Here is a 113,199-nt window from a genome sequence, read left to right on the forward strand (position 1 = left end):
GAGTTCTCGAAACGTGAGAAAGACCTCGCGGGGCAGGGCGATGCCTTGAAGAGCGCCTCTGAAAAGTTCGAGCGGGAAGCGCCGACATTGTCTGAAGCCCAGCGTGCGTCGCGACAGCGCACGTTGGTAGACCAGGACCGCGACTTTCAGCGCAAGCGACGCGAGTTTCAGGAAGACCTGAATGCCCGGAAGAACGAAGAGCTGCAACAGGTCTACGAGCGGGCCAACCGCGTCGTGAAGCAAGTTGCCGAGGCGGAGAAGTACGACGCCATCCTGCAGGAAGCGATCTACATCAACCCAAAGCACGACATCACCGACAAGGTGATCAAGGCGTTGAACGCGCCTTCTTCGGCGCCTTCGCCGGCCGCTAGCAAATAAGAGGACGATCGCCGTGGCACTGTCGCTTGGCGCCATCGTCGACGCCCTGGGTGGCGAACTCCATGGCGACCGCGCAGTTTCGATCGAGCGGCTCGCGCCATTGAAAAGCGCGCAGGCAGACGCTCTCACTTTTCTCAGCAGCTCCAAATTCAACGACGACCTCGTCGTATCGAAGGCGGCTTGCGTGATCGTCGCTTCCGCGATGCGCGAAATCGCCGCAGCACGCGGCGCCTTTATCGTTGCAAGTGACCCGCAGTATTACTTCGCACTGCTCACGCAGTTGTGGAAGGCACACCTTGCACGACCGGCCACGCCGCGCATCCATCCCAGCGCCATCATCGATCCCGGCGCAGACATCGACTCGACGGCCCGTATCGGCGCGCTCTGCGTGATCGAGCGTGGCGTGCGGATCGGCGCAGACACTGTCCTTAAATCGAACGTGACGGTGAGCGAAGACTGCATCATTGGCGCGCGTTGCAACCTCTATCCGGGCGTGGTGATCGGTGCCGATGGCTTCGGAAATGCACTGCACGAAGGGAAGTGGGTCAAGATCGAGCAGCTTGGTGCGGTACGCATTGGCGACGACGTCGACATCGGCGCCAATACATGCATCGATCGTGGAGCGCTCGATGACACCGTGATCGAAGACGGCGTCAAGCTCGACAACCTTATCCAGATCGGTCACAACGTCCGAATCGGCAAGCATACGGCGATGGCCGGCTGCACCGGCGTCGCGGGCAGCACCAGCATCGGCGCGCATTGCACCATCGGCGGGCAGGGAATCATCATCGGGCACGTGACCATCGCCGACGGGGTGCATATCTCGGCCGGCACCACGGTCATGGGGTCCATCCTCAAGCCGGGCCACTACACTGGTGTGTTCCCCATCGACGACAATGCTTCCTGGCAGAAAAACGCCGCGACCGTCAGGCAGTTACACACTCTGCGCGATCGACTTAGGGCGCTTGAGAAAGCGGCCACGCAAGACAACAAAGCACCATGACAACGCCCGACTCCACGCTCGATTCAGCGCTCGACACATCGCTGGACATCCATCAAATCCTCAAGCTGCTGCCGCATCGCTACCCGTTTTTGCTGGTTGACCGAGTGCTGTCGATGGAAAAAGGCAAGCGGATCACGGCGATCAAGAACGTGACGATGAACGAGCCCTTTTTCAACGGACACTTTCCGCACCGGCCGGTGATGCCGGGTGTGCTGATGCTCGAAGCCATGGCGCAAGCCGCCGCGTTGCTGTCGTTCCGTTCGCTAGACATGGTGCCGGACGAGAACACCATCTATTACTTTGCTGCGATCGATGGCGCGCGTTTCAAGCGGCCTGTGGAGCCCGGTGATCAGCTCACGCTCGAAGTTGAAATCGAGCGCATGAAGGCCGGTATTTCCAAGTTCAAGGGTCGTGCGCTCGTAGGAACCGAACTCGCATGCGAAGCGACTCTGATGTGCGCCATGCGCCAGATCAACTGATCCTGAACGGCGCATGACGCAGGTTCATTCGACGGCGATCGTCGACCCCAAAGCCGAACTCGACGGTTCCGTCGCGGTCGGCCCTTACACGGTCATCGGCCCTCACGTGAAGATCGGCGCGAACACCACGGTCGGTGCGCACTGCGTGATCGAGGGCCGCACGACGATCGGCCAGGACAACCGCATTTTTCAGTTCTCGTCGCTCGGTGCAGTGCCGCAAGACAAAAAGTACGCGGGCGAGCCGACCGAACTGGTCATCGGTGATCGCAACACGATCCGTGAGTTTTGCACCTTTAACCTCGGCGTGCCAGGCGCGGGCGGCGTTACGCGCGTGGGCCATGACAACTGGATCATGGCCTACACCCACATCGCGCACGACTGCTTGGTCGGCGACCACACCACGTTGGCGAACAACACGACGCTCGCGGGCCATGTCGAGCTCGGCGACTGGGTGACGATCGGCGGGCTCGTCGGCATCCACCAGTTCGTGAAGATCGGCGCACATGCGATGGTCGGCTTTGCCACCGCCGTGTCGCAGGACGTACCGCCTTTCATGCTGGTCGATGGCAATCCGATGGCGGTACGCGGCTTCAACCTGGTGGGCCTGCGGCGGCGCGGTTTCTCGCCGGAGCGACTCGCCGCGGTCAAGCAGATGCATCGTCTGCTGTATCGGCAAGCTAAGACGCTCGACGAGGCCCGTGCCGGCATCAGCGAGTTGACGGCCGAGATGCCCGACGCGGCGGCCGAGGCCGCGCTCATGAGCGACTTTCTGTCCAGCGTCACGCGCGGTATCGCGCGTTGAGCCGGGTGAAGCATTCAGAAACCCGAACCGCTGAAGCGGGCATGAACAGCAAGGTCGGTCCGCGGCAATTCGCGATGGTGGCGGGCGAGCCATCTGGCGACCTGCTGGCCGGACTGCTGCTCGACGGGTTGCGGGCTCGCTGGCCTGCCCTCAAGATGGTCGGCATCGGCGGTCCCCGCATGCTTGCACGCGGCTTCGAGACCTGGTGGCCGCAAGAGAAGCTGGCAGTGCGCGGCTATGTCGAAGTACTGCGCCACTACGCAGAGATTTCCGGCATTCGCCGACAGCTGAAAGCCCGGCTGCTGCGCGAATGGCCCGATCTTTTCATCGGCGTCGATGCGCCTGATTTCAATCTCGACCTCGAGGCAAGCCTCCGAGGTCGCGGCATCAGGACCGTGCACTTCGTTTGTCCGTCGATCTGGGCGTGGCGTGCCGACCGCGTCGAAAAGATCCGCGCAGCAGCCGATCATGTGCTGTGTATCTTTCCGTTCGAACCCGCGCTGTTGGCCGAGCACGGCGTGTCGGCGAGCTACGTGGGTCATCCGCTGGCCGATGTCATTCCGATGAAGCCCGATCGCGCCGCAGCCCGCGTGGCGTTGGGCCTAGATGCGAATGCGCCGGTCGTCGCGCTGCTGCCGGGCAGTCGCCGCTCCGAAGTGCGTTACCTGGCATCACGATTCTTCGCAGCGGCGGCGCTCATGAAGCGCGCAAAACCGAACATGCAATTCGTGGTGCCGGTCATTCCCAGCCTGCGCGCCGATGTCGTTGCCGCGCTTCAGGCCAGCGGCATAGCCGACCAGATAACGCTGCTCGATGGCCAATCTCATGCGGCGCTCGCTGCCTGCGATGCGACCTTGATCGCCAGCGGCACTGCCACGCTGGAGGCCGCGCTTTTCAAGCGTCCGATGGTCATCGCGTACAACATGAACGGCATCTCGTGGCGCATCATGCAAAAGAAGCAGTTGCAGCCTTGGGTCGGATTGCCGAACATCCTTTGCGGTGAGTTCGTCGTACCCGAATTGCTGCAAGACGCTGCCACGCCCGAGGCTCTGGCCGAGGCTACGCTGGCATGGCTGCAAGCCCCCGACAAGGTGCGTGCGCTCGAACAACGTTTTACGACGCTGCATCAGCAACTGCAGCGAGATACGCCGACACTGTGTGCCGATGCGATCCAAAAAGTTCTTGAAGGCTGAACAGTCGCGCCTGGTGTGGGACGCGCCAGGTCTGCTTGCGGGCGTGGACGAGGCAGGCCGTGGTCCGCTCGCTGGCCCCGTCGTCGCGGCCGCGGTCATCCTCGACGATTCACGGCCCATTCGCGGCCTGGCCGATTCCAAGACGCTGACGGCGTTGCAGCGGGAGCGGCTCAACGAGCAGATTCTGGCGAAGGCGTTGTGTTGCTCCATCGCGCACGCAACTGTCGAAGAGATCGACACTCACAACATCCTTCAGGCGACGATGATCGCCATGCGTCGTGCCGTCGAGGGGCTGCGACTGAAGCCTGCCAAGGTGCTGGTCGACGGGAATCGGTTGCCGACGCTCGATGTGCTGGCCGAAGCGGTCATTCGGGGCGATGCATTCATCAAGTCGATCTCGGCCGCATCGATCATTGCCAAGGTGCATCGCGATAAGCTTTGTCAACAGTTGCACGACGAGTTTCCGCAGTACGGCTTTGCCGGTCACAAGGGCTACGGCACGCCCGAACACCTAGAGGCATTGCTGCGTCACGGTGCATGCATTCACCACCGGCGTTCATTCAGTCCTGTCGCGGCGGCATTGGTGCGCATGGGCGCTGTCGCTATCGGCGTTCGGGTCGAAACGACGGTGACACAAATCGAATTGCGCGTCTTACCCACAACGCCTTCGATGCTCGGATTCGGACAGTGACGTCGCCCGACGTCAGCCATGTCAGCTCGCGCGACAACCCGCTCCTGAAAGACCTGCGCAAGCTGTCGCACGACGCAGGCGCCTATCGCAGACTCGGCCGCCTCTGGCTGGAGGGGGATCACCTATGCCGAGCCGCGCTGGAACGTGGCGTGCGGCCGGCCATAGCAGTATTTTCCGAAACGTACTGGCCGCAGGCCAAGGTGGAATGGTCCGGCGCGGCAGTCAAAACAATCGTGATCGAGGATGCGTTGCTGGCCGCAGTGAGCGCGCTCGCGTCGCCGGCGCCGATGGGTTTCGTGATCGATCTGCCCGAGCCGCTCGTGCTCTTGCCAAACGCGCCCACCGTCATCCTCGATCGTTTGCAGGACGCGGGCAATGTGGGCTCGATTTTGCGCAGCGCATCGGCGTTCGGTTTCAGGCAAGTGATAGCGCTCAAGGGCACTGCGGCGCTTTGGGCCCCTAAGGTGCTGCGTGCGGGGATGGGTGCGCACTTCGGCTTGCGTCTGATCGAAGGCGTCGAGGTCGACGTTCTCGACAACCTAAAGGTGCCGCTCGTCGCCACCAGTTCGCACCAAGGCGAATGGCTGCACCAGCTCCGCTTGCCGAATCCCTGTGCCTGGCTGATGGGCCACGAGGGGCAGGGCGTGTCCGCCGCACTCGCTGCGCGCGCAACAACGCACGTGCGCATCGCGCAACCGGGTGGCGAAGAGTCGTTGAACGTGGCCGCGGCCGCCGCAATCTGCCTTCATGCCAGCGCTGCGACGTCCGTTTTGTAAGTTTGGGGCAGCAGCTCGCGGCTATAATCAAAGGCTTTCCCGCTCATACCCCGCCCACAGCGAACGCTAGCCAACTCCTGGACGAAAGTCGCGACCCTTCGAGTCAAATCAGGGTTCGTTTTGGGCGTAATCCATCCGGAGAACCCCAGTGCTTTTGTCTCTCAAGGGAGCTTTCCCACCCGCCATCCTGGCGCTTGCAGACGGCACAGTCTTCCAAGGCAACTCGATTGGCGCCGCCGGCGCCACGACTGGCGAAGTGGTGTTCAACACCGCCATGTCCGGCTATCAGGAAATCCTGACCGACCCCAGCTATTGCCAGCAGATCGTGACGCTCACGTATCCGCACATCGGCAACTACGGTGTCAATGAGGAAGACGTCGAGGCCGACAAAATTCACGCGGCAGGCTTGATCATCAAAGACTTGCCGCTTATCGCGTCCAACTTCCGCAAGACCGCTACGCTGAGCGAATACTTGGTGGTTGGCAAAACTGTTGCCATCGCCAACATCGACACGCGCAAGCTCACCCGCCATCTGCGGACCCACGGCGCGCAAAACGGCTGCATCCTGGGTTTGGCCGAAGGAGAAGCCGTGACGCAGGCGCTCATTGACAAGGCGATCGCCGCCGCGAATGGCGCCCCCAATATGGCCGGGCTCGACCTAGCCAAGGTGGTGTCGGTGCAGCATGCCTACGAGTGGAACCAGACCGAGTGGAAGCTCGGCTCCGGCTACGGCGTGCAGATCACGCCGAAATTCCATGTCGTCGCCTACGACTACGGCGTCAAGAAAAACATCCTGCGCATGATCGCGCAACGTGGCGCGCGCATCACCGTCGTGCCGGCGCAAACACCGGCGGCCGACGTGCTCAAGCTCAAGCCCGACGGCATCTTTTTGGCCAATGGCCCGGGCGACCCGGAGCCCTGCGACTACGCGATCGAATCGACACGTGCATTGATCGACACCGGTATTCCGGTCTTCGGTATTTGCCTCGGCCACCAGATCATGGCGCTGGCCTCCGGTGCCAAGACCTTCAAGATGAAGTTCGGCCATCATGGCGCGAACCATCCGGTGAAAGACCTCGACAACGGCCGCGTGAGCATCACGAGTCAGAACCATGGCTTCGCGGTGGACGAGAAATCGTTGCCGCCCACCTTGCGACCGACGCACATCAGCCTGTTCGACAACACGCTGCAAGGCCTGGCGCGTACCGACAAGCCCGCGTTTTGTTTCCAGGGTCATCCGGAAGCGTCGCCGGGTCCGCACGACATCGGCTATTTGTTCGATCGCTTCACGGCATTGATGGAAAAGCACAAAGCAGGGAACAAGAATGCCTAAGCGCACCGATCTAAAAAGCGTCCTCATCATCGGCGCCGGCCCGATCATCATCGGCCAGGCCTGCGAGTTCGATTACTCGGGCGTTCAGGCCTGCAAGGCGCTGCGCGAGGAGGGCTACAAGACCATCCTCATCAACAGCAATCCAGCGACGATCATGACCGACCCGGCCACGGCCGACGTGATCTACATCGAGCCGATTACCTGGCAGACGGTCGAAAAGATCATCGCCAAGGAGCGCCCCGATGCGATCCTGCCGACCATGGGTGGCCAGACTGCGCTCAACTGCGCTCTCGACCTCTGGCGCAACGGCATTCTCGACAAGTACAAGGTCGAACTCATCGGCGCTACGCCGGAGGCCATCGACAAAGCAGAAGACCGTCTCAAGTTCAAAGACGCGATGACCAAGATCGGTCTTGGGTCGGCGCGCTCGGGCATTGCGCATTCGATGGACGAAGCGTGGGTCGTGCAGAAGACGTTGGGCTTTCCGACCGTGATCCGCCCCAGCTTCACACTCGGTGGTACCGGCGGTGGCATTGCCTACAACCCCGACGAATTCGAGACCATCTGCAAGCGCGGCCTCGAAGCATCGCCCACCAACGAGCTGCTGATCGAAGAGTCGCTGCTCGGCTGGAAAGAGTACGAGATGGAGGTCGTGCGAGACAAGGCGGACAACTGCATCATCGTGTGCTCGATCGAAAATCTGGACCCGATGGGCGTGCACACAGGCGACTCGATCACGGTAGCGCCGGCGCAGACCTTGAGCGACAAGGAATATCAAATCCTACGCAACGCGTCGCTCGCCGTGCTGCGTGAAATCGGCGTCGACACCGGTGGTTCCAACGTCCAGTTTTCGATCAATCCCAAAGACGGGCGCATGGTCGTGATCGAGATGAACCCGCGCGTGTCGCGTTCGTCGGCTCTGGCGTCCAAAGCTACCGGTTTCCCGATTGCCAAGGTTGCTGCCAAGCTGGCAGTCGGCTACACGCTCGATGAATTGCGCAACGAGATCACGGGCGGCGCTACGCCCGCCAGTTTCGAGCCCAGCATCGACTACGTGGTCGTCAAGATTCCGCGTTTCGCTTTCGAGAAGTTTCCTCAGGCCGATTCGCGTTTGACGACGCAAATGAAGTCGGTGGGCGAAGTGATGGCCATGGGCCGCACCTTTCAGGAGTCCTTCCAGAAAGCATTGCGCGGTCTCGAAGTCGGCGTCGATGGGATGAACGAGAAAACGCAGGACCGCGAAGTTCTCGAGAAGGAATTGGGCGAACCCGGCCCCGAGCGCATCTGGTATGTCGGCGATGCTTTCGCGATGGGCCTCAGCGTGGACGAAGTGTTTGCGCTGACCAAGATAGATCCGTGGTTTTTGGTGCAGATCGAAGAGATCGTGAAGATCGAACTCGAACTTGAAACGAAGTCACTCGACGACATCGACAAAGACACTCTGCTTGCGCTGAAGAAGAAGGGTTTTTCTGACCGTCGACTGGCGTTCCAGTTGAAGACAACCGACACCGCGGTCCGTGAGAAGCGCCGAGCCCTCGGTGTGCGCCCGGTCTACAAGCGCGTCGACACTTGCGCAGCCGAGTTTTCGACGAACACCGCGTACATGTACTCGACGTACGAAGACGAGTGCGAGGCTGCGCCGACGAACAAGAAGAAGATCATGGTGCTTGGCGGCGGTCCCAACCGCATCGGCCAGGGCATCGAGTTCGACTACTGCTGCGTGCACGCTGCGTTGGCGCTGCGCGAAGACGGCTACGAGACCATCATGGTCAACTGCAATCCGGAAACCGTTTCGACCGACTACGACACGAGCGACCGCCTGTACTTCGAACCGCTCACGCTCGAAGACGTGCTCGAAATCGTCGATAAAGAGAAGCCGATCGGCGTGATCGTTCAGTACGGCGGCCAGACACCGCTCAAGCTGGCGCTCGACCTCGAAGCCAACGGCGTGCCGATCATCGGCACCTCGCCCGACATGATCGATGCGGCCGAAGACCGCGAGCGCTTCCAGAAGCTGCTGCACGCACTCGGTTTGCGTCAGCCGCCGAACGCGACGGCGCGCACTGAGCCTGAAGCCCTTGAAAAGGCAGCATCCTTGGGTTATCCGCTGGTGGTGCGCCCGAGCTACGTGCTCGGCGGACGCGCAATGGAAATCGTGCACGAGCAGCGCGACCTCGAACGCTACATGCGTGAGGCTGTCAAGGTGAGCCACGATTCACCAGTGCTGCTCGATCGTTTCTTGAACGACGCTGTCGAGTGCGATGTCGATTGCATCCGCGACACCGAAGGCACGACGCTGATCGGCGGCGTGATGGAGCACATCGAGCAGGCGGGCGTGCATTCGGGGGACTCGGCGTGTTCGTTGCCGCCTTACAGCCTGAACGCCGACACGATCACCGAACTCAAGCGGCAAACCGCCGCGATGGCCGAAGCGCTTCACGTCGTGGGCTTGATGAATGTGCAGTTCGCCATTCAGCAAAAGGACGGCAAAGACGTCATCTATGTGCTCGAAGTGAATCCGCGAGCGTCGCGTACGGTGCCTTTCGTCAGCAAGGCGACGGGCATTCAGCTCGCCAAGGTGGCGGCGCGCTGCATGGCCGGCCAATCGCTCAAGTCGCAAGGCATGACAAAAGAAGTGACGCCGCCGTATTTCAGCGTGAAAGAGGCGGTGTTCCCGTTCGTCAAGTTCCCGGGTGTGGACACGATCCTGGGTCCTGAGATGAAGTCGACCGGGGAAGTGATGGGGGTGGGCAAGACCTTCGGCGAGGCTTTCGTTAAGTCGCAGATCGGCGCAGGCACGATTTTGCCAAAGTCCGGCAAGGTGTTCATCTCGGTCAAGAACAACGACAAGCCGCGCGCCGTGGACGTGGCACGTGGCCTTGCCAAGCTGGGATTCGAGTTGATTGCGACCAAGGGCACCGCGGCTGCGATTTCGGCAGCAGGCGTCGCTTGCGCGGTCGTGAACAAGGTAACCGAAGGCCGTCCGCACATCGTCGACATGATCAAGAACAAGGAGATCGCGTTGGTCATCAACACGGTCGAAGAGCGTCGCAATGCGATCACCGATTCGCGCCAGATCCGCACGTCGGCGCTGCTGGCCCGCGTGACCACCTTCACTACGATTTTCGGGGCAGAAGCCGCGGTCGAAGGCATGCAGCACATGGATGAGCTGGGTGTCATTTCGATTCAGGAAATGCACGCGCAGCTCGCTGCGGCTTAATGCCTGCAGCAGAGCGAGGGGAGTGCGCTATGGACACGCAGCTTGTAGAGCTCGATGTCGCCGACTGGACTGCGGCGAAGCCGAACGATGCGTGGATCGCGGCGTTGGAAGCGGGCAAGGTGCTTTATTTTCCGCGCCTCGGATTCGAGTTACTGCCGGAAGAGCGGGGCCTGTTGACGCCGGCCGTTCTTTCGCCCGATGTGCGCAATATCAGCCTGAACGCCGATGGCAAGCTCAAGGGCGCAGCCGGCGACGATGCGGTACAGCGCGCCGCCGCCGCTATGGTGTCGCGATTTCGTGAGCAGGCGCAGCAGCTCATACACGGGCTGTTGCCCCACTACACGCCCGCGTTGCGACTCGCGCCCACGAGCTACCGGCCAGCGCAGGTGGAGACGCGAGTACAGTCCTGGCGCGCCGACGACAAGCGGCTGCACGTCGATTCGTTTCCCTCTCGGCCCAACTACGGCGAGCGCATCCTGCGTGTGTTCGCCAACGCCAACCCAGACGGACTGCCGCGGGTCTGGCGGGTGGGTGAGCCATTCGAGGCAGTGGCTGCCCGCTTCTTGCCGCGGACCAAGCCCTATGTGCGATGGCAGGCCAAGCTGATGCGGGCTTTGCGCGTGACCAAGTCGCTGCGCAGCGAATACGACCACCTCATGCTGCAGTTGCACGACGGCATGAAGTCCGATCTGGAATACCAGAAGACCTCGCCGCAGCAAACCGTGTCGTTCCCTGCGGGGTCGGTGTGGGTCTGCTTTTCGGACCAGACATCTCATGCGGTCATGTCAGGCCAGTACATGCTGGAGCAGACGCTGCACCTTGCTCCTGCCAAGCAATACAATCCGAATTCGAGCCCGCTCGCCATACTGAGCCGGCTGACCGGACGCAATCTCGTCTGACCTGTCCCCAACCGACCGCCGAACGGTATCGTTCGGCGGTTTCGTTTTCTGGAGCAACAAACGTGGCTACTCTTTCGACAACCATCCCCATCACCAAGCGCGGCGCCGAGAAGCTGCGCGAAGAACTGCATCGCCTGAAGACGGTTGAACGGCCTTGGGTCATCAACGCTATCTCCGAGGCGCGTGCGCAAGGCGATCTCAGCGAGAACGCCGAATACGAAGTCGCCAAAGACCGCCAGGGCTTTATCGAAGGCCGCATCCAGGAGGTCGAAGGTAAGCTGTCGGCCGCACAGATCATCGATCCGACCGAGGTCGACGCCGGTGGCAAAGTCGTCTTTGGCTCGACAGTCGAGCTGGAAGAAGAAACATCCGGCGAAGTCGTGAAGTACCAGATCGTTGGCGAAGACGAAGCCGACTTGAAGCTCGGGCTCATCAACATCTCCAGCCCGATTGCGCGTGCGCTTATCGGCAAGGAAGAGGGCGACACTGCGGAGGTGCAAGCGCCTGGCGGGCTGAAGCGCTACGAGATCATGGGCGTCAGCTACGTCTGATTCTGAAGACTCCGAGAGCAGAGACTTTTGCCGCAATGAAAGACCGATTCGCACTGCTGCTCGCCTCCTTTTGGTGGGGAAGCCTCACGACAACCGGCTTTTTGGTGGTGCCTATGGCATTCGCCAAGCTTGGCAGCCCGGCGGTCGCCGGCAATTTTGCAGGGCAGTTGTTTGCTGCGCAGACTTGGGTAGCTTTGGGCTGCGGCATTGCACTGCTGACTTACTTTCGATCGAAGATGGTCGATGGCGTGGCGCCGGCAATTCGAATCGCGATCTCTTTGATCGTCGTTGCACTCTTGCTCGCCCTGATGCAGGAGTACGCCGTTTCGCCCCGCATCCTGGCGCGCGACGACCTCAAGCTCTGGCACGCCGTCGGCAGCGGCATGTATCTGGCGCAATGGGCTCTTACAGCAGTCCTGCTCTGGCGTATGGCGCCCTCAGCGCAAAAACCCGCGGCCTGAAACTTGGGTCATTGCTGAGCCACTGCAGCCCAAGCGACCGCGGGCGGCTGCGAAGCCGCTACTCTTTCCAGTAACGCGCAACCCAGTTCGCGGGCCGGATGTAGCGAAACAACCGGTTGCGTCGTCCCGCAAGCGCATCGGGCGGATTGCATTCACCATGAAAAATCATGATCCGCGAACCGTCGGGCACGAAGGGTTCACGCCACAAGTTGGTCGGGAATGGCGGAATCCCGTGGTACTTGAAGCTGGGGCACCACTGCGTCGGCCAGTAGTTGAGCTTGTGCTGTCGGTACAAAAAATCCGACAGATAGCGCTGTTCGTTTCGAAACTCGTCCTGAACTTTCTCCGTATTGGCACGAAAGTAGTCGAGCACATCGGCGTGGGCACCCAGCTCGAATCGATACACCGACGAATTGCCGGTGATGCGCTCGCGCCGCCAGGGCCGCGCGTAGTCATGAATGATCAGGAATTCACCGGGCTGCTCGAAGAACGCATCGAGACCGCCTACGACGACCACGTCGACATCCAGGAAAAGCGCCGTACCGCTTAGACCGTACAGATCGGCAGAGAAGGTGGTCAGCTTTTTCCAGGCGCCGTCACGCTGGCCGGGCGCGAGGCTCAGGTCCAGCGGAGGGATCGGAAGGCACAAGACTTCTGGCCGTATGCCGGCGCCATCGTCCGTTAAACAGACAAATTTGAAGTCGCCGCTCAGATGGCGCCGCACCATCGCATAGAGCCGGTTGACGTATTCAGGGCCGTACTTCGTTCCCCACTTCATGCAGAGGATGTGGCGCTGGCCACCCGACTTCGCAGGCGACAGCGACGGGCTCGCAGGCACGCTCAGTCTGCCTGGCGGCGCTTCTTGGCCGACAGTGGCCGCTTGGCCTTCGCCCGCTTGATGGTGCCGCCGGGGGTCAGGCGCTGGTTGCCGAGCACGCGAAGCGTCTTGATCTCGGGGCGCTGACCGAAACGCTTGCTGTACTTGACGATCTTGACGTCCCGCGGGCCGGGCATGCGGTCTTCGTCGACTTCACGTTCTTTCTCGACCTTGGGGCGCCAGAGCACCAACAGCTTACCGATGTGCTGGATAGGTGCGGCGCTGAGCTCGTCGGCCAGCGTTTGCATCATGGCTTCGCGAGCGACGCGGTCGTCCGAGAAAACACGCACTTTGATAAGGCCGTGCGCTTTCAGGGCGGCGTCGGCCTCCTTTAAGACGGCAGGGGTGAGCCCGTCGCCACCGACCATGACGATCGGATCGAGGTGATGCGCTTCGGCGCGATGCACCTTGCGTTGTGCGGGGGAAAGTTGAATGGCAGGCATCCCCGTATTATCGAGCGTAGATGAATACCAAAACCACGGGCAAGAAGGTCAACAAGGCTTGGCTGCACGATCACATCAACGATCCGTACGTCAAGCTCGCGACCCGGGAGGGCTATCGTGCTCGGGCAGCCTACAAGCTCAAGGAGATTGACGAGACGCTGGGGCTGATCAAAGCGGGGCAGTTGGTGGTCGACCTCGGCTCCACGCCTGGCGCTTGGAGCCAGTACGTCCGGCGGCGCATGTCTCCGGGTGGCGCAGCGGCCGGGGCGTTGCAGGGCACGATCATCGCGCTCGACTTGCTGCCGATGGAACCGATCGAGGGCGTCACTTTTCTTCTCGGTGATTTTCGGGAAGATGCGGTGGTTGACCAATTGAAAATCGTCATGGGCGGGCGGCTGGCAGATGTGGTCGTGTCCGATATGGCTCCAAACCTGTCCGGCATTGCTTCGGCCGACACCGCTCGAATCGAGCATCTGGTCGAGCTTGCTATCGAGTTTGCACAGAACCACATGAAGCCAGAAGGCGTTTTGGTCGCCAAGGTATTTCACAGCGGGGGTTACGACACGCTGGTCAAGCTGTTTAAAGCGAACTTCAGAACGGTCAAGCCCATCAAACCCAAGGCGTCGAGGGACAAATCTTCCGAGACGTTTTTGGTTGGCATGGGTTTGCTGGGCGCACGTACGGAGTGAAGCGTGCGCACCGTTTTGGGCAATGCCCTTGAATTTGCCTCAAACCCGTGCCGGCCCTATGGCTGCTATAGGTAATTTCCGGGGTTTCGCAGCTTGAAAAGCCTAAAATAAGCTGCAGTTGCGTTGTCTACCGCGCGTTTTCATTTTTCTGTCACGCGCTTCCGACTGGAGTTTTGTTTGAACAATCAGTGGTTTTCAAAAGTTGCCGTCTGGCTCGTCATCGCGATGGTGCTGTTCACTGTTTTCAAACAGTTCGACACACGCGGCGCGGCAGGCGCCAACAATGTCGGTTATTCGGACTTCCTTGAAGAAGTGCGCGGTAACCGCATCAAGAGCGCGACCATTCAAGAGGGACAGGGCGGCAGCGAGATCGTGGCGGTCACCAACGATGACCGAAAGATCCGCACCACCGCGACCTACCTGGACCGTGGTTTGGTCGGCGACTTGATCGCCAACAACGTCAAGTTCGACGTCAAGCCGCGTGAAGAAGGCTCGCTTCTCATGACACTACTGGTCAGTTGGGGGCCCATGCTTCTGCTGATCGGCGTCTGGGTCTATTTCATGCGACAGATGCAGGGCGGCGGCAAGGGCGGTGCATTCAGCTTCGGCAAGAGCAAGGCTCGCATGCTGGACGAGAACACCAACACGGTCACCTTCGCCGACGTCGCGGGTTGCGACGAAGCCAAGGAAGAAGTGAAGGAAGTCGTCGATTTCCTGAAGGACCCCGCACGATTCCAGAAACTCGGCGGCCGCATTCCGCGTGGCTTGTTGCTGGTCGGCCCTCCCGGCACCGGCAAGACACTGCTTGCTAAGTCGATCGCCGGCGAAGCGAAGGTTCCGTTCTTCTCCATTTCCGGTTCCGACTTCGTCGAAATGTTTGTCGGTGTGGGCGCAGCACGGGTGCGCGATATGTTCGAGAACGCCAAGAAGAACGCGCCTTGTATTATCTTCATCGATGAAATCGACGCGGTCGGTCGCCAGCGTGGCGCCGGTCTTGGCGGTGGCAACGACGAGCGCGAACAGACCTTGAACCAGATGCTGGTCGAGATGGACGGTTTCGAAACCAATCTCGGCGTGATTGTTGTGGCGGCGACCAACCGCCCGGACATTCTGGACGCTGCTCTGCTCCGCCCGGGTCGTTTCGACCGTCAGGTGTATGTGACGCTACCGGACATCCGCGGGCGCGAGCAAATTCTTGCCGTGCACATGCGCAAAGTGCCGCTCGGCCAGGACGTGAACCCGAATGTGATCGCACGTGGCACGCCCGGCATGTCCGGCGCCGACTTGGCGAATCTCTGCAACGAAGCCGCTTTGATGGCCGCCCGCCGCAATGCCCGCGTGGTCGAAATGCAGGACTTCGAAAAGGCTAAAGACAAGATCTTCATGGGCCCCGAGCGCAAGAGCATGGTCATGCCCGAAGAAGAACGTCGCAACACGGCGTATCACGAGTCGGGTCACGCGCTTCTCGGCAAGCTCCTGCCCAAGTGCGACCCGGTGCACAAGGTCACCATCATTCCGCGGGGCCGTGCCTTGGGCGTGACGATGAGCCTGCCCGCGCAAGACCGCTATAGCTATGACCGTGAGTACATGCTGAACCAGATCAGCATGCTATTTGGTGGCCGCATTGCTGAAGAGGTGTTCATGCACCAGATGACAACTGGGGCGAGCAACGACTTCGAACGTGCGACGCAAATCGCGCGTGACATGGTCACCCGCTACGGCATGACCGAGTCGCTTGGCCCGATGGTCTATGCCGAGAACGAAGGCGAAGTGTTCCTAGGCCGCTCGGTCACCAAGACGACGACCATGAGCGAGCAAACCATGGAAAAGGTCGACGCCGAAGTGCGCCGCATCATCGACGACCAGTACGCCATGGCGCGTCGGCTGATCGAAGAGAACAGCGACAAGATGCATGCGATGGCCAAGGCCTTGCTCGAATGGGAAACCATCGACACCGAGCAATTGGATGACATCATGGCCGGCAAGGCGCCGCGCCCACCGAAAGACTGGACGCCACGCGTACCACCTTCAGGCAGCGGTGGTGGCAGCGGCGGCGCGCCGACGGTTCAACCCGATCCGGCGCCGACCGCGGCCTGAGGTGAAATTCGCAGCAGCGATGAACGGGGCCTCTGGCCCCGTTTTTTATTGGGCGAAGCAATGGGTGGCGACCAAATGATGGCGCTCGCTGAACAGCCGTTGTCGTCGAGGCTGTACTGGCAGACCACGCGCTTCAAAGTCGACCTCACGCAGCCTCGCGTGATGGGCATCGTCAACGTGACTCCCGATTCGTTTTCCGATGGCGGACAACACGCTTCGACCGAAGCGGCATTGCGGCACTGTGAGCACTTGGTCGAAGAGGGCGTGGACATTCTCGACATTGGCGGCGAGTCGACACGGCCCGGCAGTCCCGCGATAGGGCTGCAAGAAGAGCTTAATCGCGTGCTTCCTGTGCTGCGCGAGGCGCTGAAGTTAGGACTACCGGTGTCGATCGATACGTACAAGCCCGAAGTGATGAGCGCTGCGCTCGATCTGGGTGTCGACATCGTCAACGACGTGTGGGCTCTGCGGCAGCCTGGTGCGCTGGAAGTGATCGCTGCGCATCCGTCGTGCGGTGTTTGCCTGATGCACATGCACCGCGATCCGCAGACGATGCAGGCACTGCCGATGGAGGGCGACGTTGTCGCGCCCGTACTGTCGTTTTGGGCGCAGCGTACAGCGGCGCTTCGGGCGCTGGAGGTTGCAGCGGAGCGTATCGTGCTGGATCCAGGCATCGGTTTCGGCAAGACCGTTGCGCAGAATTTTTCATTGCTTGCGCGTCAGCGCGAGTTGATTGCGGTGGGTCGTCCGCTGCTCGTTGGTTGGTCGCGCAAATCTTCGCTCGGCGCAGTAGCGGGCATCGAATCGGCAGCGGCGCGCATGGTGCCGAGCGTCGCTGCGGCGGTACTGGCGGCCGAGCGTGGCGCTTCGGTCCTGCGCGTGCACGATGTGCGCGAAACCGTCGCGGCACTTGCCGTCTGGCGCGCGATGAAAGCAGAAAAACAACCAGCACAGGAGCAGTCGACATGACCAGAAAATACTTCGGAACCGATGGCATTCGCGGCACGGTCGGCCAGCCGCCGATCACGCCGGATTTCGTCTTGCGTCTTGCGCACGCAGTCGGCCGCGTGCTTAAAAAAACCGAATCGCGTCCGCGAGTGCTTATCGGCAAAGACACGCGAATCTCGGGTTACATGCTCGAGTCGGCACTCGAGTCGGGTTTCAATTCGGCAGGCGTCGATGTGGTGCTTTTAGGGCCGTTGCCGACGCCTGGCGTGGCTTACCTGACACGCGCCCAGCGCGCCAGCCTGGGCGTGGTGATCAGCGCCAGCCACAATGCTTTTCCCGACAACGGCATCAAGTTTTTCAGCGCACAGGGCACAAAGCTGGACGATGAGTGGGAGCTGGCGGTCGAGACTGCGCTCGAAGAAGCGCCCGTGTGGGCCGACTCGGCGCAACTTGGCAAGGCCCGACGTCTCGGCGATGCGGCGGGTCGGTACACCGAATTTTGCAAGAGCACCTTCGCCTATGACCTGACGCTGCGCAACATGAAGCTCGTGGTCGATGGCGCCCACGGCGCTGCTTATCAAGTCGCACCTCAGGTCTTCCATGAGTTGGGCGCCGATGTCACCAGCATCGGCTGCGCGCCCGATGGGCTCAACATCAACAAGGACGTCGGTGCGACGCACCCGCAAGCGCTGATCCAGGCGGTAAAGGACCGTGGCGCCGATTACGGTATTGCGCTCGACGGTGACGCCGACCGATTGCAACTCGTCGACTCGACCGGTCGTCTTTTCAACGGCGACGAACTGCTGTACCTGATGGTGGCGGAACGCATCGGACGGGGCGAGAAGCCAGTGGGGGTAGTCGGCACGCTGATGACCAACAAAGCCGTCGAAGTCGCCCTGCGCAAACTCGGCGTCGAATTCGTACGCACCAAGGTCGGCGATCGCTATGTGCTGGAAGAACTCGAAAAGCGCGGCTGGTTGCTGGGTGGGGAAGGCTCGGGCCATTTGCTCGCCCTCGATCGGCATACGACAGGCGACGGCATCGTCAGCGCGCTGCAGGTGCTGCAAGCCTGCGTGCGTAGCGGAAAGACGGTCGCACAGTTGCTGGAGGGTGTGACGCTCTTTCCGCAGACGCTGATCAACGTGCGGGTCGCTCCCGGGCAGGACTGGCAGACCAATGCGGCGCTCGCGAAAGAAAGCGAACGCGCTGAAGCGAAGTTGGGCGACGCCGGTCGCGTGCTGATTCGCGCCAGTGGTACGGAGCCCGTCGTGCGCGTGATGGTCGAGGCGCGCAACGCGCAAGACGCCGAAAGCTTTGCGCGGCGCATTGCCGCCACACTGGAAACCGCCGATTGAGCACGCAGATCGTGCCGTTGGTGAATGCCGTGCACGCAAGTGACGGGCACAGCTTCTCCAAATTTACAGAGCCGTCGATCACGCTCATAGCGGGAATCGGAGTCGCCGGAGATGCGCATGCCGGCCTGACCGTCAAGCATCGCTCTCGCGTTGCCAGAGATCCACATGCGGTCAACTTGCGGCAGGTTCATCTGCTGCACGCCGAGTTGTTCGATGAGTTGATCGAGGCGGGATTCGCGGTGTTTCCGGGCGACCTCGGAGAGAACATCACGACGCGCGGGATCGATCTGCTGGCACTGCCGAGCGGCGCACGCCTGGTGATCGGGCGCAGTGCTGTGGTCCAAGTCACCGGGCTGCGCAATCCATGCAGTCAACTTAATCGATTTCAGCCGGGGCTCATGACTGCGACGTTGGGCAAGGATGCCGACGGTCGTCTGGTCCGCAAGGCGGGAGTGATGTCGATCGTCGTGGCGGGCGGCGAAGTGCGCGCAGGCGATCCGATCGGCATCGAATTGCCCGCAGGCAAACTGAAACGATTGGAGCCGGTGTGATCGAAGTTTTCATTGCGGACTACCGCATTCCGGCACAGATCGCAGCAGTCGTCAGCCTGTTGGACAGCTACGCACGCGATCCTGCGGGAGGTAACGTTGGATTGGCCGAAGACATCAAGCAGGACCTTCCTGCAGCCTTGGCCGCGCGGCCGCAGATGTTCAGTGTGCTGGCTTTTGACGACGGTGAACCGATCGGGCTGGTCAACTGCATAGAAGGTTTCTCAACCTTTGCATGCAAACCATTGGTCAACGTGCACGACGTCGTCGTGTTGGAGAGCCATCGCGGCCGGCACATCGTGCATCGCATGTTCGCTTGCGTAGAGGCCGAGGCGCGCACGCGTGGCGCCTGCAAACTCACGCTCGAGATGCTATCGGGCAACCAGCCAGCCCTGCGCGCGTACGAGCGCGAGGGCTTTGCTGCGTTTCAGCTCGATCCGTCCTTCGGCACGGCACTTTTTCTACAAAAGAGGCTGTAGAAGAAGGCTTGTCGATCAGCGGCGCGACGGTTAGAAGCGCGTGACCGGCGCTTCGATGTCGCGCTTTTCCACCGCGTACTTGCCCAACTCCCACTTCGCGATCGCATTGCGGTGCACTTCGTCCGGACCGTCCGCAAAGCGCAGCGTACGCGCGCCAGCATAGGCGTAGGCGAGCGGAAAGTCGTCGCTCATGCCGCCGCCGCCGTGAACCTGCATGGCCCAGTCGATGACCTGGCACGCCATCGTCGGTGCCACGACCTTGATCATCGCGATCTCGTTGCGGGCGACCTTGTTGCCTGCCGTGTCCATCAGCCAGGCGGCCTTCAGCGTGAGCAGCCGGGCCATGTCGATCTTGCAACGCGCTTCGGCGATGCGTTCTTGCGTGACGGTTTGCGACGCAACGGTCTTGCCAAAAGCCACACGCGAAGAAGCGCGCTTGCACATCAGCTCGAGCGCGCGTTCCGCCAGGCCGATCAGTCGCATGCAGTGGTGAATGCGTCCGGGGCCAAGGCGACCCTGGGCGATCTCGAAGCCGCGGCCTTCACCGAGCAGAATATTGTCGATCGGCACACGCACGTTCTCGAACGTCATCTCGACGTGGCCGTGTGGCGCATCGTCGTAGCCCATCACGTTGAGCGGTCGAACGATCTTGATGCCCTTGGCGTCGGCGGGCACGATCACCATGCTCTGCTGCGAATGCTTCGCGGCTTCGGGATCGGTTTTGCCCATGGTGATGAACACGGCGCAACGCGGATCGGCCGCGCCGGAAATCCACCACTTGCGGCCGTTGATGACATAGTCGTTGCCATCGCGCTCGATGCGGGTTGCGATGTTTGTGGCATCGCTGGACGCGACGTCGGGTTCGGTCATTGCAAAGGCTGAACGGATCTGACCCTCGAGCAGTGGCTTGAGCCAGCGTGCCTTGATATCTGTCGAGCCGTAGCGCGCAATGGTTTCCATGTTGCCGGTGTCGGGTGCCGAGCAATTGAAAGCTTCGCTCGCCCATGGCACCGCGCCCATGATTTCGGCCAGCGGCGCGTATTCCTGATTGGTCAGGCCCGCGCCGTCATAGCCAGAAGCCGACGCGCTGTCGACTGGCAGGAACAGGTTCCAAAGGCCTTGGGCCTTGGCTTTTTCCTTCACCTTTTCAACCGTTTTGAGAGCCGTCCACCGCTTGCCGGCTGCGGTGTTGGCGGCCAGTTCGGCGGTGTACTCGGACTCGGCCGGGTAGATGTGTTCCTGCATGAACGCGCTGACGCGCTTTTGCAGTTCCTTGGTTTTGGAGGAATACTCGAAGTCCATCTTTTGTCTCCTTGGGTAAATAGGGTGGTCAGGCGCGCTGTGCGAAGTCCCAGGCCATCTCGGCCATGGGGCGGGCGCCGCGGGCAGACGCTACGGCTTGCTCGCTCGATGCGGTGCCGGCCTCGACCCGCTTCGCGATGCCTTGCAGGATGGCCGCCATGCGGAACAGGTTGTAGGCCTGGTAGAAGTTCCAGTCCTCTGCGAGCGCCTCGGGTGTAGTGAACTGCGTGCGCTTGCAATAACTCGCGATGTACTCTTCCTCGGTCGGAATGCCCATGCTCTTGTGGTCCAGCCCGCCGATACCGCGGAACGAGCCCGGCGAAATGTGCCAGGACATGCAGTGGTAGCTGAAGTCGGCAAGAGGATGGCCCAGCGTCGAAAGCTCCCAATCGAGCACGGCAATGGCACGTGGCTCTTTGGCGTCGAACATGAGGTTGTCGAGACGGTAGTCGCCATGCACGATGGAGATCATCTTTTCGTCACGCGCGCTTGCGGGGATATGTGTCGGGAGCCAATCCATCAGGCGCGCCATGGCATCGATAGGTTGCGACATCTCGCCCTTGCCATCGGCGGAAGCCACGTACTGCTTGCTCCAGCGGCCTATCTGACGCTCGAAGTAATTGCCTGGCTTGCCGTAGCCAGCCAGCCCACGCTCGGCGAACTTGACGGTGTGCAAAGCGGAGATCACGCGGTTCATCTCGTCGTAGATTGCACTGCGATCAGCGTTGCTCATACCGGGCAAAGATTGATCCCACAGCACGCGTCCGGCCATGAACTCCATGACATAGAAAGCGCGACCGATCACGCCTTCGTCTTCGCACAGGCAGTACATGCGTGGCACCGGCACATCTGTGCCTTGCAAACCGCTCATGACTTTGTATTCGCGTTCGACCGCGTGCGCCGAAGGCAGCAACTTGGCGACCGGGCCCGGCTTGGCGCGCATCACGTAGCTCTGGGATGGCGTCAGTAGTTTGTACGTCGGGTTGGACTGCCCGCCCTTGAACATCTCGATGGTCAGTGGGCCCTTGAAGCCGTCGAGGTTCTTCTCGAGCCACGCGGAAAGTGCGTCGATGTCGGGGGCATGCTGTGGGGACACCGCGCGGGTGCCGATGAAGTTACTGAAGTCCTGGGTCATGGCGCGCTCAAACGTCGGCTTCGGAAATGCGCATCAGCGCGGGACGGTCGAGCACCACGAGGCCACCTGGCTCGATCCGGATGACGTCCTCGCGCTCCATCGCCTTCAACTCCTGGTTGACGCGCTGACGCGATGCACCGAGCAATTGCGCGAGCTCTTCCTGTGCGAGGTGAAGACCGATGCGCATCTGGTTGCCGTCCGACAAGCTTGCGACCCCATAGCTGCGCACGAGGTGAATGAGCTGCTTGGCCAGCCGCGCACGCAAGGGCAGGGTGTTGAGGTCTTCCACCAGGCCGAACAACTGGCGGATGCGCCGCGCCTGCAGCCGCATTAAGGCTTCGTACAACTCGACGTGCGCCGCGAGGATCTTCTGGAAGTCGGCGCGCGCAACATTGAGCGTCGTGGTGTCGCCATGCGCGTACGCATCGTGCGTGCGCCGGTCCCCGTCGAACATCGCCACGTCGCCGAACCAGATGCCCGGCTCGACGTAAGTCAGCGTGACTTGCTTGCCAGACACCGCTGTCGAGCTGACGCGCACAGCGCCCTTGGCGCAGGCGATCCACTGCTCTGGCGGATCCCCGCGTGCAGCAAGTAGTTCGCCGTCTTTGTAGCGTTTGACGAAAGCGCATCGGAGGATGTCGTGGCGTAAAGAGGGGGAAAGGGAGGAGAACCAGCGACCGTTGTTGATCGCTTCACGTTCTTCGATGGTAAGAATGGGGTCGTCCATTGGTCTGTCCTGTCGGCGACTGAAAGGCTGAGGGTTGTCACGGGAGTGACCGGACCCAATCAAGGGTACTGCGGCGTCTCTTTGGCAAGGAAGGCGGCGATGCCGATGCCGGCGTTCGGATGATGCAGGTTGCGCACGAACTGATCGCGCTCGGCAGAAAGCTGTGACGACAAAGTCGCTCCGCGTCCATCGCTGAGCAGCTCCTTGATGCTGGCCAACGCATTCGGTGCCCGCGAGTTCAAACGTTCTGCGAGCGCCAGGGCTGCAGCCAACGCCTGGCCGCTTCCAGCGAGTTCGTTCACCAGGCCGAGCGCATGGAGGCGTTCGGCTGCTATGCGTTGGCCACCCATCAACCATTCGCTCGCCAATTGCCGAGGCAACAGTTGGGCAAGATGCCAGCTCAAGCCGCCGTCGGGAGACAAGCCGATGTTGCTGTACGACGCTGCGAACACCGCGTCGCGTGCAGCGACGACGAAGTCGCATGCCAGCGCCAGCGAGAACCCGGCTCCCGCGGCCGCGCCTTCCACCGCGGCGATCACCGGCTTGGGAAACGTGCGGATCGAGTCGATCCAGTTGTGCAAGCCTTCTATGCTTTCCGCCTGCACGGATGGTTCTCGATCGCGGTTGGCAGACAGGCGCTGCAGCGAGCCGCCGGCGCAGAACCATGCGCCCTCGCCGACGATCACGACGCTGCGGATTTCATCGCTGCTTTCGGCGCCGTTGAGTGCTTCGATGCCTGCGGCATAGATCTCCGGACCGAGCGCATTGCGTTGCGACGGATTCGAGAGCGTCAGCACCATGGTGCGGCCTTCGCTCGTACTCTTGAGTTCAGCGGTCATCGGGTCAGTTCTCACTCTTCTTCATGGAGCAGGCTCAGGCCGAGTGCGCCGCGGCGACGCAGCCACGGGCTCGGTCGATAACGCGGATCGCCGTAGACCGTCTGCAGGTTGAACAGCACTTCGAGCATGTTCGTCGGGCCGTACAGATTGCCCATGGCCAGGGGACCTTGCGGATAGCCCAGGCCGAGCTTCACCGCTGTCTCGAGATCGGGTGGCGAGCAGACGCGCTGCTGGCACATGTCGGCAGCGATGTTGACGATGGTGCCGATCACGCGCTGGGTGACGAAGCCGCCACTGTCGCGGATCACGCTCACCGGCTTGCTATCGCGTGAGAAGAGCGCATGCGCCGTGTCGCGCATGTCGCGCCGCGTGGCGGGGTTGGTCGCAATCACGCGGCGCTTCGTGGCAGCGTCTTCGATCATCAGGTCAATGCCGATGGTGCGCGTGGCGTCGAGGCGTTCCACCGCTGCGACGGTGGTCACGTCGAAGCCCAGCGGCGCGACCACGATGAGCGCCGCGGAGGAAGGTGTCGCACCGCTTTCGAGTTGGGCGCCGAGCGCATGAATGAGCTTGAGCAGGTCGGCGCGGCGTGCGGCGCGGGGCGACACCCAGACGGCCGGCGTCGCATCGATCACCGGTACGGGCGGTTCCGCTGCTTGCTGCATGACGCCATCGACATAGCGATAGAAACCCTCGCCGGTCTTGCGGCCGAGCGCGCCGGCAGCAAGACGCTGCGCAGTGATCACGCTCGGGCGAAAGCGCGGCTCCTCGTAGTACTGGCGGTAGATCGATTCCATGACCGGATGCGAGACGTCGAGCGCGGTCAAATCCATCAGTTCGAACGGCCCGAGGCGAAAGCCAGCCTGGTCTTTCAGGATGCAGTCGATGGTCGCGAAATCGGTGACGCCTTCACCCACGATGCGCAGGGCCTCAGTACCGAAACCGCGGCCGGCATGGTTGACGATAAAGCCTGGCGTGTCGTTCGCCCGCACCGCGCTGTGGCCCATTTGCACGGCATAACCGGCCAGGCGGTCGCAAATTGCGGAGTCGGTCTTGAAGCCTGCAATGACTTCGACCACCTTCATCAGTGGCACCGGATTGAAAAAGTGGAAGCCCGCCATGCGCTGCGGGTGTGCCATCACCGCAGCGATAGCCGTCACCGACAACGACGAGGTGTTGGTCGCCAGCGTTGCGCCAGGTGCCACCACCGCTTCGAGATCCTTGAAGAGCGCTCGCTTGACGCCCAGGTCTTCGACGATGGCTTCGATCACCAAGTCGCAATCGGCAAGTTGTTGCATCGACGACACAGGATGAACCCTTGCGATGAGGGCATCGCGTGTGGCTTCGTCGAGTTTTCCTTTTTCGTGCAATTTTTGCCATTGGGCGACAAGCGCCTCCTTCGCGCGCTCCGCTGCGCCATCGAAACTGTCCAGCACGAGCACTTGGCTTCCGGCTTGTGCCGCGATTTGTGCAATGCCCCGGCCCATGGCGCCGGCGCCGACCACGCCGATCTTGGAAAAATTCACACTCATTTGATAATTGTCTCCATAGGGAATTTTCGACTCTGACGCACGTGTCAGAATGTGTCTACTTTCGATTGCTTTTGGGCTCATTTTGCAACTCCGACGCATCGCAGCCGCTCTGATTTCTATCGGGGTTGCGCTCCCATCATTCGCTTTGACGATCGGTCGTCCTCAAGGGTCGACGTGGATCGGCAAGCCTGTAGATCTCGTCATTCCGCTCACCCTCGAAGAGGGCGATGGCGGGGATTCGCTATGCCTGGGAGCAGAGGTTCTGCAAGGCGACACGCGGATAGACGACAAACGCGTAACTGTATCCCTCGAACCGGGCAGCAGCGCCGCTACGCCTCGTATGCATGTCAGATCGACGGTGATCGTCGACGAGCCGGTCGTGACGGTTGCAGTGAGCGCAGGGTGCGCCACCCGCTCCACGCGCCGCTACGTACTGCTTGCCGATGTGCCTGCGGATATCGCGGTGCCTGGCGTAACGACTTCGCCCGGCGGGCGCTCGTCGAGCAATGGCTCGACCGGAAGTTCAGCGTTCTCCTCCTCGGACAGCAGATTCGGCGGCGACTCGAATGGATCGTTCAACGGTGCGACATCCGGTGCAGCAACAGCGCGCCGCAGTGCCGCGCCACGCGTCGTCCGTCCTCGCGATCCTGACGCCGTGGCTGCAGCACCGCGTCGGCCCGCACCGGCCAAACCGCCGGCGCCTTCACGTCGCGTCGTGGTCGCTGCCGCACCTGTTGCACCCCCCGCGGCATCACCCGTCGCGCCTCGCACGCCTGCAGCAGCCGCAACCGCTGCTGCTGCTGATGCAAAACCTGCCGCGAGCGTTGGCCCGCGCCTGCAACTCGACGCGATGGAGCCAACAGCGGCACGCGACCCGGGCCTGAAGGCTTCTCCCGAACTGATAGCACCGCCCGTTGAAGATCCTGCCAAGCGTGCCGAAGCTGCCGCGCTTTGGAAGGCCGTTGGTACGCCTTCCGAAGATGCCCAACGCGATGCTCAGCGCATGCAAACGCTCGAAGCGACGTTGACTGCCTTGCGCGAGCAGACCGCTCAAAACCAGCGCACGCTGCTCGAAATGCGGCAGGAGCTTGCGGCTGCCCGCGACAGCCGCTACCGCAACCCGCTTGTCTACGCGTTGATCGCTTTGTTGCTGCTGGCACTGATCGGCATGCTGTTGCTGTGGCGCCTAGCCAAACGAGCCGCAGCGCCTGCATGGTGGGGCGAAGCGCCGGCCGCTGGCGGACGGGCACCCGACGAACCGGGTGCAGGCGGCATGCCTCGCAGCGCTGGCCGGTTGCCAGAGCCACGCGCATTTCCGACGCGTCAGGTTGCCGCGGCGTCACGCCCCGCGCCGCTCGACGACATCGAGCCCGCCTATCTCAGCGGCTACGGCTCGCTGGAAAACACAGTGGTTCGCACGCCTGATGGTGCGCCAGTGCGCCCAGTTAACACCGAGGAGTTGTTCGACGTGCAGCAGCAGTCGGACTTCTTTTTGTCATTAGGGCAGCACGACCAGGCCATCGCCGTATTGAGCGAACACATCGCCGACAACCCGGGCACCAGCGCATTGGCGTACCTCGATTTGCTGCGCATCTTCCACTCGCTCGGACGGCGCGATGACTACGCGCGCCTGCGCCATGAGTTTGAGCGCGCCTTCAATGCCGACGTGCCGGAATTCGACAAATTCTCGGAAGCCGGACGCGGCCTCGAACACTATCGCAGCACGCTGGCACGCATCGAGTCGCAGTGGCCGGCACCTGGTACGCTGGCATTGATCGAAGAGCTGGTGTTCCGCAAACCCGGAACGCATGGCGACGAAGCGTTCGACCTGGCCGCATATCAAGAGCTTCTGTTGCTGTATTCGGTGGCAAAGGAAGTCATCGACCCAGACAGCGCGCCGCCAGCGCCCGTCACTCCGCTGTCGTTCGTCGATACCTTCGGCCACGAGCTCGAGCCGACGATGCCGGCACCGATCGATCGCGAAATTCCAACCCGCGAGATGCCACTCGACACTCTCGAAGCGGGGTCGCCACCCGATGCTATCGAGGGTGCGCCGACGTTGCCGGATTCGATCTATGGCGGCATCGACGACGGGTTGCAGCACAACACGGCGTATGTTCAGGCGCCCACCACTTTGCCCCCTGCTGCCGTTCCGCCAGCGGCGCGCCCACGCGCTCCGCATCGTCCGGGTGTCGATCTGGACCTGGCCGAGTTCGACAAGACGGCCTACGAAACGATGCCGGCACCCATCGAGGTATCCGCTCCGACGGCAGAGCGTGAGAAAAATCCGCACATCATCGACTTTGATCTTTTTGATCCGGCAACCGAGGCCGAAATCGCGCCGAAGAAGTCGCCAGACACAAAACGCTGAGGTCAGGCTCGGGGCCTCGGCGTTTTACGCCGTGACGACAGGCCTCTGAGCGCGATCGACCAAAAAGCTCAGTAGCATCGCGGCCAGCACCGTCGCGAGGCCGACCCAGTGCATGGAATCGATCGCGTCATGTGCAAGCATCCAGCCGCCAGCGCCAGCACCCACTGCCTGACCGATGTAGATGCCGGAGCTGTTAAGCGCGACAGAGCCGGGCGCAAGTGTCGGTGCCAAGCCCACCAAGCGCGCTTGCTGCGCTGAGTTGGCAGCAAAGCAGCCCAGACCCCAAGGCACCAGAACCAGGGCCATCGATGCCATGGTCATCCCCAGCGGCCAGAGCAGCAGGCTCACCGCGATCATCGCTGTGGTGAGCATGACCATGCGCCCCGTGCCCAGCCGATCGATGTTCCGGCTGACCAGTACGTTGCCGATGAGACCGCATGCGCCAAACCATGCCCACATGAGGCTGAGCGATGTCGCGTCCGCGTTCAGTGTCAGCTTCAAGATCGGGGCGAAGTAGCTCGACAACACGAATTGCCCGACGCCCTGCAATGCGGTGACCGACACCACGCCCATGAGGATCGGACTCTTCAAGACGCGCCCCCAGGCTGCGCGTGACAAGGCGGCCGGATGAATGTGGGCCGGCAGAGTGAACCAGATGCCGATCGCGCTTGCAACCGAGAGCGCCGAGATGACCATGAAGGCGCTGCGCCAGCCGAAGTGACCTCCAATGAGCGCGCCGATGGGAAGGCCCAGCACGGACGCCATCGACCAGCCGAGAAAAACGAAGGTGACGGCCCTGCCGCGCTGCTCGGGCCGTACGAGCAGGCCAGCGCAGGCAGCCGACTGCGCAGTGAAAATCGCAGGCGCGATCACCGTCAGTGTGCGCACCAGCAGCAAACCACCAAAGTCGCTCGTCAGCGCGCCGACGGCATGGCCAGCCGCATACCAGAGCATGGTGCAGGCGAGGAGCACGCGGCGGTCCCACCCGGCGAACACGGCTGCCAGCAGCGGTGCGCCGAGGCACATCACGATGGCCGCCACCGTGATGAGCTGCCCGGCCGTCGCTGCGCTAACCGCCAGCGACGCGCTGATCTCGTTGAGCGTGCCGGGCACCACCATGACCCCGGTGCCGATGACGAAGTTACCGGCAAGCAGAGCCCATAGCGCGCCTGGGAGCGGCGGGCGCACCGCCGATGTCAACGTCGAACCTGCAGCGCGCCCGGGTTGACGATGTTGGTCGGGTTGCCCTTGATAAAGCTCACAACGTTGTCGAAAGCCTGACCGAAATAGAGCTCGTAGCTGTCTTGCTCGACATATCCGATGTGCGGCGTGCAGATGCAATTCTCGAGTCGCAGCAGAGCATGTCCTTGCAGCGGTGGCTCGCTTTCGAAAACGTCGATAGCGGCAAGCCCGGGACGGCCGCGATTGAGCGCAGCCAGCAAGGCGTCGGGCTCGACCAGTTCAGCGCGCGAGGTGTTGACGAAGAGGGCGGTCGGCTTCATGCGAGACAAGTCCTCCAGCTTGACGGCACCGCGCGTCTCTTCGTTGAGCCGTAGGTGGACCGACAGCACGTCTGCGGCCATGAAGAAGGCCTCCCGGCTCGGCGCGACCTGAAAGCCATCGGAGCGCGCCTTGGCGCAGCTGGCCTCACGGCCCCAGATCACCACCTGCATACCGAATGCCTGGCCGTAGCGCGCGATCAGTTGACCGATACGGCCGTAGCCCCAGATGCCGAGCGTCTTGCCCTTCAGCACCGAGCCGAGGCCGAAATTGGCCGGCATCGATGCCGATTTAAGGCCTGACTGCTGCCACGCGCCGTGCTTCAGGTTGCTGATGTACTGCGGCAGACGGCGCATCGCCGACATGATGAGCGCCCAAGTCAGCTCGGCCGGGGCCAGTGGCGAGCCGGAACCTTCTGCCACCGCAATACCTTGCTCGCTGCACGCGGTGACGTCGATGTGACTGCCGACGCGGCCGGTCTGCGAAATCAGTTTGAGCTTGGGCAGCTTCTCGACCAGCTGCCGCGATATCTGCGTCCGCTCGCGAATGAGCACGATCACATCGGCGTCTTTCAAGCGCACCGAAAGCTGTCCGATGCCTTTGACGGTGTTCGTATAAACCTTGGCTGCGTAGGCGTCGAGTTTGGCGGCGCAGCGCAGCTTGCGCACCGCGTCCTGGTAGTCGTCGAGGATCACAATGTTCATGGCGTGCCATTGTGCCTCGCGTCATCGGCCTTAACAGGCAGTCGACGTCGTTGTCGCCACGGAAGGCGGCAACGAAATGTTCGTCAGTGAAGTCGATGGCGACCGTCGACTGTCTCGGCAGCCTCGAGTGCGGCCAGTCGATCGAGTTCGGCGCACACGTCCGCTATGCGACCCGAAATCACCACGCGGCCCGTGCGACGACCGGGCTCCTGCGGGTCAACGACACGCACCACGCGCAGCGGACGCGACGGCGAAACGGCGCTTGCGCAACCCGGCTCCGCCGCCCGCGAACCACATGACGGCCTGACCGCGACATAGCGCAAGCCGGTCGCGTTTCTGCGCGGCGATGCGGCGAGCCCTCTATTGGGCAACCAGCGATCGGCCAGCAACTGCATCGGCATCCATAGGTCGGCGAAGAGGTCTGAAAAAGTAAGCGAAGCGAGTCCCATGCGATCTCCAAATAGGTCAGAGGTTGAACACAGGCAGGATTGCTTGAACGGCTGTGCCAGGGTGATGGCTCTTCGCCATACGCCCGCCACCTGTCGCAGCCGGTTTTTGCGCGCTGAATGCGCGTAAGAAAGGTGCTACCTCACATCAGCATCGTGTTGCGGATGAGGCCAACGGCGAGACCTTCGATCTCGAAAGGTTCGCCAGGCTGCACGATGATGGTTGGATAATCTGGATTCTCGGCGTGTAGCTCGATGACTTGCTTGTTGCGGCGCAAACGTTTGACGGTCACTTCATCGCCCAGTCGCGCCACCACTATCTGCCCGTTACGCGCCTCCTTGGTGGACTGCACAGCCAGCAGGTCGCCATCCATGATCCCGGCGTCGCGCATCGACATGCCGCGGACCTTGAGCAAATAGTCGGGCTGCCGCTGGAACAGCGTGTTCTCGACGTAGTAGGTTCGATCGACATGCTCTTGCGCGAGGATGGGCGAACCGGCGGCTACGCGACCAATCAGCGGCAGCGCCAGTTGAGCCATGCCCGGCAGTGAAAGCGAAAACTGGTTGTTGCGCGACTCGTTGAGCGAACGGAGCGCATCGCCCCGAAGCCGGATGCCGCGCGACGTGCCACTGATGAGGTCGATGACGCCCTTGCGTGCCAAGGCCTGTAAGTGCTCTTCTGCCGCATTGGCCGATTTGAAGCCGAGTTCGGTTGCGATTTCTGCACGGGTGGGCGGCGCACCAGTGCTCGCGATGGCGCTCTGGATAAGGTCCAGAATTTGTTGCTGGCGGGCGGTAAGCTTCACTGCGAATTGCATGGGAACTCCTTGCGGCACTGGTTGAATGTCCAGTAGCTGTATTTTTAAACAGTTTTTCAAAGTTTGCAAGCAATGATGAAGTCAGAGCAATCGGAAGTGCGTCGCCTTGTGGTGCTGGGCACCGGGGGCACGATCGCCGGCCGTGCGGCATCCGCTGGGGACAACCTCGGCTACACCGCGGGCGAGGTGGGCGTCGCAGATCTGCTCGCTGGGATTGGAGCGCCATCTGGCGTGACGCTAGTTGCCGAACAGGTCGCGCAGCTCGACAGCAAGGACATGAGCTTCGATGTGTGGCACCAGCTGGCGCAACGATGCATGCATTGGTCGAACGTGCCCGACGTGATCGGCATCGTCATCACGCACGGCACCGACACGCTCGAAGAGACAGCGTTTTTTTTGCACTCTGTGTTGCCTGCGGAGAAGCCCGTGGCGCTGACTTGCGCTATGCGCCCGGCCTCCGCACTCGCGCCCGATGGTCCGCAAAATGTGCGCGATGCGATTGCCGTAGCAGCGACCGCGGGCGCCCGCGGCGTGACCGTGGTGTGTGCAGGCACCATTCACAGCGCCATCGATGTCCAGAAGGTACACACCTACCGGCTCGATGCCTTCGCGTCCGGGGATGCCGGGCCGCTTGGCTATGTGGAAGAAGGGGCGGTGCGCCGCCTCCGTGACTGGCCGGGCGCCCTTGACGCCAATGCCGGTACTGCCGGCCTCGACGCAGCAATCAAACTCAAAGTGATCAGCACGGACGTCGAATGGCCGCGTGTGGAGATCATCATGAGCCACGCGGGTGCGACCGGTGCAGTCATCGATGCGCTGATGGCGCATGGCGCGGAGGATGCGGCCGGTCCGGTCCGCGGCCTCATCCTCGCTGCGACGGGCAACGGCACGCTGCACCACGCGATCGAAGCGGCCGCGGCTCGAGCGCACGCGGCCGGCATCGAAATTCGCCGTGCAACACGCTGCGTCAACGGCCGCATCCTGCCGCGCGGTGACGACACGTGGCCCGACGCCGGCGGCTTGTCCCCGGTCAAAGCACGCATCGCGTTGATGCTTGAGTTGATGTTGGCTTCGCCACCTGTTTCGGCTTGAGGTGGCCTGGGGCTCAACCCATCAAAGGCGCAAAAAAAGCCGCCGCAGCGACTTGCTCGTTCGCCTCGAAGGCCACCTCAGCTGCTCAAAGCAGTCAGCGCGCGTTGCGTGATTTCGTCAACCGAGCCCACGCCACTGATGGCGCGGTATTTTGGCGCTGCCGTCGGATCAGACTTGGCCCAAGTCGCGTAATAGTCGACCAGCGGTCGCGTTTGCTCGCTGTAGACGTCGAGCCGCTTGCGGACGGTTTCTTCCTTGTCGTCTTCGCGCTGGATGAGTTCGTCGCCCGTAACGTCGTCGTGCCCAACGCGCTTCGGCGGGTTGAACTTGACGTGGTAGGTACGGCCTGAGGCCGGGTGCGATCGGCGACCGCTCATGCGATCGATGATGTCCGAGAAAGGCACGTCGATTTCAAGGACGTAGTCGAGCTTGACGCCCGCTGCACGCATCGAATCTGCTTGCGGAATGGTGCGCGGGAAGCCGTCGAACAAAAAGCCGTTGGCGCAGTCGGGTAATGCCAGCCGCTCCTTTACCAGGTTGATGATGAGGTCGTCGCTCACCAACGCACCCGACGCCATGACCGCCTTGGCCTGCAAACCGAGCGGCGTGCCGGCCTTGACGGCAGCCCGCAGCATGTCGCCGGTCGAGATTTGCGGAATGGCGTACTTCTGGCAGAGGAAGGCGGCTTGCGTGCCTTTGCCTGCCCCGGGGGCGCCCAACAAAATCAGTCTCATGGTGTCCTCGGAAGGTTCTTGGAATTTGTGTCGCGCCAAGCCTGCCGAGGCGTCGATCTACGGGGCAATGCCGGGCGGAGTCGGGTCGAGGATAGCATGCGACTTCGTGCTGAAATGCCGGCAAATCCCGCTTGCAGTTGCGGTCGCGATCAGGCTTTTTCAAAGATCGCGCGTACGCGCTGCAAGTCTTCAAGCGTATCGACGCCGGGACCCGGCGCCTGCTGCGAGACATGAACTGCGATCCGGTGTCCGTGCCACAGAACGCGCAGTTGTTCGAGTGCCTCGATGGCCTCGATCGGCGCTGGAGGCAGGCTTGGAAAGCGTTTCACGAAACCGGCCCGGTAGCCATAGATGCCGATGTGCCGCAAAGGCGGTGGCGTCGGCATCGCGGGGGTGGTGACCTTGCCATTTTGGCCGCCCTGGCCGGCGCCGTCTCTCCACCAAGGAATCGGCGCGCGGCTGAAGTACATCGCAAACCCTTTGGCGTCGAGCACCGCTTTCACGACATTGGGATTCACGAAATCTGCAGGGTCATCAATCGCGTGCACCGCAGTGCTCATCGGCGCATCAGGGTTGGCGGCGAGCGTCTCTGCCACCGCATCGATCAACGATGGATCGATCAGCGGCTCGTCGCCTTGCACGTTGACCACGATCGCGTCGTCTGCGAGCCCGAGTTGAATGCAAGCCTCGGCCAGCCGGTCGCTTCCGCTGGGGTGGTCGGCGCTGGTCAGCAGCGCGAGGATGCCGTGGGCTTCGCAGGCGGCCACGATGCTCGGATGATCGGCTGCGACCACCACGCGATCGGCGCGCGACGATCGCGCTCGCTGCGCGACCCGCACGACCATCGGCAAACCGGCGATGTCCGCCAGAGGTTTGTCTGGCAGGCGGCTGGAGGCAAGGCGTGCCGGGATCAAGACTATGAAAGCGGCGTTGGCCGTTGGCGCGGGCACCGGCTCAGCAAAGTGCTCAATCACCGGCGCAATAACGGGCTCAAGAGACGACTGACCGGCCGGCTGAGTCAAAGCCCAAGCTCTTCATCCGACAAGGTTCTGGCTTCGTCTTCGAGCAGCACGGGAATCCCGTCGCGCACCGGGTAGGCCAGACGCGCGCTGCGCGACGAAAGCTCCTGCTTGTCGGCGTTCCATGTCAGCGGGCCCTTGGTCACGGGGCAAACGAGCAGTTCAAGCAGCTTGGTATCCATCGACCGATGATAGCTTTGCATCGAGCGCTGCGAAGAAGCCGGGTTCAGGCGTGAAGACCAGCGGCACGGCAAACGCTTCCGGCGTCGAGCGCCAAAGTTTCAATGCGTCTTTTTCCGTGCAAAGGAGCCGGGTTGCACGTGGCTGCGCCCAGACCCAGCCCTTAAAGTCGTGATGGTCGGGCAGCGCGATCCGCTGTGCGATCCGCACGCCACGGGCTGCCAGCATGTCGAAGAACGCGTCGGGGCGGGCGATGGCCGCTACGGCATCGACCTCCAGACCGGCGAGGTCGGCGAGCGGCGTGCGCATTTCGTTGCTCTGCACTACGTCGCTGCCCAATTCGCGGGTGGCCTTGAAGCCGGCAAACGCAGGACGCGTTCCCGTATGCAGCACCAGGTCGCATCGCCGCGGCCACGTTTCCCGCAGTGGGCCTGCAGGCAGCAGCCAGCCGTTGCCGACACCGCGATCGTCGAACACGCAGATTTCGATGTCGCGTGCGAGCGCCAAATGCTGCAGGCCATCGTCGCTGACGATCACCTGTATGCCGGGATGGCGCGCCAGCAGCGTCTGTGCCGCTACGACGCGTCGTCTTGCCACGACCACTGGCGCGCCGGTCGAACGCCGTATTAACGCGGGTTCGTCGCCCACTTCGGCAGGATCGGAGTCGTTCGAGACTTCGCGGCAATCGGTCGTGTTCCGACCGTAGCCGCGCGACACCACGCCGACGCACAAGCCCTGGCTTTGCAGATGTCTGACGATTGCCATGACAACAGGCGTTTTGCCCGAGCCGCCCGCAATCACGTTGCCGACGACGATCACCGGAACGCCAACGCGCGTGGTCTTCAAAACCCCGAAGCGAAAGAGCAGGCACCGAAAGCCGGTGAGTACACCGTAAACCGCGGCCAGCGGCAGCAGCAGCCGCGCCAGTGCGCCGCGTCGCAGCCACTCGCGCTGCAGCTGCAGGCCAGTCTGCAAGGCTAGCGCCCCGCCTGCGCGGTCGATTGGGTTGCGAAGGTGATCTGCATAAGGCCAACGCGCCGTGCTGCTTCCATGACAGTGATGACCGCCTGGTGCGGCGACATCGCGTCCGCGCTGATGATGATGACGTTGTCCTTGGCTCCGTTACTCGCAGCAGCCAGCGCAGCCGCTACGCTTTCCACGCTGCGGTCGGGCAGGACATTCTTGTTGATCGAATAGCGACCATCCGCCGACACCGCAACGATCACTTCTTTCGGATAGTCGCGTTGCGCATCCGCATCCGCCACCGGCAACTTAAGTTGCATTTCGGTGAACTTGCTGTACGTCGTCGACAGCATCAGAAAAATCAGCACCACCAGCAACACGTCGATGAACGGAATCAGATTGATCTCCGGCTCATCGCGCGCGCCGTGTCGAAAGTGCATGCGTCCGGGCTTCATCGGTTACTTGCGCAGCGCGTTGAGGTGCCGCGCAAAGCGCTCGCCGGCAAGTTCGAGATTCAGCAAATACTCATCGACCCGGGTGCGAAAGTAGCGCCAGAAAATCAGTGTCGGAATGGCCACGATGAGGCCGAAGGCAGTGTTGTACAGAGCGATCGAGATGCCGTGGGCCAGCTGTGCCGGGTTGCCTGCTCCCACCGCCCCGCCGGCCGGCGATTGCGAGCCGAAGATTTCGATCATGCCGATGACCGTACCGAGCAGCCCGAGCAGCGGCGCTGCCGAAGCGATGGTCGCAAGTGCCGGCAACCAGCGTTCGAGCTTGTGAGCAACCATGCGACCGGACGCCTCCATCGCTGCCCGAAGATCGTCTTCAGTACAACGCGGATTCGCGTTCAGCGCACGAAAGCCGGCAGCCAGCACTTGGCCAAGAAACGAATTGTTTTCCAGCTTTGTCACCACGTCGGGCCCCGGGATCGAGGTCTGCGACACGGTAATGGCTTCGTCGAGCAGCTTTGGGGGCAGCACACGCGCGGTTTTCAGGCTGGTGAATCGTTCGATGACAAGCGCGAGCGCCAGTATTGAACAGGCGAGCAGCGGCCAGATTGGCCAGCCCGCAGCAACTATGATCGAAAACAAAGAACCCTCCGGCCCGTGGATTGCAAATGCGCGGCGATTATCCACCGAGCCCGCTTCACAAAGTGCAATGTGCTGCTGTAGGCGCCGACGCACAGATTCTGTGGATAACTTTGTGACTAACACCATGAGCAACCGATGCGAAACCACGCCCGCCGTGGCTTTCGCTGGATCGATTGAATTTTGAGCAGCTGTTTCTCCAATCGAATCAACGAGTTGCACCGCAACTCGCGCGGCTTGCTGGCCTGTCAGGCCTGTTTTCTGATCGCAATGTGGAATGTGGACGAGTCGATAAGCGGCACGGTGAATAGTGATGAGTGACGACGGACTTTTTTCGGCACCAGGTGGTCGGGTATGGGCCGTCGGCGCGCTGTGCCACGCCGTGGGCGACGCGCTCGAAGCGCGCTTCAACCCAGTGACCGTGCGCGGTGAAATTTCCGGTTTCACCAAGGCGTCGAGCGGTCACTGCTATTTCTCCTTGAAGGACGAATCTGGGCAACTGCGCAGCGCCATGTTCCGCCGCGCTGCGAGCCTGCTCGACTTTGTGCCGCGCGACGGTGATCAGGTCGAAGTGCGCGGCCGGCTTACCGTTTACGAACTGCGCGGCGACCTGCAGCTGGTGGTCGAAAGTCTGCGGCGTGCGGGGCAGGGTGCGCTCTTTGACCAATTTTTGCAGCGCAAAGCCAAGCTCGAACATGAAGGCCTTTTCGATCCGGCGCGCAAACGACCGCTGCCATCGATGCCCCGCGCCATCGGGTTGGTTACGTCGACGGGCGCTGCGGCCTTGCACGATGTCGTGACCGCACTGCGCCGTCGGGTACCGCACATACCGGTCGTGCTGTCGCCAGCCGCAGTGCAGGGAGCGAATGCGCCCGCCGAACTGGTTCGCGCGTTGCAGGCGCTCTACGCAATGCAGCCGCCGGTCGATGTCATCCTGATGGTGCGAGGTGGCGGTTCGATCGAAGATCTGTGGGCCTTCAACGATGAAACGCTGGCGCGCACCATCGTGCAGAGCCCGGTGCCGATCATCTGCGGCGTCGGTCATGAAACCGATTTCACCATTGCGGACTTTTGCGCCGACCTTCGTGCGCCGACACCTACTGCCGCCGCAGAACTTGTCGCCGCACCGCAGGAGCTGTGGCTCGGTGCGCTGGGGTTGATCGAGGAGCGGCTCGTCGGTGCGGTGGGCAGTCGCATCGATGTCTTGGACCAGCGTCTCGATTTGGCGGCCGGTCGTCTCGCACGTCCTTCGACCCTTGTCGCTCGGCAGAGGTTGCGGCTGACTTACCAGGCGCAGCGCTTGCACTATGCGGTGCTGTCTAAAACCCAGCGGGCGGGGGAGGTTCAAACCCGGCTGCGGGCGGATTTCCCGCAACAACTCAAGCGCAGTCAGGCGCAGCGGCGTGAGCGGCTGGAGCGCGTGGCCTCACGGTTGCGCCTGCTGGACCCGGCGCTGGTGCTGCAGCGCGGCTATGCATGGCTCACCGACACGGAAGGCCACGCCGTCACGAGCGTCTCGCAGCTCCACGTGGAGGACGCGGTTGAAGTACGACTTGCCGACGGTGCCGTCGACCTTGGCGTGACGGGCGTGCGGCCAACGGGCACGCGTCCGACACCACCGTCGTAATTCCTTTCTAGAATGCTTTATCCCACAACCAACCCGCGAGAAAAAAACATGGAACACGTTCTGCCACCCCTGCCATACCCAATGGACGCATTGGCTCCGGAGTACTCAAAAGAAACGTTCGAGTATCACTACGGCAAGCATCACAACGCCTACGTCGTGAACCTGAACAACCTGCAAAAGGGCACCGAGTTCGAGAGCATGACGCTGGAAGAGATCATCAAGAAGTCGAGCGGCGGCGTCTACAACAACTCGGCCCAGGTCTGGAACCACACGTTTTTCTGGAGCTGCATGAAGCCACAGGGCGGCGGCACCCCCACCGGCGCTTTGGCAAAGGCCATCGATGCCAAGTGGGGCGGCTACGACGCATTCAAGGAAGCCTTCGTGAAGTCAGCTGTCGGCAACTTCGGCTCTGGCTGGACGTGGCTTGTGAAAAAGCCTGATGGCTCGGTCGACATCGTCAATACCGGCGCTGCCGGCACACCGCTGACCACTGCCGACACGGCTCTTTTGACGGTCGATGTTTGGGAACATGCCTATTACATCGACTACCGCAACCTGCGCCCAAAATTCGTTGAGACGTTCCTGGCAAAGCTGGCGAACTGGGACTTCGCAGCAAAGAACTTCGGTTAAGCCAGTACTCTGCGGAGACAGTAAAAGCCGACTCGCGGGTCGGCTTTTTTGTGGGCGTCGCGTTGGCGGCGCCGCCGATCAACGCTGCATTTCGAACGGTGCTCCAGCGAGCTTGTTTCCTTTCTTCAGGTTCTTTTTGGCGAACCAGCCTTGGTTCATCTCAAGAACGTATCGGACCGGTTCTTCTGAGCAATGCGAGTCTTCGGTCTGCGGCTTCATGTCCGCCAGATTGACGATGCGCCCGTCATCGGCAACGAATGCCGCGGTCAGCGGCAAGATCGTGTTCTTCATCCAGAAGCACTGCGTCGCTGGTTGCTCGAAGATGAACAGCATCCCCTCCGCCTGGGGCATTTCCTTCCGGAACATCAGGCCGACCTCGCGCTGTTGAGGCGTCATCGCCAACTGTGTGTCTATCTGGTACATGCCGGCCGTGAGTTTGACGCGCCGGAGGTCGAGTTGCGGCTCTTGTGCCTGGGCAGGCAGAGCCAAGAACAGCGCCATGAAGGCAGACAGCGCGGGCAAGGCGACGAAACGCTGGAACATGAACAGGGACTTTCAAAACGCGAAGGCGCAATTCTCGGCGCAAACAAAAATGCCCGCAGGCGCGGGCATCGTCGGCAAGCGGTGAGGCTTACATCGCGTGGCGGCGAACGGCCTTGCGGTGGTGGTAATGACGAGCCATGACCTTGTGCTTCTTCATGTGATGCACCGGCGCGTGCGCCACTGTGTGGACATGCGCCATCGGAACGGCGACGTGAGCGGGAGCCTGGGCAAATGCGCCAGCAGAAAAGAGACCGGCGACGAGAACGGCAAGCAGCTTGTTCATGAGAAATCCTGTGAATCGTTGATTTAAGAACCCTCCCCCTGTGGAAGGACCCACGTTCAACGAATGCCATGCGTAGCGGTTGACACGTTTGCTCACAGCCCACGCGAAAAAAAAGCGCCCTAGGAGCGCTTCTTTCAATCCGGCGGGGAGCCGAATTAGTTGGGCGTGCCGCCCTGCGTGCTGCGGCGCTTCAGGCTGCCGTCCTTGTTGCGACGACGAGCATCGCGCGTTTCGGCGCGGGCTTCGCCGGCAGCAGCTGCCTTGCCGGTACCGATGGCACCGCCTTCGGCCGTCTTGGGTTCGTCGCCGCCTGGCGCCTTGACCATGCCAGCAGGACGCGCAGCGACCTTGGCTTCTGCTTTGGCAGCAGACTTGCCCTGGGCCGTGGGGTCGAGTTCGCCTGGCTTCGTGGCTTGGGCGTAGGCACCGGCTGCGAACAGGCCGGCGATCATGACTGCGAGAACTTTGCTCATTACGGATTCCTCAGTGGATTGATTTTAAAACGCCTCCCGGCCAGCAGAAGGTCAGTCAACAACGATGCCGTTGGGCATGCGGTTGACAGCGACCCGCGCCTCCTCCGGTTGCATCTAAAATTCTAAGGCTATTCAGCCGGCCGAAAACGCACTGTCGCTACGTCGCCACTTCTTGCCAAAAGGTCACCGTGTAGTGCGCCTTCATCCAACACTCACCTTCGCGACACCGTCTCGGCGTGTGGCTCCGGGCTTTTTTGTGGTGACCCAGAAGCGTTCACGATACCGAAGCCTTGATTTGTCAGCAAGCTGCCACCAATTCCTCTCACCCCGGCACGCCGCTTGCACGCTCTATAGAATCATTTTTCATGGCAACCAGAATTCCCTCGACTCCCAAGACACCGCCGGCCCAGAAGCCGCGGCGGGACGATGGCGACTCGGTCGTCCTCGAGCGTCGACCGCAGAAAACAGCACCTCCTCAGATGTACCAGGTGGTCATGCTGAACGACGACTACACCCCGATGGAGTTCGTCATCGTCGTGATTCAGGAGTTCTTCAGCAAGGACCGCGAAACGGCAACCCAGATCATGCTGAAGATTCATTTGGACGGCCGCGGCGTTTGCGGGGTTTATTCCCGCGACATGGCTGCCACCAAAGTAAATCAGGTAATGGAGGCGGCCCATCAGGCCGGCCATCCGTTGCAATGCGTGAGTGAGCCTATCGAATGAACGCAATGAACCTGTTGATTTCGGTACGCTCCAACCCATCTGAGTTTTTATTTACAGCAAGGCAAAAGGAAATCACATGATTGCCCAGGAACTGGAAGTCAGCTTGCACATGGCCTTTGTCGAGGCACGGCAGCAGCGCCACGAGTTCATCACCGTAGAGCACTTGTTGCTCGCTTTGCTGGACAACCCGAGCGCCGCAGAAGTTTTGCGAGCCTGCTCGGCAAATGTCGACGATTTGCGCGCGTCGCTCACCAACTTCATCAAGGACAACACCCCGCAGGTGGCTGGTACCGACGATGTCGACACACAGCCCACACTGGGTTTCCAGCGCGTGATTCAGCGCGCGATCATGCATGTGCAATCCACCGGCAACGGCAAGAAGGAAGTCACCGGCGCCAACGTGCTGGTCGCGATCTTCGGCGAGAAGGATTCGCACGCCGTGTACTACTTGCACCAGCAAGGCGTCACGCGCCTCGACGTGGTGAATTTCATCGCTCATGGCATTAAAAAGAGCGATCCGCCGGAAGCCGCCAAGGGCGCGGGCGAATCGTCTACGAGCGAGAGCGAAGAGGGCGGGAGTGAAAAGAACGAGAAGGCTTCGCCACTCGAACAGTTCACTCAAAATCTGAATCAGATGGCCAAGGAAGGCAAGATCGATCCGCTGATCGGCCGCGAGTACGAGGTCGAGCGCGTGATCCAGATCCTGTGCCGCCGGCGCAAGAACAATCCGCTGCTGGTCGGTGAAGCCGGCGTTGGCAAGACCGCGATTGCCGAAGGCCTCGCATGGCGCATTACCCAGAACGAAGTGCCAGAGATCCTGGCTGAAGCTCAGGTTTATTCGCTCGACATGGGCGCATTGCTGGCGGGCACCAAGTACCGCGGTGACTTCGAGCAACGCCTGAAGGGCGTGCTCAAGTCGCTCAAGGACAAGCCAAACGCAATTCTCTTCATCGACGAAATCCACACCCTCATCGGTGCAGGCGCTGCGTCGGGCGGCACGCTGGATGCCTCCAACCTGCTGAAGCCGGCGCTTTCGAGCGGCCAGCTGAAGTGCATTGGTGCGACCACCTTCACCGAATACCGCGGCATCTTCGAGAAGGACGCGGCCCTGTCACGGCGCTTCCAGAAGGTCGACGTGGTCGAGCCGACCGTGCAGGAAACGGTCGACATCCTGAAGGGCTTGAAATCTCGCTTCGAAGAGCATCACGGCGTCAAGTACGCGGTGGCGGCTCTGCAAGCTGCGGCTGAATTGAGCGCCAAGTACATCAACGACCGTCATTTGCCTGACAAGGCGATCGACGTCATCGATGAAGCGGGCGCGGCCCAGCGCATCTTGCCGCCGAGCAAGCGCAAGAAGACCATCACCAAGACCGAAGTCGAAGACATCGTCGCGAAGATCGCGCGCATCCCGCCTGCCAACGTCAGCAATGACGATCGCGGCAAGCTGCAGACCATCGAGCGCGACCTGAAGAGCGTCGTGTTCGGTCAGGACAAGGCACTCGAAGTGCTGGCATCCGCAGTCAAGATGGCGCGCTCCGGCCTCGGCCGTGCAGACAAGCCGATCGGCTCGTTCCTGTTCAGCGGTCCCACCGGCGTCGGCAAGACCGAAGCCGCCAAGCAGCTCGCCTACATCATGGGCATCGAGCTGATTCGCTTCGACATGTCGGAGTACATGGAACGTCATGCGGTGAGCCGCTTGATTGGTGCGCCTCCGGGCTATGTCGGGTTCGACCAAGGTGGTCTGCTGACCGAAGCTGTTACCAAGAAGCCGCACTCTGTGCTGCTGCTCGACGAAATCGAGAAAGCCCATCCGGACATCTACAACGTGCTGCTGCAGGTCATGGACCATGGCACGCTGACCGACAACAACGGGCGCAAGGCCGACTTCCGCAACGTGATCATCGTGATGACCACCAATGCGGGCGCCGAGACCATGAACAAGGCGACCATCGGCTTCACCAACCCGCGTCAAGCGGGCGATGAGATGGCCGACATCAAGCGACTGTTCACGCCGGAATTCCGCAATCGTCTGGATGCGACCGTCAGCTTCAAGGCCCTGGATGAAATCGTCATCCTGCGCGTAGTGGACAAGTTCTTGCTGCAACTCGAGCAGCAACTGACCGAGAAGAAGGTCGACGTCACTTTCAGCGATGCGTTGCGCAAGCACCTCGCGAAGAAGGGCTTCGATCCGTTGATGGGCGCTCGCCCCATGCAGCGCTTGATCCAGGACACGATCCGTCGCGCGCTGGCCGACGAATTGCTCTTCGGACGCCTGATCGACGGCGGCCGTCTGTCGGTCGACGTCGATGACAAGGGCGAAGTGCTGCTCGACATTCAGCCGTTGTCGAAGAAGGAAGGCAAGTCCAAGCCCGAAGCGGAAGAGACTGCAGCGGGTTGACTCTGACACGTTGACTTGACGTTGTACGCGGCCCTCGTGGTCGCGTCGCCTCCAAAGGCCGGTAGCATGCGCTCCCGGCCTTTGTCGTTTCTGCCTTTGCGGTTTCTGCCTTGGTCCCTTCTTCGCTTCTGTTCTTTCGGCTCTATTTTTTGGCCGCTCGTTCTTGACCCGCATCTTTTGATCCTCCCCGAACTCAGCCAGGAATGGAAAACCGGCCTCTCTTTCGCATGGAGCGGCTACATCGCGGTGTTATCGATCTGGATCGTGATGCAAAAGCGCGCGCCGGTGTCGACGATGAGCTGGATACTGTCGCTCGCACTGCTGCCGTTCGCGGGCTTCGTCATCTATTACTTTCTCGGGCCGCAGCGGCTCAAGAAGCAACGCCTCAAGCGTCTGCGAATCCGTGCCAGCGCCAACGCCACGGCCGACCTTGCCTTGCTTCGCGAAGCACGCCAGCACGCACCGCCTGCGTTACGGCAAATGGCCGGACTGGGCACGGCGACATGCGGCCTGCCGGTGTCGAGCGCCACCGATGTCGAGTTGCTGTCTGGCGGTGCGCGCACCTTCGATGCCATCTTCGAAGCCATTCGCAACGCGCGCGATCACGTGCACCTCGAGTACTACATCTTCGAGCCCGACACCATCGGCACCGCCCTGCGCGATCTCCTCGTGCACAAGGCGCAGCAAGGTGTCGTGGTGCGGCTGTTGCTCGACGCTTTGGGCTCCAAGCGCATCGGCCGCAAGTTCATGGCACCGATGCACGCGGCGGGCGTCAAGGTCGCGCTCTTTCATGACACGCGCATCGGCCGACGTTTGCGTCCGGTAATCAACTACCGCACCCACCGCAAAATCGTGGTCTGCGACGGCACTACCGGCTTCACCGGCGGCGTGAATATCACCGACGAGGAAGACAAGCGCACCCGCGCAGACGCATATCACGACGTGCATTTGCGCATCGAGGGCAGTGCGGTGCGCTGGCTGCAAACCACGTTTCTCGAAGACTGGACGTACGCGACCGGCGAAGATCCGCGTGACATGGACGACACCCTGCCGCACTTGCTACCGCGCGCCGAGGCAGGCGATATTCCGGTGCAAATCGTGACCAGTGGACCCGACAGCCCACTGGAGGCGATCCATCGCATGCATGTGTCTGCGATTAATTCGGCAAACGAGCGCGCATGGCTTACGACGCCGTACTTCGTGCCGGGCGAGCCGGCGCTCATGGCGTTGACGAGCGCTGCACTGCGCGGTGTCGACGTGCGCCTGCTGGTGCCTCGGCGCAGCGATAGTTTGGTGGTCAGCGCGGCGGCGCGCTCGTACTTCGACGAGTTGATCGCCGCCGGCGTCAAGGTGTGGGAGTACAAGGCGCGCATGCTGCACTCGAAGACCCTTCTGGTCGACGACAACTGCGCGATCATCGGCACCGCCAACTTCGACAATCGCAGCTTTCGCCTCAACTTCGAAGTGATGGCCGTGGTCTATGGCCCGGCGCTCGCCAAGCCGCTGGCTGCGCAGTTCGAAACCGATCTGCACAGTTCTGCTGCGGTGCGTGCCCGCCGCCATCAGACTTTTCAGGGCCGCCTCTGGGAAGCTGTCGCTCGTCTTTTTTCACCGTTGCTCTGACATGTCCCACACCTTTCTTTGGCACGACTACGAAACTTTCGGTGCTATACCACGGCGCGACCGGCCATCGCAGTTTGCAGCGATTCGCACCGACGCGGAGCTGAATGAAATCGGCGAGCCGCTCATGATCTATTGCAAGCCGGCGCCCGACTATTTGCCGAGTCCCGAGGCCTGCCTGATCACCGGCATCACGCCGCAGTTGTGCCTCGAGCGCGGCATTCCCGAGCACGAATTTGCGGCGCAGATCGAACGTGCCTTTGCGCAACCCGGTACCGTTGGCGTCGGCTACAACACCATTCGCTTCGACGACGAAGTCACCCGTTTCATGTTCTGGCGGAACCTGATCGATCCGTACGCCCGCGAGTGGCAAAACGACTGCGGCCGATGGGATTTGCTCGACGTGGTGCGCCTCACCTGGGCGTTGCGCCCGGACGGCATCGAGTGGCCGAAGAAGGAAGACGGCAAGCCCAGCTTCAAGCTGGGCGACCTGGCACGCGCCAATGGGTTGCTGCACGAGGCTGCGCACGATGCGCTGTCCGACGTGCGCGCGACCATCGCTCTGGCGCGCCTGATTCGCGATAAGCAGCCCAAGCTCTTCGAGTTCGCCTTCAGCCTGCACAAGAAGGACCGCGTCGCGCGTGAGCTAGGCCTGCCGTCCACGCGTGACACGGCAAAGCCCTTCCTGCACGTGTCCGGCATGTTCCCAACCGAGCGCGGCTGCCTGGCCGTCATGTGGCCGCTCGCGAGCCATCCGGCGAACAAGAACGAACTGATCGCCTGGGATCTTGCATACGATCCTGCCGAGTTGCGCGATCTGGATGTCGAAACGTTGCGATTGCGTCTGTTCACGCGCACTGCAGACTTGCCGGAAGGCGTGGTGAGACTGCCGGTCAAGGGCATTCATCTCAACAAGTCGCCGATGGTCGTGGGCAATCTGCGCACGCTTGCGCCGGCGATGGCCGAACGCTGGGGCATCGACCTCGAAGCGGCTTCGCGCAACGCCGAGATCGCACGCGGCTTGCCCGACATGAGCGCGATCTGGCCACAGGTCTATGCGCGGCCCAAAGAGGCGACTCCTGACGTCGATGAAGACCTGTATGGCGGCTTTGTTGGCGATGCGGACCGTCGTCGTTTGCTTCGCGTGCGCGGCCTGTCTCCGGCCGACCTTGCGCGCGAGCGCGTCGGCTTCGACGACGCGCGGCTCGAAGAGATCGTGTTCCGCTACCGCGCGCGCAACTGGCCCGAGACGCTGACAGTCGAAGAAAGCGAGCGCTGGGAAGCGCATCGCGCGGCGCGGTTGCTCGAAGGCGAGGGCGGCGCTCGCAGCGTCGACATGCTCTTTACCGAGATCGATGCCTTGTCGGAAAGTGCAGACGAGCGTGGCGAAGAACTGCTCGGTGCGTTGTACGAGTACGCCGAGGCGATCGTGCCGGAGCGTTAGTCAACAAGGAGCGTAGTGGTGTCCATCCGTCGCCCGCTAAACACAGCATTTGGACGCCTTCACTACCAGACTGCACGTTTGTGTCGAAGATTCACATGCGGCTAGACCTTTGGACACCGCTTCAGGAGTAGCGCAGTTGGCTGTGTGACATTCTGCGCGACGCGTGCCTTAGTGTTACTTGAAACCTATCAGAACCTTTTTTTCGCGCCTCTGATTTTGGCCCGGCGTTCGACGATGGCGGCATGACAACCTTAGTCCACATCGTTCTGCTGCTCGTCGCGATGACTTTCACGTTGTGCGTGATGGTCGCCTGACGTCCATGCCTGTCTCCATCGCCAGAGGTGCTCCATGAAACGCAGCCTGATTCAACTCGACCACGGTCTTTCCAAGCTGACCATACTTCCGTCCGATAACGTGGTGATCGGCCGCGACTCTGTGTGTGACGTCGTCGTGTACGACGAGCGCGTCAGTCGTCAGCATGTGCGCATCGCCATGTCGCGGTACACGTCCGGCATCCTCGATCTGTCGAGCCGCAACGGCTTGTACGTGAACGGCCTTAAGGTCAAGGCCGGTCAGCTGCGGCATCTCGATGTCATTCGGATCGGCAACACGCGTTTCAGGTTCTTCGAGACTGCGCCGGTCGGACCAGACTCCGCGCTGGCGTTGATGCACAGCACCTGAAGATCACTTGCCGGAGCAATCTACCGATGGCCTTGGCGTGTCTCTTTCAGCTGTCCGAATCGGGCTCGGCCGCATGGCTGGGCGCCAGCCGGTAACCCTGCCCATAAATGGTCTGGAGCTGCAACCCGTTGGTTTCCAGCAAAAGTTTGCGGCGCACCTTGAAGATCTGATTGTCCAGAATCCGAGTGCTGCTGGAGCGCGCGTCCTGGTTGGTCGCCTCCAGCAAATAGAAGCGCGAGACGACCCGTCCCAAGTTGCGAAACAGGGCGATCGCCAAACTAAATTCACGTTCGCTCAACGTAAAAAGCTGCGGAGGCAAACCGGCACGGATTACCGTAGCGCTCTCGTGGAAAAACTTCCACTCACCGATCGTTTCCACCCAGCCTTTTGCGGTTTCCTGCGGCGTGCGAAAACGTTTGACGCGCGCGACCAACTCGATCGGCCTGAAAGGTTTGATCACGTAGTCATTGGCGCCTGCGCTGAGTGCCTCGGCCACATCCCGCTCGGCACCGCGGGCGCTGAGCATGATGACCGGCACGGTCAATCGGCGGTAGTCGCGCAGCCATCGCAAGAGCTCCAGCCCATCCAGCCCCGGCACGTTCCAGTCCAGGATCAGAAGGTCGAACGAATCGGTTCGCAGCGCCGTCCGCAGCATCTCACCGTCTGTGAACTGCTCGCAGCTCGTGTTTTCGTAACCGGCCACAGTCAGCGTCTCCAGGGTGGCGACCAGTAATTGCATTTGCGGTAGTTCATCTTCAAGCAAGGCGATACGCATCATTTCTCCCGAGTTTCTCTCTAGATTCTTGTCGAATTGAAACATCCAAATCTACCAAAATCTCCCAATGCAGATTGAGCTCGGTCAAACCTGTTCATGATCTGTGACCTTTTAAACAAAATGTAAAAAATAACTGTTCAATACTTTCGAATCCTCGCGTTTGCAATGCGAAAAAGGCAAACCAAAGGAATCATCCGGTGCATGAACATCGCTATCGTTGGACCCCGCCCTTCAGCAATCATTCAAGAAATGTTGTCGAAAGTATCAAGCGAAGCCGAGATTTTTTCTTCGCTCGCAGACCTGTCGAAAGCCATGAAGTGGGGCGCCGTTGTCGACCTCGTCGTACTAGGCCTCGGCGAGCAGGCCACGTCGATTGAGGAAGTCGAAATAGCGCACGACAGCCTCGGCGCCAGCATTCCACTCCTTGCAGTGGTCATGCCCAACGCAATAAGCGATATACAACGAAGCGACCACAAAGAGTTCTTCGATTTTTTGGTGCGACCTTTTTCCGATGAAGAATTGGTAGCTAGAATTCAATTGCTTTACAGCAGATTGGCTTTTAGTCGCAAAGGCGACGAGATAGAAGATGCACTGGAAGTCGGGCCCTACCGATTCGATGCTTCCGTGTTTACCATTCATATGGGTCGCCACGAAGTTCATCTGCAACCAAAGCGATTTCGGCTAGCGCGTCTGTTGTTCAGTCGAATTGGTCGTACGGTATCGCGTCGAGAAATTTACGAGGCGATATGGCCACGAATGACCAATTCACGTGTGGTCGATACAGCCATTGCTCAATTGCGTAGCGCACTGGAACTCAAAGGCGAGCATGGTTTTATTCTCCGATCGGTACACGGCACTGGCTATTGCCTGATCGATAAAACACAACTCTGGAAACCAACTGCGAGCGACAGAATATACGCCCAGCCGTTGATCAGCACGTCCTATGCGGAGGCTGCACAATGATTGAAAAAGGCGCTGGCCCGGTGGCGGCAGTATGGAGTGAAAACGCATTGGAACGCGCCCGGCTGCGACGCTTGCTCGCAGCAAATTGCTGTGCATCGCTGGCCTACGACTCTGCGGCGGGCCTCCTGAAATTGCTTGCGAGCGGCAAGGCGTTGTCCATGATCGTCATCGGGGAAACCCGGGCCGGCGCGTCTGAAAGCGCCGATCGCATCCGGCTGCTCGTCAATCCGCGCACAGCGTTGATGGTGGTCAACAAGGCGAGTTATTTGCCCTCAGGCGGGTTCGCGCAAGACCCGGCGTTGCGCGTGCTGGACGAAAAAGCCATCCAGGCCAAGGTCAAGCAAGTGCTGGCCAAGGTCAGGGCAGGCGGCAGCATTTCTCCCTCACCGCTGTCGTTCGGCAACTACGAGTTTCGGCCGCCCGGTCAGGTCTTCGTCGAGAACGAATTGAAGTCGCTGAGCGACAGCGCCTTCAGCGTCGCGCTCACGTTCTTTCGCAACCAGAACACCCCGTTGTCCGAGGCGCGCCTCGACATGTCTTCCTGGGATGAAATCCCTGCGCTGATGGGTGGCCCGCCCGAGACAATGACGGATCACCTGCGCAAGCATCTCGAACTCGATGGCCGGCACGGCTTCAACCTGCAGAGTCTTTTGCGATCGGGCTATGTGCTGACCTCCGGGCAAGGTCGAGCGCCGCAAAGAACAGCTGCCCACTGAGGGCTGACGGACGTTCGCGGGGCGGTCGCTGAACGGCCCTGCCGCTGCGAGCACTTGCGCGTCCTCGTATGCTCCGCCGCATGGATGACATCGCCGCCGCAGCCCCGGTATCTGCACTTGCCGCACTTGCTGATTTCGCTACGCGTCACCGTCGGCTTTTCGTGTTGAGCGGCGCCGGTTGCAGTACCGAATCGGGCATTCCCGACTACCGCGACGAGAAGGGCGACTGGAAGCGGCCCTCGCCCGTCACCTATCAGGCATTCATGGGCGAAGAGGCGACGCGCAAACGCTACTGGGCGCGCAGCCTGATCGGCTGGCCGACCATGGCGCTGGCCACGCCAGGACCAGCCCATCGTGCACTGGCGCAACTCGAAGCATCCGGTCGCGTCGAACTCCTTCTCACGCAAAACGTCGATGGGCTGCACGACGCGGCGGGCAGCCGCAAAACCATTGACCTGCACGGCCGTATCGACACCGTTCGCTGCATGGCCTGCGAGACGTGCTCGCCACGCTCCGAACTCCAGATCGAACTGCGCCGTCGCAACCCTGCATGGGCAAGGCTCGAAGCGCGCGCCGCACCCGATGGCGACGCCGACATCGAAGGCCACGACTTCTCCACATTCGACGTGCCGCCGTGCTCCGCCTGCGGAGGCCTGCTCAAACCCGACGTGGTGTTCTTCGGTGAGGGCGTCCCGCGCGATCGTGTTGCCGCGGCTTTCGCAGCCCTGAGCCAAGCCGACGCCATGCTTGTTATCGGCTCGTCGCTGATGGTGTATTCGGGCTTCAGGTTCGTGCAGGCGGCGGTGGCTGCCGGCAAGCCTGTAGCAGCGGTCAATCTCGGTCGTACCCGCGCGGACGATCTTTTTGAGTTGAAGGTCGAGTTACCGGTCGGGGAAACCCTTTCGGCACTGGTTCAGGCACTCAGGCACCGCGTGACGGCATGAAAGATGTCGCCTCCGCGCGACCTTCCACATGCAGACGTGCAGTCGACGCTGGCGTCTCTGCCAGCAGCTTGCCTTTCTTGAACACTTTGAGCCGCGTGGCGCGCAGCCTTATCGCTTCGACAGCATCTCGCGCCTGCAGCAACACGAAGCTGGCATCGCAACCGGCATCGAGCCCGTAGCCGTCGAGGTGCATCACCTTCGCAGCGTTGGTGGTCACCGCTTCGAAGCACGCGCGAATGCCGTCTTGGCTTGTCATCTGCGCCACGTGCAGGCCCATGTGCGCGACCTCGAGCATGTCGCCCGAGCCCATGCCATACCACGGGTCCATCACGCAGTCGTGGCCGAAGGCGACGTTGACGCCCGCAGCCATCAGCTCCGGCACGCGTGTCATGCCGCGGCGCTTGGGGTAGGTGTCGTGGCGGCCCTGCAGCGTGATGTTGATGAGCGGGTTGGCGATCACGCTGACGCCGCTCCCGGCGATCAACGGGAGCAGCTTGCTGGCGTAGTAGTTGTCCATGCTGTGCATCGATGTGCAGTGCGATCCGTTGACGCGGCCTTGCAGGCCAAGGCGTTGCGATTCGTACGCCAGCGTTTCGATATGGCGCGACAGCGGATCGTCCGATTCGTCGCAATGCATGTCGACCAGCTTGCCGCGCTCGGCTGCGATCTCGCACAGCAGCTTCACGCTCGCAGCGCCTTCGGCCATCGTTCGCTCGAAATGCGGAATGCCGCCGACCACGTCGACGCCCTTGTCGAGCGCACGCTTCAGGCTGTCGACGCCGCCGGCCGCACGCAGCACGCCGTCTTGCGGGAACGCCACGAGCTGCAGGTCGATGTACGGCGCGACCCGTCGCTTCACTTCGAGCAGCGCGTCGACTGCGAGCAGGCTCGGGTCGCTCGTGTCGACATGGGTACGAATCGCGAGCAAGCCCTTGGCGGTGGCCCAGTCGCAATAGGTGAGGGCACGTTCGATCAAGGCTTCGGCCTTGAGCAACGGCTTGAGCTCACCCCACAACGCGATACCTTCAAGCAGCGTGCCGCTTTCGTTGACGCGCGGCAAGCCGTAGCTGAGCGTGGCATCCATATGGAAGTGTGGATCGACGAAGTGTGGGGCGACGAGCATCCCCTGGGCGTCTATGGTTTCGTGCGCGGGCGCATCGAGCCCGTTAATCACCTCAACGATGCGGCCGTGCTGCACGGCGATCGACATGTCGGTGCGACCGTCGGGTAGGGTGGCGTGGGTGACGAGAAGGTCGAGCATGGTCAGCGAAACCGCGGAGTCGTGGCGCGAGCCCTATTTCGTGCCAAAGATCCGGTCGCCGGCGTCGCCCAGGCCCGGCAGGATGTAGCCGTGGTCGTTGAGCTCGCGGTCGATCGCTGCGGTGTAGATCGGCACGTCAGGGTGTGCGGTCTGCAGCGCCTTGACGCCTTCAGGGCAAGTCAGCAGGCAAACAAACTTGATCGACTTCGGGTTCAGTTCCTTCAGTCGATCGACGGCGGCGATCGCGGAGTTGCCTGTGGCCAGCATCGGATCGACCACGATGATGTCGCGGTCCTGCATTTCGCTCGGCATCTTGAAGTAGTACTCGACGGCGGTCAGTGTCTTGGGGTCGCGGTACAAGCCGATGTGGCCGACACGTGCGCCGGGCACCACGGTGAGCATGCCTTCGAGGATGCCGTTTCCGGCTCGCAGGATCGACACCAGCACGAGCTTCTTGCCGTCGATGACCTTGGTCGTCATGGTTTCGAGCGGCGTCTCGATCTCGATGTCCTGCATCGGCATGTCGCGCGTCACCTCGTAGGCCATCAGCATGCTCAGCTCGTTGAGCAGGCGGCGAAAGCTGTTGGTCGAAGCGTCTTTGCGACGCATTAAAGAGAGCTTGTGCTGGACGAGGGGATGGTCGACGAGGTGAACGTTGCTCATGGAGGGGCGGAGGCTTTCTGTGTTCTTGCGTTGCAAAAGAGAGGGCTGAAGATCGCCCTTCTTTTAGCAGGTGTCAAGCAAGAGCCAAGCCAATGCGCGGTCGACCCCAGACCGCTGCCACTCGGTCGTTTGTTGGCAGGGTCAGGCTGTCGTTGCAGCGCTTATGCTGCGGCGGCGCTTACGCCAGCGTTTCTAGTTTGGCCGCCGTGATCTGCATGCACCACGGTGAACAGGCCCACGTCCACACGGCCGGTTCTAAATCCGGCTTCGCAGTAGCACAGGTAGTACTCCCAGAGGCGTTTGAACGAGGCGTCGAAGCCCAGCGCCTCAATCGACGGCCACGCCCGCAGGAACCGGTTGCGCCACTCCGCCAGCGTGGTGCCGTAGCTGGCACCGAAAGACACCGCGGTTTCAAGCCGCATGCCGACTTGCGCGGCCTGTGTCTTCATGGCACTGACCGACGGCAACATGCCGCCTGGAAAAATGAAGCGCTGGATGAAATCGGTACCGCGCCGGTAGTGATCGAAGTAGTCGTCGGCAATGGTGATGACCTGCAGCACCGCCGAACCGGCGGGCCGTAGTCGCTGACGCAGCGTCTCGAAGTAAACAGGCCAGTAACGCTCGCCGACCGCTTCTAGCATCTCGATGGAAACGATGCGGTCGTATTCGCCTTGCACATCGCGATAGTCCTGCAGCCGCAGGTCGACGGCCTGCGTCAAACCTTCGTCGGCGACTCGTTTGTTAGCGTGGGCCAGCTGCTCGGTGGAAAGGGTCAGGCCGGTCACGCTGGCGCGATGCTTGCGGGCCAGCGCCAAAGCCAGCGCACCCCAACCGCAGCCGATTTCGAGCACCTTGCCATCGTCGGGCACGTCGAGCAGCGACACGATGTGGTCCAGCTTTGCAGCCTGCGCTTCTTCGAGCGATTCGTCGCCCGTGGCGTACAGGGCGCTGGAATAGAGCATGTCCGGATCCAGCCACTGGGCGTAAAAGTCGTTGCCCATGTCGTAGTGGAACGAGATGTTTTGGCGGCTGCCCCGCCGCGAGTTGGCGTGCATCAGGTGGAACAGCCGAGTGAGCCAGCGCGCCGGCAGCGAGGCTTCGAGCGCACGACCCCAATTCGCCTCGTTGCAAATCCCGAATTCAAGCAGCGCGGTGAGGTCTGTCGTCGACCAGTCGCCATCGCGGTACGACTCGGCCAGGCCCAGGTCGCCCTGCAGCAGCAAACGCACCAGCGGGCGCCAGCGATGCAGGCGTATGGAAGCCTGCGGGCCCGGCGCCGTGCCCCGGCCTTCGATGCGCTCGCCACCGGGCAGCTCGACGCTGAGCGTCCCACAGCGCACGTCGCGCAACAGTCGCGTCAGCAGCCGGCGCATCGGCCAACCTCCGAGCGACGACAGGGTCGAGGCAACGCCGCTGCGCGGTTCTTCGGTCTGGAGGCTGTTTGGCGGAGAAGAAGGTGTGCTCATGATTCTTCGGCTTTGATAACGGTCACCGACCGGGTCGGTGCGGGCGGCCGAACGTGCAACCGCACGCCCTTGACCCAGAGGCGCAGTGCCTCCCAGTGGATGGCGCCCACGACCTTCAGCGTGAGCAGGGGATGCGAAAAGAATGCCAGCAACAAGGCGGCATCGTTCAGTACGCGGCGATGTGCGTCGAGCCGTGCGAACAACATCGGGCCGTCGGCATCGCTCGCGGTGATGTCCAGGCGCATTTCAGGCTGGTCGACGTGGGGCGCTTGCACGCGAAAGCCGTAGTCCATCTGCAAACCGAGGAAGGGCGAGACGTGAAACTCCTTGGCGCAGTGCTGGTCGATCGGCGCACCCTGAGTGCTCCGGGCGCGCTGAACCTTGTCCACTTCGATCAGGTAACTGTGGCGTTCGCCGAACGTGTTGTTCACTTCGTAGAGGATCGCTTGCAACTCGCCATCGGGCAGGTGGCAGAAGTACACGCTGAGCGGGTTGAAGGCGTACCCGAGGATGCGCGGCATGCTCAGCAGGCGGATGGGGCCACCCGCGAGCAGGCCCGCGGCGGTCAACTGCTCATCCACCCGCTGGCGCAGGTTGTGGCCGTTGCCGTCCTTGCCCTTGCGCGCGCCGTAGTCGGCTTCGTGCAGGCTGAACAGGTTGAAATGATTCAGGGAAAAAAAACGCAGCCGTTGCGCCAGCTCCGGCAGTTCGTCGAGGTCGATCAACAGCGAGAAAACACGGTAGGCAAGTCGGTGGCGCGCGGGTCGCATCCGTTGATGCATGACGCGTCCGGGGTAGAGCGCGGACTGCTGCAGTGTCGTGTTCATGCGGTTTGACCATTCGTTGCGGCTTCGGCCATCGCGGGTCGAAGCACAGTCTTCAGCCGGATGCGATCGGACTCGTTGGCGACCGTCCAAGGCCGACGCACGCCGCCTATCGCCTCGGCCACCGCGAGGCCTGACTGCAGCCCGTCTTCGTGGAACCCCGAGCCAAAGTACGCACCACAAAACCAGGTGCGGTTATGACCCTGAAGCGACCACAACTGGTCTTGCGCGCGGATCGCGGCGGCATCGAACATCGGATGCTCGTAGGTCTCGCTGCGAATCAGGTGTTCGGGGCGGGGCTCTTGCATGGGGTTGAGCGTCAGGAACAGCGGCGTGTGGTCTGGAATCCCCTGCAGCCGGTTCATCCAGTAGGTCACGCACAAGGCATCGGGGCGAGTGCGATCGGCCGCGTAATTCCAGCTCGACCACACTGCGCGGCGTTGCGGCATCAGGGCTGGGTCGCTGTGCAACACGGCGCGATTGCGGCTGTAGCCGAAAGCTCCGAGCACACGCGATTCCTCGGCGTGCGCATCAGGCAGCAGTCGCAGCGCTTGGTCGGCGTGCGTGGCGATCACGACCTGGTCGAAACGCTCGGGCGCCCAGCCGGCTTCGGTGCAGACATGCACGCCCTCGTCGCTACGCCGGATTTCGACGGCGGCGTTGTCCAGGCGCAAACGATCGCCCATTCCCTTGGTGAGCTGCTCGACGTAGCGGCGGCTGCCACCTTCTACGGTGCGCCAGGCCGGCCGGTTGGTGAGCTTGAGCAGATGATGGTTTTCGCAGAACCGCACGAAGGCCTCGGTCGGGTATTCGCCGATGCGTGCGGCCGACGTCGACCAGATTGCAGCCGCCATCGGATACAGATGGTCGTCGCGAAACGCCCTGCCATAGCCCTGCATGTCGAGGTATTGGTCGAGCGGCATCAGGCCGGCGCCGGCGGCGTGCGCCGGTGCCTGACGATAGAACCGGACCAGGTCGCGCAGCATCGACCAGAAGCGCAGGCTGACGAGGTTGCGCTTTTGCGCGAACACGCCGCCCAGGCCTGTTCCCGAGTACTCGAGCGCACCGTCGTCCAGGCTTACCGCAAAAGACATCTCCGACGGTTTGGTCTCGACGCCGAGGTGCGCGAACAGCGCCGTCAGGTTGGGGTAGGCCGGCTCGTTGTAGACGATGAATCCCGTGTCGACAGCGATCACCGCACCGGCGCCACCTTGCGTGGATTGCACATCGACCGTGTTGCTGTGCCCGCCGGGCCGGGTGTCGGCCTCGAAGACGGTCACGCGGTGCTTTTGCGACAGCAGCCATGCCGCAGACAGACCCGAGATGCCACTGCCGATGACAGCGATATCGAGTGCCGCACCTGCATGGGCGGGGGGCGGCGTGCGCATCGTAGGCGCAGCGGCGGTCGACATCGTTTGCATACTGGGGCTCCTGGAATGCCTGAGGCCAGGTCTGAGGACAGGGCTTGGAGTCAATACGCGGCGGTTGGCCATTTGGATCACGGTATTTGTAATTCGACGTGATCTAATTCCCCGAGCGGGCCGTACGAAGCTGTATGAGCCCCGTCCCACAGTCCACGGTAGCAGCCTTGCTGGCCCAGACAGCCACGGCTGCCCGCCTGTCGGTCGTTACGTTGAAACAACCACGGGGAGCGATGCCGACAAGCGATGAACTGAACGCCCTGGTGCAGGCCATAGCGGCCGCGGGCGACCGGCAGGCTTTCGCTGCCCTGTTCAAGCATTTCGCGCCGCGCGTGAAGGCATTCCTGATGCGGTCGGGTACGGCAGAGGGTCTGGCCGAAGAGCTGGTGCAGGAGACCATGATTTCGGTATGGCGCAAGGCCGCCATGTTCAATCCGGCTCAGGCTGCGGTGTCGACCTGGATCTTCACCATAGCGCGCAATCTGCGCGTCGACCACTTCCGGCGCCAAGGGCAGCGCGAGGTGCAAGGCGACGGCACCGAAGCCGACGACATGCCGGACACGGCCCCCGCACTTGAAGATCAGGTGCGGACTGGCCGGCGCGAAAAGGGCGTTCGCGAGGCGATGTGCAAATTGTCGCCAGAGCAGGCGCAAATCGTGCGCCTGTCGTTCTACGAAGAGCATCCCCACTCCCGCATCGCGCTCGAGCTGGGCATTCCACTCGGCACTGTCAAGTCGCGCGTGCGGCTTGCCGTCAACCACCTGCGTCGATTGCTCGACGGCCTCGAACCATGATGAACCACCACCCGGACGATGACTTCTTGCTGGCCCTTGCGGCGGGCAATCTCGATAACGGCCCTTCGCTGGTCGTGTCCAGCCACGTCGAGGGCTGCGCGCATTGCCAGGAGCGCATTCGCGTGCTGGAAACGATCGGCGGCGACATGCTGGAGGCGCTTGACCCTGCAGTGCTTGCAACCGACGCGCTGACGAAGGCCCTGGCCGCCATCGACGCACCATCGCCGCCGGCGTTCCAACCGCCGACAGCGGTGGGGCTTCGCGCCGCATTGCCGGTCGGCATGAAGTGGCCACGGTCACTCCACGGCTGCACGACCACGCGCTGGCGTTGGCTTGGCCCCGGCATGCGCTGGAGCCGCGTGACGCTGCCTTACGACCGGGCTGCCAACGTGTTCTTGTTGCGCATAGGCGCCGGTAAAAAACTGCCGATGCACAGCCACAGTGAAGTCGAATTGACGCAGGTGCTGTACGGCACCTTCCACGATGGTCGGGCACTGTTCGGGCCGGGTGATTTCGACGAGGCCGACGGGTCCATCCTTCACCAGCCGGTCGTCCTCGCCGATGGTGAATGCATCTGCCTGGCATCGGTGCGCGGCAAGGTAATGTTCGAAGGTGCGATCGCCCGCTGGTTCGGCGGGCTGGTCGGGATGTAAAAAAACCGCTGCGTCGCAGCGGTTTTTTTTAGCTCCAGCGAAATCAGCGGCGGCCGATGAAATCGCTGATCCACCCGGTGATCCAGCAGGCTGCTGCGGCCGACACGGCAGTCACGAAAGTCCCCCAGCACAGGTCGGCCATGGTGACCTGTACAGGCCAGTTTTTCAGCGTCGCCTGGTTGGTTAGGTCATAGGTCGCATAGGCCACCAGCCCGAGCAAGGCGCCCGAGCCGAGCGCCGACAGCCAAGCCCGGCCGTTGACCGATGGCGCCACGCAGAAGAACACGACACCCACGATGTAGATCAGGTAGAACGCAATCGCCGGTGCCGGCGAAAAGCGCTCCAGCATCATGTTGCCGAGGGCCGGCCGGTAGAGCCGGTCGGCCATGGTGGTGAGCCAGATGGCATCTAGCCCCAGAAAGATGATGGCCGTGATGGGGTAGGCGATGAGGAAGTTTCGAATGGACATGGTGGGTGGTTCTCCTGCAACCATTACGACGCATGGCCGACCATGGATCACTTCAGACGCAATGCTTGCGCCACTTTTACTTCAACCGGTAGCTGAGCTTGCGGCCGCCGTCGACAGTCGAGTCGAGACCGAGCCAGTCGCCGTTGGCTGAGTACCAGACGTCGATCGGATTCGTGGCGCCCGTGATGCGCCACCGCGTCGCCACGGTCGATTGCCCGCGCACATCGATCTCGCCGCTACCGACGCGCGTGATCTGCACTTTTTCAAGCTTGCCGGTCTGCGCGTTGAGCAGTCGTGTCTGCGTCTGCAGGGCCGGATTCCAATAGGCGAAGCTCATCACGCAGCCCGCCACGGACAAGCCCGTGGCGTTATCCGCGAAGACCATGAGCCCTTCGCCTCCAGAGCTGCCTTCGCCTTCGGTTTGCGTGCGCACGCGCATGATCTTGCCATCGTCGTCCGTCTTCGAGACGAGGTCGGTCAAGCAGTTGCCGCGCCACTTCTCGACGACTTTGTGCTGGTAGCGGTAAGCCGATATGCCGATGAATCTGACGTCGAAGTTCGCCTCTCCGACAACTCGCCGCTCGTCGCCGGAACCGGTCACATTGAAGCGGTGTTCCCCAATGGGCTTGTCGTTCAGCGAGGCAACGAAATTCCATTCGCCGGTCGGTGCTGTCGCCGCATGGCTCGGTGCCGTTGCCAGCAGGCCGAACGAGAGCGAAAGCGCCAGCGTTTTACCGACATGGACAGCATGCAGCGCTTTCATGGCGTACCTTTGCGCGGCGGGCCCGGCACGAATGCGTTGGTCCGCTCGACGTATTCACGGTACTTCGGCCGGCGCTCAGCAATGTCCTTTTCGAGCAGCGTCACGCCGGACACCTTGAGCAGCAGTACCGTCATGAGCAGCGGCGAAACGACGCTCCACGCGCCGCCCCAGCCTGCGGCGGACAGCGCCATCAGCCACAGTCCCCACCAGACGCAGGCCTCGCCGAAGTAGTTGGGGTGTCTGGTATAGCGCCACAGGCCGCGGTCCATGACTTGGCCCTTGTGGGCAGGGTCGGACTTGAAAGTGGCCATCTGCTGGTCTCCGATGGCTTCGAAAACCACGCCGAAGATCGCGATCGACATGCCCGCCCAATCGAGCAAGCCGAGCGGGTTCGGTGCGACGACGCCAACGGTATTTCCCGCGACGACGCCCACGAACAACGGAGCCGAGACGATCCACGCGAGCACCACCTGCAAGGCGAAGATGAGGTACAGGCTTTTAAACCCGAAGTTCGGCTGGTTGCGGGCGCGGATCTCCTGATAGCGGCGATCTTCCCCGTGCCCCCAGTTGCGTACCGTGATGAACAGACTGAGGCGCAACGCCCACGCGACCGCGATGGCGATCATGCAAACGCTTCGAATGCCCGGCGCCGGCATTAGCACGAAGTAAACGCACCCCGCACCCGCGATCAAGATCGGCCACATGCGGTCGACCAGACTCACGTCGGTGCGCGACAGGCTCACCAGCCAGGTCAACACTGCCAGCACGGCGGTCACGCCCAATCCAGTCAAGGCTATCGGCCACATTGCAATCACCTCACGCATGAGCAGTCTCCGGAAGATCGGCATGTATGACCGCCTCGACGATCACGCCATCGAATCGGATCGACAACCAGACCAGCAGTGGCATCAGCACGGCCCAGCCAACGACCAGTTCGGCCAGCGCCGGCGTGGCATGAATGAACGACGCGCCGCCAAGCCGCACGCCCGACGCAAAAGAGGCCGGGCCGGCAATAGCGCCGAGCACGACGGCCAGCCACAGCCGCGGGCGCAGCCAGCGCAATGTCACGTTCAACTGGATCGCGAACAAGCCCCAAAGACCGATCATCCAGTAGGGCGGCAGATGGGCCAAGGGTTGCCCCGACGGATAGCCGATGTTGCCCAGCGCGACATGAATCGTCTCCGATACAAAGCCGATCAGGCAAACCAGCGCAACGAGTGCAGCCTCCTGCGCAGGTCGCGAGGAAACGGCGATGTGCCATGCGATCACCGCGAGCCCGCATGCCAATCCCCAGAGCGGCCGGTCGTGCGCGGCACCGAGCACTGCCGCGAACCAGCCGATCTGCGCCAGCACCACGTTCGCGAGTTGCATGGTCCGCGTTGGTTGCGCTGGAGCGACTGTCACGCGCGCTTCTCGAACAGGTAGTGGCTGACCCACCACCGCTGGCCTTCGTCGTAACCGAACAGCTCTTCGACCGACATGAAGAACAGGCGCCACCGCGTCCACCACACGTTGGCTTCACCACCATAGGTGCTCTCGAACAGCGGCATCAGTTCGCTGCGGTGCGCATCCATGTTGCGCAGCCACGCTGCCGACGTGCGCTGGTAGTGCGTGCCGTTCCAGCGCCAGCGTTGCAGCAGGCGCAAGTCGTCCTGGCAGTGCAATGCCAGGTCGTCGCTGGGCATCATGCCGCCAGAGAAAAAGTGCTTGCTCATCCAGTCGCTGGCATCGCGCTCGACGAAGGGGTAGGGCGCGTCGCGATGCGCGAACACGTGCATGAAGAAGCGGCCTCCCGGCCTCAACCATGAGGCGACGTTGGCGAATGCACGTGGCCAGTTCCGCAGGTGCTCGAACATCTCGATCGACACGATGCGGTCGAACTGCTCGTCGCTGCTGAAGACGTTGAAGTCGCGGGTGAGCACGCGAACGTTGGTCAGCCCGCGGCGCGTCGCTTCGGATTCGATGTACTCGCGCTGGGAGCTGGAATTCGACAGTGCGGTGATCTGGCTGCCGGGGTAGCGCTGGGCCATGAAGAGCGTCAGCGAACCCCAGCCGCAACCGAGTTCCAGCACCTGCTGCCCATCTTTCAGGCCGGCGCGTTCGCATGTTGCGTTGAGCGAGGCCGCCTCGGCCGCTTCGAGCGTGTCGACGCCGTCGGGCCAATAGCAACTGCTGTATTTACGATGCTTGCCGAGTACGGCGCCGAAGAACGCGGCCGGTACTTCGTAGTGCTGCTCGTTGGCCTTTTCGGGCAGAGGCGCCAGTTCAGCGCTGCGCATTGTTGCGAGAAAATCGCTGGTCTGATCAGACGTGGATTCGGTATCGGCGCTTTCCAGCTCGATCACCCGCGCTTTCAACAAGCGGCGGATGCCTGCCCGCACGACTCGGTCTGGCACGTAGCCCTGTTCGACCCAATGGATCGCGGTGGCAGTGTTTTGCGACATGTGCGCTTTCTTCTCCAGGCACACGATGTGTGTGATTCCAGAGCTGTTACGCAGCCCGATGCCGTTTGGATCTGCAGGTCGAATTCGTCTCTAGAAGACGGTGCCGTCGCTCTCGATCATCAGTGGCGGTGCGCCGTTGCGCAGGCGATGTGCCGACGCGCGTCCCGCCGCCCAGGTTCCGCCTTCAAGGACGCACGCCAGCGGCATATCTTCTTCCGTGCGGTTCAGCACCTTGCGCACACGCGGCGCCACTTCATCGAGCAGCGCGACCGTGAGCGCACGCCACTCCACGATGAACTCGTCGCTGACCTTCCAGCTGCGTTCGAGAAACGCAGGGTCCTTCGGCACGATGACCTGACTGTCGATCAGCAGGCCGCCGTTGCGGTATTCGGGCAGTGCGGTCAGCGTCTCCAGATGCCGCACCTTGACGCCGGCCCAAGCGAACGGCTCCAGCAATGAATAGGTCAGCCACTGCGAGAGCTTGTGAAACGGCATCCATCCATTGGTCAAGCCGGGGCCGGTCACTGCGCTGTGGCGCCAGCAATCGCCGAGCGCCAATGCCCGGTCGCTGGTGCCGAAGCCGCCGGCGTTGTCGCTGCCGTCGGCGGCCAGGCTGTCGATGGCGTTGGATGCCGGCCAGATGCCCGAGAACGAATCGAGCAACAGCGACAGAATCTCGTGCGCCGTGACCTCGGCCGTCGGTGGCGCGGCGGGGCCGTACGGGCCGACCAGCGCGTCGAACAGTCCGCCGGGCCGGCCGCTGTCGCCGAACACCTCGGGCTGCTCGGTCATCGCCTCGCCGAGCCTGCGCAACAGCATCGCGCGCCCGGCAAGGCCGATCAGCGGATTGGCTTCGCTCACTTGCAGTGCGTCGCCGAGACGGTCTGTGACGAGTGCCTTCAGACCGGCCGCGTCGGCCTGCAGCGGACGGTCGGGATCGGATGAAAACAGGCCGCTGGTGAACGCATGAAAGCTCGCCACGGCCAGGCCTTCTGAGCGCGAGAAGCTCTGGCCTTCTTCGTCGCCGAAGGCAGTTTCGATGTAGCGCCAATCGGGCCCGGCACCGGCGTCGAGCAACACGCTGACCAACGCCAGATCGATCTGCGCGCGGGCACGCTCACGCGATGTCGCGGCTTCGCCCAACAGGGTGTTCAACTCGGCCAGCCGGTCGACACCACCGGCCTCGAAATGGCGCCAGCGGCTGTGGTACGGAATCGTGTCCCACGGGTATCGTTCAAGCGTTACTTCTGCCACGGCCCGTGCGGCATCTTCGATGGTGCTGTCGTTGCCGATGGTGAACCACGCCGACTCGCCGCGCCGCGCGCGTGCCAGCAAGGCGGCCGAGCGCTCGCGGACAGCCGCAGTGGTGCGCAACAACGCCGCAGCGCCCGCCGCATGACTGCTGTCGTCGGTCAGCTCGACGATCGGATCGACATGGCCTTCCGCGTCCGCACTTCGAACGGCTGCGTTGTGTGTCGGGCGCTCCGGGTCGACGCCGTAGTTGTCGCGGCTCATTTGGCGAGCCCCCGACCTTTGGCCTGCTTCAACTCATCGGCATTGGGCACATGGCCTGGTGTGAAGTAGCCGGCGGCTTTCTTGGCGTCCATCTCGACCTTGGCGTCGGCTGGGATCAGGTCGTCCGGAATGTTGACTCGCTCGCCGATCTCGATGCCCGAGCCGGTGATGGCGTCGTACTTGAGATTGCTCATCGAAACCAGCCGGTGAATCTTCCGGATGCCGAGCCAGTGGAAGACATCAGGCATCAGCTCCTGGAAGCGCATGTCCTGCACGCCGGCCACGCACTCCGTCCGCGCGAAGTACTGGTCTGCCGTGTCGCCGCCGACCTGGCGCTTGCGCGCGTTGTAGACCAAAAACTTGGTGACTTCACCGAGCGCCCGGCCTTCCTTGCGCGAGTAGGCGACCAGCCCGACGCCGCCACGTTGCGCGCCCTGAATGCATTCCTCAATGGCATGGGTCAAATACGGCCGACAAGTGCAAATGTCGGAGCCGAACACGTCGGAGCCGTTGCACTCGTCGTGGATGCGCGCGGTGAGTTCGACCTCCGGATTCGCCAGATCGCGCGGGTTGCCGAAGATGTAGAGCGTCTGTCCGCCGATGGGTGGCAAGAACACTTCAAGATCGGAGCGCGTGACCAGCTCGGGGTACATGCCGCCGGTCTCCTCGAACAGCGTGCGGCGCAGATCGGTTTCGCTGCAACCGAAGCGCTTGGCCACGTCTGGCAAAAACCAGACGGGCTCGATCGCCGCCTTGGTCACCATCGCGGCACCGCCGGCGGTCAGGAACTTGCCGTCGGCCTTGAGGCGTCCGCTTTGCAGCGCCTCGATTACCTCCGGCAGGATGACGTGGGCCTGCGTGATGGCGATGGTCGGGCGGATGTCGTAGCCGGCCGCGAGCTCGCCCGAAAACACATCGGCCACCAGCGCGCCCCAAGGGTCTAGCGAGACGATCTTGCCGGGCTCGCTCCACTGCGGATAGGGGCCGATGAGGTCGGTCGGCGCGGTGTTGGTCAGGTCGGCGCGATGCTCGCGCTTGAGTGCGCCGGCCGCGACGGCGAGCGCGCGGTACACGCTGTACGAACCACTGTGGGTGCCGATGACGTTGCGGTGCGCGCGCGAGGTCGTGGTGCCGACGACCGGACCGCGTTCGGCCGCGCTGGCCGCTGCCCAACGGATGGGCAGCGCGCCGAAGCCGCCGCTGTGCGAGGTGAGTCGGATGTGGCGTTGAGCTGGTGTTGCAGGGACGGCCGGCAGCGGTGAGGGCAAGGCGCCGCCAACGGGGATGTCGACGGAAACTGCAATGTCGGGCGAAAGAGAGAACATCAGGGACGGAGGACCGGAAACAGCGGAAGCAGCGGGAGCAGCGGGAGCAAGAGAAGGAATCGAAACGGCATCAACAGACATTGCAGGCCCTCAAAAACATCAATGTAGCGACCCCCTTGAGAACTGGCAAGCCAGCGCACGGCACAATTCTTTGACCTCTTTTTTCGCCAGTGCCGTAACCGTTCCACCCCATGCCACGAATAACAAGGGACAGCGCGACGGGTGCGCGCGGCGCCAATGCCGGCGAAACGGTCGAGACCGTCCTTCGTGATTTGTTCCTTCGTGGACTTACCGGAGACGCCGCGGCGTACCACACGTTCCTGTCGAAACTCTGCGCGCACCTTCGCGCGTTTTTGGGCAAGCGCCTGTTCGGCTGGCCCGATGAGGTCGAAGACCTCGTACAGGAATGCCTGCTCGCAATGCACAACCAGCGTCACACGTACCAGCCCGACCAGCCCTTGACGGCATGGGTGCATGCCATCGCCCGCTACAAAATGATCGATCTGCTGCGCTCCAAATCGATCCGCGAGGCCTTGCACGATCCGATCGACGACGACCTCGAAGTCTTCGCCGCGTCGGCTACCGATGCCAGCGATGCCCGGCGCGACCTCGGCGGCCTGCTCGCCACGCTGCCCGACCGGCAACGGCTGCCGATCGTCCACGTGAAGATCGAAGGGCTGTCGGTCGCCGAGACCTCGCGGCTCATCGGCATGTCGGAGTCGGCCGTCAAGGTCAACGTGCACCGCGGCCTGAAGGCGCTGGCTGCACGATTCAGGAGCGCGCCATGAAGACCGACGATCTCGTGACGATGCTCGCCAATGGCGTGGCGCCCGTGCCGCGGCATGCGGCGTCGCGGCGCATGACCTGGGCGGTGGCCGTCGGCTTGCCGCTGTCGCTGCTGATCCTGTTTGCCGAATACGGCCTCCGGCGCGATCTTGTCGAGGTCATGTTCTGGCCGATGTTCTGGTTCAAGCTGCTTTTCCCGGCCTGCATCGCTGTCGCCGGCTTCGTGATGCTGCAGAGGCTGGCGCGGCCCGGAGTTCCGGTGCGGAATGCCTGGTGGGCTGCGTTGCTCCCGGCGGTGGGTGTGTGGCTGCTGGCGATCGTCGCCTGGCTCGGCGCGCCCGCCGATGCACGCATGCCGATGCTGATGGGGCAGACCTGGAAGACTTGCGCATTGAGCATCTGCCTGATCGGCTTGCCGGTGTTCGTCGCGGCGATCGTCGCGCTGCGCAGCCTGGCGCCGACCCGCCCTGCGCTCGCGGGCGCCGCAGCCGGTGCACTGGCGGGTGGCATCGGCGGCAGCGTCTATGCGCTGCACTGCATGGAGCTGGCCGCGCCGTTCCTGGCGGTCTGGTACGTGGGCGGTATCGTCCTGGCGATTGCGATCGGGGCTGTCGTGGGGCCGCGCTTGCTGCGCTGGTGATGCTGCAGGAGTGGGTGGGGGCGGGAGGAGTACGGAAGATGAGTTGGTGAAAATGAGCCACAGACCGACAGGGAACAAGAGCTGATGCGAATTCTTCACACCTCCGACTGGCATTTGGGCCAGCATTTCATGGGCAAGAGCCGCCAGGCGGAGCATCAATGCCTGATCGACTGGCTGCTGCTTCAAGTCGATGCGCATGCGGTGGATGCGGTGCTTATCGCCGGCGACATCTTCGACACCGGATCTCCCCCAAGTTATGCGCGCGAGCTGTACAGCCAATTGGTGGTTCGACTGCACGGCGCGGGTGTTGCGCTGCTGCTGCTCGGGGGCAACCATGATTCGGTTGCGACACTGGGCGAAAGCCGCGGATTGCTCGCCTGCCTGAGCTCGACAGTGATCGCGACGGTGGACGACCCCGCAAGCCAAGTCGTCGTGCTGCCGTTGCGGGGCGGCAAGGGTGAGGCGGGCTGCATCGTCTGTGCGATTCCATTCATTCGCCCGCGTGACGTATTGCAGAGCCAGGCCGGGCAGAGTGCCGACGAAAAACAGCAGTCCATGCGAGCTGCCATTCAGGCCTATTACCAATCGGTCTACGAGGCGGGCCGCGCACGGCAAGCAGAACTGAAAAGCGAACTGGGCCGCGTCGTTCCGCTGATCGCCACCGGGCATCTCACTACCGTGGGCGCCACCAGCAATGAGTCGGTCCGCGAGATCTATGTGGGCTCGCTCGATGCCTATCCCACGTCGGCGTTTCCGCCGGTGGACTACATCGCGTTGGGGCACATTCACAAGCCGCAAAAGGTCGGAGGATTCGATCACATTCGCTACTGCGGCTCGCCCATCCCTCTGGGGTTCGACGAAGCGCGCCAGCAAAAAGAGATGTTGCTGGTGGACCTGGGCGCTAGCGGGCTGACGGCCATCACGCCGCTGGTGGTGCCGCGGTTTCAGCCGTTGATTTCTGTCGGCGGCAACTTGGTGGCGCTGGCCAGTGCCATCACCGCAGCCGCTCTTGAAGGGTCTGCTGCGCGACCGGTCTGGCTGGAAGTCACCGTCGCGGAGGACGACTATTTGTCCGACCTGCCCGCGCGCATCGAGGTCATGACGCAAGGCTTGCCCGTGGAGGTTTTGCGCGTGCGGCGCCAGCGTGGCAATGCGGCAGCCAGCATGGCTGGCGAGGTGAGTGAAACGCTGGATGAACTCAGCCCCCACGATGTATTTTCGCGCCGATTGGCGCAAGAAGAACTGACGCCTGAACTGCTGGTGGCCTTGAGCCAGCGTTACCGAGCCATCGTGACCGGTCTCACGGAAGGTGCAGCATGAAAATTCTGAGTCTGCGCCTGAAGAACCTCAACTCACTCAAAGGTGAGTGGACGATCGACTTCACCAAATCCCCCTTTACCGACAACAGCCTGTTTGCCATCACCGGCCCCACCGGCGCGGGCAAATCGACCTTGCTCGACGCGATCTGCCTGGCGCTGTACCACGAGACGCCGCGCCTGAAGAGCATCTCGGCATCGGCCAATGACATCATGACGCGGCACACCGCCGATTGTCTGGCCGAGGTGGAGTTCGAAGTGAAGGGCGCTGTGTACCGCGCCTTCTGGAGCCAACGCCGCGCCCGCGACAAAGTCGACGGCGCGCTGCAGGCTCCAAAAGTGGAGCTGGCCAGCGTCGACCGGACCAGCCGCGCAGGGACGATCTTGACGAGCCAAAGCGGCGACAAGCTCAAGCGCATGGCGGAGATCACCGGCCTCGACTTCCCCCGTTTCACCAAGTCCATGCTGCTGGCCCAAGGCGGCTTTGCTGCATTCTTGAACGCTAGCGCCAACGACCGAGCCGAGTTGCTGGAGGAGCTGACGGGCACTGAAATCTACGGCGAAATCTCCAAGAAAGTGTTCGACGAGGCGCGACAGGCCAAGCAGCAACTGGAGCAACTCAAGGCTCGCGCAGACGGCGTGGAACTGTTGACCGCAGACAAGCGCGAGGCCATGCAAGGCGACGTGAAGCGTTGGGGTGATGAACTGCTGGGCGTGCAAGCCAACCAGCAGGTCACCCAAGCACAACGCCAATGGCAGCTGAACCTGGCGCAAAGCGCGCAAGAGGTGCAAAGCATGGAGGCGCAAGGCATTGCAGCGGCAGCGGCGCTGGAAACCGCCGCACCCGAACTTCGCCGCCTTGCCGACAGCGAGCCTGCGCAAACGCTCAAGCCGCTGCACCACGCTTGGCAACAAGCGCAAGCCGCATGCGGCCATAGCGAAACCGTGCTGGCAACGCTCCGCGTCGATCGGCAACGCGAGACCACCGCTCACTACCAGCAACACCACCTTGCCCAAACGCTGTCCAGCCGAATTGCGCAGCATGCACAAGACCAACTCACGCTGAGAAAAGGTGAGCATCAGCAGCTCACCGACTTTTGCGCAACGCACCCACAACGCGCCGCCTTGGGCGAACGCCTGGGCATTTGGCGGCAACAGTTTGACCAACGCCATCGGCTGCAACACAACCTCGTCACCCAGCAACAGGCTGTGCAGGCGTTGCTAGAAGAGCAAGTCGCCCGCAGCCGCAAGCTCACCGCACAGAGCGCGCTGGTGGATGCAGCGGCGCTGGCAAGAACCGCATCGGCGTCCGCGCAGCAGTCGGCGCAGGCCGCACAAGACCAACGCCTGGCAGGGCAAACGCCTGCGGGTTTGCGCGCGCTGTGGCAGGCCGAGCAGGGCCATCTGAACCGCTGGCAACAGCTGGAAGCTCTGGCCAAACAGCGTCGTGAACTCGCGACCCAGCAGGGCACGCTGGCGGCGGACGTGCAGCAAGGCAACGCCACGATAGGGACGCAAGCTGCCGCGGTGTCAGCGCTGCGGGAAGAATACAAAGCGGTGAAGGAGCAGGTTGCAGACAAGCAAAAACTGCTCGACCAGGAGCGCCGCATTCAAAGCCTGGATGCGCACCGCCTGGCATTGCAGCCCGGGGAGGCTTGCCCCTTGTGCGGTGCCGTGGAACACCCCGCAATCGATGCTTACCAGGCGCTCGATGTTTCAGCCACCGCCGCCACCTTAAAGCTCAAACAAGATGCGCTCGAGAAACTCAAAACACAGGGGGAAATCGCCGCCGCCGCTTTGGCTGCGAGCAACGCACGCCAAACACAGCGGATGAATAGTCAAGAGAAAGCCGCACAGCACATCAGCCAGTGGCAAACCGTTTGGACCGCGTCGATCAGCCAGGTGAAAACCACGCCCGCATTGACCGTTGACGATTGGCACAGCGCCGAGCACTTGGCCGGGGGACAGCAGGCCGTTGCGCAGGCACTCGTCCAGCTCACCAACGACCTGCAAACCGCCGACATGGGCGAACAGACGATTCAGCGCGCCCAGGCAGCCGCCAACCAAAGCGCCCAGGCGTTGCAGGCGGCACAGGGCCAGTTGGCCCTGCTGCAACAGGCGGCCGAGGAGTCGCAGGTGCGCCAGACGACGCTGGTGCAAACCGGTCAAACAAATCAGGAAGAGCTCGCGACCCTGGAGGCGAGCCTGCAAGCCACACTGGCCGAAGCCGGCTACGCGCTGCCAGCCGATCCCAAGCCGTGGCTACAAGAGCGAGACGGTGAGTGGCAACACTGGCAGCAGACCCAGCGCCAACTTCAGGCGCTGGCCCAAGCCATCACCCGCCAGCAAGCCCAGTGCGACGCGACACAGACAGAAGCCAGCTCGTGGGCGCAACGATGGACCGACCTCCAGGCCCGCGCGGATCAACCCGCGATGGCCTCGCCCGCGCACAAGGAAGTGGCGGCCGATGAACTGCCGGCCGCGCTCGCCGCTTGCACTCACGACATCGCCATCCTGACCCAAACCATCGCCGCCCTGACGGGCCGACATGCGCAGGCAGAGGCAGCTCTCGCGCAACAACGCGCAGCCTTACTGGACGCGGAAGGCGCGTGGCACACCGCCCTGAACGCCAGCCCTTTTGCCGACGCGCCAGCGTTCGAGGTCGCACTTTTGCCCGAGCCCGAACGCCAGCGCTTGAGTGCGCTGAAAGATTCACTGAACGCCGCGCAACAGCGGGCCAACGCACTGTTGCAGGCCGCACGCGACAAACAAACGCAGTTGGAAGTACAAGCACTCACGCCACTCACCGCCGAAGAAATCGTTGAGCAAATGGAGGCGCTAGAGGCGCAGCGCAGTGCCCTCAGCGAACAAATCGGTGCCCAGCGCGCCTTGCTTACGAGCGATGCGCAACACCGCCAAAACCAGCAAGCCCTGTTTGCGCAAATCAGCGAACAGACCGGAGAGGCCGATATCTGGCAACGGCTGGACGGCTTGATCGGCTCTGCCAGAGGCGACAAGTTCCGCAAGTTCGCCCAGGGGCTCACGCTCGACCATTTGCTGCACCTTGCTAACCGGCACTTGGCGCGCCTGCACGGCCGCTACCTGCTGCGTCGCAAGCCCACTGGCGAACTGGAACTGGACATCGTGGATGCATGGCAGGGCGATGCCACGCGCGACACGCGCACCCTGTCGGGCGGCGAAGGCTTCCTGGTCAGCCTTGCGCTGGCCCTGGCGCTGTCGGACCTGGTGAGCAACAAGACATCCATCGATTCGCTATTCCTCGACGAAGGCTTCGGCTCACTCGACGGCGACACCTTGGAGATCGCGCTGACAGCGCTGGATTCATTGAACGCCAGCGGCAAGATGATCGGCATCATCAGCCACGTGGAAGCGCTGAAAGAGCGCATCCCCGCGCAGATCCGGGTGGAGAAGGGCGGGGGGATTGGGCATTCGCGGTTGGTGGTGTAGTGCTGCCGGCGCAGCAACTGCCGCAAATTCAGGAGGTCAGTACGCGCCCATGAAGTCACGCTTGCCAATGGGCAAACCGTTGTGGCGCAGGATGTCGTAGCTCGTTGTCACATGAAAGAAGAACTGCGGCAGACCGTAGTTCGCGAGGTAGGTCTGCCCACTGAGCTTCTTTTCCTTCGGCGTGCCGGGGCGCAAGACGATTTCGGCGCTTTCCTTGCCTTCAAACTGCGACGCGTTGACGCCGTCGAGAAACGCCAAGGTTTGGGTCAAAAGCACATCCAGATCGCCAAAGCTCTTCTCTTGGCCTGCAAAGGCGGGCACCTCCACCCCGGCCAGACGCGCCGAAACACCACGTGAAAAATCGGCAGCAATCTGTACTTGCTTGAGCAGCGGAAACATGTCGGGCGCCAACCGCGCTTGCAACAGGGCGTCGGGCTCGATCGACTTGCTGGTGGCGTGCTCGCTGGCCTGGGCAAGGATGGTTTTCAGCGCCGTCAGCATCTGCTTGAAGACGGGGACGGAGTGGTTGTACATGGAGCTGGTCATGAGGGTATTTGTGGGTAAACGGAGGAGGAAGACGGTGAGGGGCAGCTGCGCCAAGGGCTGAGTGCTTTCAGGCGCGTGTAACCCTGGTTTGGACAGCTTTGGATGAGGCGCCTGGTTCGCGCTGCGATGGCCCCGCCGGGCACTGTAACCGGTCGCTGCGTGAGCCAAGTGCTGCGGAGCTTCAAGTCCCCGTGTCTTTGGCGCTGTCGGGCCTGGTGAGCAACAAAGCCTCCATCGACTCACTCTGCGGCTTATCCAAGTGCGGAAAACGACGTCGGCTTGAGGAATGAGTTGGCCGTGCGAGCCACGATCGGTCCATTGCTTTTGCTGGCCGTCCGGGCGGTCAGCCACTCTGCATCCTTAAAAAAGGCGTCCCACCGGACTTCGCGTTTGGCCAGATCGGTCTAGGCCAGCAGGTAGGTGAGTTCGTTGCTGTCGGGCCCGATCACCGGCGGGAAGAAACCGACGGGCCGGAAGCCATAGCGTTCCCAAATCCTTAGGGTGTGGTTTTGAAAGCGGGTCAGCATGTGTGGCATGCGTCCAAACATCGCTGTTTAGGGTCGCAGTTCGTGGAGCATGTCTTTCCGTTTTTTTATCCGGCGTCCTGACTGATTCGGGGTGATGTCATCAGGATTCGTTCCAGCCGCTCGCAGGCGGCTTCCAATTCGATCAGATTTGCGGGGGAGCCAATACACAGGCGGACCGCATGAGGCAGCGAGCGTCTGCCTACGACAAAACTGTGCGTCGGGGCGATGGCAATCTTGTGGGCAGCGGCGGCATCGACAAAATCCTCGGCGCGCCAGGGTTCCGGTAACGTCAACCAGATGTGGGGGCTCATCGGATGGGCACGCGCAGTAGCCAGCAGGGGAAAGTGGGACACGACCGAGGCACGTCGCCGCAGTTCTGCGCGTTGCCATTGCGTCATGCCTTCGACAGTGCCGTCACGAATCCAGCGTGCGGCGATTTCTGCCGCAATGGGCGTGGCAAAACCGGTCGACATGGCAACGCCGGCCTGCATGCGGCGCGCCGCCGACAAGGGCGACACCACGCAACCGATCTTCATGCCTGGGCCGAGGATGCGACCGAGGCTGGTCAAGAAATGCGTGCGCTCGGGGGCCAGTGCGGCAATGGGCAGGATGCCGTCCGGTGGCATCACGGTGCCATAGATATCGCTCTCCACGATAGGTATGTCGTGACGCCGCGCGACATCGACCAGTTCCTGTCGACGTGCCATTGACAGCGTGGCGTTGGTCGGATTCTGGCAACGCGGCGTGCAATAGATCGCTGCGACGCGTTCTTCACGGCAGATGGCATCGAGTGAGTCAGGGATCAGTCCATCCTCGTCCATCACGATGCCGACGAGTCGCCGGTCCAGGTAGCCGACGATCGATTTCATGCGGGGATCGGTCAGCATCTCGGTGGCGATCAGGTCACCAGCATGCGTCAATGTAGAGATGGCACACATTGCTGCATGTTGCCCTCCATTTGTCACAATCAATTGATCCGGGGTTGATCCAATTCCAAAACCTTGAACCCATTCATTCAATGCGAGTCGATGGTCAACTCGACCTGCCGCTGGGGCGCCGTCAAAGACTTGGGCATCGGTCGACCCGGTTAGCAGGGCTTTCAGGACGGAGTCCAGAGGCGCCTTCAAAGGAGGAACAGGCACGCGGTAGATGCCCATTTCAATGACTGCCGCCGCATCGCTTGCGGCGCCCCACGATGCAGCCCTCTGCGCCGTCACGAACGTGCCGCGACCTACCTGGCTGGTGATGAAGCCCTGGCTTTCCAGTTCGCTGTAGGCACGTCCGACAGTGGCGACCGCCATGTCCAGTTCAGTCGCGAGGTCGCGCTGGGTTGGCAGTTGTTGGCCGGGCAAAAGCTTGAATTGCTCAATCCCTTGTATGACGGCCTGCACCACGCCCCGATAGCGAGGCCGGAGGTCGTTTTGTATCAATTCATAAATCATTGAGTTAGTGTAATCCCGAGTTAATATTAGTTCAATGAGCTGATATCTTTGATTAATTGCAGTTCAGGCATGCGTTAACTCACAGGGCCGACCTGCAAAAAATGGGATTGTCCATGCATCACAGGAGCACCTCGTGAACCAGCGTTTCAAGTCGAATGAAGTAGAAGAGTTTGCCTTCGATCATCTGTCCTCGATCGAGACTGGAGGCCTTCTGTCGCGTCGCGAACTGATGCGACGCGCCACGTTGTTCGGGGCAGCCGGCACCCTCGGCACGTTCACCGGCATCCTGCATGCCGCCGGTCCGGAGGCTGCCGGCAAAGTGACCGTCGGATTGGACAGCGGCGCATTCACGCCCATCCTCAAGACCTTCGCGCCGGAATTCCAGAAGGCCACCGGCATCGACCTCACGTTCGCGTCGTACCCGCTCGGCAACATGTACGACCAGAACCTGCTGGCCTTGCGCCAGAAGACGGCGCGCTTCGATGCCTTCGACTTCTGGCCGAATTTTGTGGGCGACTTCGGCCCCTATCTGACGCCGCTGGAAGAAGTCGGCACCAAGGCCGAACTCGGCTTCGACGACATCGCGCCGCCATTCCAGTTGCTCAACCATTACGAGGGCAAGCTGGTCGGCGTCACCATCGACGGCGACATGTTCATGAACACGTACCGCACCGACCTGTTCGAAGATGCCGCAGAAGCCAAGGCCTTCAAAGTCAAGTACGGCTACGACCTCGGCGCACCGCGCGACTACAAACAGTACCGGGATACGGCAGAGTTCTTCACCCGGCCCGACAAGAACCTGTACGGCGCCGTCGAGGTGACCAGCTACTTTGTCTACGCGTTCTTCATCAATCATCTGGTTCAGGCTGCGGTTGAAAAAGGCCAGTCGCGTTATGGCGAACTGTTCGATGCCGACATGAAGCCCCAGTTACTGACCGACGTGGCCGAAGAAGCCTTGCGCCGCTACGGTGAAATGACCGCCTTCATGCCGAAGAACCTGGCCAAGGCGATGCCATGGGATGTGGGCCGCCAGATGTTCTTCGAAGGCAAGATCGCACAAGCCAACTGGTGGACCGACATGCCCAAGGGCGCAGCCGACCCGTCGATCTCCAAGGTCGCGGGCAAGATCAAATGCGCTGGCAACTGGGGCGGCGTCACCGTGCTGCCTTACGGTCGCGCCATGGGCATCGCCAAGAACTCGCAAAACAAGAAGGGCGCGTTCAAGGCCATTGCCTGGATGCAGCAAACGGCCAATGCCAACCGTTGGGTGGCAGAAACGTTCTCGCAGTCGCTGATGGACCCATGGCGCATGAGCATGTTCAACAACCCCAAGGCCACGTTCCCCTTGCAGGCCGCCAGCGGATTTGCCGACAACTTCGCCACGGTCAGCAAGGACTTGCTGACCAGCAAGAAGGCCTATCTCGACCTGTCGATTCCGGGCACCAACCGCTATCTGTCGTCGATCATCCAGCATGTGCAGCGTGCCAACTCCGGTGAAGCGACACCGCGTCAGGCGTTGCAGGCCATGACGACTGAGTTCGAAGAGACGACGAAGGCCTATGGCCGTGACCGCCAGATCAAGCACAACGCCGAATACCGTCAACGCATGATCAAGCAGGGCTACTGGTCTTGAACTCAGCCGTTCTTCGGGTCGACGCTGCCAGCGCCAAGGCAGCGCGGCGACCGCGCCCCGATAACAGCGAACGGCGCGGCGTGTGGCTGCTGCTCACGCCGGCCTTGTTATTTCTGGCGTTGATGTCCGCATGGCCATTCGTCTACCTGGTCTACGCGTCGTTCACGTCGTACCAGTTGACCATTCCCATTCCGATCGAATGGGTCGGGCTGGACAACTTCAAGTCTGTGATGGGGCACGCCCGATTCTGGTCGAGTCTCGGCATCACGGCGGTCTTCGCGCTGGTCAGCGTTCCGTTGCAACTAGCTATCGGATTGGCTCTGGCGTTGCTTCTCAACGGGTTGGTGCGCGGCCGCGAACTGTATGCCTCGTTGCTGCTGATTCCCATGATGCTGGCACCCATCGTCGTGGGCTTTGCATGGAACCTGTTCTTCAATCCGGTCTACGGCCCCTTCAACGCCGCACTGCGCGGGCTGGGCTTGGACCCGCCGGCCCTGGCCCAATCGTCGGTCTGGGCGCTGCCCACCGTGGTGCTGGTCGACATATGGCAATGGACGCCCTTCGTGATGGTCATCCTGCTGGCTGGCTTGCGTTCGATTCCACCTCGCGTGTATGAGGCGGCCCGGGTCGATGGCTCCACCACCTGGCAGACCTTCGTGCATGTGGTGCTGCCGATGCTGCAGCCGTACATCACCATCGCATTCGTCCTGCGCTTCATCGATTCGTTCAAGGTCTTCGATGTGCTCTACATCCTGACCAAGGGCGGCCCGGGCACCAGCACCCAGAACCTGGCTTATTACACCTACGACCTCGGATTCAACCGGTTCGAGTTCGGCCCGGCCGGTGCACTCAGCCTGATCCAGCTTGCGCTGCTGACGGTGGGTGTCACAGTCATTCTTCGGTTGGGTTCACGCCGCGACAAGGCCGCCAAAAGCGGAGTTTCAGCATGACCGCAAAGTCCACATCTTCGACGGCCAAGGCCAGCGCCGAATCCCTGGCGCCGCCATGGCAAGCCGCGCGCCACCTGACGCTTATCGTGTGCGCGCTGGTGTTCCTGTTCCCCGTCGTGTGGCTGTTGCTGACCGGCTTCAAGCCCTACGCCGAGTTGTTCGTGTCGCCGCCCACGCTGCTTCCGCTGGCACCGACGCTCATCAATTTCAGCGAAGGCTGGGCCATCGGTGGCGGCAAGGGCATCGGCGACAGCCTCATCGTCGGGTCGATCTCCACGCTGCTGTGTCTGCTGCTCGGCTTCCCTGCGGCCTATGCGCTGGCCCGCCACTTTCCGGCCACCGGTCAACTGAGCTTCACGATTCTGTCGTTGCGCATGCTGCCGCCCATCGTGCCAGTGATCGGCTTCTATCTGCTGTATCAGGAGCTGGCGCTGTTCGACACCTACACCGGACTCGTGATCGTCTACACCTTCATGAACCTGCCGCTGGTGATCTGGCTGCTGGCGGAATTCATCCGCCAGATCCCGCGCACCTACGAAGACGCCGCACGCATCGACGGAGCGCCGTGGTATCGGATGTTCCTCGACATCCTGCTGCCGATGGCATTGCCGGGCATCGTTACGGCCGGCATCCTGAGCATGATGTTTGCCTGGAACGAATTCCTTTTCTCGCTGGTGCTGACCGGTGAAACGGTGATCACGCTGCCCAAGGCGCTGGCCAGCTTCTTCCTGTTCCAGCAACCCAACTGGGGCCAGCTCGGCGCCATCGGGATATTGGCCATCGGCCCACTGCTGGTGCTGTCCTATTACATGCAGCGCTACCTCATCCGCAGCTTTTCCGCCGGACTTGGCGGGCGTTGAAAGAACACTCCATGGCATCCATCACTCTCGACCACATCGACAAGCACTACGGCACGGTGCATGCCGTGCACGACATCAGCATCCACATCGAGGACGGTGAATTCTTCGGACTGCTCGGTCCTTCCGGGTCGGGCAAAACATCGGTGCTGCGCATGCTGGCGGGGCTGGAACGGCCCACTGGTGGCAGGTTGCTGTTCGACGATGTCGAGGTCCAGCACCTGACGCCGCAGGCGCGCAACGTGGCCATGGTGTTCGAGCAGAACGCGCTCTACCCGCACATGACCGCGCGCCAGAACGTCAGCTATCCGCTCAAGATCCGGGGCGTCGACAAGGCCGACATAGAGACCCAGGTGGGAGAGGTGGCGCGTCTGTTGAACATTGCGCACCTGCTGGACCGGCGTGCCTCGCAGATGTCCGGTGGCCAGCAGCAACGCGTGGCGATTGCCCGTGCCCTTGTGCGCCGCCCCAACCTGCTGTGTCTCGACGAACCCATTGCGCATCTGGACACGCTGTTGCGGGCCAGATTGCGTGGCGAACTCAAGCGCTTGCAGCGCTCGCTTGGCACCACGTCCGTGCTGGTCACGCACGACCCGATCGAAGCCATGACCATGACCGATCGGCTGGCCGTGATGCGTGACGGCGTGCTGCAGCAGGTCGGCACACCAACCGACGTCCACGACCGGCCCGTCAACGCGTTCGTCGCGCAGTTCTTCGGCTTGCATTCCATGAACCTGCTGCAGATCGACGACCTGAACAGCACGGACCACTTGCAGGGCCGCATGGCCGGGGCCGACGTGCGCCTGCCAGCCAACATGCTGTTGGGCGATGGCAGCCATCGCGCCGCACTGCTGGGTGCGCGGCCGACGGAAGTCGAAGTATTGAAGGCAGGCGAGGGCGCTTCCGGACCCGGTCGGTTGGAGGTGGCGGGCAGCGTTTACATCTCCGAGCAGATCGGCGACTCTCAACTCATCACGGTGCAGATCGGCAGCGCCACGGTTCAGGCCCTGTCGCCGCAGGTGCGTCCTTATGCGATCGACGAACCGGTGCGCATCAGCATTGCAGAGCCGGGCTTGTACGTGTTCGATGTGGGAACGCAAAACAGCCTGCGATTCGGACGGTCACGGCTCAGTGTGGCCAGTGCCGCCGTCGCCGTCGCATTGGCCGCCTGAATCAATGCGATGAGCCAACGATGAAATACGTGCTCGGCATCGACAAGGGCACGTCGATGATCAAGTCGGTGATCTTCGATGAAGCGGGAAGCACCGTGGCCGTGGCGCGACGTCGGGTCGATGTACTGCATCCGCAGGCCGGTTGGCACGAAGAAGACCCCAAGCGAACGTGGGCACTGTGCATCGAAACCACCCGCGAGGCGCTGGCCACGGCTCGGTTGATCGGCTCCGACATCGCTGCAATCGGCATCACGGGTCACATGGGCGGCGCCATCCTGGTCGACGCGGCCAACCTGCCCGTGCGCAATGCCATCGGCTGGCCCGACGAGCGTGCGCAGTCGCACCTGTTGAAACTCGAAGCCGAGGGCGCACTGGACGGGTTGTTCCAAATTTCCGGCAATGGCCTGATGCCCGGCAACACAGCCTTGCTGCTCGGTTGGCTGGCGGTTCACGACCCGGACAGCACCGCGCGTGCGGCTACGTTCCTTTGCGCCAAAGACTATCTGCGCCTGCGCCTGACAGGCGTTGCCGCCATCGACCCGTCTGATGTGAGCTTCGTGCCTGGCGACATCGACGGGCGAACCTTCTCTGCTGAACTGATGCGCGCCTGCGGTGCCGAAGCGTGGCTTGAGCGCCTACCGGCCATCGTTGCATCGGAGAAGATCGCCGGGCACCTTCAACCCGAAGCCGCCGAACTGACCGGGCTGATGGAAGGCACGCCCGTCATCACCGGACTCGGCGATGGGGCTGCGGCCGCACTCGGCATCGGCGCGCTGGCCAGCGGCTCGGCCTTCACCGTGCTGGGCACCAGTTGCCTCAACTCGCTGGTACTGGACGGTCCGCACCGCGCACCGCACGGACTGGGTTTCCTCTTCGCGATGCCACTGGACCAGTACGTTCGCATCCTGCCCAACACCTCGGGCACGATGACGATGGACTGGTTCCTGGAGCGTTTCGGCGGACCGCAACACGCTGATGGCAGCTGGGATTTCAATGCCATGGAAATGGCAGCCGCTGCCATCCCGCCTGGCGCCGGTGGCGTGCTGCTCTTGCCTTACATCAACGGAGCCGGCGTGCTCGCGCCCTTTGCCGATCCACTCGCACGCGGCGCGTTCTTCGGCATGAGTGTTCACACCACGCGCGATCACCTGCTGCGTGCCGTCTACGAGGCACTGTGTTACTCGACCCGCGATTGCTTTGCCGCGATGCCGGAAGCACCGACCAGCCTGAAGTTGAGCGGTGGAGGTGCACAGAGCCCTTTCTGGGGTCAACTCTTTGCCGACGTGTGCGGCGTGCCCATCGAGATTCCCGAGTCGGCCGAATCCGGCGCGTTGGGTGTGGCCTTGCTGGCGGGCGTGGCAGTGGGCATGTGGCCCGATCTGGAGGCGGCTGTGCAACGCACCAGCCGTGTCTCGGCGCGCTATGAACCCGATCCGGTGCAGACAAAAATCTACGACGGCTGGTTTGGCTTATACCAGGCGCTTCGCTCTACCTATCGCAATTTTTCATCGCAGCGCGCTGCGCTGATGGAGCAGGCATGACAGGTCCGTTGTTGCTGGGCATCGACAAGGGCACCACGATGACCAAGGCGGTGCTGTTCGATGGGCGCACCGGCATGGCGGTGGCCACGGCACGCCGACCCACGCCGTCGTTTCATCCGCATCCGGACTGGCACGAAGAAGACATGGACCTGACGTGGGCCGGCGTCGCCGCCGCCGTGCGGAATGTCATCGAGCGCTCGGGTCGACCCGCTTCCGACATCGTCGGTGTCGGCGTGAGCGGGCACATGGGCGGCCTCTGGGCACTGGACCGCGATGGCAAGCCCCTGGGCCGCGCCATCGCCTGGCCGGACGGTCGTGCTTCCGGCTTGCTGGAAGACTGGCGCCGCACCGGGTTGGTCGACAAGGTCTACGACATCTGCGGCAACGCACCGATCCCCGGCATTCCACTGGTGCTGCTGGCGTACATGAAGCGCCATGCGCCCGAGTTCTTCGAGCAGGCCGCGCACGTGATGCTGGCCAAGGACTTCATCAATTACCGGCTGACGGGCGTGATGGCCACGGACGAGTCCGACCTGTCTTTTTTCCCCTGCGATATTCGTGAGCGGGTGATCTCGAAAGAGTTGTTCGAACTGGCTGGCGTGCCCGAGGCGATGAAGCTGCTGCCGCCCGTCATGCGCACCGGCGAGCTGCTCGGTCGCATCACGGCAGAGGCCGCAGCCGCGACGGGTCTGGTCGTTGGTACACCCGTCGCCGGCGGTGCCGGCGATGCAGTGGCTGCGGCCATCGGCGTCGGCGCGTTGCGTCCGGGGCAGGCCGTGACCGTCATCGGCACGTCGTTCATGAACAACCTGACCGTTGACCATCCCGTGCTGGAACCGCGCGGCGTCGGCTTTCTGTTCCTGATGCCCGACGGTCAATGGCAACGGCTGATGTCCAACACGGGCGGTGGCTCGCTGTGCCTGAAGTGGGTGCTCGACACCTTCGGCGCGGCCCATACGTCGAGCGGCCTCAGCGACGACGCGCTGTACGCCCGCATCGAGGCCGAGGCGCGCAGTCTGCCCGCGTTGCCGTCGGGGCTGCTGTTCCATCCCTATCTCAATACCTCCGGCATGTCGGCGCCGCGATTCGATCCGGCCGCGCGCGCCAGTATCTTCGGACTGGACGCTTCCGTTTCTCCCATGGCATTGATGCGCTCGGTCATGGAAGGCGTGGCCTTGTCGATGGTCGATTGCTACAGCGCCATCGATGCGCCCGTCACGGACATCCGACTGACAGGCGGTGGCGCACGGTCGGCGTTGTGGCGGGAAATTTGCGCCGCCGCTATGGGCCGTCCGCTGCTGACACCCGAAGTCGAAGAAACCGGCGCACTGGGCGTGGCCATGCTGGCTGCCACGGCCATCGGGCTGTACCCGGACTTGCCCGCCGCGGCTCAGGCCCTGGTGCGCTTCGGTGCACCTGCCGAGCCCGATGCACGGCTGGTCGATATTTACGCGCACGCCTTTCCGGTGTTCCGGAATCTGCGTGAACAACTGGCGCCCTTGTGGGCGCGTCGGGCTGCACTGCTGGAAGCCGACCAATCAAGGATCTGATGAACCCTCTTTCCCGCACGCATGTGCTATTCGATCTCGACGGAACACTGGTCGATTCGCGCAAAGCCGTGGCCGCCTGCTACGCCCAGGTATTCAAGGAGCGGCTGGGCATGGACTTCCCGCCGCCCGGCATCGAGACAGGAGACATCTATGCCATGCGGCCGGTGGAACTGTTCGCGCGCTTTGCGCCGGAACGGGTCGATGAACTGCACCAGGCCTACCAGGACGGCTATCCGGCAGCAGCGGCGCAATGGTTGACCGTGTTCGACGGCGCCGACAGGTTGATTCATGGCCTAGTGAAGGCCGGGCGTCGACCTAGTCTCGTGACCAACAAGGGACTGGCGCGCACCCTCATCGACCTGGCACGTGCCGGCATCGACACGCAGTGGTTCGACGCCATCGTGGCCGCCGAGGACACTGCCGAGCGCAAGCCGCATCCCGCGCCGATCCTCCTTGGCCTGCAACGCGCTGGCGCCGATGCCACGGATGCGATCTACGTGGGAGACGGCCCGCAAGACGTGCTGGCCGCCCGTGCGTGCGGTATGCCGGTGATCGGCTTGACCTACGGGTTCTATCCGGCGCAAGCCCTCGCCAAACTCGAACCCGATGCGTTGGCCCATTCAATGGACGAACTTGCGCAGTTGCTCGGCGTGTCGATCAAGGGCACGGCATGACGCGGTTCACGGTGCTCGCCGAAGGCCTCGCATTTCCCGAAGGCCCGGTGGTCCTGCCCGACGGTGACATCATCGTGACCGAGATAGGCACGGGCGCGTTGACATGCATCACACGCAATGGCGCGGTGCGTCGAGTCGCCGAAACCGGCGGTGGTCCCAATGGCGCCGCACTGGGTCGCGATGGCGCGCTCTACGTTTGCAACAACGGCGGCTTTAACTGGGACCGTACCAATAATGGCTGGCGCCCGCTGGGACGCGCGGCCGACAACGACGGCGGGCGCATCGAGCGCGTCGACTTGGTCACTGGTCACGTCGAACGCCTGTACACGCAATGCGATGGGCATCCGCTGACGGCCCCGAACGACCTCGTCGTCGATGCCCACGGTGGCCTCTGGTTCACTGACCACGGGCACCGCGAAGGCCGGCGCATGGACATCGGCGTAGTCTTCTACGCGCGCTGCGATGGCTCGTTCATCACGCAGGTCGCGTTTCCGTTGATCTCGCCCAATGGCATCGGCTTGTCACCCGATGGTGGCACGCTGTACGTCGCCGAAACCTCGTCCGGGCGGCTCTGGTCGTGGCCCGTCGTCAGTCCCGGCGTGCTGGGGCGGGCCGACTGGCCTTCGCCGACTGGCGGCAACTTGGTGTGCGGACTGCCGGGTTTCCAGCGTTACGACTCGCTGGCAGTCGAGGCCTGCGGCAACATCGCCATTGCGACCTTGCGCTTCGGAGGCATCGTGGTCGTGTCTCCTGTCGGGGAGTTGGTGGAACGCATCACGCTGCCTGACCCGTACAGCACCAACATCTGCTTCGGTGGCGATGCCATGCAGACCGCCTACGTGACCCTGTCAGGCACCGGCCGGCTGGTGTCGATGCCCTGGGCGCGCGCCGGATTGGTGCTCGAAGCTTGAAGGGCGAATGGAGAACATGACCACACACACCGTGCCTGAAGGCTTCATGCCTTCCGACCTCATCGAAGGCTTTCTGGTGCACGTTGGGCCGTTGTATGCGCGGCCGACATCTGACCAGTCGGCCTCTTTCATCCTTGCCTTTCGAGCTGAAGCCCAGCACGCCAACCGCTATGGCGTCGTGCACGGCGGTATGTTGGCCACGCTGGCCGACACGGCCATCGGCGCCAATCTGGCGCGCACTGGCACCACGGTCGAAACCACACTGACACTCAATCTGACGCTCGACTACATCGCCGGCGCGCGGATCGACGACTGGCTCGAGGCCCACGTCGTACTGACCAAGGAGCGCGGCAAGGTGCGTTTCGGTGAGTGCGAAGTGCGCTGCGACGAGCGGCTGCTGGTGCGGGCCAGTGCCGTGTTCTACGTTCCCCCCGAACTCGGGCAAGGGTAAGCGTGACGATCACATAGTGAACGTTCCCATACTTTGCCGATGCACCGCAAGCCGTGTGATTTCACACTGCGCCCTCAGACCAACAAAGACGGAGACAACCATGACTATTCAACTGAAGCAGCTCGGCGCGTGGCGCCGCATTTTTGCAGCAATGGCACTGCTGGTTGCGGGAACCGCAGCCATGGCCCAGGCCGCCGTGAAGATCGGCTGCGTGTTGCCACTCAGTGGCGGCTCCGCAGCAGTCGGCAACCAGACACGCACGGGCGTGATGGCGGCGGTCGAACAGATCAATGCAGCGGGTGGCATCAAGTCCATGGGGGGCGCCAAGCTCCAGGCCGTCTTCGGCGACTCGCAGTCGAAGGCCGACGTCGGCGTGTCGGAAACCGAACGCCTGATCCAACGCGAGAACGTGTCTGTCATGTGCGGTGCGTTCAACAGCGCCGTGACCTTTCCGTCGACCGAAGTGGCCGAACGCGCCAAGACGCCATGGGTCGTCGTCGGCGCCGTGAAGGACGAAATCACGGAGCGCGGTTTCAAGTACATCTTCCGCATCAACAACAAGGCCACTTACGACGCGCGTGAACAGCTCGAATCGATGGACCTGCTGGCGAAAGACTCTGGCAAAGCCGTCAAGCGCGTGGCACTCTTTTATGAAGGTGGTGATTGGGGCCGTTCACATGCCGCCAACATCCGCAAGCTGGCTGCCGAACACAAGATAGAAATCGTACTGGACGAACCTGCACCGCCGAACCAGGTCGACTTCACATCGCAACTGCTGAAGATTCGCTCGGCCAAGGTCGATGCCCTGATCCTCGCGCTGTACACGCCCGACCAGTTGCTGTTCACGCGTCAGCTCGCCGAGCAGCGCCTGGACCTGCCGTTCGGTGTTCACTCTGCCGGTGGCGGGACCGAAGATCCATCGTTCTATGCCGCTGTGCAACCGAGCATGGTCGGGTACTACTTCGTGCAGGAAGACTGGCAGATCGACATCCTGGACATCAGCAAGGACCCCTTGCTCGCCGATGCCGACAAGCGCACCCGTGCGGCTCTAGGCTACGGCATGAGCGCCTATGTTGCGCAGGGCCTGTCGGCCACCTACGTCATCAAGGACGCACTCGAACGCGCCAAATCCGCTGACCGTGAAAAGCTGCGCGATGCCATTGCCGCGACCGACATCACCGCGGGCCCGGCGCTGTTCACCGGCTACCAGCGCATCAAATTCGACGCCGCCGGCCAGAACACGTTCGCCCATGGCGTGATCTCCGAGAACATCGGTGGCAAGCGCCGCACCATCTGGCCGATGGAGAACCGCGCGGCCGATACCAAGCCGGTATGGCCCGTGCCGGTCTGGGCACAGCGCTAAGCCCTTCGTTTCCTCCGCTGGTCTGTCCGCCACCATCGCGTGGCGTGGAGACGAGCGTCTGCAAACCTGTCAATGAGGCTCCACTGTGGATTGGTACGTACTGTCTTACGCCGCTTTCAACGGCATTCTGGTGGGCGCGATGCTGGGTGGCATCGCGCTGGGACTCAGCCTGATCTTCGGCGTGATGCACATCGTCAACTTCGCACATGGCTCGTTCCTGATGCTGGCGATGTACATCGCCTTCTGGTTGCAGAAGCTCGGTGGCATCGATCCCTATGTGAGCGTGTTGATCGCAGCGCCGGCGATGTTTCTGCTCGGCTATCTGGTGCAGCGCTTCGTCATCGGTCCACTGATTCGCCGTGAACGCGCGCTGGTCGTCGAACCCGTCAGTGCGCTGCTGCTCACGGCCGGCGTCTACATCCTGATCGACAACATGGCACTGATGGTGTTCGGCCCCAACGTGCGTTCCACGCCATCGGCGATCCAGACGACGAGCGTCATGGTCGGCGAATTTCCGCTCAACACCTTCCGCATCGTGTCGGCGTTGGCCGCCTTCGTGATGGCCCTTGGAGTCACGCAATGGCTGGCACGCACCGACCTGGGCCGTGCGATTCGCGCCACGGCGCAGAACCGCGATGCGGCCGCCATGTCGGGCATCGACGTGCCCTTTGTCTACAACGTGACCTTCGGACTCGGCTGCGCCATGGTCGGTGTCATGGGTTGCCTGATCGCGCCCTTCATTCCGATCACGCCACAGGTCGGGTTGAGCTTCGGCATCAAGTCCTTCATCGTGGTGGTGCTGGGGGGTATCGGCAGCATTCCCGGGTCATTGCTCGGCGGCATCGTGATCGGCTTGTTCGAGTCGGTGGCGTCGCAGTTTGTCGCGACGGCTACGGCGTCGATCTTCTCGCTGTTGCTCTTCATCGTGATCCTGCTGGTGCGCCCTCAAGGCCTGATGGGCAAGAAATGAAACTGCACGCATTGAGTCCCCGCTTTACTCTGATCGGCACCGGCCTGCTGTTGCTGGCGGCCTTGCTGCTGCCGCTGGTGTTGCACGACCAGTTCTTCATTCACTCCGTGATCATGGTGCTGTACTTCGCCTACCTGGCGAGTGCATGGAACCTGATGTGCGGCTATGTCGGACAGATATCTTTCGGGCACTCCGTGTTCAGCGGCGTCGGTGGCTACGCCTCGGTGTTGCTGCTGACAGGCATGGGCCTGTCGCCATGGCTCGGCATGCTGGTGGGAGGCATCGCTGCTGCCTTGCTGGCGGTGGCCATGGGCTATCCGACGATGCGCCTGCGCGGCCCGTACTTCGCGCTGACGACCATCGCGTTTGCCGAAATCATCCGCATCTGGTTCGAGAACACCGACGTGGTGTTCGGCATCCCGCTCAAGGGGGCCGAAGGCCTGTCGGTGCCGCTCATCGGCACCAGCTGGGCCATGTTCCAGTTCGAGAGCAAGGTGCCCTACTACTACATCATTCTCGTCATGCTGGTGGTCGTGATGACCATAACGTGGCTGATGGAACGCAGCCGCCTCGGCATCTGCCTGAAGGCGATTCGCGGTGACCGCGACGCGGCCGAATCGTTGGGCATCAATCCGACGCGCTACACGTTGACCGCGTTGGCCATGAGTGCCTTCATGACGGCATTGGGCGGGAGCTTCTATGCGCAGTTCATCCGCTTCATCAACCCGGAGCGGAACATGGGCACCGAGCTGTCGATCGACATGGCCCTGATGAGCATCATCGGCGGACAGGGCACCGTGTTCGGCCCGTTGCTCGGCGCGTTGTTTCTGGCGCCGCTGGCCGAGATCACGCGGACCTATCTGGGCGGCAATTTTGCAGGCCTGCACCTCGCGCTGTACGGGCTGGTGCTGATCATGGCCGTGCTGTACCTGCCCAAGGGCTTGCTGCATCCGTTGCAGCAGTGGGCACGCCGCACCTTCGGGAGCAAACCATGAGCGATGTGTTGCTGAGTGTGGAGGGCATTGCCAAGCGCTACGGTGGCGTGCAGGCCGTCAAGGATCTGTCGTTCGACTTGAAGCAGGGTGAAATCCTCGGCTTGCTGGGACCGAATGGCGCGGGCAAGACGACGGCATTCAACATGATCGCCGGCTTCGTTGCACCCGATGCGGGTCGCATCATGCTGCAGGGCCGTGACATCACCGGCAAGCGCCCGTGGGAGGTCTGCAAGGCCGGCCTGGCGCGCACGTTCCAGTTGTCGCGCCCCTTCGGCGGCATGTCGACACGCGAGAACCTGATCGTCGGTGGGCTCGTCAAGGGCAACGATCGCAAGCGCAGCCTGACTAATGCCGACGACCTGCTCGCGTTCCTCAACATGACCGCGCTGGCCGACACGGACGCCGACAACCTCACCGCCTTCGAGCGCCGCAAGCTGGAACTGGGCCGCGCGTTGTCTACCGAACCCACGCTGTTGCTGATGGACGAAGTGGTGGCCGGTGCCACGCCGCAGGAGGCGATGACGATGGTCGGCCTCATCAGGCAGTTGCGCCATCGCGGCGTCACGGTGCTGATCATCGAACACGTGATGAAAGTCATCATGGGCCTGTCCGACCGCGTCATCGTGATGCATCTGGGCGGACTGATCGCCAACGGCCTGCCCGCCGATGTGGTGGCGCAGCCCGATGTGCTGAAGGCCTACTTTGGAGATGACTATGTCGACGCCGGCGTTTGAAGTGCGCGACCTGACGGTCGGCTACGGCGATGTCTCCGTGCTGCGGGGCCTGTCGATGAAGGTGGAGCCGGGCCAACTGGTCGCGTTGATCGGGGCCAACGGCGCCGGCAAGACCACGTTGCTGCGAACGGTGTCGGGTCTGTTGCGGCCCACGTCCGGCGCGATCCATCTCGATGGCCAGCCGATTCAGGGCGAGGCACCGCATCGCGTGGTGCAGTCCGGCTTCGTGCAGTCGCCGGAAGGCAAGCAATTGTTCCTCGGCATGTCGATTCGTGAAAACCTGCTGGTCGGCGCGCACAACCCGCGTGCCAAGGCCGTGCGAGATACGACGCTGGCCGAAGTGTTTGCGCTCTTTCCCATTCTGGAAGAGCGGCAGGCCCTGCCCGCATCGAGCCTCTCGGGTGGCCAGCAGCAGATGGTGGCTGTCGGCCGCGCCCTGATGGCCAAGCCCAAGGTGCTGGCGCTGGACGAGCCCTCGCTGGGGCTCGCGCCCATCATGGTCGACCGGCTGTTCCAGTCCATCGTGCGCATTCGCGACCTCGGCGTCACGGTGCTGCTGATCGAGCAGAACGTCTTCAAGGTACTCCAGATGGCCGACTACGGCTATGTGCTGGAAAACGGCGCCATTTCATTGCAGGGCAGCGGCGCAGAACTGCTGGCCGATTCCCACCTCAGATCCACCTACCTCGGCATGTAAGGAGAACCCATGAACATGAACACCACCATCGATCAACCCGACACCGGGCAACTGACGCGGCTGCGCGCCACCGCCCTGAACCTGCGGCGCCACATGGTCACGCAAGCGCGCGGCAAGGGCCAGGGCTATCTGGGCCAGGGCCTGGGCATTGCCGACTTTTTAACGGTGCTGTACTTCGACGAATTCAAGGCGCGCGACATCAACTTTTCGATCCGCGACCGCAACCGTTTCTACCTCTCGACGGGTCACAACTCGATCGCGCTGTGGGCGGCCTTTGCCGAGCTGGGCATCATCACGATGGAGAGTCTGCTGACCTACGGGGCCGATGGCAGCCCGCTGGAAATGAGCACCATGGAAGGCCGCGTGCCGGGCGTCGAAATGACGGGCGGCTCACTCGGGCATGGCCTCGGCGTGGCCGCGGGTGCCGCCATGGGCTACCAACTGGACGAGTTCACCTCGACCATCCATGTGGAAATTTCCGATGGCGAGTTGCAGGAAGGCTCGACCTGGGAGGGCGCCAACACGGCGGCCGCTTTCAAGCTCGACAACCTGGTGTGCTGGATCGACTGCAATGGCATTCAGGCCGATGGTCCGATCGTGGTGCCTATCGAACCGGTGGCCGGACGCTTTGCCGCCTTCGGCTGGGACACGATGGAAATCGACGGCAACGACCTGACGCAATTGCTGAAGGCGACCGCCTGGTCCCGCATCCGTGCCGGCAAGCCCAAGGCCATCGTGCTGCGCACCCGCCCGGGTTGTGGCGTCAAGCGCGTCGAGGCGCGCGACAAGGCGCACTTCGTGCGCATCGACCCCGATGAATGGGATGTGTTGGCACATGAACTGGAACTTGAAAATGCTTAAATCCCAAACCCTCGCCATGAGCGAGTCCGAAGAAATCGTTGGCCGTCCTTCCGTGCGTGCCCCGTTTTCACTGGGCATGATGAAGGTCGCCGAAACCCACCCCGAGCTGGTGTTGCTGACCGCCGACCTCGGCAAGTACACCGACACAGCCGATTTCGCAGCGCGTTATCCCAAGCGATTTTTCAACGTCGGCATGGCGGAGCAGGCCATGGTGATGGCCGCGGCCGGCCTGTCCAAGATGGGCAAGGTCGCGTACTGCACGACCTACGGCACCTTCGCCACGCGCCGTGCCTACGACTTCCTGGCCATCTCGTGCGCCCACAGCAACGAGAACGTCAAGATGTTCGCCGGCAACCCCGGCCTGACCACCGGCTACGGCGGCACGCACCAGGCGACCGAAGACCTGGCCCTGATGCGCTCGATCCCCAACATGACGGTGCTCGACCCGTGCGACGCCACCGAGATGCAGCAGATTGCCGAGATGTCGGTGGACCTGCCGGGCTCGATGTACTGCCGGCTGCTGCGCGCCAACGTGGCGCAGGTGTTCGACCCTGCGACCCATCGCTTCCAGATCGGCAAGGGCCACCGGATCGGCGATGGCGTTGATGTCGGCTTCGTCTCGACCGGCTTCATGACCGAACGCGCCATCGACGCGGCCGAGCATTTCCGTCAGCGCGGCGTGTCATCGTCGGTGTTCCATTGCGGCACCATCAAGCCGTTCGACGTGGCTGGCCTGCTGGGCTTTGCCGAGTCGGTGAAACGGCTGGTCGTGGTGGAAAACCACGTCGCCATCGGTGGCCTAGCAACACTCGTCATCGACGCATTGCAAGAGGCCGGACTGGCGCGCAAGCTGCTGAAGATCGCCATTCCCGATCAGTTCATCGAGTGCGGCTCCGTGCCTTATCTGCAGGACCGCTACGGCCTGACCACTCCACGGATTTGCGAGCGAGTAGCGACATGGCTGGCATGACGGCCGACATGCAGGGCATCCGTACCTTTGGTGCGGTGCATCGCTACTACCAGGGGCCGGGCGCACTGGCGCTGGTCGGAAGCGTCACGGCCGAGTTGGGCAAGCAGCCGTTGCTCGTGGCGGACGAGATCGTGCAAGGGCTGGTATTCGACAAGGCCGTCGGCGCCTGCCTTGAACACGGCCTGACCTTGCGCCGCGTGACGGTGCGGGGCGACGTGACGCGTGCTGCCGTACAGGCGCTGGTGGCGCAGGCTTGTGAGGGCGGCAACGCTCCCGACGTCGTGCTGGCCGCAGGCGGCGGCAAGGGCGTGGACACCGGCAAGGCCGTGGCGCGCGAACTCGGTGCACGGCTGGTCGTGATTCCGACTTCTGCCTCCAACGACGGCCCCTGCAGCAAGGCCTTCGTCTACTACGACGACGCACACCGCATGGCCTCGGTCGAGTTCCTGCCGCGCAGTCCCGATGCCGTGCTAGTCGACACCTTGTTGCTGGCGCAAGCGCCGAAGGCACTGCTGATCTCCGGCATCGGCGATGCGCTGTGCAAACTGTACGAAGGCGATCAGGTGCGTGGCAGCAAGGGGTTGAACCTGTTTGGCGGGCGCGGCACCATCGCCTCGGAGCAACTGTCGATGGCGTGCAACCGTGTCATCCGTGAAGACGCCGTCCCAGGTTTGCGGGCGCTGGTCGATGCCACGCCGACAGCCGCATTCGAACGTTTGACCGAAGCGCTGGTGCTGCTCAGCGGCCTGGCATTCGAGAACAGCGGCCTGTCTCTGGCCCATTCGATTACCCGCGGCTTGCCACTGGTCAGTGGCACCGAGACGACGCTGCACGGCTTCCATGTCGGCTATGGCTTGTTGGTGCAGTTCATCCTTGAAGAGCGCACGCCGGAGTTCCTGGAAGAGCAACTGGCGTTCTATCGCGCGGTTGGGCTGGCGGTGAACCTGCAGGGCCTGGGTGCCACCGATGTGAACGCTGACACCTTCCAACGCATCGCAGACGGCACCATGACCTCACCGCACCTGAAGCATTTCCAGCGACCGCTGGTCGCCGCCGATTTTATACACGCCATGCGCCGGCTCGAAAGCCTGGCAGCGGCATCACCCGCGCATTGAACACCATGACATCCACTACTGAACAGCCTGTTGCCGTCATCACCGGTGGCGGCACCGGCCTGGGGCTGGCGACCGGACTCGAACTGCGCGCGCGCGGCTATCACGTGATCGCACTGGGGCTCGACACCGAGCCCGAAATCGAAGGCTCGGGCATCGTGTTCCACAAGCTCGACATCACGGACGCGGCGGCCATGACGAGCGCTGTCGGCAGCCTGCCGAAAGTCGATGTGCTGGTCAACGCCGCAGGCATCATCCTGCACGGCGGGGCCGAGTTCACGCTGACGGGCTTTCGCAAGGTCGTCGACGTCAATCTCAACGGCACGCAATTGGCCTGCCTGTTGCTGCGTCCGGCGCTGGCCGCAGCACGCGGCAACATCATCAACTTCGCCTCGATGTGGAGCTACTTCGGATCGGCCGGCAACCCGGGCTACAGCGCCAGCAAGGGCGCCATCGTGTCGTTGACGCGCTCGCTGGCCGTCGCCTTCGCAGTGGACGGCATTCGCGTCAACGCCGTGGCGCCGGGCTGGATCGAGACGCGCATGTCGGTGGCGGCATTCGCCGACGAAGCGCGCAGCGCGGTCATCAAGAAGCGCCTGCCCGCCGGCTTTTGGGGCAAGCCTTACGACATCGCCAAAGCCGCCGGCTTCCTGGCCTCTGCCGACGCGCGCTACATCACAGGCGTGACCCTGCCGGTCGACGGCGGTTACAGCATCGCCTGACACGGACTTGTACAGCGTGACTTCCATATGCGACATCGGCATGAACCTCTACAACGAGCTGCATGGCTTGACCGTGCCCGACTTGCTGCGGCGGCGGGCCGCACGGTATCCGTTCCAGCTTGCACTGTCCGCGCCCAGTCACAGAGGCCATCGGGACCGGCTCAGCTATGCGCAACTGGTCATTCGCATGGAGTCGGTGGCGCGCGGACTGCACGCACGCGGTCTGCGCCAGAGTCAACGCGTGGCGCTGTTCCTGTCGAACATGGCGATTCGAGAAGCTGTTTTGACAGCTGTGGGCTGCTACCGTCTGGGCGCCGTCGTGGCGCCGCTGAACACGCGGGCCTCCGACGAAGAACTCGCGCATGCGCTGACCCTCATCGAGCCGCGCTTCATCGTCACCACCGCGGACGCGGCCGACCGCATGAAAAGCTTGTGCCCAGCAGCCACATTGTTGTTGCTGGGCGGCGCGGCCTACGAAGACGGCAGTTGGCCCGAACCGGAACAGGAGTTCCATACAACGGTGATGCCCGATGTTGCCAGGTCCGAAGACCCGAGCGTTTTGTTGTTCACCTCCGGCACGACAGCGCGCTCCAAGGCCGTCACCCATTGCCATCGCAGTCAGCTGTATTGCGGTTATGCCGTCGGTGGCGCATTGGGTTTGACCGACCAGGACACCTACCAGGGCGCATGGCCGATCTTCACCAGCTCGGTCCTCAACATGGCCTGCATGTCCGCCTGGGTCGCTGGTGCCGGCGTGGTGCTGGAACCCGCGCCGCTGGACAACGCGGGCCGGTTGCGCCTGATCGAGAGCGAAGGGACGACCGTGTACCACGGCGTGACCTCACCACTGAGTTTCATGATCGACGAATTCCCGCGTGGCAGCTACGACCTGTCACGTGTCCGGCGGCTCGGGTATGGCGGTGCGGCCATGCCGGCCGAGTTGATCGCGCGGTTCCGTCAGCACCTGCCGTGGGTCGATCAGGTTCACATTTGGGGCATGACCGAGACGGGCCCGGGCGGCACCTTTCTGGCGCCGTGGTTCCTGCCGCGCAAGGCCGGTTGCATCGGCTCGGCGATGCCGGGCTGTGCAGTTCGTGTGGTCGACGATGCGGGGTCCGTTGCAGCGCCAGGCACAACCGGTGAGATCGAATTTTCCGGCCCTTCCATGGCGTTGGGCTACTTCGGCAACGACGCTGCAACGGCCGAAACATTTATCGGTGGCTGGGTGCGTACCGGCGACATCGGGCGGGTGGACGAGGAAGGTCATTTCCACTTCGTCGACCGCAAGAAAGACATCATCAACCGGGGCGGATTGAAGATCGCCTCGGCTGCCGTGGAAGACGTGATCTACCGCTTCGCCGGCGTCGCCGAAGTGGCGGTGGTCGCCATGCCGCATGCGGGCCTGGGCGAAGACATTGCCGCGTGCGTGGTCGCGCAGCCGGGCGTCGTGCTCGATACCGCCGAGCTGCAAGCCCACTGCGCCCACTATCTGGCGGACTACGAGACGCCACGCCAGTGGGTCGTGCTCGACGCCTTGCCGAAGAACCCGCTGGGCAAAGTGCTCAAGCGCGATGTGCGCGAGCTGCTGCTGGCCCGACTCATTCCTGAAAGCACTGCGACATGACGCAACGTGAAGAACATGCCGTTGTCATCCACGGCTACGGCGGCCCCGAACAGATGCGGTATGAACCCATCGACGTGGCAGCGCCTGCCCCCGGCGAGGTACAGATCCGCCAGCGAGCAGTCGGCGTCAACTACCTTGACACCTACCATCGGCGCGGCGTGTTTCCGATCCCTGCCTTGCCCGGTGTATTGGGCGTGGAAGGGGCTGGTGAAGTCGTTACTGTCGGCGACGGAGTGACCCGCTTTGCCCCCGGCGACCGCGTGACCTATGCCTGCCGGCCCATCGGCGGCTATGCGACCCTGCGCAATTTGCCGGATCGATTTGTCTTGCACATTCCGGATGCGGTGAGCTTCGAACAAGCCGCTGCCGTCACGCTGCAGGGGCTGACGGCGCACATGCTGCTGCATCGGGTGACACGTCCCGTGGCGGGCCAATCTGTGCTGGTCCATGCAGCCGCTGGTGGCCTGGGCTCATTGCTGACGCAATGGGCTCGACGCCTCGGTTGTCATGTCATCGGCACCGTCGGCTCACCCGACAAGGCCGCGCTGGCACGCGAGCGTGGTTGCAACGAAGTGATCCTCTACAACAACGAACCGTTCGTCGATGCCGTCAAGCGATTGACCAACGGCGCCGGCGTGGACTATGTGTTTGAAGGACTCGGCGGTCAGGTGTTTCACGACTCGCTGACCGTGCTCAAGCCCTTCGGTCATCTGGTCAATCTCGGGCAGGTCGCCGAAGGGTTGCCGGAAGTCAAGCTCGCCGACCTGGGGCCTGCGCGGTCGTTGACCGTGTCCGTGCCCGGTGTGTTCGCCTACGTGGCCTCTGCAACGCAGACCGAACTCCAGAGCACCGCAGACGTGTTGTTCGGGATGATTGCCCGGCGCGAATTGCAGGTTCACATCGGCGGCCGCTATCCCTTGAGCGATGCCGCAGCTGCCCATGCGGCCTTGCAAAACCGCAGCACGACCGGCTCGCTGATCCTGATGCCCGACGCCTAAAAAAAACATTTTCATGAGCACCTTCGACACCCCCGAGCTTCGTGCCTTCCGCGCTGAAGTCCGCGACTTTCTGCAACACAACCTGACGCCCGATCTGGTGCTGGCCACACGTGGCGGCCTTCACATGGAGCGCGAGCCGATGGCGCGCTGGCAAAAGGCACTGAACGCGCGCGGCTGGGGCGGACCGCACTGGCCCAAGGCCTTGGGTGGCACCGGCTGGACCGAATTGCAGCGCTACATCTTCGAGGAAGAGTCCGCTTTCGCCGATGCACCGTTGGGCGATGTTCACGGGCTGTTCCTAGCTGGCCCCATGATCATCGCGGCCGGCAGCGCAGCGCAGCAGGCACGCTACCTGCCGAAGGTGCTGGCAGGCGAAGAATTCTGGTGTCAGGGCTTCTCGGAAACCAATGCCGGGTCGGACCTGGCTTCGCTGAAAACCACAGCCCGGCTCGAAGGCGACGAATGGGTCATCAACGGCCACAAGACGTGGCTGTCAAGCGGTCATCACGCAGACCTGATGTTCTGTCTGGCGCGCACCGACAGCGAAGTGAAACCGCAGGCCGGCCTGACGCAATTCATCATCGACATGCGCTCTCCCGGCATCAGTCTGCAACCGATCCTGACGATGGACGAAGGCCACAGCGTGAACGCCGTGTTCTTCGACAACGTTCGAACGCATCGTGACAACGTCATCGGCGAGTTGAACCATGGCTGGACTTACGCCAAGGAACTGCTGGCCCGTGAGCGCGTCAACAATGCGCAAGGGCCCCGCACCAAACGCGACATCGTCGAACTCGACAGAATGGCGCGCACACGCCTCGGCGTCGATGGCAAGCCGCTGATCGAAGACCCGCTGGTGCGCCGCCGGTTGGCGATCCTGACTGCGGACTTCGTCGCGCTGGAGTCCGCCGCCCTGGGCGTACTGGCCCAGCAGATGGCAGGCAACGAGCCCGGCCCTGCCGCGTCGACCCTGAAGATTCGCGGCTCCGAACTGCAGCAGCGTGTGAGCGAAACCGCCATGTCGCTGCTGGGTCAATCCGGTGTCGTGCTCGCGCCCGAGTACGGCGGCGGACTGCTCGCGCCGGACGCTACCGGCTGGGCCGAACGCCATTTTTTCCGTCGCGTCGTGACCATCTACGCCGGCGCGAACGAGATCCAGAAAACCATCATCGCCAAGTCCATCCTGGACATGTGAGGCCCGCCATGGAACGTGAAGACATAGATCTGTTACTGGACACCAGCCACCGTTGGTTCAAGGCCAACCATCCGCTGGAAAAACGCACTGCAGCCTTTCGCAGCGGGCACCATGAAGGCGAGGCCGCGTGGCACGCCATGGCAGAGATGGGGTGGACCGGCCTCACGGTGCCTGAAGAGGCGGGTGGCTTCTCGGCTTCGAATGCAGCCTGCTTCGAGTTGATTCGGCAGGCGGGCAGCGATGCGCGACCCGAGCCGCTGGAGTTGCATCTGTTGCTTGCGCCGCTGGTAATTGCCGCGTTGCCTGCGCATGCACCGGCGTTGATAGGAGGAACGATGCGACTGGCTTTGGCCGAGGTGGCGAACGGTGACGGTGCCGTTCGGCTGGACAAGAACGCTGCCCTGGAAGGGCGTGCTGGAACGGTGTTCGGCGGCGAACATGCGACGCACCTGCTGGTGCCCGTCGCCAGCGATCAGGCAATGCGTCTGGTCCTCGTCGATCTCGCGGCCGATGGTGTGCGTCGCGTGGCAGCGCGAATGATCGATGCGCGTGCGGCATTACAGGTCGAATTCCATTCGACACCCGGCACGCAATTGTCTGGTGAGGGCATCGCCCAACGTGCTCTCGACCGTGCCGCCGCTGCCTTGGTGGCCGACACGGCCGGCGTGTTGCAAGCCGCGTTCGATCTGACGCTCGACTATCTCAAGCAACGTCATCAGTTCGGCAAACCGCTGTCGACCCAACAGGCGGTGCAGCACAAGATGGCCGAGGTGTTTTGCGATCTGCAGCAACTGCTGGCGCTGACGGGCCGCGTTGCGAACGAACTCGACAGTGCATCCGACGGGCCATGGCCAACGTTGGCACCAGCCAAGAGTTTTGTCGGGCGCAGGGCGCTGCGCGCACTGGGTCAACTGATTCAGGTCTCGGGCGGCATCGCCATCACCGAGGAATACAAGCTCACGCATTTCTATCGGCGCGTGCATGTCGCCGCCGCACTGTTCGGCACGGCTGAGGCGCAACTGGCGCGCATCGATGTGCGGGCGCAGTTGCTGGTCGTCTGAACTCGCATCTCGGTTTTCTTTCCTGTTCCATTACCAAAAGGCAATCTCATGACTGATTCCACCCTCACCCTCGAAGTCATCGACCGGGTCGCTTACCTGACCATCAACCGTCCGGAAGCCATGAACTCCGTGAACGGTGCGTTGCATAAGGCGCTGTCTCGCGTCTTCATCGACCTCGGCGAGCGTCGCGACATCAACGTCATCGTGTTGAGCGGCTCCGGCAAGGCGTTCTGTGCTGGCGGCGATATCGAGTGGATGAAGGAGGCCGTGCGCGAGCCCGAGCAGTTCGAGGTCGTGACGTGGGAAGCGAAGCGCATCGTCTACTCGATGCTGGACTGCGAGATTCCCATCATCGGCCGCATCAACGGCGACGCCGTGGGCCTGGGCGCCACGCTGGCGCTGTTGTGCGACATCACCGTCATGGCCGACCACGCCCGCATCGGTGACCCGCATGTGCGTGTCGGGCTCAACGCAGCCGACGGCGGCGGCTTCCTGTGGCCGCAGATGATCGGCTTCGGCAAGGCGCGCGAACTGTTGTTGACGGGCGACCTGCTCGGCGCCGCCGAAGCGAAGCAGCTCGGCGCCATCGGCAACGTGGTGCCGGCCGCTGAACTCGATGCCAAGGTCGATTCGTTCGTGCAGAAACTGCGCCACGGTGCGGGCAAGGCAATACGCTGGACCAAGGCCGGCTACACGATCCCGTTGCGCCAGTTGGCTCATGGCCACATGGACGCAGGCACTGCGTATGAGTGTCTGACCAACATGACTAAAGACCATCATGAAGCCATCGACGCCTTCGCCACGAAACGAAAAGCGGTGTTCACAGGGCATTGACTACGGACGACGATCTTGAAGACTTAAAAAAACTTGTTGACTACACGCACGTGACGGCAAAAATCATTGAGCCTCTGACCGAAAACATTGGAAACGTCCACAGGGAAGTTCCGGTACGGGGTGCGCAAAGCGTACATCGCGCGCTGCAACTATTGCGCCGTGTGGCCAAGTGCAACGACGTTGGGGTCAAGCTGGCGCAACTTGTTCGGGACGGCGGGCTGGACCGTGCAACAACTTATCGGCTGATGAGTTGCCTTGTGGAAGAGCAGTTCGTCGATCGCGACGGCGAGCATCTGTATCGTCTTGGGCCCGAAGCTGTGTTGCTGGGTTCGTTGTTGCCGCAGCCCACGCCACTGCTGCGTCGGTTCGTCCCGGTGATGAAGCGCATCGGACGCATCGGCGGCGACACGGTGTTCCTGATGATGCGCCAGGGGGATGGCGTTTACTGCGCCCATCGGGAGGAGGGAAGTTCACCCATCAAGGTCTTGACGACGAGCGTGGGACAGCGTCGTCCACTGGGACTCGGTACCGGCGGTACGGCCGTTCTTGGGCTGATGGAAGACACTGAGATTGCTGCGACCTTTCTTCGCAATAGGGCCGACTATGCTGAACTGAACATCACGGCAGATCAGTTGCGGGCCATGGCCACTGCGGTCCGCGAGCAAGGATGTGCCGTGGTTCTGGACGCTTTCGGTGAAGCCGGAGTCGCCGGTTTCGGGATTGCTTTCAAGATGCGTGACCATGGGATGGGAGCCATCAGCATCGCCACCATGACTGCACGCTTTGGTTTTGAACGGCAGCACAGAATGCGCCAGTTGATTGAGACGGAGTTGCGCGCCTTAGGTCTGCACGCCTGAGTCCGTTCAGCCGACGCGCAGCGGACTGTAAAAGGCGCGTATTTCTTCAGCCAATGCTTGAGGTTGCTCCATCGCGGCGAAGTGGCCGCCGCGAGGCATCACGGTCCAGCGACGGATGTCCGTGAAGGTTTTTTCGGCCAGGGATCGGGGTGGCCGGACAATTTCGGCCGGAAATTCGCAGTAGCCGAGCGGAACGTCGACCGTACTGCCATCGGGAATAGGCCAGGGTCCATGCTGGCGTGCGTAGTATGGCCAGAACGATGAGCCTATGGCGCCCGTAAACCAATACAGGGAGATGTTGGCTAGAAGCTGGTCTTTGGTGAACACCGATTCCACGTCGCCGTCGCAGTCCGACCAAGCCCGCATTTTTTCGCTAATCCAGGCCGCCAGGCCTGCCGGCGAATCTGTCAGTGCAAAGGCCAAGGTTTGGGGGCGGGTGCCCTGTTGCGCGCTGTAACCCGTCTCTTCACGCAGCCATCGTCCCAACTCCTTCAGGTACGCCAATTCGGCCGGACTGTCTGCCCCAATAAGCCCAGGATCGCGCCGCAACGGCAGGAGGTTCAGATGAACTCCCAGCAATTTGTCAGGATGGGCCATGCCGAGGCGTGAGGCTATCGATGCCCCCCAATCCCCACCCTGCGTGGCAAAGCGCCTGTAGCCCAGCACATCGGTCATCAGCGTTGCAAACACTTCGGCAATCTGTTCAACACCAAATCTTCGTTGGCCAGGCTTGAAAGACAATCCGTACCCTGGCAGGCTCGGGGCCACGATGGTGAAAGCATCGCTGGCATCACCGCCAAAGCGCGCCGGGTCGGTGAGCCGAGGAATCAGCTCCGTGAACTCAAACACCGAACCTGGCCATCCATGCAAAAGCAGCAGTGGTGTGGGGTTGGGCCCATTACCTGGAACATGCAGGTAATGCAGATCGATGCCAGCGAGCGGGACCATGAACTGCGGGAACGCGTTGAGAATCGCTTCCTGCGCGCGCCAGTCAAAACGAGTTTGCCAATAGTTCACCAATTCACGCAACCATGTGACATCGGTGCCGTATGCCCAAGGCGAACCGGGCGCCTGATCCGGAAAGCGGGTCTGTGCCAGGCGCTGTCGCAACTGGTCAATGTCGCTTTCGGGCACGCTGAGTCGGTAAGGCTTTTGTGTCATGGTGCGTATGAGTATGGCGGGGAGGCTTCAGGCACGCTGTCAGTAGAAGGCTCACCATCGAGTCTGAGGTGCGCGTCTTCTTCCCCGATCCTTGCAGCCCATAGCAGAGCGGCACGAACGAGAACACGAACGGACCACGGTGCCAATACTTCCCCAAAGGCACTGACCAGCGTCGTGCAAGCAACTTGGCACCGCCCTCGCCAGCTAGAAAGCTCTTAACCACTTTGAGCTTGAACTCTGTCTCGTACTTCTCCATGGGACCCCTTGAAGTTCGTCCAACTTCTGGGGGTCAGTTCAGATGGTGGTGCGCCCCTGCGCCTGCACGCCCACGCTCTTGAAGCTGGATTGCTTGCTGCGTTTTCGCTCGTAAATGCTTTGGGCGTCGTCGTAAAGCAGCAGCAGGCTGCCTTGAGTTGGTCGCGGCACCATTTATGAAAATGGCGCACATGCACGGTGTCGGCCAAACCCTTGGCCAGGTACTCGGCGCGGTAGCCGAGGATCATGGTCTTGCCGGAACCGGCCATGCCGTGAATGACGCGGTGACCGTCGCCCAATGACCTGGCCAGTTGCTCCTGCTGCAGGTCCATCACCCGCATGATGTCGGGCAGTTCGGCGTCGGCGTCGCCGTCATCGAACAGCACGCCGCTTGTTTGCACGCGCACTTCCGGGAAAAGAATCCACCGAACCCGATCGAGTTGCGGCAGCGACATGGCGCCGCGCATCATGAACGGGAACATGCCCCACATGCGGCTCTGCAAATCTTCGGGATCCACTTTTTCAAGCATCTCGTCGCTGCAGATCACCTGGTTCGGCTCAATGATCTGGTCGAGCTGCCCGTCAGTGAATTGCTTGCGAGTCATGTTCGGAAACACGACCCCGTAGCTCCACGGGAAAGTCAGGCCGCCTTGGTGCTTGCCATCTGCGCGTACCAGCTGAGGATCCCTTTTGAGCGCATCCACCACGGCATGTGCGTGTTGTCGGGCCTGTTCTGCCGGATTGGGGAGGGTCTTCAACATGCCGCGACGCGGATGCATCACTACAAAGTCAGGATGCAGGTGCTTGGGGCCAATGGGCACGTCGTACCAAAGCAGGTAGTCGTCCTCCAGCTTTTGCTCCAGCCGCTCGGCCAGGCGTTTTTCGCCACCCGTCATGCGCGATGCGCAGCTGCCTATCGCCGGAATAAGAGTCGCCATCGGTGCCGCGCGCCTTGTTGCAATGATTTACACAAATCATGCATCACTTGGGCGCGTGGGCTGTCGTCTACATGCCGAACGGGCAATCAAACAAGGGTTTGTACGGCGTTCTTCACATTGAAGCTCAGCGCTTCTTCGCGCCGAAGATGCCGCCCAGCACGCCACGCAGGATTTCCTTGCCGACCGATGTGCCCATGGTGCGCACCGCAGAGCGCGCCATGGTCTGCGCCAGGCCGTCGCGCCTGCCGCCACGCGGCCCGGTCGATCCGAACAACAGTTCATTCAGCCCGCCCATCAAGCCACCGCCTGCAGCGTCGGGTGTTGACGCGCCGCCGCTGGCACCGGGAATCGTCGCCGTGCCGGTTGTCGCTGGCGCACCCGGCGCCGTCTCTGTACGACCCTTCAGCTTCTCGTAAGCCGATTCCCTGTCGACCGTCTTCTCGTACACACCCGCCACCAGAGAATTGCCCAGCAGCGCCTGCCGCTGCACCGGCGTGATCGGCCCGAGCTGGCTGGCCGGTGGCAGCACGTAGACGCGCTCGGTGATGCTGGGCCGACCCTTGTCGTCGAGCAGGCTCACCAGCGCTTCACCCACCGCCAATTCGGTGATGGCCTTCTCGATGTCGAGGCCTGGCTTTTGCCGCATCGTCGTCGCGGTCGCCTTGACGGCTTTCTGGTCGCGCGGCGTGAAGGCGCGCAGTGCGTGCTGGACCCGGTTGCCGAGCTGCGCCAACACAGAATCCGGAATGTCCAGCGGGTTCTGGGTCACGAAATAGACACCGACGCCCTTGGAGCGCACCAGCCGCACGACGAGCTCGATGCGCTCCACGAGCGCCTTCGGCGCTTCATTGAACAGCAGATGTGCCTCGTCGAAAAAGAAGACCAGCTTGGGCTGATCGGGGTCGCCGATCTCGGGCAGCTGCTCGAAGAGTTCCGACAGCATCCACAACAGAAAGGTCGCATAGAGCCGCGGCGAATTCATCAGCTTGTCGGCCGCCAGGATGTTGACCACGCCCTTGCCATCGACAGTCTGCATGAAGTCGGCGATGTTTAGCATCGGCTCGCCGAAGAACTTGCCGCCACCCTGCGTTTCGATCTGCAGCAGGCCGCGCTGGATAGCGCCCACGCTGGCCGCGCTGATGTTGCCGTACTCGGTGGTGAACTGGCTGGCGTTCTCGCCGACGTGCTGAAGCATCGCGCGCAGGTCCTTCAGGTCGAGCAGAAGCAAGCCGTTGTCGTCGGCGATCTTGAAGACGATGTTCAGCACGCCGGCCTGCGTCTCGTTGAGGTCGAGCATGCGGCCGAGCAGCAGCGGCCCCATGTCGGACACCGTGGCGCGGACCGGGTGGCCCTGCTCGCCGAACACGTCCCACAGCGTGACCGGGCAGGCCAGCGGCGTGGGCGCATCGAGCCCGCGCTCCTTCAAGGTGGCCGCCATCTTGTCGCCGATATGGCCTGGCTGGCTGATGCCCGTGAGGTCGCCCTTGACGTCGGCCATGAACACCGGCACGCCGATGCCCGAGAGCTTTTGCGCGATGGTCTGCAACGTGACCGTCTTGCCGGTGCCGGTGGCGCCGGTGATGAGGCCGTGTCGATTGGCGAGAGCAGGGAGCAGGGCGCACTCGATGGTGTCGTGGCGGGCAATCAAAAGAGGGTCGGCCATAGGCACTCCGGGGTCGTATCGATGCGACAGTCTAGCGAAGGCGGCCTCCTATAATTAGGGGCACTTTGTAGCCTTTGTAGAACAGTTCCGGAGCTCCCTTTTGTCATCGATTGCACAAACCCCCATTCCCGCCGTTGGCGATGCTTCTTCGGAACAAACGCCGCTCGAAGCCGAGCTGGCCGTGTTGCTTGTCGAATCCCTGAATCTGGAGATCGCGCCGGCCGACGTGGCGCCCGACGCGCCGCTGTACGGTGAAGGTCTGGGACTCGACTCGATCGACATCCTCGAAGTCGCGCTGGAAGTCTCGCGAAAGTACGGCTTTCAGCTGCGTTCCGACGACGAGCGCAACCAGCAGATCTTTACGTCGCTGCGCACTCTTGCGACCCACGTCGCACAGAATCGCAGCGCTACCTGAAGCCGATGTCGAGGTGGCGGCTGGCGCTCCTGCTGTTGGCGGGCGCTGCTTACGCAGGGCTGTCGCACTGGATGATGCTTTTTCATGCGGCCGAACCGTGGGCCGTGGTGGTGCTGCTCGTGCCGCTGTGGCTGACCGCGCTTGGCCTCGCTGCGGCGCGCGTCGGCAAGTGGGCGCTGCTCATCGTCGCCGTGGCCGGCGCCGCATTGTTCGTGCTGGTGTTGCGCGGCGAGGCAGGCGACCCCAACCGGCTCTATGTGCTGCAGCACGCGGGCATCAACTTGGTGCTGTGCATCTGGTTCGGCAGCACCCTGCGTGGTGATGGCTTGTCGCTCATAGGCCAGTTCGCGCAGCGCGTGCATGCGATCGTGCCCGGCATGAAGCGCTATACCGATCAAGTCACCTTGGTGTGGACGGTGTACTTCGCGTTGATGGTCGTCGCCTCGGTCGTCGTCTACCTCACGCTGCCGTTTTCAGCCTGGTCGTTGCTGGCCAACGTGTTGACGCCGGTGAGCGTGGTGTGCCTGTTCGTCGGGGAACATTTCATGCGCTATCGGCTGCATCCCGAGTTCGAACGCACCCGCATGATCGATGCGGTGCGAGCCTTTTATGGCGCGCCTGTCGACAACGGTGCGCCGCGATGAACAGTACGTTTGGTAATCCGTCTGGTACCGCGAACACCACGCAAATGAAGTCCGATCTTCCAAAGTTACTTCCGCTGCTGGGCGCACGCGACCTCGACGCGCCGCTCGCCTGGCGCGCCGGCGTGCCGATTTCGTCACGCCAGTATCTGGCCGACGTCACCGCTCTCGCCGAGCAGTTGCCGGCCCAAGGTCCGGTGGTCAATCTGTGCGTCGACCGCTATTCCTTTGCCGTCGGTCTCGGCGCTGCACTGGTGCGCCGACTGCCCAGCTTGCTGCCGCCAGACGCGCGGCCCGAGACGTTGTCGCGCTTGCGGGAGGGCAACCCGCATCTCTTTGCAATTGCCGACGACAAGCACCTCGATCCGCAAGGCATCACGGTGGTCTGGACCGATCCGCGCGTGCATGTCGCCGTGCGCGACGGTGCATCGATAGAGATGCCGATGATCGATGCCGAAGGCCATGCCGTCAGCCTGTTGACTTCGGGTTCGACGGGCGTGCCGCAGCCGCACGCCAAGAGTTGGCGCACGCTGGTCGACGACGTCGGCGCCGCGGTGCCACGGCTCTCTGATTTGCTGAAGCTGCCGTCGCTCGAAGGCTTGACGCTGGTGACGACAGTGCCGGTACAGCACAGCTACGGGCTCGAATCGTCGGCCTTGCTCGCCATGCTCGGCGGCGCATCGTTCGACAGCGGCCGGCCGTTCTTTCCGGCGGATGTCACAGCCACGCTCGAGGCGTCGCCGCGACCGCGTGCGCTCATCACCACGCCCTTTCATCTGAAGACCTTGTTGGTGGCGGGCGTGCCGCTGCCAGCGGTCGACCTGATCCTGTCGGCCACGGCACCGCTGTCGCCGCAACTCGCCGTGCAGGCCGAGCAGGCGATGTGCGGCGCGCTGATCGAAATCTACGGCAGCACCGAGTCGGGCCAGGTCGCAACAAGGCGCACCACCGAGAGCGAGGTCTGGCACACCTTCGGCGAAATCCAGGTGACGGCCGAGCCGACCGAAGACGGGGCAGAGCGCTTCGTTTTCAGCGGCGATTTCGTGCCCCGCCCGACGCCGATGGCCGACGTGCTGGAGTTGATCGATTCGCAGCACTTTCGCCTGTTAGGCCGGGCCAACGACCTGATTCACGTCGCCGGCCGGCGCAGTTCGCTCGGGCATCTGAACTACCACCTGAACAGCGTCGCCGGCGTGGTCGATGGCGCGTTCTGGCTGCCCGACGAAGTGGCCGACGGCGTGGTGCGGCCGGTGGCGTTCGTGGTCGCGCCGGAGTTGAAGTCGGGTGACCTCATCGCGGCGTTGCGGCAGCGGCTGGAGCCGGTCTTCGTGCCGCGTCGCGTGGTGCATGTCGCGTCGCTGCCGCGGGAGGGCACCGGCAAGCTCACGGTGCGTGCGTTGCGCGAATTCGCGCTGGCGCAACTGGCCGACGACAGCACTGCGGTGCAGGTCACGCGCGACGTGCCGGTAGACCATCCGGCTTTTGCCGGCCACTTTCCCGGCCAACCGTTGGTGCCCGGCGCATTGTTGCTGGCCGAGGTGCTCGAAGCCGCGCACGGCGTGCCGGCCTTGGTCGCGCGACTGGGCCGGCAACCGACGCTGGCGGCCTGCAAGTTCCTGTCGCCGGTACGGCCGGGCGCCACGTTGACGATCGAGCTTCAACCCGAGCCGGGCGCAGCCAGAGGCGTGCGCTTCGAGGTGCGCTGCAATGCGCAGATCGCGGTCAGCGGCCGCTGGATGCCGGGGACAGACACGGCTGCATGAGCGCCGATCCGACCGTGACAAGACCCGCGCCCGAAACCGATCGGCCGGCCGCTGCAGCCGATTGGTCGACCACGCCGGAGCGCGCCAACAAGGTGGCGCTGCAGGTGATCTGCTGGATCGCATTGACGATGGGACGCCGCGCCGCGCGGCTGGTACTGCATCCGGTCACGCTGTATTTCCTGCTCTTTTCGCCAGCGCCGCGTCGCCACATCAAGCGGTACCTGTTCCGCGTGATCGGTCCAAACGCAGGGTGGGGCGACGGCTACAAGCTGCTGCACGCCTTCGCCTCCACCGTGCTCGACCGTGTCTACTTTCTGCGCGGCCGCATGGACCTGTTCGATGTGCGGGTCGTCGGCAAAGAGCCGGTCGAGAGCGAAGCACTGGCGGGCCGCGGCGCCTTTTTGCTGGGTGCGCATGTCGGCAGCTTCGAGGCGCTCGGTGCCTGCAAGGGGCTCAGCCCCGACTCGCCAAAACTGCGTCCGGCGATGCTCATGTTCCCGGACAACGCGCGGCAGATAAACGCCATGCTGGATGCGATCAGCCTGCCGGAACTGCGGCCGCACGTGATCGCGCTGGGCCGACCACATTCGATGCTCGAGCTGCGTGACTGGCTCGACACTGGCGGCATGGCGGGGCTGCTGGCCGACCGCACGCTGCCGGGCCAAGTCGAGCAGGCCGGTCAGCGCGGCAACAGCATCGAGCTTCCGTTTCTGGGGCAGCCGGCGCTGTTCAACGACGGGCCGTTTCGTCTGGCTGCGCTGCTGCGCCGCCGCGTCTTCTTCATGGCGGGTTTGTATGTGGGCGGCGCCCGCTACGATGTGCTGTTCGAACCGCTGGCCGATTTCAGCGAACGCATTCGCGACCCGGCCGAGCGGGAACGCGCGATCCGCGAGGCAGTCGAAGCCTATGTGGCACGGCTCGAAGCGCTGTGCCGCAAGTACCCCTACAACTGGTTCAATTTTCATGATTTCTGGCTCGAAGATTCGCGGTGAGTTGGGCGGATGCGCAGGCGCAGTGCAATGGCGTGACGTATGCCGCGCGCTGCTGCTTGTGCTGGCTTTCAGCGCGTCGTCGGCCTGGGCATTCGAACTGCCAGACCTGATGGGCCTGCTGGCCAAACAGAAGAGCGGCGAGGCACGTTTCACCGAACAGCGCTTCGTGCGCGGTCTCGAAGGCCCGCTCAACGCCAGCGGCACGCTGAGCTTCACTGCGCCCGACAAACTGTCGCGTCGCACGCTCACGCCGCGGCCTGAAAGCATGGTCGTCGACGGCAACAACATGGTGCTGTCGCGCGGCGAGCGCACACGCACCATGACGCTCGACAGCGTGCCCGAACTGCAAGGCCTGGTCGAGGCCATGCGTGGCACCTTGAGCGGCGACACGGCCGCGCTCACGCGCTATTTCAAGAGCGCCGTCGGTGGCTCGGTGGACGGCTGGACGCTCGATCTGCAACCGCTCGACAACCGCCTCGCCGCGCAAGTCCGCAGCGTGCGAATGAGCGGCCGTGGCAGCGAAGTGCTCGGCCTCGAAATGGAGTTCGTCGGTGGCGACCGCTCTGTCATGACGATCGTTCCGACCCGGCCTGCGCCGTGACATCGCGCCAGCCGGTTGCGACCGCTGGGGCCACGGGTGCGCCCGGGCTCAGCCGCCAGCGTCGCATCGTGGTGCTGCTGGTCTGGCTTGCCATCGTCGCGGCCGGCGTGGTCTTGATCACACGCACGCATTTCAGCGCCGACCTGTCGGCCTTCCTGCCCCAGAGCCCCGATGCGCGCCAGCGCGTGCTCATCGAGCAACTGCAAACCGGTGTGGCGTCGCGCACCTTGCTGATCGGCATCGAGGACGGCACCGATGCAACGCAGCGCGCGGTCGTCTCGCGTTCGGTCGCTGGCGCCATGCGCGAAAGCGGCTTGTTCGACCAGGTGCAGAACGGTGACGCCTCTGACTGGAAGGCGGCCGGCACCTGGCTGTTCGATCACCGCTATCGACTGTCGACATCCGTCACGCCCGAGCGTTTCACCGCTGCTGGTCTGCACGATGCCATTGCCGACACGCTGTCGTTGCTCGGCACGCCGGCTGGCAACCTGGTCAAGCCGCTGCTCGACCGCGATCCGACCGGCGAGACGCAAGGCGTGGCCGAAAGCCTCATCCCCGCCAATGCGCCGCGCACCGAAGCCGGCGTGTGGGCCTCGCGCTCGGCACCGCGCGCGGTGTTGCTCGCGACCACCCACGCTTCCGGCAGCGACCTCGACGCGCTGACCATCGCCATCGCCAAAGTGCAGTCGGCTTTCGATGCGGCCACGCGTGACATGACTGGCGCCAAGCCACGGCTGCGGCTGAGCGGCGCGCCGGTGTTCTCCGTGCAGAGCCGCGATCAGATCAAGGGCGAGGCGATCCATCTGTCCATCGTTGGCGGCATCGTGATGGGCTGTTTGCTGCTGCTGGCCTTCGCATCGCCCAAGGCCTTGCTCATCGCGTTCCTGCCGGTCGCGACCGGCGTGGTCGCGGGCACCGCCACCGTCAGCCTGGTGTTCGGCAACGTGCATGGACTGACGATGGGATTCGGCAGCACGCTCATCGGCGAGACCATCGACTACGCCATCTATTACCTGATCCAGGCGCGCGGCGCTGCGGTGCCGGGTACCGGCTGGCAACGCTGGCGCGACCTCAACTGGCCGACCGTGCGACTCGGTCTGTTGACGTCGGTGTGCGGCTTTGCAGCCCTGCTTTTCTCCGGCTTTCCGGGGCTCGCGCAGCTCGGTGTTTTCTCGATTGCCGGCCTGGTCGCCGCGGCCCTCGCCACGCGCTACGTGCTTCCGGTGCTGGCGCCCGACGGCGCCACCGGCATGGGCATGCGCCGCACCATGGCCAAGGTCGCCGGTGCCATCGTGCGCGGACTGCCGCGGCTGCGTCTGGGCCTGTTCGCGCTCGGCCTTGCCGCGCTGGCTTTGCTGGCCTGGCGCGGTGCCGACCTGTGGCGCGCCAACCTGAGTGCGATGAGCCCGCTGCCCAAGGAAGCGCAGGCGCTCGACGAATCGCTGCGTGCCGACATCGGTGCCAGCGACGGCGGTCTGCTGGTCGTGGCGCAAGGTGCGGATGTGCAGAGCGTATTGCGCAACGCCGAGGCCGCCAGCCTCCGCCTCGAAAAGATGGTCGACAGCGGCGAGCTCACCGGCTTTGAAACGGTCACGCGTTTTTTGCCGAGCGAAGCCGCTCAACAGGCACGCGTCGCGAGCCTGCCCGACGGCGCCACGCTGCGAAGCCGGCTGAACGAAGCGATGAAGGATCTGCCGTTGCCGGTCGCGCGGCTCGAACCGTTTCTTACCGATGTCGAGACCGCGCGCAACCAGCCCATGGTGCAGCGCGAAGACCTCGCGAGTGGGCCGCTCGGGCCGATCGTCAGCTCGTTGATGTACCAGCGGCCGGGCGGCGGATGGGGTGCGTTGATCGCGCTGCACCCGGGTACGAAGTTCGATCAGGCTCGGCTCGAATCGGCGCTCGCCGGCGTGCCGGATGTGCAGGTGGTCGACGTCGGCCGCGAACTCGGTGCGCTCTACGATCGCTATTTGCATGAAGCCTTCGTTCAGGTGCTGCTCGGCGCGCTCGCGGTCGTGGTGCTGCTCGGCCTGTATCTGCGATCGCCGCGCCGGCTGCTCGCGGTGTGCCAGCCGTTGGTGTTTGCTGTCGTGCTCACGCTGGGCGGCCTCGCGGTGCTGCAGGTGCAGCTCGGCATCCTGCATCTCGTGGGCATGCTGCTCGTGGTGGCAGTGGGGTCCAATTACGCGCTGTTCTTCGATCAGTTGCGCGAGACAGGTCGTGCCGACGAAGACACGCTGGCGTCGCTGATGCTGGCCAATCTCACGACGGTGGTGTCGTTCGGCTTGATCGCGATCTCGAACATTCCGTCGCTGTCGGCCATCGGCCGCGTGGTGGCACCGGGGGCGATGCTGGCATTGCTGTTGTCGGCTGCCTTCGTGCGGGGCGCGCCGCCAGCGCCGCCGGTGTCGAGCGGTCGCCGCTGATGGGAAAATATTAAAAGTGACACCACTTATCAACTCGACGCGTGGGACTGCATGGCCCTGGCCGCCCATTCTGCGGGCCAGTGTCGGCTGGCATGTGGCCGCGATCGGCGCTGGTGTGCTGGTCCCGGGCGCACTGCCCTGGGCGGTCGGCGCCATCGTGCTGAACCATGCGCTGATCACCGGCGCCGGCCTGACGCCACGCAGCAGTTTGCTCGGCCCTAACGTCACGCGTTTGCCCGAAGCAGCGGCCGCGCGGCGCGAGGTCGCCATCACCATCGACGACGGGCCCGAGCCTGACGTCACGCCGCAGGTGCTAGACCTGCTCGATGCGCACGGCCAGCGCGCCACTTTTTTCTGCATCGCCGAGAGGGTACGGGCGCAGCCCGCTTTGGCGCGCGAGATCGTGGCGCGTGGTCACAGTATCCAGAACCACACGACGCAGCATCGGCATAACTTTTCCTTCCTGGGTCCGCGCGGTTTTGCCAGCGAGATCGCTCAGGCGCAAGACATGCTCGCCGATGTGACCGGGCATAAACCGACCTGTTTTCGTGCGCCCGCCGGGTTGCGCAATCCGTTTCTGGAGCCGGTGCTGCATCGGCTCGGGCTGCGGCTCGTGAGCTGGACTCGCCGCGGCTTCGACACCCGCGAAGGCGATGCGGCCAAGGTGCTGGCGCGGTTGACGCGTGGCCTGCAGGCGCGTGACATCCTCTTGCTGCACGACGGTAATGCCGCACGCACGGCAGCGGGCCGCCCGGTGCTGCTCGACGTGTTGCCCGCGTTGCTCGACCGCCTGCGTGCCGACGGGCTGAAGTCCGTTACGTTGCCGCAAGGACTTCAAGGGCACCGCACATGAATGCCGACACCTCGCCGCTTCCGCAGCCCGACGCCGCATGGCGCGAGCTGCACGAGGCAGCCACGTTGCCCTACAAAACGGCCGGTAACTTCGCCTGGCATTTCGCGCGCGGCAAGCTGGGGCGCGACCCGGTCTTTCGCGCTTTGATCGAACGCCGGTTGATCGACGCCCGGCATGCGCGCGTGGTCGACATCGGTTGCGGCCAGGGCCTGTTCGCGAGCCTGCTTGCATCGATGAGCGCGATGCAGGCCAAGGGCCGTTGGCCAGCGTCGTGGCCCGCCACCACTGCAGCTGCGCAGTACACCGGCATCGAGCTGATGCCCAAGGACATCGCACGTGCCCAAGCGTCGATCGGCCATCTGCGGCCGGCGCCTCGACTGCTCTGTGCAGACATGTGCAACGCAAATTTGCCGGCGTGCGATCTGGTCGTGATCCTCGACGTGCTGCACTACGTCGGCATCGCCGCGCAGGACGATGTGCTGCGGCGCGTGCGCGATGCGCTGCAGCCGGAAGGGCGCCTGTTGCTGCGTGTCGGCGATGCGTCTGACCGACGCGGCTTTGCAGTGAGCCAGTGGGTCGACCGGATGGTCACCCGCATTCGCGGCCACAAGGTTTCGCCGACCTGGGGCCGGCCGCTGGCCGCATGGAGCGCCACGCTCGAAGGCTTCGGCTTCAAAGTGCAGAGCGTGCCGATGAGCCAGGGCACGCCGTTCGCGAACGTACTGCTGGTCGCCGATCTCTGTCTGTCTGAAAGCAAAGAATGACGCCCCAAACACTCGACCGCGCCGCCATCGCCCGACGCATTCCGCACAGCGGCACCATGTGTCTGTTGGACCGCCTCGAAAGCTGGTCGGCCGAGGCCATCCACTGCACTACCGCCACCCACACGGCGCCCGACAACCCGTTGCGCACCGCGAGCGGGTTGCTCGTGCCCAACGCCATCGAATATGCGGCGCAGGCCATGGCCTTGCATGGCGGCGTGCTGGCGGTCGAGGGCAGCGTGCCGTCGGCTGGGTTTCTGGCGAGCGCACGTAACGTGAAGATGGCTGTCGAGCGGCTCGACGACATCGCCGGTTTGCTGCATGTGCGCGCCCGTCGGCTGTCGGGCGATGCGCGGCAGGTACTCTATGAATTCGACTTGACCGACAGCGAGGGCCGGGCGGTCGCCGAAGGCCGCGCCCTGGTCGTCCTCAACACGCCACTGGCGATGGAAGCTCCCCAATGACTCTCGAAGGCAACACTCTCGCAGGAAAACGCGCCCTCATCACCGGCGCGAGCGGCTCGCTCGGTGCGGCCATCGCGACGCGGCTGGCGCGCGACGGCGCCACTGTGTTGCTGCATGCCAATTCAAGGCCCGAGGCCGTGGAGCAACTGGCCGCGACGATCATCGCCGCCGGCGGCAAAGCCGAGAGCGTGGTGTTCGATCTGCGCAGCGATGAGGCCGCGCGCCTGGCCTGCGAGCGCATGCTTGAAGCCGGCCCGGTGCAGATCGTCGTGAACAACGCCGGCGTGCACGACGACGCGGTCATGCCTGGCATGCGGCCCGAGCAGTGGCACAAGGTCATCGACGTGTCGCTCAACGGCTTCTTTCGGGTGACGCAGCCGCTGTTGCTGCCGATGCTGCGCACGCGCTGGGGCCGCATCCTGAACATCTCGTCGGTCGCGTCGCTCACCGGCAATCGCGGGCAGGTTAACTACGCGGCCGCCAAGGGCGCGCTCAACAGCGCGACCAAGGCGCTGTCGCTCGAAGTGGCAGCGCGCGGCGTCACCGTCAATGCCATCGCGCCGGGGATCATCGCATCGCCAATGGCCGATGCAGTGTTCGACCCGGCGATGATCGCGCAGATAGTGCCGGCCAAGCGGGCCGGGACGCCGGACGAGGTGGCGGCGCTGGCCGGTTTTCTGGCAAGCGCCGAAGCCGCCTACATCACGGGGCAGGTCATCTCGATCAACGGCGGGATGATTTAGCTCGCCCCACCCCTGACCGGGGGCAACACCAGCAGCCCGGCGAAGCCGGTGTCCGCGGTGTTTCTGGAAGGGGGCAGCGTCGCGATGGCCGGTGGGTCGCAGTGCGGCCAGCCGGGCGCGCTTGCTTCAGCGCTTGAAAAGCAAGACCGAATTGGTCCCGCCGAAAGCGAAGGAGTTGCTGATGGCGGCCTGCGCATTGGCAGCGCTGTAGCCGGGTTCGAGCACCAGATTCAGCGCGCAAGCCGGGTCGGGCGTGACGCAGTGCGCATTGGGCGGCAGCCGTTGCTCGTAGAGCGCCATCACGGTAATCACGGCTTCGATCGCACCGGCTGCGCCCAGCAAGTGGCCGTGCAGCGCCTTGGTCGAGCTCACTTTCAGTGCGTCGATATCGGTGCCCCATACCTCGGCCAATGCCTTGGCTTCGACTTCGTCGCCGATGCGTGTCGCGGTGCCGTGTGCGTTGCAGTAGCCGATGTCGCGAGGCTCCAGGTCGGCCATCTTCAGGGCCTGGCGCAGCGCACGCGCCTGGCCAGGCGCGTCGGGCTTGGTGAGGTGCGTGGCGTCGCAGCTGCTGCCCCAGCCTGCGAGCGTCGCGTAGTGTTTGGCACCACGCGCCTTTGCACGCTCTGCCGATTCGAGCACGATGAAAGCCGCACCTTCGCCCAGCGCGAAGCCGCTGCGATCGGCGGCGAAGGGGCGCACCGCGTCGGCGGCCTCGCCGGGCGCGAACGAGGCGAGCGTCTGCATCGCCTGCCACGCCATGACCACGCCGGGGACGATCAGCGCTTCGCTGCCGCCGGCGATGGCCAGGTCGACATCGCCGCGCTGCACCGCCTTGGCGGCTTCGGCGATGGCCAGTGACGACGATGCGCACGCGACCGAATAGGTGAGCACCGGGCCATGAACGCCCTGACGCATGGCGACATGCGCTGCCGGTGCGTTGGGCATGAAAGCGGGGATGGTCAACGGCGGCACGCGGCCGGAGCCGCCGCTCTGCGTGTTGCCGCTTCGGTACGCGGCCTCGAGAGCCGCCGCACCGCCCATGCCGCAGCCCACGAAGACGCCGATGCGCTCGGCCTCGACCGTTCCCGCGGCGCCAGCGTCCTTCATGGCGAGCTCTGCCGCAGCGACGGCCAACTGGCTCACGCGGTCGACCCCGGCCAGCTGCAGCTTGGTGAACCAACGCGAAGCGTCGAAGGCGACGGTCGCTGCGGCCGCCGGCTTGGGCAGCTCCGGAAATACGGGATGGATGGCCGAATGGCCGAGCATCAGCGCTTCGAACAACGTGGTCGGGCTGTCGCCGTGCGGTGCCACGACGCCCATGCCGGTGACGACGACGGCGTAGGAATTCACGCTGCTTTTTTCACTTCGTCTTTTGCAGCGCGAACACGGTCGACCAGCGCGGCCAATTCACCAAGGGTGTCGATGTTCGGATCGTCGTCCGGCAGTTCGATGTGAAAGTGATCTTCGATTGCGAACACGAATTCGGCGATCGAGAGCGAATCGAGCCCGGACTCTCGCATCGACGCATCGGGCGCGAGCTTTTCAGGCGGGATGTCGTACTTTTCCTGGATCAGGTCCTGCAACTCTTTCAGCGAACTCATGGTGAGGTGAACTTGGTGTTGTTAGAGGTTGGTGCGGTTGGCAAATGCGGCAGGCAAGGGGTCGGCGCGGGCCATCGGCACATCGGATCGCGGTCGCCAGCGCAGCGACGGCACTGCAAAAGCCATTCCCAGCATAGCGCCACCGATCACGTCCAGCACCACGTGTTGCCGAACGGCCAGGGTCGACCAGGCAATGGCGAGAAACCAGAGCACGTTGAGCAGGCGGAGCGTCCAGGGTACGTGTGCACGGCGCAACACGTCTTCCACGTGCACGGCAGTGAAGAGGGCGACCGCCACATGCATCGACGGAAAGGCGTTGCCCGTGGCGTCGACGCCTTGCAGCATCGCGAAGCCGGGAAAGCCCGACACGTCGAATGTCAGTGCCGGTACCGCCGTCGGCAAGACATAGAACACAGCCAGTCCCGAAAGGCAAAGCGCAGCCTCCCACAGGCCGAAGACTACGAGTTCGGCAAAATTGCGCTGCAAACCCGGCGCCACGCCGATGTAGAACCAGAGCGACAGGTAGGCCATCAGCGTATAGGGCTGAAACGGGATCAGTAGGTCGAGGGCGGTCAGCGGCATGGTCATCGGCTGCTGCGTCGGATGACGCAGCAAATGGAAGTAGCCAATGAAAAAGATCCAGGTGAAAGCGATGGTGCCGACCAGCTTCAACAAGAAAAGACGGCGCATGCGCAGCGCGATCTCGGCGGTCCAGGGACGGGCCTGATTCGACGCGGTGGCGGTCATGGCTGGAACGGTGGCAGACCTCGAAAACGCCGCCACAGGAGGGCCGGCAAGCGAAGAACGAACTCGAACATGAGCCGAGTGTGCATCCACGACAAGAGCACGTTGTCGCGCCCATACCGGAAGTGCGAGACGCCACCTTCTTCAGCTGTGAGGTACTTCACCGGTGCATCGATATTGACTGGTTTGACGCCACGCCAGGCGAGCCGCACGACCGCCTCCGTATCGAAGTCGAAGCGGCGCATCCAGGGCTGGCTCTTCATGACCGCGATCAGCCCGCCGATGGGGTACACCCGAAATCCGTAGAGCGAATCGCCGATGCCGGCGAACAACGTTTCGAGCTGCGTCCAGCCGTTCGACACCTTGCGGCCGCGCACGCGCAGCAACGGAGCGCTCGCATCGAACACCGGGCGTCCCAGCACCATCGTCTCAGGGCGTGCGAGCGATGCCTGCATGAAGGCGGGGATGAGGTCCGCCGGATGTTGGCCGTCGGAGTCCATGGTCAATGCGTGTGTGTAGCCCGCTTCTTGCGCCGCACGCAAGCCGTGCAGCACGGCGGCCCCCTTGCCCTGGTTGGCCGGAAGCAACCAGACCCGCAGGCCCGGATCGGACGCGGCCATCTGCTG

Annotated in this window: 111 protein-coding genes and 3 pseudogenes (2 of these 114 only partly in view); 71 read left to right on the top strand and 43 right to left on the bottom strand. The window is 62.9% G+C overall.

The window, feature by feature from the left end; genetic code table 11:
• From QN413_RS02330 to QN413_RS02385, 12 genes are all read left to right on the top strand, one after another.
• Nucleotides 1–378, top strand: the 3' portion of a protein-coding gene (locus QN413_RS02330; RefSeq protein WP_323495059.1) for an OmpH family outer membrane protein. Its footprint begins 165 nt before the window's first position; only the last 378 of its 543 coding nucleotides appear in the window; its start codon lies off the left edge, out of view; it ends in the stop codon at nt 376–378.
• A 13-nt stretch (nt 379–391) separates the two neighbouring features.
• Nucleotides 392–1,381 (top strand): UDP-3-O-(3-hydroxymyristoyl)glucosamine N-acyltransferase, encoded by a 990-nt coding sequence (gene lpxD, locus QN413_RS02335; RefSeq protein ID WP_323495060.1) that lies wholly within the window; start codon nt 392–394, stop codon nt 1,379–1,381.
• The gene (gene fabZ, locus QN413_RS02340) at nt 1,378–1,860 is read left to right on the top strand and encodes a 3-hydroxyacyl-ACP dehydratase FabZ (protein ID WP_323495061.1); all 483 of its coding nucleotides are present in this window, start codon (nt 1,378–1,380) and stop codon (nt 1,858–1,860) included. The genes lpxD and fabZ overlap by 4 nt, the downstream gene beginning before the upstream one ends.
• A gap of 13 nt (nt 1,861–1,873) precedes the next feature.
• Nucleotides 1,874–2,662: an acyl-ACP--UDP-N-acetylglucosamine O-acyltransferase gene (lpxA, locus tag QN413_RS02345; RefSeq protein WP_323495062.1), complete on the top strand. Its 789-nt coding sequence runs from the start codon at nt 1,874–1,876 to the stop codon at nt 2,660–2,662.
• Between the two features lie 41 nt (nt 2,663–2,703).
• The gene (gene lpxB, locus QN413_RS02350) at nt 2,704–3,855 is read left to right on the top strand and encodes a lipid-A-disaccharide synthase (protein ID WP_323495063.1); all 1,152 of its coding nucleotides are present in this window, start codon (nt 2,704–2,706) and stop codon (nt 3,853–3,855) included.
• A complete protein-coding gene (gene rnhB / locus QN413_RS02355; RefSeq protein WP_323495064.1) occupies nt 3,827–4,546 on the top strand; it encodes a ribonuclease HII in 720 nt (239 codons plus the stop codon). Before lpxB ends, rnhB begins: the two co-directional genes overlap by 29 nt.
• A complete protein-coding gene (locus QN413_RS02360; protein ID WP_323495065.1) occupies nt 4,543–5,322 on the top strand; it encodes an RNA methyltransferase in 780 nt (259 codons plus the stop codon). The genes rnhB and QN413_RS02360 overlap by 4 nt, the downstream gene beginning before the upstream one ends.
• A 148-nt stretch (nt 5,323–5,470) precedes the next feature.
• Nucleotides 5,471–6,655 carry a glutamine-hydrolyzing carbamoyl-phosphate synthase small subunit gene (gene carA, locus QN413_RS02365; protein ID WP_323495066.1) on the top strand — a complete coding sequence of 395 codons (1,185 nt, stop codon included), beginning with the start codon at nt 5,471–5,473 and terminating at the stop codon, nt 6,653–6,655.
• Nucleotides 6,648–9,875 (top strand): carbamoyl-phosphate synthase large subunit, encoded by a 3,228-nt coding sequence (carB, locus tag QN413_RS02370; RefSeq protein WP_323495067.1) that lies wholly within the window; start codon nt 6,648–6,650, stop codon nt 9,873–9,875. The genes carA and carB overlap by 8 nt, the downstream gene beginning before the upstream one ends.
• 29 nt (nt 9,876–9,904) lie before the next feature.
• Nucleotides 9,905–10,774 (top strand): Kdo hydroxylase family protein, encoded by an 870-nt coding sequence (locus QN413_RS02375; RefSeq protein WP_323495068.1) that lies wholly within the window; start codon nt 9,905–9,907, stop codon nt 10,772–10,774.
• Nucleotides 10,775–10,836: 62 nt separating this feature from the next.
• Entirely contained in the window at nt 10,837–11,325 is a 489-nt protein-coding gene (gene greA, locus QN413_RS02380; RefSeq protein ID WP_187052194.1) for a transcription elongation factor GreA, read from the top strand.
• A 35-nt stretch (nt 11,326–11,360) separates the two neighbouring features.
• Nucleotides 11,361–11,786: a DUF4149 domain-containing protein gene (locus tag QN413_RS02385; protein WP_323495069.1), complete on the top strand. Its 426-nt coding sequence runs from the start codon at nt 11,361–11,363 to the stop codon at nt 11,784–11,786.
• A 58-nt stretch (nt 11,787–11,844) separates the two neighbouring features.
• Here the strand turns inward: QN413_RS02385 and QN413_RS02390 are convergent, their stop codons facing one another.
• Nucleotides 11,845–12,564 (bottom strand): glycosyltransferase, encoded by a 720-nt coding sequence (locus QN413_RS02390; RefSeq protein ID WP_323495275.1) that lies wholly within the window; start codon nt 12,562–12,564, stop codon nt 11,845–11,847.
• Between the two features lie 62 nt (nt 12,565–12,626).
• Nucleotides 12,627–13,106 (bottom strand): YhbY family RNA-binding protein, encoded by a 480-nt coding sequence (locus QN413_RS02395; RefSeq protein WP_187052192.1) that lies wholly within the window; start codon nt 13,104–13,106, stop codon nt 12,627–12,629.
• Nucleotides 13,107–13,126: 20 nt separating this feature from the next.
• On the opposite strand from QN413_RS02395, the gene QN413_RS02400 reads away from it, so the two are divergent.
• The 6 genes from QN413_RS02400 (at nt 13,127) to QN413_RS02425 (ending at nt 19,222) form a co-directional block, all read left to right on the top strand.
• A complete protein-coding gene (locus QN413_RS02400; protein WP_323495070.1) occupies nt 13,127–13,795 on the top strand; it encodes an RlmE family RNA methyltransferase in 669 nt (222 codons plus the stop codon).
• Nucleotides 13,796–13,972: 177 nt separating this feature from the next.
• Nucleotides 13,973–15,892 carry an ATP-dependent zinc metalloprotease FtsH gene (gene ftsH / locus QN413_RS02405; RefSeq protein ID WP_323495071.1) on the top strand — a complete coding sequence of 640 codons (1,920 nt, stop codon included), beginning with the start codon at nt 13,973–13,975 and terminating at the stop codon, nt 15,890–15,892.
• Between the two features lie 60 nt (nt 15,893–15,952).
• Nucleotides 15,953–16,861, top strand: coding sequence for a dihydropteroate synthase (gene folP, locus QN413_RS02410; RefSeq protein ID WP_416352121.1), 909 nt, complete (start codon nt 15,953–15,955; stop codon nt 16,859–16,861).
• Entirely contained in the window at nt 16,858–18,195 is a 1,338-nt protein-coding gene (gene glmM / locus QN413_RS02415) for a phosphoglucosamine mutase (RefSeq protein WP_323495072.1), read from the top strand. Before folP ends, glmM begins: the two co-directional genes overlap by 4 nt.
• 8 nt (nt 18,196–18,203) lie before the next feature.
• Nucleotides 18,204–18,746 (top strand): MOSC domain-containing protein, encoded by a 543-nt coding sequence (locus QN413_RS02420; RefSeq protein ID WP_323495277.1) that lies wholly within the window; start codon nt 18,204–18,206, stop codon nt 18,744–18,746.
• Nucleotides 18,743–19,222, top strand: a complete 480-nt coding sequence (locus QN413_RS02425; RefSeq protein ID WP_323495073.1) for a GNAT family N-acetyltransferase — start codon at nt 18,743–18,745, stop codon at nt 19,220–19,222. The genes QN413_RS02420 and QN413_RS02425 overlap by 4 nt, the downstream gene beginning before the upstream one ends.
• A 30-nt stretch (nt 19,223–19,252) precedes the next feature.
• Here the strand turns inward: QN413_RS02425 and QN413_RS02430 are convergent, their stop codons facing one another.
• The 5 genes from QN413_RS02430 to QN413_RS02450 are packed head-to-tail and all read right to left on the bottom strand — an operon-like array spanning nt 19,253 to nt 24,757.
• On the bottom strand, nt 19,253–20,524 hold the full coding sequence (locus tag QN413_RS02430; protein ID WP_187052187.1) for an acyl-CoA dehydrogenase family protein: 1,272 nt from the start codon (nt 20,522–20,524) through the stop codon (nt 19,253–19,255).
• A 28-nt stretch (nt 20,525–20,552) separates the two neighbouring features.
• A complete protein-coding gene (locus tag QN413_RS02435) occupies nt 20,553–21,659 on the bottom strand; it encodes a phosphotransferase (RefSeq protein ID WP_323495074.1) in 1,107 nt (368 codons plus the stop codon).
• Between the two features lie 7 nt (nt 21,660–21,666).
• Nucleotides 21,667–22,386 carry a Crp/Fnr family transcriptional regulator gene (locus QN413_RS02440; RefSeq protein WP_187052185.1) on the bottom strand — a complete coding sequence of 240 codons (720 nt, stop codon included), beginning with the start codon at nt 22,384–22,386 and terminating at the stop codon, nt 21,667–21,669.
• A 59-nt stretch (nt 22,387–22,445) separates the two neighbouring features.
• Nucleotides 22,446–23,225, bottom strand: a complete 780-nt coding sequence (locus tag QN413_RS02445; RefSeq protein WP_323495075.1) for an oxepin-CoA hydrolase, alternative type — start codon at nt 23,223–23,225, stop codon at nt 22,446–22,448.
• A gap of 11 nt (nt 23,226–23,236) precedes the next feature.
• Nucleotides 23,237–24,757, bottom strand: a complete 1,521-nt coding sequence (locus QN413_RS02450) for a 3-hydroxyacyl-CoA dehydrogenase (RefSeq protein WP_323495076.1) — start codon at nt 24,755–24,757, stop codon at nt 23,237–23,239.
• Nucleotides 24,758–25,097: 340 nt separating this feature from the next.
• Between QN413_RS02450 and QN413_RS02455 the strand changes: the two genes are divergently transcribed.
• Nucleotides 25,098–27,128, top strand: a complete 2,031-nt coding sequence (locus tag QN413_RS02455; RefSeq protein WP_323495077.1) for a hypothetical protein — start codon at nt 25,098–25,100, stop codon at nt 27,126–27,128.
• A gap of 24 nt (nt 27,129–27,152) precedes the next feature.
• Here QN413_RS02455 and QN413_RS02460 read toward each other — a convergent pair whose 3' ends face one another.
• The 4 genes from QN413_RS02460 to lexA form a co-directional block, all read right to left on the bottom strand.
• Complete coding sequence (locus QN413_RS02460; protein ID WP_323495078.1) at nt 27,153–28,316, bottom strand: MFS transporter; 1,164 nt, start codon at nt 28,314–28,316, stop codon at nt 27,153–27,155.
• Nucleotides 28,317–28,324: 8 nt separating this feature from the next.
• Nucleotides 28,325–29,332 (bottom strand): D-2-hydroxyacid dehydrogenase family protein, encoded by a 1,008-nt coding sequence (locus QN413_RS02465; RefSeq protein ID WP_323495079.1) that lies wholly within the window; start codon nt 29,330–29,332, stop codon nt 28,325–28,327.
• Between the two features lie 83 nt (nt 29,333–29,415).
• Nucleotides 29,416–29,781, bottom strand: coding sequence for a hypothetical protein (locus tag QN413_RS02470; RefSeq protein WP_323495080.1), 366 nt, complete (start codon nt 29,779–29,781; stop codon nt 29,416–29,418).
• A gap of 140 nt (nt 29,782–29,921) precedes the next feature.
• A complete protein-coding gene (gene lexA, locus QN413_RS02475) occupies nt 29,922–30,596 on the bottom strand; it encodes a transcriptional repressor LexA (protein ID WP_323495278.1) in 675 nt (224 codons plus the stop codon).
• Between the two features lie 72 nt (nt 30,597–30,668).
• Between lexA and QN413_RS02480 the strand changes: the two genes are divergently transcribed.
• The gene (locus QN413_RS02480; RefSeq protein ID WP_323495081.1) at nt 30,669–31,688 is read left to right on the top strand and encodes an asparaginase; all 1,020 of its coding nucleotides are present in this window, start codon (nt 30,669–30,671) and stop codon (nt 31,686–31,688) included.
• A gap of 77 nt (nt 31,689–31,765) precedes the next feature.
• Here QN413_RS02480 and adk read toward each other — a convergent pair whose 3' ends face one another.
• From adk to QN413_RS02510, 6 genes are all read right to left on the bottom strand, one after another.
• The gene (gene adk, locus QN413_RS02485; RefSeq protein WP_323495082.1) at nt 31,766–32,422 is read right to left on the bottom strand and encodes an adenylate kinase; all 657 of its coding nucleotides are present in this window, start codon (nt 32,420–32,422) and stop codon (nt 31,766–31,768) included.
• 149 nt (nt 32,423–32,571) lie between these two features.
• A complete protein-coding gene (gene kdsB, locus QN413_RS02490; RefSeq protein WP_323495279.1) occupies nt 32,572–33,372 on the bottom strand; it encodes a 3-deoxy-manno-octulosonate cytidylyltransferase in 801 nt (266 codons plus the stop codon).
• A gap of 68 nt (nt 33,373–33,440) precedes the next feature.
• Entirely contained in the window at nt 33,441–33,623 is a 183-nt protein-coding gene (locus QN413_RS02495) for a Trm112 family protein (protein WP_187052178.1), read from the bottom strand.
• Nucleotides 33,604–34,596, bottom strand: a complete 993-nt coding sequence (lpxK, locus tag QN413_RS02500) for a tetraacyldisaccharide 4'-kinase (RefSeq protein WP_323495083.1) — start codon at nt 34,594–34,596, stop codon at nt 33,604–33,606. Before lpxK ends, QN413_RS02495 begins: the two co-directional genes overlap by 20 nt.
• A 2-nt stretch (nt 34,597–34,598) precedes the next feature.
• Nucleotides 34,599–35,024 (bottom strand): biopolymer transporter ExbD, encoded by a 426-nt coding sequence (locus tag QN413_RS02505; RefSeq protein ID WP_323495084.1) that lies wholly within the window; start codon nt 35,022–35,024, stop codon nt 34,599–34,601.
• An 18-nt stretch (nt 35,025–35,042) separates the two neighbouring features.
• A complete protein-coding gene (locus tag QN413_RS02510; protein ID WP_323495280.1) occupies nt 35,043–35,675 on the bottom strand; it encodes a MotA/TolQ/ExbB proton channel family protein in 633 nt (210 codons plus the stop codon).
• Nucleotides 35,676–35,985: 310 nt separating this feature from the next.
• On the opposite strand from QN413_RS02510, the gene xseA reads away from it, so the two are divergent.
• Nucleotides 35,986–37,299, top strand: a complete 1,314-nt coding sequence (gene xseA / locus QN413_RS02515; protein ID WP_323495085.1) for an exodeoxyribonuclease VII large subunit — start codon at nt 35,986–35,988, stop codon at nt 37,297–37,299.
• A gap of 48 nt (nt 37,300–37,347) precedes the next feature.
• Entirely contained in the window at nt 37,348–37,929 is a 582-nt protein-coding gene (locus QN413_RS02520; protein ID WP_261802378.1) for a superoxide dismutase, read from the top strand.
• Nucleotides 37,930–38,007: 78 nt separating this feature from the next.
• Here the strand turns inward: QN413_RS02520 and QN413_RS02525 are convergent, their stop codons facing one another.
• From QN413_RS02525 to QN413_RS02535, 3 genes are all read right to left on the bottom strand, one after another.
• The gene (locus QN413_RS02525) at nt 38,008–38,430 is read right to left on the bottom strand and encodes a DUF192 domain-containing protein (RefSeq protein WP_416352125.1); all 423 of its coding nucleotides are present in this window, start codon (nt 38,428–38,430) and stop codon (nt 38,008–38,010) included.
• Nucleotides 38,431–38,560: 130 nt separating this feature from the next.
• A complete protein-coding gene (locus tag QN413_RS02530) occupies nt 38,561–38,755 on the bottom strand; it encodes a hypothetical protein (RefSeq protein ID WP_323495087.1) in 195 nt (64 codons plus the stop codon).
• A gap of 155 nt (nt 38,756–38,910) precedes the next feature.
• Nucleotides 38,911–39,228 (bottom strand): cell envelope biogenesis protein TolA, encoded by a 318-nt coding sequence (locus tag QN413_RS02535; RefSeq protein WP_187052174.1) that lies wholly within the window; start codon nt 39,226–39,228, stop codon nt 38,911–38,913.
• A gap of 365 nt (nt 39,229–39,593) precedes the next feature.
• Between QN413_RS02535 and clpS the strand changes: the two genes are divergently transcribed.
• The 5 genes from clpS (at nt 39,594) to QN413_RS02560 (ending at nt 46,096) form a co-directional block, all read left to right on the top strand.
• Nucleotides 39,594–39,953, top strand: coding sequence for an ATP-dependent Clp protease adapter ClpS (clpS, locus tag QN413_RS02540; protein WP_187052173.1), 360 nt, complete (start codon nt 39,594–39,596; stop codon nt 39,951–39,953).
• 76 nt (nt 39,954–40,029) lie between these two features.
• The gene (gene clpA, locus QN413_RS02545; RefSeq protein WP_323495088.1) at nt 40,030–42,351 is read left to right on the top strand and encodes an ATP-dependent Clp protease ATP-binding subunit ClpA; all 2,322 of its coding nucleotides are present in this window, start codon (nt 40,030–40,032) and stop codon (nt 42,349–42,351) included.
• Between the two features lie 177 nt (nt 42,352–42,528).
• Nucleotides 42,529–43,974, top strand: a complete 1,446-nt coding sequence (gene cls / locus QN413_RS02550; protein ID WP_323495089.1) for a cardiolipin synthase — start codon at nt 42,529–42,531, stop codon at nt 43,972–43,974.
• Nucleotide 43,975: 1 nt separating this feature from the next.
• Nucleotides 43,976–45,415 carry an exodeoxyribonuclease I gene (gene sbcB / locus QN413_RS02555; protein ID WP_323495090.1) on the top strand — a complete coding sequence of 480 codons (1,440 nt, stop codon included), beginning with the start codon at nt 43,976–43,978 and terminating at the stop codon, nt 45,413–45,415.
• A gap of 348 nt (nt 45,416–45,763) precedes the next feature.
• Entirely contained in the window at nt 45,764–46,096 is a 333-nt protein-coding gene (locus tag QN413_RS02560; protein ID WP_323495091.1) for an FHA domain-containing protein, read from the top strand.
• Nucleotides 46,097–46,142: 46 nt separating this feature from the next.
• On the opposite strand, the gene QN413_RS02565 is transcribed toward QN413_RS02560, so the two are convergent.
• On the bottom strand, nt 46,143–46,916 hold the full coding sequence (locus tag QN413_RS02565; RefSeq protein WP_323495092.1) for a response regulator transcription factor: 774 nt from the start codon (nt 46,914–46,916) through the stop codon (nt 46,143–46,145).
• A gap of 156 nt (nt 46,917–47,072) precedes the next feature.
• On the opposite strand from QN413_RS02565, the gene QN413_RS02570 reads away from it, so the two are divergent.
• From QN413_RS02570 to QN413_RS02580, 3 genes are all read left to right on the top strand, one after another.
• Nucleotides 47,073–47,834, top strand: coding sequence for a response regulator transcription factor (locus QN413_RS02570; protein WP_323495094.1), 762 nt, complete (start codon nt 47,073–47,075; stop codon nt 47,832–47,834).
• Nucleotides 47,831–48,550, top strand: coding sequence for a hypothetical protein (locus QN413_RS02575; RefSeq protein ID WP_323495095.1), 720 nt, complete (start codon nt 47,831–47,833; stop codon nt 48,548–48,550). Before QN413_RS02570 ends, QN413_RS02575 begins: the two co-directional genes overlap by 4 nt.
• 80 nt (nt 48,551–48,630) lie before the next feature.
• Nucleotides 48,631–49,494, top strand: a complete 864-nt coding sequence (locus QN413_RS02580) for an NAD-dependent protein deacetylase (protein WP_323495096.1) — start codon at nt 48,631–48,633, stop codon at nt 49,492–49,494.
• Here QN413_RS02580 and QN413_RS02585 read toward each other — a convergent pair.
• From QN413_RS02585 to QN413_RS02605, 5 genes are all read right to left on the bottom strand, one after another.
• A complete protein-coding gene (locus tag QN413_RS02585) occupies nt 49,472–50,755 on the bottom strand; it encodes an amidohydrolase family protein (protein WP_323495097.1) in 1,284 nt (427 codons plus the stop codon). The genes QN413_RS02580 and QN413_RS02585 overlap by 23 nt on opposite strands.
• 33 nt (nt 50,756–50,788) lie before the next feature.
• A complete protein-coding gene (gene upp, locus QN413_RS02590) occupies nt 50,789–51,418 on the bottom strand; it encodes a uracil phosphoribosyltransferase (RefSeq protein ID WP_323495098.1) in 630 nt (209 codons plus the stop codon).
• A 161-nt stretch (nt 51,419–51,579) separates the two neighbouring features.
• Nucleotides 51,580–52,884 (bottom strand): cyclopropane-fatty-acyl-phospholipid synthase family protein, encoded by a 1,305-nt coding sequence (locus tag QN413_RS02595; protein ID WP_323495099.1) that lies wholly within the window; start codon nt 52,882–52,884, stop codon nt 51,580–51,582.
• Nucleotides 52,881–53,711: a DUF1365 domain-containing protein gene (locus QN413_RS02600; RefSeq protein WP_323495100.1), complete on the bottom strand. Its 831-nt coding sequence runs from the start codon at nt 53,709–53,711 to the stop codon at nt 52,881–52,883. Before QN413_RS02600 ends, QN413_RS02595 begins: the two co-directional genes overlap by 4 nt.
• Nucleotides 53,708–55,129: an NAD(P)/FAD-dependent oxidoreductase gene (locus tag QN413_RS02605; RefSeq protein WP_416352122.1), complete on the bottom strand. Its 1,422-nt coding sequence runs from the start codon at nt 55,127–55,129 to the stop codon at nt 53,708–53,710. Before QN413_RS02605 ends, QN413_RS02600 begins: the two co-directional genes overlap by 4 nt.
• Nucleotides 55,130–55,263: 134 nt before the next feature.
• Here QN413_RS02605 and QN413_RS02610 point away from each other — a divergent pair, with 134 nt between their 5' ends.
• Together QN413_RS02610 and QN413_RS02615 are read left to right on the top strand one after the other, a co-directional pair.
• Nucleotides 55,264–55,923, top strand: coding sequence for a sigma-70 family RNA polymerase sigma factor (locus QN413_RS02610; protein WP_323495101.1), 660 nt, complete (start codon nt 55,264–55,266; stop codon nt 55,921–55,923).
• Complete coding sequence (locus QN413_RS02615; protein WP_323495102.1) at nt 55,920–56,576, top strand: ChrR family anti-sigma-E factor; 657 nt, start codon at nt 55,920–55,922, stop codon at nt 56,574–56,576. Before QN413_RS02610 ends, QN413_RS02615 begins: the two co-directional genes overlap by 4 nt.
• A 43-nt stretch (nt 56,577–56,619) precedes the next feature.
• Here the strand turns inward: QN413_RS02615 and QN413_RS02620 are convergent, their stop codons facing one another.
• The 7 genes from QN413_RS02620 to QN413_RS02650 all read right to left on the bottom strand — a co-directional run bounded on the left by QN413_RS02620 (nt 56,620) and on the right by QN413_RS02650 (nt 63,092).
• Nucleotides 56,620–57,045 carry a DUF2177 family protein gene (locus tag QN413_RS02620; RefSeq protein WP_323495103.1) on the bottom strand — a complete coding sequence of 142 codons (426 nt, stop codon included), beginning with the start codon at nt 57,043–57,045 and terminating at the stop codon, nt 56,620–56,622.
• A gap of 76 nt (nt 57,046–57,121) precedes the next feature.
• On the bottom strand, nt 57,122–57,808 hold the full coding sequence (locus tag QN413_RS02625; protein WP_323495104.1) for a DUF6134 family protein: 687 nt from the start codon (nt 57,806–57,808) through the stop codon (nt 57,122–57,124).
• Nucleotides 57,805–58,632 (bottom strand): DUF1295 domain-containing protein, encoded by an 828-nt coding sequence (locus QN413_RS02630; protein ID WP_323495105.1) that lies wholly within the window; start codon nt 58,630–58,632, stop codon nt 57,805–57,807. The genes QN413_RS02625 and QN413_RS02630 overlap by 4 nt, the downstream gene beginning before the upstream one ends.
• Nucleotides 58,625–59,179: a DUF2878 domain-containing protein gene (locus tag QN413_RS02635; RefSeq protein ID WP_323495106.1), complete on the bottom strand. Its 555-nt coding sequence runs from the start codon at nt 59,177–59,179 to the stop codon at nt 58,625–58,627. Before QN413_RS02635 ends, QN413_RS02630 begins: the two co-directional genes overlap by 8 nt.
• Nucleotides 59,180–59,208: 29 nt before the next feature.
• Nucleotides 59,209–60,252 carry a cyclopropane-fatty-acyl-phospholipid synthase family protein gene (locus QN413_RS02640; RefSeq protein ID WP_323495107.1) on the bottom strand — a complete coding sequence of 348 codons (1,044 nt, stop codon included), beginning with the start codon at nt 60,250–60,252 and terminating at the stop codon, nt 59,209–59,211.
• A gap of 90 nt (nt 60,253–60,342) precedes the next feature.
• The gene (locus QN413_RS02645; protein WP_323495108.1) at nt 60,343–61,767 is read right to left on the bottom strand and encodes a URC4/urg3 family protein; all 1,425 of its coding nucleotides are present in this window, start codon (nt 61,765–61,767) and stop codon (nt 60,343–60,345) included.
• On the bottom strand, nt 61,764–63,092 hold the full coding sequence (locus tag QN413_RS02650; protein ID WP_323495109.1) for a GTP cyclohydrolase II: 1,329 nt from the start codon (nt 63,090–63,092) through the stop codon (nt 61,764–61,766). Before QN413_RS02650 ends, QN413_RS02645 begins: the two co-directional genes overlap by 4 nt.
• A 191-nt stretch (nt 63,093–63,283) precedes the next feature.
• Here QN413_RS02650 and QN413_RS02655 point away from each other — a divergent pair, with 191 nt between their 5' ends.
• The 5 genes and pseudogenes from QN413_RS02655 (at nt 63,284) to QN413_RS02675 (ending at nt 69,302) form a co-directional block, all read left to right on the top strand.
• Nucleotides 63,284–63,880 (top strand): sigma-70 family RNA polymerase sigma factor, encoded by a 597-nt coding sequence (locus QN413_RS02655; protein ID WP_323495110.1) that lies wholly within the window; start codon nt 63,284–63,286, stop codon nt 63,878–63,880.
• A complete protein-coding gene (locus QN413_RS02660; RefSeq protein WP_323495111.1) occupies nt 63,877–64,518 on the top strand; it encodes a DUF1109 domain-containing protein in 642 nt (213 codons plus the stop codon). Before QN413_RS02655 ends, QN413_RS02660 begins: the two co-directional genes overlap by 4 nt.
• An 84-nt stretch (nt 64,519–64,602) precedes the next feature.
• Nucleotides 64,603–65,838, top strand: a complete 1,236-nt coding sequence (gene sbcD, locus QN413_RS02665; RefSeq protein ID WP_323495112.1) for an exonuclease subunit SbcD — start codon at nt 64,603–64,605, stop codon at nt 65,836–65,838.
• Nucleotides 65,835–66,404, top strand: a pseudogene (locus QN413_RS02670) (AAA family ATPase); the annotation flags it as partial. The gene sbcD and the pseudogene QN413_RS02670, both read left to right, overlap by 4 nt.
• A 555-nt stretch (nt 66,405–66,959) precedes the next feature.
• Nucleotides 66,960–69,302, top strand: coding sequence for an SbcC/MukB-like Walker B domain-containing protein (locus QN413_RS02675; protein WP_323495282.1), 2,343 nt, complete (start codon nt 66,960–66,962; stop codon nt 69,300–69,302).
• A 36-nt stretch (nt 69,303–69,338) separates the two neighbouring features.
• Here QN413_RS02675 and QN413_RS02680 read toward each other — a convergent pair whose 3' ends face one another.
• From QN413_RS02680 to QN413_RS02690, 3 genes and pseudogenes are all read right to left on the bottom strand, one after another.
• Nucleotides 69,339–69,848, bottom strand: a complete 510-nt coding sequence (locus tag QN413_RS02680) for a DUF1993 domain-containing protein (protein ID WP_323495283.1) — start codon at nt 69,846–69,848, stop codon at nt 69,339–69,341.
• Nucleotides 69,849–70,099: 251 nt separating this feature from the next.
• Nucleotides 70,100–70,396, bottom strand: a pseudogene (locus QN413_RS02685) (NIPSNAP family protein).
• 44 nt (nt 70,397–70,440) lie between these two features.
• On the bottom strand, nt 70,441–71,817 hold the full coding sequence (locus tag QN413_RS02690) for a PLP-dependent aminotransferase family protein (protein ID WP_323495113.1): 1,377 nt from the start codon (nt 71,815–71,817) through the stop codon (nt 70,441–70,443).
• A gap of 133 nt (nt 71,818–71,950) precedes the next feature.
• On the opposite strand from QN413_RS02690, the gene QN413_RS02695 reads away from it, so the two are divergent.
• From QN413_RS02695 to QN413_RS02810, 24 genes are all read left to right on the top strand, one after another.
• Nucleotides 71,951–73,450: an ABC transporter substrate-binding protein gene (locus QN413_RS02695; protein ID WP_323495114.1), complete on the top strand. Its 1,500-nt coding sequence runs from the start codon at nt 71,951–71,953 to the stop codon at nt 73,448–73,450.
• Entirely contained in the window at nt 73,447–74,400 is a 954-nt protein-coding gene (locus QN413_RS02700) for a sugar ABC transporter permease (protein ID WP_323495115.1), read from the top strand. The genes QN413_RS02695 and QN413_RS02700 overlap by 4 nt, the downstream gene beginning before the upstream one ends.
• Entirely contained in the window at nt 74,397–75,260 is an 864-nt protein-coding gene (locus QN413_RS02705; protein WP_323495116.1) for a carbohydrate ABC transporter permease, read from the top strand. Before QN413_RS02700 ends, QN413_RS02705 begins: the two co-directional genes overlap by 4 nt.
• Nucleotides 75,261–75,271: 11 nt before the next feature.
• Nucleotides 75,272–76,429, top strand: a complete 1,158-nt coding sequence (locus QN413_RS02710; protein ID WP_323495117.1) for an ABC transporter ATP-binding protein — start codon at nt 75,272–75,274, stop codon at nt 76,427–76,429.
• A 20-nt stretch (nt 76,430–76,449) separates the two neighbouring features.
• Nucleotides 76,450–77,970 (top strand): FGGY-family carbohydrate kinase, encoded by a 1,521-nt coding sequence (locus QN413_RS02715; protein ID WP_323495118.1) that lies wholly within the window; start codon nt 76,450–76,452, stop codon nt 77,968–77,970.
• On the top strand, nt 77,967–79,520 hold the full coding sequence (locus QN413_RS02720; RefSeq protein WP_323495119.1) for an FGGY-family carbohydrate kinase: 1,554 nt from the start codon (nt 77,967–77,969) through the stop codon (nt 79,518–79,520). The genes QN413_RS02715 and QN413_RS02720 overlap by 4 nt, the downstream gene beginning before the upstream one ends.
• The gene (locus QN413_RS02725) at nt 79,520–80,194 is read left to right on the top strand and encodes an HAD family hydrolase (protein WP_323495120.1); all 675 of its coding nucleotides are present in this window, start codon (nt 79,520–79,522) and stop codon (nt 80,192–80,194) included. The genes QN413_RS02720 and QN413_RS02725 overlap by 1 nt, the downstream gene beginning before the upstream one ends.
• Nucleotides 80,191–81,105 (top strand): SMP-30/gluconolactonase/LRE family protein, encoded by a 915-nt coding sequence (locus tag QN413_RS02730; RefSeq protein ID WP_323495121.1) that lies wholly within the window; start codon nt 80,191–80,193, stop codon nt 81,103–81,105. Before QN413_RS02725 ends, QN413_RS02730 begins: the two co-directional genes overlap by 4 nt.
• Nucleotides 81,106–81,121: 16 nt before the next feature.
• Nucleotides 81,122–81,556 (top strand): PaaI family thioesterase, encoded by a 435-nt coding sequence (locus QN413_RS02735; protein WP_323495122.1) that lies wholly within the window; start codon nt 81,122–81,124, stop codon nt 81,554–81,556.
• Between the two features lie 100 nt (nt 81,557–81,656).
• A complete protein-coding gene (locus tag QN413_RS02740; protein WP_323495123.1) occupies nt 81,657–82,919 on the top strand; it encodes an ABC transporter substrate-binding protein in 1,263 nt (420 codons plus the stop codon).
• Nucleotides 82,920–83,004: 85 nt separating this feature from the next.
• The gene (locus QN413_RS02745; RefSeq protein WP_323495124.1) at nt 83,005–83,889 is read left to right on the top strand and encodes a branched-chain amino acid ABC transporter permease; all 885 of its coding nucleotides are present in this window, start codon (nt 83,005–83,007) and stop codon (nt 83,887–83,889) included.
• On the top strand, nt 83,886–84,884 hold the full coding sequence (locus tag QN413_RS02750) for a branched-chain amino acid ABC transporter permease (protein WP_323495125.1): 999 nt from the start codon (nt 83,886–83,888) through the stop codon (nt 84,882–84,884). Before QN413_RS02745 ends, QN413_RS02750 begins: the two co-directional genes overlap by 4 nt.
• Complete coding sequence (locus QN413_RS02755) at nt 84,881–85,618, top strand: ABC transporter ATP-binding protein (protein WP_323495126.1); 738 nt, start codon at nt 84,881–84,883, stop codon at nt 85,616–85,618. Before QN413_RS02750 ends, QN413_RS02755 begins: the two co-directional genes overlap by 4 nt.
• Entirely contained in the window at nt 85,593–86,315 is a 723-nt protein-coding gene (locus tag QN413_RS02760) for an ABC transporter ATP-binding protein (protein ID WP_323495127.1), read from the top strand. The genes QN413_RS02755 and QN413_RS02760 overlap by 26 nt, the downstream gene beginning before the upstream one ends.
• A 9-nt stretch (nt 86,316–86,324) precedes the next feature.
• A complete protein-coding gene (locus tag QN413_RS02765; protein ID WP_323495128.1) occupies nt 86,325–87,176 on the top strand; it encodes a transketolase in 852 nt (283 codons plus the stop codon).
• Nucleotides 87,169–88,146 carry a transketolase family protein gene (locus QN413_RS02770; RefSeq protein ID WP_323495129.1) on the top strand — a complete coding sequence of 326 codons (978 nt, stop codon included), beginning with the start codon at nt 87,169–87,171 and terminating at the stop codon, nt 88,144–88,146. Before QN413_RS02765 ends, QN413_RS02770 begins: the two co-directional genes overlap by 8 nt.
• Nucleotides 88,134–89,261 carry a glycerol dehydrogenase gene (locus QN413_RS02775; protein WP_323495130.1) on the top strand — a complete coding sequence of 376 codons (1,128 nt, stop codon included), beginning with the start codon at nt 88,134–88,136 and terminating at the stop codon, nt 89,259–89,261. Before QN413_RS02770 ends, QN413_RS02775 begins: the two co-directional genes overlap by 13 nt.
• Before the next feature lie 5 nt (nt 89,262–89,266).
• A complete protein-coding gene (locus QN413_RS02780; protein WP_323495131.1) occupies nt 89,267–89,980 on the top strand; it encodes an SDR family NAD(P)-dependent oxidoreductase in 714 nt (237 codons plus the stop codon).
• 16 nt (nt 89,981–89,996) lie between these two features.
• Nucleotides 89,997–91,604 carry a class I adenylate-forming enzyme family protein gene (locus QN413_RS02785; RefSeq protein WP_323495132.1) on the top strand — a complete coding sequence of 536 codons (1,608 nt, stop codon included), beginning with the start codon at nt 89,997–89,999 and terminating at the stop codon, nt 91,602–91,604.
• On the top strand, nt 91,601–92,602 hold the full coding sequence (locus QN413_RS02790; RefSeq protein ID WP_323495133.1) for a quinone oxidoreductase: 1,002 nt from the start codon (nt 91,601–91,603) through the stop codon (nt 92,600–92,602). Before QN413_RS02785 ends, QN413_RS02790 begins: the two co-directional genes overlap by 4 nt.
• A gap of 13 nt (nt 92,603–92,615) precedes the next feature.
• A complete protein-coding gene (locus QN413_RS02795; RefSeq protein WP_323495134.1) occupies nt 92,616–93,797 on the top strand; it encodes an acyl-CoA dehydrogenase family protein in 1,182 nt (393 codons plus the stop codon).
• A gap of 8 nt (nt 93,798–93,805) precedes the next feature.
• Complete coding sequence (locus QN413_RS02800; RefSeq protein ID WP_323495135.1) at nt 93,806–94,858, top strand: acyl-CoA dehydrogenase family protein; 1,053 nt, start codon at nt 93,806–93,808, stop codon at nt 94,856–94,858.
• 48 nt (nt 94,859–94,906) lie between these two features.
• Complete coding sequence (locus QN413_RS02805) at nt 94,907–95,692, top strand: enoyl-CoA hydratase/isomerase family protein (RefSeq protein ID WP_323495136.1); 786 nt, start codon at nt 94,907–94,909, stop codon at nt 95,690–95,692.
• Nucleotides 95,689–96,549 (top strand): IclR family transcriptional regulator, encoded by an 861-nt coding sequence (locus QN413_RS02810; protein WP_323495137.1) that lies wholly within the window; start codon nt 95,689–95,691, stop codon nt 96,547–96,549. The genes QN413_RS02805 and QN413_RS02810 overlap by 4 nt, the downstream gene beginning before the upstream one ends.
• Before the next feature lie 6 nt (nt 96,550–96,555).
• Here QN413_RS02810 and QN413_RS02815 read toward each other — a convergent pair whose 3' ends face one another.
• The 3 genes and pseudogenes from QN413_RS02815 to QN413_RS02830 form a co-directional block, all read right to left on the bottom strand.
• Nucleotides 96,556–97,710, bottom strand: a complete 1,155-nt coding sequence (locus QN413_RS02815) for an epoxide hydrolase (protein WP_323495138.1) — start codon at nt 97,708–97,710, stop codon at nt 96,556–96,558.
• Nucleotides 97,711–98,007: 297 nt separating this feature from the next.
• Nucleotides 98,008–98,903, bottom strand: a pseudogene (locus QN413_RS02825) (DNA helicase II); the annotation flags it as partial.
• 124 nt (nt 98,904–99,027) lie between these two features.
• The gene (locus QN413_RS02830; RefSeq protein WP_323495139.1) at nt 99,028–100,566 is read right to left on the bottom strand and encodes a helicase HerA-like domain-containing protein; all 1,539 of its coding nucleotides are present in this window, start codon (nt 100,564–100,566) and stop codon (nt 99,028–99,030) included.
• Between the two features lie 100 nt (nt 100,567–100,666).
• Between QN413_RS02830 and QN413_RS02835 the strand changes: the two genes are divergently transcribed.
• The 10 genes from QN413_RS02835 to fabG are packed head-to-tail and all read left to right on the top strand — an operon-like array spanning nt 100,667 to nt 110,225.
• Nucleotides 100,667–100,981, top strand: a complete 315-nt coding sequence (locus tag QN413_RS02835) for a phosphopantetheine-binding protein (RefSeq protein WP_187052146.1) — start codon at nt 100,667–100,669, stop codon at nt 100,979–100,981.
• 5 nt (nt 100,982–100,986) lie between these two features.
• Entirely contained in the window at nt 100,987–101,625 is a 639-nt protein-coding gene (locus tag QN413_RS02840; protein ID WP_323495140.1) for a hypothetical protein, read from the top strand.
• Nucleotides 101,626–101,669: 44 nt separating this feature from the next.
• Nucleotides 101,670–103,385: an AMP-binding protein gene (locus tag QN413_RS02845; RefSeq protein WP_416352126.1), complete on the top strand. Its 1,716-nt coding sequence runs from the start codon at nt 101,670–101,672 to the stop codon at nt 103,383–103,385.
• Nucleotides 103,382–104,377: an acyl-CoA synthetase gene (locus QN413_RS02850; protein ID WP_323495142.1), complete on the top strand. Its 996-nt coding sequence runs from the start codon at nt 103,382–103,384 to the stop codon at nt 104,375–104,377. The genes QN413_RS02845 and QN413_RS02850 overlap by 4 nt, the downstream gene beginning before the upstream one ends.
• Nucleotides 104,349–104,978, top strand: coding sequence for a LolA-related protein (locus tag QN413_RS02855; protein ID WP_323495143.1), 630 nt, complete (start codon nt 104,349–104,351; stop codon nt 104,976–104,978). The genes QN413_RS02850 and QN413_RS02855 overlap by 29 nt, the downstream gene beginning before the upstream one ends.
• The gene (locus tag QN413_RS02860; protein ID WP_323495144.1) at nt 104,975–107,404 is read left to right on the top strand and encodes a transporter; all 2,430 of its coding nucleotides are present in this window, start codon (nt 104,975–104,977) and stop codon (nt 107,402–107,404) included. The genes QN413_RS02855 and QN413_RS02860 overlap by 4 nt, the downstream gene beginning before the upstream one ends.
• A 16-nt stretch (nt 107,405–107,420) precedes the next feature.
• Nucleotides 107,421–108,257, top strand: a complete 837-nt coding sequence (locus QN413_RS02865) for a polysaccharide deacetylase family protein (protein ID WP_323495145.1) — start codon at nt 107,421–107,423, stop codon at nt 108,255–108,257.
• Nucleotides 108,254–109,021 (top strand): class I SAM-dependent methyltransferase, encoded by a 768-nt coding sequence (locus QN413_RS02870; protein WP_323495146.1) that lies wholly within the window; start codon nt 108,254–108,256, stop codon nt 109,019–109,021. Before QN413_RS02865 ends, QN413_RS02870 begins: the two co-directional genes overlap by 4 nt.
• Nucleotides 109,018–109,482 carry a hydroxymyristoyl-ACP dehydratase gene (locus tag QN413_RS02875; protein ID WP_323495147.1) on the top strand — a complete coding sequence of 155 codons (465 nt, stop codon included), beginning with the start codon at nt 109,018–109,020 and terminating at the stop codon, nt 109,480–109,482. Before QN413_RS02870 ends, QN413_RS02875 begins: the two co-directional genes overlap by 4 nt.
• On the top strand, nt 109,479–110,225 hold the full coding sequence (gene fabG, locus QN413_RS02880; RefSeq protein ID WP_323495148.1) for a 3-oxoacyl-ACP reductase FabG: 747 nt from the start codon (nt 109,479–109,481) through the stop codon (nt 110,223–110,225). Before QN413_RS02875 ends, fabG begins: the two co-directional genes overlap by 4 nt.
• A gap of 126 nt (nt 110,226–110,351) precedes the next feature.
• Here the strand turns inward: fabG and QN413_RS02885 are convergent, their stop codons facing one another.
• The 4 genes in view from QN413_RS02885 to QN413_RS02900 are tightly spaced (at most 21 nt apart) and all read right to left on the bottom strand, a layout consistent with a single transcriptional unit that may run on beyond the window.
• On the bottom strand, nt 110,352–111,578 hold the full coding sequence (locus QN413_RS02885; protein ID WP_323495149.1) for a beta-ketoacyl-[acyl-carrier-protein] synthase family protein: 1,227 nt from the start codon (nt 111,576–111,578) through the stop codon (nt 110,352–110,354).
• Nucleotides 111,575–111,829 carry an acyl carrier protein gene (locus QN413_RS02890; RefSeq protein WP_323495150.1) on the bottom strand — a complete coding sequence of 85 codons (255 nt, stop codon included), beginning with the start codon at nt 111,827–111,829 and terminating at the stop codon, nt 111,575–111,577. The genes QN413_RS02885 and QN413_RS02890 overlap by 4 nt, the downstream gene beginning before the upstream one ends.
• A gap of 21 nt (nt 111,830–111,850) precedes the next feature.
• Complete coding sequence (locus QN413_RS02895) at nt 111,851–112,576, bottom strand: phosphatase PAP2 family protein (RefSeq protein WP_323495151.1); 726 nt, start codon at nt 112,574–112,576, stop codon at nt 111,851–111,853.
• Nucleotides 112,573–113,199 carry the 3' portion of a glycosyltransferase family 2 protein gene (locus QN413_RS02900; protein ID WP_323495152.1) on the bottom strand. Its footprint extends 150 nt past the window's final position, so the window shows 627 of its 777 coding nt (coding positions 151–777); the start codon falls outside the window, past its right edge; the stop codon is at nt 112,573–112,575. Before QN413_RS02900 ends, QN413_RS02895 begins: the two co-directional genes overlap by 4 nt.

The sequence above is a fragment of the Variovorax sp. LG9.2 genome (genome assembly GCF_035018885.1).
GTDB lineage: Bacteria > Pseudomonadota > Gammaproteobacteria > Burkholderiales > Burkholderiaceae_C > Variovorax.

Excerpts from the sequence above, each read along its gene's own strand:
- QN413_RS02655 (WP_323495110.1), top strand. The coding sequence starts at position 63,284 with ATGCCACGAATAACAAGGGACAGCGCGACGGGTGCGCGCGGCGCCAAT.
- QN413_RS02575 (WP_323495095.1), top strand. The coding sequence starts at position 47,831 with ATGATTGAAAAAGGCGCTGGCCCGGTGGCGGCAGTATGGAGTGAAAAC.
- QN413_RS02570 (WP_323495094.1), top strand. The coding sequence starts at position 47,073 with ATGAACATCGCTATCGTTGGACCCCGCCCTTCAGCAATCATTCAAGAA.
- QN413_RS02845 (WP_416352126.1), top strand. The coding sequence starts at position 101,670 with ATGAAGTCCGATCTTCCAAAGTTACTTCCGCTGCTGGGCGCACGCGAC.
- folP (WP_416352121.1), top strand. The coding sequence starts at position 15,953 with ATGGGTGGCGACCAAATGATGGCGCTCGCTGAACAGCCGTTGTCGTCG.
- QN413_RS02385 (WP_323495069.1), top strand. The coding sequence starts at position 11,361 with ATGAAAGACCGATTCGCACTGCTGCTCGCCTCCTTTTGGTGGGGAAGC.
- QN413_RS02800 (WP_323495135.1), top strand. The coding sequence starts at position 93,806 with ATGGAACGTGAAGACATAGATCTGTTACTGGACACCAGCCACCGTTGG.
- QN413_RS02595 (WP_323495099.1), bottom strand. The coding sequence starts at position 52,884 with ATGAGCACACCTTCTTCTCCGCCAAACAGCCTCCAGACCGAAGAACCG.
- QN413_RS02870 (WP_323495146.1), top strand. The coding sequence starts at position 108,254 with ATGAATGCCGACACCTCGCCGCTTCCGCAGCCCGACGCCGCATGGCGC.
- QN413_RS02720 (WP_323495119.1), top strand. The coding sequence starts at position 77,967 with ATGACAGGTCCGTTGTTGCTGGGCATCGACAAGGGCACCACGATGACC.
- QN413_RS02895 (WP_323495151.1), bottom strand. The coding sequence starts at position 112,576 with ATGACCGCCACCGCGTCGAATCAGGCCCGTCCCTGGACCGCCGAGATC.
- clpS (WP_187052173.1), top strand. The coding sequence starts at position 39,594 with ATGGCAACCAGAATTCCCTCGACTCCCAAGACACCGCCGGCCCAGAAG.
- xseA (WP_323495085.1), top strand. The coding sequence starts at position 35,986 with ATGAGTGACGACGGACTTTTTTCGGCACCAGGTGGTCGGGTATGGGCC.
- QN413_RS02580 (WP_323495096.1), top strand. The coding sequence starts at position 48,631 with ATGGATGACATCGCCGCCGCAGCCCCGGTATCTGCACTTGCCGCACTT.
- QN413_RS02805 (WP_323495136.1), top strand. The coding sequence starts at position 94,907 with ATGACTGATTCCACCCTCACCCTCGAAGTCATCGACCGGGTCGCTTAC.
- QN413_RS02795 (WP_323495134.1), top strand. The coding sequence starts at position 92,616 with ATGAGCACCTTCGACACCCCCGAGCTTCGTGCCTTCCGCGCTGAAGTC.
- QN413_RS02740 (WP_323495123.1), top strand. The coding sequence starts at position 81,657 with ATGACTATTCAACTGAAGCAGCTCGGCGCGTGGCGCCGCATTTTTGCA.
- QN413_RS02760 (WP_323495127.1), top strand. The coding sequence starts at position 85,593 with ATGACTATGTCGACGCCGGCGTTTGAAGTGCGCGACCTGACGGTCGGC.
- rnhB (WP_323495064.1), top strand. The coding sequence starts at position 3,827 with ATGCGATCCAAAAAGTTCTTGAAGGCTGAACAGTCGCGCCTGGTGTGG.
- QN413_RS02690 (WP_323495113.1), bottom strand. The coding sequence starts at position 71,817 with ATGATTTATGAATTGATACAAAACGACCTCCGGCCTCGCTATCGGGGC.
- QN413_RS02395 (WP_187052192.1), bottom strand. The coding sequence starts at position 13,106 with ATGCCTGCCATTCAACTTTCCCCCGCACAACGCAAGGTGCATCGCGCC.
- QN413_RS02730 (WP_323495121.1), top strand. The coding sequence starts at position 80,191 with ATGACGCGGTTCACGGTGCTCGCCGAAGGCCTCGCATTTCCCGAAGGC.
- QN413_RS02585 (WP_323495097.1), bottom strand. The coding sequence starts at position 50,755 with ATGCTCGACCTTCTCGTCACCCACGCCACCCTACCCGACGGTCGCACC.
- QN413_RS02645 (WP_323495108.1), bottom strand. The coding sequence starts at position 61,767 with ATGAGCCGCGACAACTACGGCGTCGACCCGGAGCGCCCGACACACAAC.
- QN413_RS02620 (WP_323495103.1), bottom strand. The coding sequence starts at position 57,045 with ATGTCCATTCGAAACTTCCTCATCGCCTACCCCATCACGGCCATCATC.
- QN413_RS02480 (WP_323495081.1), top strand. The coding sequence starts at position 30,669 with ATGATGAAGTCAGAGCAATCGGAAGTGCGTCGCCTTGTGGTGCTGGGC.
- QN413_RS02650 (WP_323495109.1), bottom strand. The coding sequence starts at position 63,092 with ATGTTCTCTCTTTCGCCCGACATTGCAGTTTCCGTCGACATCCCCGTT.
- QN413_RS02605 (WP_416352122.1), bottom strand. The coding sequence starts at position 55,129 with ATGCAAACGATGTCGACCGCCGCTGCGCCTACGATGCGCACGCCGCCC.
- QN413_RS02755 (WP_323495126.1), top strand. The coding sequence starts at position 84,881 with ATGAGCGATGTGTTGCTGAGTGTGGAGGGCATTGCCAAGCGCTACGGT.
- QN413_RS02875 (WP_323495147.1), top strand. The coding sequence starts at position 109,018 with ATGACGCCCCAAACACTCGACCGCGCCGCCATCGCCCGACGCATTCCG.
- carB (WP_323495067.1), top strand. The coding sequence starts at position 6,648 with ATGCCTAAGCGCACCGATCTAAAAAGCGTCCTCATCATCGGCGCCGGC.
- QN413_RS02780 (WP_323495131.1), top strand. The coding sequence starts at position 89,267 with ATGACATCCACTACTGAACAGCCTGTTGCCGTCATCACCGGTGGCGGC.
- QN413_RS02530 (WP_323495087.1), bottom strand. The coding sequence starts at position 38,755 with ATGAACAAGCTGCTTGCCGTTCTCGTCGCCGGTCTCTTTTCTGCTGGC.
- QN413_RS02815 (WP_323495138.1), bottom strand. The coding sequence starts at position 97,710 with ATGACACAAAAGCCTTACCGACTCAGCGTGCCCGAAAGCGACATTGAC.
- QN413_RS02635 (WP_323495106.1), bottom strand. The coding sequence starts at position 59,179 with ATGCAACTCGCGAACGTGGTGCTGGCGCAGATCGGCTGGTTCGCGGCA.
- lexA (WP_323495278.1), bottom strand. The coding sequence starts at position 30,596 with ATGCAATTCGCAGTGAAGCTTACCGCCCGCCAGCAACAAATTCTGGAC.
- QN413_RS02445 (WP_323495075.1), bottom strand. The coding sequence starts at position 23,225 with ATGACCGCTGAACTCAAGAGTACGAGCGAAGGCCGCACCATGGTGCTG.
- QN413_RS02565 (WP_323495092.1), bottom strand. The coding sequence starts at position 46,916 with ATGTTTCAATTCGACAAGAATCTAGAGAGAAACTCGGGAGAAATGATG.
- QN413_RS02470 (WP_323495080.1), bottom strand. The coding sequence starts at position 29,781 with ATGGGACTCGCTTCGCTTACTTTTTCAGACCTCTTCGCCGACCTATGG.
- QN413_RS02630 (WP_323495105.1), bottom strand. The coding sequence starts at position 58,632 with ATGCGTGAGGTGATTGCAATGTGGCCGATAGCCTTGACTGGATTGGGC.
- QN413_RS02600 (WP_323495100.1), bottom strand. The coding sequence starts at position 53,711 with ATGAACACGACACTGCAGCAGTCCGCGCTCTACCCCGGACGCGTCATG.
- adk (WP_323495082.1), bottom strand. The coding sequence starts at position 32,422 with ATGAGACTGATTTTGTTGGGCGCCCCCGGGGCAGGCAAAGGCACGCAA.
- QN413_RS02750 (WP_323495125.1), top strand. The coding sequence starts at position 83,886 with ATGAAACTGCACGCATTGAGTCCCCGCTTTACTCTGATCGGCACCGGC.
- QN413_RS02765 (WP_323495128.1), top strand. The coding sequence starts at position 86,325 with ATGAACATGAACACCACCATCGATCAACCCGACACCGGGCAACTGACG.
- QN413_RS02525 (WP_416352125.1), bottom strand. The coding sequence starts at position 38,430 with ATGGCGCTGTTCTTGGCTCTGCCTGCCCAGGCACAAGAGCCGCAACTC.
- QN413_RS02505 (WP_323495084.1), bottom strand. The coding sequence starts at position 35,024 with ATGCACTTTCGACACGGCGCGCGCGATGAGCCGGAGATCAATCTGATT.
- QN413_RS02840 (WP_323495140.1), top strand. The coding sequence starts at position 100,987 with ATGTCGAGGTGGCGGCTGGCGCTCCTGCTGTTGGCGGGCGCTGCTTAC.
- QN413_RS02660 (WP_323495111.1), top strand. The coding sequence starts at position 63,877 with ATGAAGACCGACGATCTCGTGACGATGCTCGCCAATGGCGTGGCGCCC.
- QN413_RS02440 (WP_187052185.1), bottom strand. The coding sequence starts at position 22,386 with ATGGACGACCCCATTCTTACCATCGAAGAACGTGAAGCGATCAACAAC.
- QN413_RS02735 (WP_323495122.1), top strand. The coding sequence starts at position 81,122 with ATGACCACACACACCGTGCCTGAAGGCTTCATGCCTTCCGACCTCATC.
- QN413_RS02640 (WP_323495107.1), bottom strand. The coding sequence starts at position 60,252 with ATGTCGCAAAACACTGCCACCGCGATCCATTGGGTCGAACAGGGCTAC.
- QN413_RS02680 (WP_323495283.1), bottom strand. The coding sequence starts at position 69,848 with ATGACCAGCTCCATGTACAACCACTCCGTCCCCGTCTTCAAGCAGATG.
- QN413_RS02725 (WP_323495120.1), top strand. The coding sequence starts at position 79,520 with ATGAACCCTCTTTCCCGCACGCATGTGCTATTCGATCTCGACGGAACA.
- clpA (WP_323495088.1), top strand. The coding sequence starts at position 40,030 with ATGATTGCCCAGGAACTGGAAGTCAGCTTGCACATGGCCTTTGTCGAG.
- QN413_RS02830 (WP_323495139.1), bottom strand. The coding sequence starts at position 100,566 with ATGGCCGACCCTCTTTTGATTGCCCGCCACGACACCATCGAGTGCGCC.
- QN413_RS02850 (WP_323495142.1), top strand. The coding sequence starts at position 103,382 with ATGAGCGCCGATCCGACCGTGACAAGACCCGCGCCCGAAACCGATCGG.
- QN413_RS02710 (WP_323495117.1), top strand. The coding sequence starts at position 75,272 with ATGGCATCCATCACTCTCGACCACATCGACAAGCACTACGGCACGGTG.
- QN413_RS02430 (WP_187052187.1), bottom strand. The coding sequence starts at position 20,524 with ATGGACTTCGAGTATTCCTCCAAAACCAAGGAACTGCAAAAGCGCGTC.
- QN413_RS02770 (WP_323495129.1), top strand. The coding sequence starts at position 87,169 with ATGCTTAAATCCCAAACCCTCGCCATGAGCGAGTCCGAAGAAATCGTT.
- QN413_RS02535 (WP_187052174.1), bottom strand. The coding sequence starts at position 39,228 with ATGAGCAAAGTTCTCGCAGTCATGATCGCCGGCCTGTTCGCAGCCGGT.
- QN413_RS02560 (WP_323495091.1), top strand. The coding sequence starts at position 45,764 with ATGAAACGCAGCCTGATTCAACTCGACCACGGTCTTTCCAAGCTGACC.
- fabG (WP_323495148.1), top strand. The coding sequence starts at position 109,479 with ATGACTCTCGAAGGCAACACTCTCGCAGGAAAACGCGCCCTCATCACC.
- QN413_RS02855 (WP_323495143.1), top strand. The coding sequence starts at position 104,349 with ATGATTTCTGGCTCGAAGATTCGCGGTGAGTTGGGCGGATGCGCAGGC.
- QN413_RS02455 (WP_323495077.1), top strand. The coding sequence starts at position 25,098 with ATGCATGTCAGATCGACGGTGATCGTCGACGAGCCGGTCGTGACGGTT.
- QN413_RS02705 (WP_323495116.1), top strand. The coding sequence starts at position 74,397 with ATGACCGCAAAGTCCACATCTTCGACGGCCAAGGCCAGCGCCGAATCC.
- QN413_RS02450 (WP_323495076.1), bottom strand. The coding sequence starts at position 24,757 with ATGAGTGTGAATTTTTCCAAGATCGGCGTGGTCGGCGCCGGCGCCATG.
- sbcD (WP_323495112.1), top strand. The coding sequence starts at position 64,603 with ATGCGAATTCTTCACACCTCCGACTGGCATTTGGGCCAGCATTTCATG.
- QN413_RS02375 (WP_323495068.1), top strand. The coding sequence starts at position 9,905 with ATGGACACGCAGCTTGTAGAGCTCGATGTCGCCGACTGGACTGCGGCG.
- QN413_RS02435 (WP_323495074.1), bottom strand. The coding sequence starts at position 21,659 with ATGACCCAGGACTTCAGTAACTTCATCGGCACCCGCGCGGTGTCCCCA.
- lpxA (WP_323495062.1), top strand. The coding sequence starts at position 1,874 with ATGACGCAGGTTCATTCGACGGCGATCGTCGACCCCAAAGCCGAACTC.
- QN413_RS02610 (WP_323495101.1), top strand. The coding sequence starts at position 55,264 with ATGAGCCCCGTCCCACAGTCCACGGTAGCAGCCTTGCTGGCCCAGACA.
- lpxB (WP_323495063.1), top strand. The coding sequence starts at position 2,704 with ATGAACAGCAAGGTCGGTCCGCGGCAATTCGCGATGGTGGCGGGCGAG.
- QN413_RS02400 (WP_323495070.1), top strand. The coding sequence starts at position 13,127 with ATGAATACCAAAACCACGGGCAAGAAGGTCAACAAGGCTTGGCTGCAC.
- QN413_RS02390 (WP_323495275.1), bottom strand. The coding sequence starts at position 12,564 with ATGAAGTGGGGAACGAAGTACGGCCCTGAATACGTCAACCGGCTCTAT.
- sbcB (WP_323495090.1), top strand. The coding sequence starts at position 43,976 with ATGTCCCACACCTTTCTTTGGCACGACTACGAAACTTTCGGTGCTATA.
- QN413_RS02615 (WP_323495102.1), top strand. The coding sequence starts at position 55,920 with ATGATGAACCACCACCCGGACGATGACTTCTTGCTGGCCCTTGCGGCG.
- QN413_RS02495 (WP_187052178.1), bottom strand. The coding sequence starts at position 33,623 with ATGGATACCAAGCTGCTTGAACTGCTCGTTTGCCCCGTGACCAAGGGC.
- QN413_RS02625 (WP_323495104.1), bottom strand. The coding sequence starts at position 57,808 with ATGAAAGCGCTGCATGCTGTCCATGTCGGTAAAACGCTGGCGCTTTCG.
- fabZ (WP_323495061.1), top strand. The coding sequence starts at position 1,378 with ATGACAACGCCCGACTCCACGCTCGATTCAGCGCTCGACACATCGCTG.
- QN413_RS02465 (WP_323495079.1), bottom strand. The coding sequence starts at position 29,332 with ATGAACATTGTGATCCTCGACGACTACCAGGACGCGGTGCGCAAGCTG.
- QN413_RS02790 (WP_323495133.1), top strand. The coding sequence starts at position 91,601 with ATGACGCAACGTGAAGAACATGCCGTTGTCATCCACGGCTACGGCGGC.
- QN413_RS02715 (WP_323495118.1), top strand. The coding sequence starts at position 76,450 with ATGAAATACGTGCTCGGCATCGACAAGGGCACGTCGATGATCAAGTCG.
- QN413_RS02520 (WP_261802378.1), top strand. The coding sequence starts at position 37,348 with ATGGAACACGTTCTGCCACCCCTGCCATACCCAATGGACGCATTGGCT.
- QN413_RS02775 (WP_323495130.1), top strand. The coding sequence starts at position 88,134 with ATGGCTGGCATGACGGCCGACATGCAGGGCATCCGTACCTTTGGTGCG.
- glmM (WP_323495072.1), top strand. The coding sequence starts at position 16,858 with ATGACCAGAAAATACTTCGGAACCGATGGCATTCGCGGCACGGTCGGC.
- upp (WP_323495098.1), bottom strand. The coding sequence starts at position 51,418 with ATGAGCAACGTTCACCTCGTCGACCATCCCCTCGTCCAGCACAAGCTC.
- QN413_RS02890 (WP_323495150.1), bottom strand. The coding sequence starts at position 111,829 with ATGAGTTCGCTGAAAGAGTTGCAGGACCTGATCCAGGAAAAGTACGAC.